Consider the following 115,343-nt stretch of genomic DNA (forward strand, 5'->3'; position numbering starts at 1 on the left):
TGGAGACGCATATCCGCCGTGCCGAGGCAGACCTTGGCGAGGCCGCTGCCCGCCTGCGTCCTCCTGTTGCCGATGTCGAGGCGCTATTTTCCGCGCCGCTGCCGGACAGTGCCGAGATCGCCACGCATCGCGAGGCTATCGATGCTGCCCGCGGCAGCCTGCGTGAGGCGTCCGACAAGGTGCGCCTCCATGATGAGCAGTTGGCTGAGATCGAGCAGGCGCTGGAGGATGCTGAGCGCACGGGCCCGATCGTCACACGTGAACAGATCGCCGGCGCACGCAATGCTCGCGATGGCCTATGGCAATCGATCCGCGACGGGCTGGCGGATGGTGGACCGGCTCCCGATGGAAAAGCCATCGCCAGGTTCACGACGAGCCTTGCGGAAGCGGATCGGCTGGCCGATGCGGCGCTGAGTGATGCGGACCGTGTTTCTCGCCATGCGGATAATCTATTGCGCCGCGCGCGGCTGCAGCAGGAGCGTGAGGCGGCCGCAAAGCGACTGCAACAGTGCGAAGAGAAATCCGCAAAAGCGCTCGCCACCTTTGCCGCGCTCTTCGAGCCCTGCGGTATCGCCGCGCTCGATCCAGCGGCCATGCTGGAATGGCGGCGCGCGGTTGAAGGGTTGTTCCGCGAGCGTCGGGCTCTGCGCGATCTGGTGGACGAGCGGGATGAAGCTGCCCGTGCCGAAGCGCGTGTGTCTCCGGCGCTAAAAGATATCGCCGACGCCACCGGCTATAAGAGCGGCCGGCTACCGTCAGGCGCCATGGCGGAAGGGTTGCGAAAACATCTTCGCCTGCTTTCGGAGCGTTGGAATGAAAGTCGCACGCGCGAAGGCGAGATCGCCTCGGCGCGCGACCGGCTGACGCGTCTTGGTGAACAGAGCCAAGATATCGAGCGGCGGCAGGCCGGTTGGCGCGACGCGTTTGGTAAAGCTGTCCTCCCGTTCGGTCTTCCCGCAGATGCGACGCTGGAGATGGCTGCCGCTGCCTTGAAGGCATGGATGGAACTGCCGGATGTCTTGGCGGAGCATGACAATCGTCAACGCCGTGTCAGCGGCATGCGCCGCGACATGGCCGATTTCGAGCGTCGGCTTGCAACACTTGCCGCAACCGCCGGCTATGAACTCGACCACCTGCCGCCGGACGCCGCGGCCGAGGCGCTGCACGCTCGTGCCAATGGGGCGCGCGGTGAGCAGAAGAAGCGCGACCAGCTCGATGAGGAGCGTCAGCGCGCCGAGGCACAGGCCCTCCGCTGCAGTGACGCGCTTGCAACGGTGGTGGCTGATCTTGCTCGTCTGACTGCCGATCTGCCCGAGGATGCCGATCTGCCGGCATTGCTGTCGCGCCTGCGCGAACGTGCCCGGCTGAACACGAGGCTGATGGAAAGCCGCGACCGTTTCCGCCAGCAGGCCGATGGCGGCAGCGAGGATGAGAGCCGCGCGCAGCTCGCCGGCTTCGAGCGCATCGCCGCGGAGCTGGAAATCGAGCGGCTGACCGCCGAAGATCTCCGGCAATTCACCGCCCATGGCGAGCTGGTGGCGCGCCACGCGGAAAACCAGCGCCAGCAGCGTGCGCTGGAAACCGGTGTCAGCGCCGAACATGCCGTCTTCGAGAAGCTCTCCGCCGAGCAGGAGGCCAAGGACCTTGCGCGGCAATGGGTGGTGCTGAAACTCGCGGCACGGATGCTGGCAAGCTCGATGGAGGCCTATCGCGAGCGGCAGGCCGATCCGGTCATCAAGCGGGCAGGGGATTTGTTCTCCTTGCTGACCGGCCACCGCTTCGCGCGACTGGTCGAGGAACATGACGAGAGGGATGCGCTGCAACTGCTGGCGGAGCGCTCAGGTGGCGAGCGCGTGCCGCTGGATGGCTTGAGCGAGGGGACCGGCGATCAGCTTTATCTGGCGCTGCGGCTCGCCTTCCTCGAAGATTATTCCTCCCGCAACGAGCCCGCGCCGTTGATCGTCGACGACATCTTCCAGACCTTCGACGATGACCGCGCCAGCGCCGGCCTGAAGGCGCTCGCCGGCACGGCGGAGCGTTTCCAGACTATTCTCTTCACCCATGAAATGAGCCTGGTCGAGATTGCCAAACGGGAGATCGGCAAGGACTTGGACCTGATCCAACTGTAAAGCGCCGACATCGGCGTTGTCGCTTGGATGACGTCATCGAATGGCATAGGCTTGCGGCAGAGAACGAGGCGCGGCAGGCGCTGCGCTGGTGGAAGCAGGAGAAACGCCGTGGAGATCAAGCCCAATGGATCGCGTCCGTCCTTCAATGCGCCGGCCGAGTATTTTACCGGCAGCGTGCGCCAGGAACCATTGATGCAGGCGCAGGCACCGGCCCGTGTTCAGGTGGTCAATGTCAGCTTCGATCCTGGCGCCCGCACAGCCTGGCATACACATCCCTTCGGGCAGACACTGGTGGTGACCTCCGGCAGGGGACTTGCGCAAAGCTGGGGCGGCGAAATCCGCGAGATCAATGCCGGCGATGTGCTCTGGTTTGCCCCGGGCGAAAAGCATTGGCACGGCGCCGGGCCGGACACCGCGCTGACGCATATCGCCATTCAGGAAATGCAGGACGGCAAGGCCGCCGACTGGATGGAATATGTAACCGAAGAGCAATATCGCGGATAAAAGCGGCTCGCGGTGGTTTGGATGGGATAGCAGCCGAGACCTTACATCGATGGAATGCGCAGCTTCGTTGGCATCAAGATCTTCGGGTCTGATTTATCGCGGCTATAGGCTGGATTGATCGCGCGGTCTTCAAACGTCTGCGTCCCATGCAGCCGGCGCAGATTGTCTTTCTCCCGTTCAAATCGTTTCTTCCGTTCTCCCGATTTGTCCGATCCCCGTGAAACCGATTCATGGTGGTAAAGGCAGGCGAATGGCGTCCATATGATGCGAAACCCGGCCTTGTGGGCGCGCAGGCAATAGTCGACGTCGTTGTAGGCGACGGCGAAATTTTCTTCGTCGAACGTGCCGATTGCTTCGGCACAGTCGCCGGAAATCAGCATCACCGCCCCGGTCACACAGCTCATCGAATTGCGGACATGCAGCCTGTTCATCGGGCCACCGAAATCCCGGGGCTTGTTCATGTACCAATGACCCGCCAGTCCGCCGAAGCCGACGAGGACGCCGGCATGCTGGATCTTGTCGTTCGGATAGAGAAGCTTGGCGCCGACAATGCCGGTCTTTTCGAAAGCGAGACAGGCCACCATCTCCTTCAGCCAGCCCGGCTCGATAATCTCGACGTCATTGTTGAGGATCAGATAGTGCTCGCCTTTGGCGGCGCGCAAACCGCGATTGATCGAACGGGAGAAATTGAAGGGTTCGGGCGTGATCGTCGCGGAAAACGTCGGCTGCGTTTCGCGGTAGTGCTCGTAAAGGTCCAGCACGGCCTTGTCCGAAGAACCGTTGTCGATGATCAGCACTTCGAAATTGTCATAGTCCGTTTGCTCGAAGATATCCTTCAGAACGCGGGAAATCAGGTCGAAACTATCCTTGCTGGGAATAATGATGGAGATCTTCGGCCATGAAGTCTCCGAACGTTCGAACACCACGCGATGCAGGGTATTCGTCAAGGCCTCCTCGACATGAATGGGCTGCTTTTGACGCTCAAATCGTTCCACGATCGCCTTCCTGGCATTGGCGGTCGCGGCATCCATGAATTTCCGCGAATAGGTGTGGCCGTTGCGCCGCCACCAATAGGCGGGGTAGGGCAGGTGAAGGACGGTATTGTCGGGCAGCCCTTCCAGATAGCGCAGCAGGAGATCATAGTCCTGCGAACCGTCGTATCCGGTGCGGAGATAGCCGATCTCGTGAAGCCGGCTGCGGCGGTAGATGGAGAAATGGTTGATGTAGTTGACGCCCGTCAGAAGAACGGGGTCATAGGCCGGCTTCAACATCAAGCCCTTGGGTTTCAGCCTATCGTCGACAACCAGTTCGTCGGTATAGAGGAAGTTTGCATTGGGGTTCTGCTCCAACGTATGCCGCACGACTTTGAAGGCGTGAGGAGCGATCACGTCGTCATGGTCCAGCAAAGCGACCCACAGGCCGCGCGCCTGCAAAAGCCCGGCATTGGTCGCGATCGCTATGCCGCCGTTTTTCTCGTTCAGAACGAAACGGACGTTGTTCCTCGATTTTTGCGTCTCATACCATCGCCGCGTTTCCGGCGAGGTCGAGCCGTCGTCACTCAGAATGAGTTCCGTACCCGCTTCGCTTTGTGCTTCGAAGGAGCTTATGAGATCGTCGAGATAGCGTGAGGGAGCGTTGTAGACCGGAACGACAACGCTGAGCCACACTCCCGCCGTCGAGGAAACGGGTGATGCTGCAAGATCGGCAGCAAGCCGATAGCTCGCCTCCGCATATTGTATCGCCGCGCTCGGCGAACGCTTGCCGAAGGGCAGCTTCGGCATTTTCGTCCAATATTGCGCAAGTTTGCCGAGATCGACCCGCTCTGCCTGCCCATGTGTGCCGAGCAGAGTTGAAATATGCTTCTCGGCCGATTTCGCCGAAGAAAAGGCAGCAACGTCGAAGCTGAAGGTGATGGGGAAACTTGCGGGGTCGGCGCGCAGCGAGCAGATGGTTCCGACGGCTCCCACATCCGCCGTAATAATGAAGCGTCTCCCCGCCGACAGCGTGACCGCATCCTTTTCCCGAAAGCCGCGACCGCGATTGACGTAGAACTTCGGGTCGATGGCTTCATCGGTGCTGGCTATATGAATAACGACAAGCCTTTTCCGGACCGGTGCGAATCGAATTTCGAAGGCAGGATCGTCGCCAAGGGATTTCCAAAGATTGGAATTCGCACCGGCAGAAATCGCGCGTTCAAGATCGTCGTTGGGTAAAATCTTAAGTGTCATTGATGTCTTGATATCCAAATCCCAACAGCGGATAGCGCCTCAACGGCCGGCCATCAAGCCGTATCACCGAACCCATCGAAACGTATGCCTGGAAATGCCAGCGTCGCGCTCTGTCGCATTTTTTCCAGGGACTGTAGTGTGGCATTGAACGCGATCTCTCGCCGATGCCCATCCTCCACAAGCTGGTCGATTGCCGTCAGCCATTCCTCGGCTGTGTTGCCGATGTGAATCTCTCCGGCGACGGCGCAACGCGCGAATGTCGCGCATCGGGAAAATATGGCGGCGGCCCCCATGCGGCTTATATCGATCCGCTTGGTGTCTGCGCGGCTGTCGTTGGTCCTTCCCGCCAGGAGCGGCGCCAAGGCAATGTCGGCACCATGATTGGTGGTCCTCGCGAGATAGGACGACCACGGTAACTGCGGGCTTACCGTCATCCTAGCCGGTTCAATGCCCTGACGACGCCATCGACGCGCAAGGTCGCCATCGGCAAAGACTTCGAAATGCAAATTCTTATGCTTGTTCATGGCAGACCTGACGATCGGCATCAGGAACTCGTGCTCATGACGGTGAATGCCGGTCGCATGATAGACCATCTTTAGCGACGCAGCCGTTTCACCGATCATGGCGGGTGATTTCTGAGAGGGCTGCGCCGGCATGGGTGCGAGAATGTCGACCTTATGGTCCGAGTTTGTGAGCGTCCCAGCTAGGTGCTCAGTGGATGCCCAAAGGTGGGTCAGCAATCGGTTGAGGCGCGGGAGTGGCCGGATGGCGAAATTGAGCAGCCTGAATTTATAGGGCCAACTGGCTTCGTCGCCCGCGATAACGGCGGGGATATCGTCGTCAACGAAATAGGCTATCCCCGCCAGGCGTCCATGCCTCTGCTCCAGCCAGCGCAATTGCGGCGCCTTGATATAGCGGCAGATGATGACGAAAAGCCCTTCGCAATCGACGTCGCCCAATCCGTCGTCGAGCCCCTTCAGGATGACGGGAATATCGGCAAGGGCCTTGCTTCGCTCATCCAGATAATAGCTGACGCTGGGATTGGGGTATCGCGACAGGATGAGCAGCCGTTTTGCCGGCGGGCGAATACCGGACGCGGCCGAAGGCTGCGGTCTGGGTATCAATCCGTAGATGGCGCTGCGCAGACTTTGCATGGGTGGTTGAAGCGTGATCACCCCAAACGATTTCGCACTGTGGTCAGCACGCCGACGACAATGCCCCAAATTAACAGGGTCGCCGCCAAAATGCCGCCGATCCAAAGCCCTCGTTTCGGATATTCCGCTTCGTCCGGCAGATCGGGGGCAAGAAACGTGTCGAGATAGAGAAGCTGTTGCTTGCTGACAAACTGCACTTGCTCCAGCGTTTTCATGGCTGTGGCGAATTGCTGTTCGGCCAGGCTTTGTTCTAACTCCCGCTGAGACATCTCGACCGACACGTCGGCAAGGTTCTGCTCGGATTTATTCTGCCCCGCCACCTGGCTGTTCAGATCTTGCAGTTGCTTTTCCTTGCTGTCGATTTCGCGCTTCAGAACCTTCATTTGCGGCGCATTGGGCGATACCGTCCGGACCAAAGCATCGTATTTCTGCTGAAGATTGACCTTGTCGGTCTGAACGCTGGTTATCAGGCCCGTGAGGATTGCCGATGATCCCTCGACACTGAGGACGCCCGTTTGGTTGCGGGCGAGCTGAAGCTTCTGCCGCGTTGTCTGCAGTTGATTCTTCGCATTGTCCAAATTGGTTTGAGCGGTGGTGATGACATCACGCCAGATGCGGTTGTTGACATCGTTGACCACGGCTTCGGAAGCCGCAACAACCTCTTGCAACAGCTTCTGCGCATCGGTCGCCGAAAAGGCACGGACCTTGACCGTCACGATACCGCTGTTGGGGTCGGTTTTGACGGAGACCATATCCTTCCAATAGTCGAGCATCTTTTCCGATGACGCATCCTGCTTCAGCCTCGCCAACGGATCGATTTCCGCGTTTCCGTAGAGTGTCTGGAAGTCGATCTTGGCCTGGAGAGCAGTCACCATGTCCTTGCTGGCGATGAAATTGGTAACGATTTGGGTATCCTGAACGATTTGTGCCGATGGCAAGCCGGTTACCTTGGCCAGTTGGTCCTTGCCGAGCGCCGGCGTCGACGACCGGACGGTAAAGCGCGTTTCGGACTGAAATTGATCCGAGGCCATACGCGCAAAGTAATAGATCGAAGCGGCGTTTGGGATGACAAGAAGCAATAGCGTGGAAGCCAGTATCGCTCTGCTGAGAATTTGCTCCAGCGGGCGGGGGCGCAATCCGACTGCTTTGTAAAACTGGCTTCGCTTCGATGTCGAAAAGCGCAACTTTCGCGCAGTCACCGACAGTTTCGCGGCAACATCGCGGCTGTGCTGGATCGCGCTGAGCTGAACAGTTTCAGACGTCTTTCCGGTATCGTGAGCCATATGGGACCTTGTTGACAATCCGTCGCATCTTATCTGTTCAATCTGTAGTACGCTTCGATGGCCTGCTCGACCTGATCGAAAACCATAAGCCTGCCATCGACGAGCACCATTCCCTTGTCGCAATGCTGTTTGATCATGCTCATGCTGTGCGAGATCATGATCACGTCGGAATATTTCCGCCGGCTCTCAAATGCGATGCGACAGCGTTCCTGGAACCGGGCGTCGCCCACGGCCAGAACTTCATCGACAAGATAGCAGTCGAATTCGATCGCCATGGAGAGCCCGAAGGCCAATCGTGCGCCCATGCCCGAAGAATAGGTGCGCACCGGCGCGTTGATGTAGTCGCCAAGTTCGGCGAACTCTTCGACAAACCGGGAAACTCGCCGGACATCCTCTCCATAGGCGCGGGCGACGAAGTGAAGATTGGCACGGCCGGTCATATAAGGATTGAAGCCGCTGGCAAGGCCCAGCGGCCAGGACACCCGAACGTCCTTGGTGATCTTGCCTGAATTTGGCAGCATGGTGCCGGCGATCATCCGCATCGTCGTGGACTTTCCAGCGCCGTTCACGCCGAGCAGACCATAGGAATAGCCAGGCATGAATTCGCAGCTCACACGATCCAGGATGACTTTCTTGCTATTCTGCGTCTTGAAGTGTTTCGACACGTTCTTGAAGCGGATCATCGCGTATTTCTCATATCCGATGATCCTCCACCGACGCCCAAATCAATGAAAGGGTGGTCCAGAGAACCGCCAAACCAAGCAATATGATCAGCGGTGTGGTGACGCGGTGCGGAAATATGGCTTCGTCCGGAAGCGCCGGCTTTACGAAGACGGCCAAATAGAGCGTCTTGCGCAGTGCTTCCGCAAGCACTGCGTCGTAATTCCTTTGGGAGGCCTCATAGAGCTTCTCCGCAATCATCCGGTCTGTGTCGAGCTTGGAGTATTCCAACAGCGCTTGGGCAAGGCTCGCATTTTCCGGCCCGGTGAGCTCCGCTTTCTTCTTATCGATCTGAGCGTCAAGGCTTTGCAAGGCAAGGCTGAGCTGCTGATAGGTCGGAGACCCCTCGGCATGCGACTGCTTCATCACGAACAGGCGTGTTTCGAATTCGAGCTTCTGCGCAAGCAATCCCGTTAGCAGTGTACTGCTGTCTTTGGCCTGGGTCTGTGGGCTGAGAAGCCCGGATTGATGTTGGAACTGATTGAGCGCGGCCAGGGTATCGCTATAGGCTTTCCCGCTCTTTTCGACATCCGCCCGCATGCTTTGCACGATATCGTTGCGTGCGCGCTGCGAGAGCTCGTTGATCAGCGATTCGCTCTCCTGAATGATGGCGTCGGAGAGCTTTACGGAATCATCCGGCGTGAATGCACGCACCTTCAAGGTGATGATGCCGGAAGACACGTCGATGTAGGCGCTGACATGGTTTTGCCAATAGGTCAGAAACTCCTCATCGGATTCCGAAGAGCGAAATCGAGATATAAAATCCGCATCCTGCCGCGCGAACATGGATCGATAGTCGAGTTTCTCACCGATCCGTCTGAGGATCTCGGTGGAGTGAATGAAGCTCGTGACGACATAGGCATCCTGTGAGGCGGAGCGCATGTTGAGAAGGCCTGACGCCCCGCCGCCACTCTCGGATCCGCCGCTGCCGTCGCCCTTGTCATCCGAACTGGTGCCGGAGAGCGCGCGGACGGCGAAACGGGCTTCGGCAACGTACTGATCCGAAGCAATGAAGACGTAATAGATCAAGCTCGCCAGAAACGGCAGGATAACGATCAACAGGAAGCTGATGAGTCGGAGCGGCGGCTTGCCGCCGGCTTGGGGCACGGGGTCGTGCGTGCCAGGTACCGGCAAATACTCGATGTCTTCCAGATCATTGGGCCGGAGCCGTTCCGGCACCCTGCGTCGAAACAATGACGGCAGGATATGACGTGCCGGTTTTACCCGCGGATGTGGCTGATCGATTGTCTCTTCAATGGCTATTTTGGGCATGTCGGCTTGCATTCGTGTTCCGCAATTCCGGCGCGGTGGGTTTCATCGCCTCACGCACATAATGATCAAAAATCAAATCTTCCTCGAGTATCAGTTCGGCAATATGCAATGAGCGCAATCGCGTCGCAACGTCCTCCAGGGCGGTATGGCGCGAGAGCAGTGGAAGATCGCCTACGGAGATGCCAAGCAGCTCACCGATCGCGTCCTGAAAGTGAAGGCTGTCGGCATCGTGCCCGACAATGGTGAAACGCGACAGCAGGTCGACCGCCGCGGCGACATCGCCGCGCGTGACGAGTTGCTCCGGGGTTTTCGCGACCAGTTGGCGGGTAACGGGGGACAGCAGAACGTTTCTGACGTTCTGCGATGCTTTCTTGAGCGCCGATTTAAGGGACGCCTCGCTTTCGAGATTGACGTCGGCGAAGTGTTCGGCCGCAGGCGCCAGGATGATCCTGTCTCGGTCGCCGAAGAAGGAGATCTGGGTCTTTGCCATTCGTTTCAAAAGGAATATGCGCAGGGCCAATTCGTAATATGGGTCCGTAAGCAGAACGATGGCCTTGAATCCCTTGTCGAGAAACTCCTCATAATTCCGCAGCAGCAGCCGCCCACTGATGTAGATCGACTGGATGGCATTGAGATGAAAGGCTTGCAGCGCGGTTTCATGGCCGAAGCGTTCCACGGACGACAGCTCATATTGGAAATGGCGGCCGCAGTGATAGTCGAACTTGGCCATGGGCAGGAGTTGGGTCTCCAGCCGCAGGATCTTCAACGGGACCAGTCGCGACACCTGCGGCCGCCGATAGATCAGCAAGCCGGACTTGGCATCGTGGATCATGAGCGTATTTCGCTCGGCAATATCCGGAATGATCGATGCATTTAGCTTGAAGCCGACCCGCCCATTCTCATGTCGACCCGAATCCACCACCGCTTGCTTGATCTGATCGCAGGGCAAGACCATCAGCTCGCCATCCGCATCCGATACCCTGATATGCGGCAGATCGGAAAATCCGTCCGGAATGAGATAGCCTTCCAGAACTGTGCCCCGATCATATTCGAGATTAAACAGCACGGATGCCCTCCGGCGTCTCAAGCTTGCAGGCAGGAGCGAGGCGTTGGCCTTCAACAGCCGTCAGATTGTCATAGGTGCCTTCAAACACGTCAAGATTATCCAAAATACTCTCAGGCGCCGAGCGTCGGCATGCGTTCCCGTCAGGGAGCCGCCTGCGCTTTGCGTGCCAGGAGAGAAAAGCACGGTCCGCCGGAATGGCCGAAATCCTGATCCTTGACTAGGATGTCGCTGAATCCAAGCTTTTCCAACAGCGTTAATATATCGTCTCTGTGCATCCAAAAATGCCGGTCCTTCATACCACCGCAGAAGGACGCGTTCGAGTTGGCATGCTGATAGCTGCGTTCGTAGTAGCGTACCGGAACGCCCTCGATCATCCTCGTTTCGACCTTTCCGCTGAAAGGATTGCGACGCACATCGCCCGCCGGCATAGCCTCTTCGAGAAAAAAATGCGTCCAGATGAAAACGGCACTCGCGCGGCGGGCCAACAGTCTCAAAAACCCTCCGGGATCGGCCATGTGATAGAGGACGCCGGAAGCGACGGCAAAATCATAAACCTCATCGTGGTCGGTAAGCCACGCCTGAATATCGCCCAACAAAAACGAAGCGGTGTTGATATCGAGTATTTGCCTTGTCACCAGGCATCGCAGGAAACAGAGCCGATTTGCTTCGATGGCATCGATTCGTGCCGGACGCTCGCGGTGCAGCATATAAGTATGCATCCCCTCGAGCGGGCCGACTTCCAGAATCGTCTTTCCCTCAATCGAACCAAACGACCGCAGCGCCCAATCTATTCGGCCGTCCGCATAAAGATGATGTATTCCGGCTTTCAAATTGAGGGCGACGGGAAAGGCGCTGTTCCAGCCGGGAAGGGCGTCGATCGCATTCTGATGATCGGGTTTGCCCTGCTCATATTGGTCAAATATCGCCTCCAGAGAATTCCCCGTCACCTTTTTCCTGGATCGCTTTGCAAAACCGAGCATCGATTGCACCTTCATTTCCATCGGTATTTTCGTCCGGTTTTCGAGGCGCCTCTAAGCCGGCATAAGAGGCCGATTTTCTACCGCTCTGATCCACATCGCCGCGGCGCCTTGAGTGGTCGGCACAATCCACGTCACGGTCTTTTTTCGGGAATAAGCTTTACCCAACCTTGCTTCGATTTTCCCTATTATCTGCAAAGAATAAATCTGCCGTTCGGCTAATCTTGGGTTGTCTTATTTGGCTGCCTATATCGGGCACGGTTTAGAGCGCGAGGCTATCATAAGCAAGGTACCCTCATAAAAACGAGGAGGTTCTCAGATCCGTTTTTTCCGTTTCGGACGTGCAAGATTTCCAATCTTGCTTGATGTCATTACTTAAGGAATTCCTTTATCATTCAGTGAATATTAATTAAATTACTTGGAGAATTTCGGTAGAAATTGCCTTATTTCCGTTTTCAGCCTATATCGCATAGGTAGTGCTGCCATGGCGTGAGTTCGGAAGTATGCTCATAAGAACGCACATAAATTTTTTTAACGGCATTAGTGCAAAATCGGCTTGTTGAGGGGCGCTCACTATGCTTTTCAGGACGCCGACTGATTTTATGAATAATGCGCTGGCCTGACCGACTCGGTAACAGCAGCCGATATTGATTTTGAGGTTTTTCAATTGATTCGCGTAGGAGCGGCGTTACTCGTTTGCGTGGTTCTGGCGGGATGTAATTCCGTCTCGAGCGAAGGGCCGCTGGCCGGTGCGATAGATGATGATGCCGGGCAATCGGGCGTGGAACTCGGGCGCAAGAATGCGGCCGTCTTCGATGTCGTCGATATAAACAGCCGCACGGCGCGCTTTGTCTCGGACTATGTGTCCAGCGCACTCAATCGTCGGTTCGGGATAGGCGGCCCTGTCGGACGTGTCGTTATCGGTGTCGGCGATTCGCTGAAAGTGACGATCTTCGAGGCTGGCGCCGACGGTTTGTTCTCGACGGCCCAGTCGAAGCAGGTATCCCTGGATATTATCGTCCAGCCGGATGGGACTGCAGCCATCCCCTATGCCGGCACGGTCAAGTTTGCGGGCAAGACATTGGAACAGGCCCGTCAAGCGATCCTGGCGGCGCTGGCTACCAAGGCGGTCGAGCCGGACGTTATCGTGACGAGTACCGGTACGTCATCGCGCACGGTGACCGTTTCCGGCGCCGTCGGCCGTCCGTCGATGGTTCCTTTGGATCTGATCGGCGAAAAGATCACCCAGGTCATTGCCAAGGCTGGCGGACCGGTCACTCAGCCTTATGAGACCTATGTGACCTTGGTTCGGGGCAACAGGACCGGAACGGTTCTTCTAAAGTCGATCATCGAACATCCCACTGAAGATATTTACGTTCAGCCTGGCGATCAGATTTTCCTCGTGCGTGATCCCAGGACCTTTACCCTTCTTGGCGCCGTTAAGGGTGACGGCCGCCTTGAGTTCGGGGCCAACGACTTGAACCTGCTGGAGGCTGTCGCTCTGGGCCATGGCGCGGTGGATGAAGCCGCCAATGCGCAAGGGTTCTTCCTGTTCCGGTACGAAGAACCGGAAATCGTTCAGAACCTCCTCGGTGCCGCTCGTTTCCAGGAGCTGGTGCGTAAGGGAATGGCGCCGGATTCCAAGGGACGATATCCGATCGTCTATAGATTCGACATGTCGCATCCCGACAGTCTCATTGTCGGCCAAACGTTCCCCGTCAAGAGCCGGGACGTCATCTATGTATCGCGTCATCCCTCGGTCGACATTCGGAAATTCCTGACGCTGGTCGGTGCGCCGCTTAATATTGCCTCGCAGGGTGCTGCCACCGCTGCCAATCTGGGGCAGTGACATTGGCTTGATCGCGGAGGCGGCGCGGAACGCGCCTAGCCGCAGTTTCAATGCCGACGTCAGCATATCGCATCGTCGAAAGACTGGCTTTCATTGAGCAACAGAGGATTGCGAGAGCCGGCGGGATGCGTCTTCCTTTTGAGATTCCGATGGTGGTTCTTCTAGGAAGGGTTGTGGTGAGCCGACCCTGTCCCGCTTCGGATCAGGGTCGTGTTGTTTGTCGATATGGTGTTCAGCCCTCGGTTTTTGCAGGTGACAACCGCGGACAATTGTGGTGTGAACGGGTGATAAGCAAATATGGCTACTTTCATCCTATGTAATTTTAGAGACGACGCCGAGATACTATGACGGTTGAAATTATCGGACGGGCGAGTGTTGCCCCGGGCGCGGATTCGATTGAAGAACTGCACCTCGTCCTCAAGGAAGGACGTTGCACGGTCAACCGGATCCCCGATGAACGCTGGGATCTCGCACGTTTTTGGCACCCCGTCGTCGGTACGCAAGGGAAAACCTATAGCTACGCCGCCGGCGTCATGGCCGACATCTACTCTTTTGACCCTGCAGTCTTCGGTCTTTCGCAGCGTGAGGCGATGCAGATGGATCCGCAGCAGCGCATCCTTCTGAACCTCGTCTGGCGGGCTTTGGAAGATGCGAATTTGCCCGTCGATAGCTTCGAAGGCGAAAGGGTCGGCGTCTATGTCGGCGCTTCCTCGCTTGACCACGGCAATCTCACCGCCGAAGATCCGGCCGCTGGCAGCCCGTATTTCATGACGGGCAACACGCTCTCGATCGTTTCCAACCGCATTTCGCATATTTTCGGCCTGCATGGCCCGAGTATGACGATCGATACGGCCTGCTCGTCGTCGCTCGTGGCGCTCGATCAGGCGGTGAGGGCGCTGGAATGCGGCGATATCGATACTGCGATCGTCGGCGGCATCAACCTTCTGGTTCACCCGCTATCGTTCGTCGGCTTTTCCCAGGCGCGCATGCTGTCGCCGGAAGGGCTTTGCCGCGCCTATGACGATAATGGCCGCGGTTACGTTCGCGCGGAAGGCGGCGCGGCCATCATCCTGCGCAGGACAGATCGCGCTTTGCGTGAGAAGGATCGCAGTTACGCTCGGCTCCATGCGATCGGGGTGAATTCTTCCGGCCGTACAAATGGGATTTCGTTGCCGTCGCGCGATGCACAAGCCGCTTTGCTGCGTTCGATCTATGAAGGGCAGAACATCGACGTCAACCGCATAGCCTTCATCGAAGGTCATGGTACGGGGACTAAGGTTGGCGATCCCGCCGAGATTTGGGCGATCGGCAATATCATTGGCCGGAACCGCCGGGCGCCGGTGCCGGTCGGCTCAATCAAGTCCAATATCGGCCATACCGAGCCCGCCTCCGGTCTTTTCGGCCTGCTGAAGGCGATGATCGCGCTGGAGAACAATTTTCTGCCGGCATCGCTGCATTTCGAGCAGCCGAATGAAACCATCGATTTCGAAGGATTGAACGTTCGGGTCAATACATCGGCCATCGAGCTCCTTCCGGCCAAACGGCCGCGCTTTGCCGGCATCAATTCCTTCGGCTTCGGGGGCACGAACGCCCATGTCGTCATCAGCGATCCCGATCCGGTCGCTCCGCCCGAACCACCATTGCGGGGCGAGGGCACGATTTTCGTTGCGAGCGCTCATACGGCTTCGGCGCTGTCGAAGCTGCTCGAGGACTACAGGAGCCGGCTCGAACGGGCAGAGCCCAAGGAAGCCCGGCAGATCATCGCGGCCGCCGCTGCCAATCGCGAACCGATGCGCCACCGTTTCGCCGCCAAGGCCAAAGACAGCGCCGCAGTGCTTGCGGCGATCGATGCGCATCTTGACGGTGAAAATTCCGTTGGTGAGGTCGGCGAAGTGCCGGGACAGGCGATCAAGATCGCCTTCGTCTTTTCCGGCAACGGCTCGCAATGGGCGGGCATGGGCGTCGAGGCTTATCGGGAAAACAGCCATTTCCGGCAGTGTTTTCAGTCGTTCAGCGCGCTCTTCGAATATTATCTCGCCGAGAAGCTTACGGATATCCTGGTTTCCTCCGATTTATCCATGCGGCTCGCCGACACCAAGATCGCGCAGCCTCTGCTTTTTGCAATTCAAGCCTCCCTATCGGACTGCTTCTCGGCGCTCGGTGTGAAGCCCGATGCCGTCTTTGGCCACTCCGTCGGCGAAATCGCCGCCGCCTATGCGGCCAAAGCGCTGACGGCAGCCGAAGCGGTCGCGATCGTCGCCAAGCGTTCGCTGCATCAGGATCTTCTCGCCGGAGAAGGCAAGATGGCTGCGGTCGTTCTCAACGAGGATGCGGCGCTCGCCTTCGCCAAATTGCACGGTCTCCACGACATCTGCATCGCAGCGATCAACGCGCCGAATTCGATAACGATTTCTGGCCCGGTCCATGAGATCGAAGCATTCAAGGAGGCAGCTCGCAAGTCGCAGATCGTCGCGCATATCCTCGACATCAACTATCCCTTCCACCATCCGATCATCGATCGGGCAAAGGACGCCTTTCTGGCCGATCTGCCTGACGTCGCACCGGATGCCGGCAGCGGCACCTTCATTTCAACGGTAACCGGCGCTGCCTGCGACGGCCGTTTGCTCGATGCTCAATACTGGTGGCGCAATGTTCGCGATCCCGTGCTTTTCAAGACGGCCTGTCAGGCGGCCATGGCGATGGGATGCAACCTGTTCATTGAAATCGCGCCGCGCCCGATCCTTTCGAATTACATGACGGAGATCGCCAAGCAGGCGTCCGTCCAGGCGGTTGCCATACCGACATTGCTGCGGGAGCCGCCGCTCTCCGGGCGGGATCCGGTTTCGCAGGCTTTTGCGCGCGCTGTCGCACATGGCGCGTCGGCGCTGCGTTCGCGCGGCAGCGCCACGCGCAATGCCTTCGTTAAGCTGCCGTCTTTGCCGTTCGAACCGGTGGAGCTGCGTTCGCAGCCAACAACGGACGAAATCGACATTTTTGGCCGCGACGGCAAGAGCCCTTACACCCTGCTGGGCTGGCGCACGGACCCCAACGCCTCCACCTGGAAGAACCATCTGGATGCGCATCTCTTCGCCGATCTCGCCGAACATGTCGTCGACGGCAAGTCGATCTTGCCGGGCAGCGGTTTCATCGAGATCGCCGTCACGGCAGCTCAGCGATATTACCAGACGGATGCGGTTGAGATCGGCAATCTCGAAATCGTCAGACCCTTGGAACTGCGGCAGGATCGGATGGTGGAACTGTCGACCATCCTTTCCCCGGAGACGGGCGATATCGAGATCCGCTCGCGTGAGAGGCTGAGCAACGACGACTGGACCGTTCATGCGGTCGCGCGCGGCCGCAAGCCGATCGGGAAGGGCGATGCCGAAGACAGAGCCGCATGGCGGTTCGAGGAAGAGAAATCCATTCTCACGTCCGAGAAGACCTATGAAACGGCCGAGCGTTTCGGGCTGCAATATGGTCCGCATTTCCAGCTTCTATCGAAGGCTGTCGCTTTCGGGCGCAGCGTCATTGAAGTGGAGCTGAAGCCGGCTGCCGCTCCCGCCCATCCGTTCGTAACCTACAACCTCAATCCGATGTCGATCGATGCGGCGTTCCACGGCCTCGTCGCGCTCTTCGATAAACTGTCGGGCGATGAGGCGGGAGCTCCCTATATCCCGGTTCGTTTCGGCACTGTGCGGGTAGCTGGCAAGGGAAGACCGGTTGTCAAAGCGGTCATTGAGATCGATCGGTTCAGCCGGAATTCGATCAAGGCCCGCTTCCGGATGTTCGACGGCGACGGCGATGAGGTTGCCGTTTTCGACGATTGCCGCTTCCGCCGCACCTATCTGCGCCGGCATATGACGCTCGATTCCGTCTCCTTTCACTATGAGACCGTGCCATCGGCGATTTTTGGCCGCCGATCCGCATCGGACATGGTTATGCCAGATGCTTCGGCACTGCGCGGTCTCAATGGAAACCATTCGCTCAATAATGCAACCCTGCTTCTTGACGCAGCAATTTACCGGGCATGCCATGAGATCGCCTTGGCGATCGCGGGCAGGGATGGTGCGGTTTCGCTTTCAAACCTTCCGGACGATCCGGAATTCCACCCGTTCCTGATCAACTGCCTCTATATTTTGGAGGATGCCGGCATCGCTTCGGCTGATGATGGCAAATGGCATATTCCGCTCGATTTTACTCTGCCGCCGGTGGGCGAAGTGCTGCAGGAGCTCTATCGCGAAGATGCCGGCCGGGTCGCCGAAGCAATTCTCGTCAACAATGCCTATCGCGAAACCCTGGAGCGTCTGGCCGCCGTTCATAGACATGTGCTTGGCCAAAAGCGGGCCGAGGCAACTGTTCATACGACTGGCGGAGCGACGCTGGAGCATGTGCTCGTTCACTCGCCCTTGAGCAGCAGGCGGCTTTCGCTTGTTGCCGAGGCCCTCGCAGTGTCCATCGAGACCAATCCCGGCGATATTGGTTTTATTCTGGAAGCGGGGTCGACATCCGCAGCCTTTAGCCAGCGGTTGGCCGCGATCGCCGCCAAGGCCGGCGCCAGCCTGATCATAACCGAGCCGCGAGAGCAGGTGCGCCGTGCACTTGAAATCGCCTTCGAGGGTGCCGCACATGTCATCGTCGCGGAGCCTGGCAAGCTTGCCGATCAGCCACTCGCCGACGTTATCATTGCGTGTAGTGATCAGAGCCAGCATCTTCTATCCCATGACGACGGGCTGAAAGCCGCCATCCGCAGCGCTGCCGCGCGTGGCGCGCAACTCCTGTTTGCCGATCGAGCGCCGAGCGTCTTCAACGATTTCGCGTTTGGCCTGTCGGAGGGATGGTTCGCCGACAGTCAGTCGCCGGAATTCCCTGTAGGCCAGTTGGGTACGCTGCAGCAGGTCGAGGATATCCTTGCGGCGCTCGGTTTCGGCAAGCCTCGGATCGAGGAGCAGGTATTCCCCGAAGGGGTGCTGATCACGGCGTTGGCTGCATCCGAAGGTCAAGTCGAAGACGAGCCTGCTGTATCCCGCGCCGACGCACCGCTTTTAGTTCTGTCCGAGCGTGGCGCGAGCATCGGCCTTTCCGATATGCGGATGATCGCAGTCGACGTCAGAGCAGCGTCTTCGAACCTCGCCGAGGTCCTCGCGTCCCACCATCCGCGCCATATTCTCTATCTGGCAGAGCGGGAGGGCGAGCGCGGCGCGTCCGATCTGTCGCGGATGCGGCTCGACGTGTTCGCAGAGCTGGCCGATGCATTGACGAGATATGCGGAGGGTGACAGACCGCGCCTTGTAATCGCGGCTCCGGGCGGTTCGCCGCTTGCCAAAGAGCGGGTTGATGGCGCCAATGCCGGCTTGTGGGCCTTCGCGCGCGTGCTGCAGAATGAATATGATGGCTTCGACGTGCACCTGCTTGATGCCGAAACCGACGATGAGCGGGCGATCGCAGCCGTTGAGACCCTTCTTTTCGCCGAGACCAATAACCGGGAGTGGATGCTCGACAGGGTAACCGGCGAGATCCGCGAAATCCGGGCCGTGGCCGGGCCTTTTGCGGCGACCGAGATGAACCGCCGCGATGTAGCCTCGGCGGCGATCCGGCAACATACGAGTGGCCGGTTGGACAGCGTTGTTTGGGAAGAGGCGGATTTGTCGGCGCCGTCGGATGACGAGGTCATCATTGCCGTCGAAGCCACCGGCCTCAATTTCCGTGACGTCATGTGGGCGATGGGCCTGTTGCCAGAAGAAGCGCTGGAGGATGGGTTTGCCGGCGCAACGATCGGCATGGAGTTCGCCGGTCGCGTCCTGCAAACCGGCTCTGCCGTCGGCGACCTCCAGCCGGGCGACAAGGTCATGGGCATTGGTCCCGCTGCGTTTTCGACCCACGTGCGCGTGCGCCGCGATGGTGTCACCAAGCTGCCGGAGACGATGGACACGCTTGCCGCGGCCACGGTGCCCGTCGCCTTCCTGACCGCCTATTACGCTATGGTCGAGCTGGGGCGTATCCAATCGGGTGAAACCATCCTGATCCATGGCGCTGCCGGCGGTGTCGGCCTTGCCGCGTTGCAGGTCGCTAAGCTCAAGGGCGCTAAGGTGATCGCCACCGCCGGCACGGTCGAGAAGCGCCGCTTCCTTCAAATGCTCGGCGCCGACCACGTGCTTGACTCCCGCTCGCTGGATTTCGTTGCGGGCGTTCGCCACATTACCCGGGGCGAAGGCGTCGATCTTGTGTTGAATTCGCTGTTTTCCGAGGCGATGGAGCGAAGCATCGAGCTGGTCAAGCCGTTCGGCCGCTTCCTGGAATTAGGCAAGCGCGATTATTATTCCGACCGCAAGATCGGTCTGCGCCCCTTCCGCCGCAATATCAGCTATTTCGGCATCGACGCCGATCAACTGCTGGTCAACGCTCCCGCCTTAACGAAGCGGATCTTTGCGGAGATCGGTCAGCTCTTTGCCGATCACAAGCTCACTCCGCTGCCCTATCGTGCCTTCGGCTATGATGAGATCGCCGGTGCTTTCCGGCTGATGCAGAATGCCGGTCATATCGGCAAGATCGTCGTTCGCCCGCCTGTTCTCGGTGTCGATCCTGTCTTGCCGGCGCCGGCTAAATCGCTGCGGCTCGATCCCGCCGGCATTTTCCTCGTGGCTGGGGGTATCGGCGGTTTCGGTCTCGCGGCCGCCAACTGGCTCGTGTCCAAGGGTGCGCGCCGCATCGCTCTGTGCTCGCGCCGGGGCGTCGCCGATGAGGAGACGCTGAACACCGTTGGTGAATGGGAGAAGAAAGGCGTCGTGGCAACGCTGCACGCCTGCGACATCACCGACGAGGTTGCTGTCGAGGCACTGCTTGGCTCGCTTCGTTCCGAGGGTGCGCTGAAGGGCATTATCCATGCCGCCATGGTCTTGGACGATGGACTTCTCGCCAACCTGACACCAGAGCGCAATCGGCCGGTTATCGAGGTGAAAGTCAGGGGTGCCGACAATCTTCATCGATTGACCCGGAATGACAGCCTCGATCTGTTCCTGCTGTTTTCGTCCGCGACGACGATGCTCGGCAATCCTGGGCAAGCGAATTACGTCGCAGCGAACGGCTATCTCGAAGGTTTAGCGCGATCGCGCCGCGCCACCGGTCTGCCGGCGCTCGCCGTTGGCTTCGGCGCCATTGCGGACAAAGGATTTCTTGCCCGCAATATCGAGGTCAACGAGCTCTTGTCCAAGCGCATCGGCAAGGCCGCCTTGAAGGCGCGCGATGCGTTGGAGCAGGTCGAACGTTACATGCTGGCCGATACCGGCGAGATCGATGCCGCAGCCGTTATGATCGCCGAAATTGATTGGAGTGCGGCACGCATGCTGCCGATCGCCGCCCGGTCGCTGTTCGAACCGCTGATGCGCCATGCGGGCGATCATCAGTCCCTGAACGATGGCGACATCATCGATCTCAGCGAATTGATCAAAGGTAAATCCGAGGAGGAGGCGCAATCCGCTTTGCACGTGATCGTGGCTTCGGAAATTGCTGCGATCCTGCGCGTGACCGAAGATACGATTACACCCGACAAGGTGCTGAAGGATATCGGCCTCGACAGCCTGATGGCGATGGAACTCGGCATGAGCTTCCAGCAGAAGACCGGTTTCGACATTCCCTTGAGTGGGATCGGGGAGGGGACGACGGTCAGCGACGTCGTCAGCCGCTTGCGTGACAGGGTCATGAATCGTGGTGGCGGGGAGGTCGAGGGTTCGGCGGCGAGCGAGGATCAAGTGGTCAGCCGATTGGTCCAAAGCCACTCCCTTCAGAAGAAGGCCGCACGCTCATGACGCAAGATGCCAATGGGGTTGTTCCGCCCGGCGACAAGAAAAGCAGCCTGCTGGAGCAGATGCGCCGCGCCAACGAATCTTCCGGACGCAACCGGGCGGAGCGGTTGAACAGGCAGCCGCAGCAGCCGGTTCGTCAGGCTCAGCGCTTCGAGGATTTGCCGGAATATAAGCGCGTCATGACGCAGAAGATTGCCGGCGAGATGGCCGGTATCGCTAATCCTTTCTACCGCTCGCATGATACCGCCGCCGGCGCGACGACAAAGATGGGCGGACGAGAATTCGTCAATTTCGCCTCCTATGATTACCTTGCCACCAATACCGACCCTCTCGTGGCAACCCGTGCCAAGGAAGCCATCGACCGTTTCGGCATCTCAGCTTCCGCCAGCCGCCTTGTCGCCGGAGAGCGGCCGGTGCATGTCGAGCTGGAGCAGCAGCTCGCCAAGCTCTATGGCGTCGATGCTGCTGTCTGCTTCGTCAGCGGCTACTTGACCAATGTGGCGACCATCGGCTGTCTGCTGGGGCCGCAGGACCTCGTCATCCACGATGAGTTCATCCACAACAGCGCGCTTGCCGGTATCAAGCTTTCCGGCGCGGCGCGGCGCCTGTTCAAGCACAATGACGCAGAAAATCTTGAAAGCATCCTGAAGACACTGTCTTCCGACTTTCGCCGTATCCTGGTCATTGTCGAAGGCATCTATTCCATGGACGGCGATGTCGCCGATCTCCCGGCGCTTCTGGAGCTGAAGGCCCGGTACGGCTTCTGGCTGATGGTGGACGAGGCTCATGCGCTCGGCATCCTCGGCGAAAAGGGACGCGGCACCTTCGAGCATTTCGGCCTCGATCCGCGCGATGTCGACATCTGGATGGGAACGCTTTCGAAGACGACATCGAGCTGCGGCGGCTATATTGCCGGCAGCAGCGCGCTCGCCGATATCCTGAAGGCGGAGGCAGGCGGCTTCGTCTATAGCGTCGGTCTTGCCCCGGTTCTGGCCACGGCGGCCATCGCCGGCTTACAAATTCTGGAGTCCGCACCGGAGAGGGCCGCTCGGCTCAGGCGCAATGGCAGCCTCTTCCTGCAGCGTGCCAGGGAGGCGGGCCTCGATACCGGTCTGAGTCTTGGCTTTTCCGTCGTTCCCGTCATCGTCGGCGATTCGCTGCGAGCGGTGCAGCTTTCCAATGATTTGCTGGGCGAAGGCATCAATGTGCTGCCGATCATTCACCCGGCCGTGCCCGAAGGCATGGCGCGGCTGCGCTTCTTCATCACCTGCAATCACACCGAAGAGCAAATCCGCCGTTCAGTCGCCGTAACGGCCCGGAAACTCCAGGATTTACAGGATCGGAATTTCGGCCTGGCGTCCATCGATATGGACAAGGTGATGCAGTTGTTGCCGGCGCGCCAGGCCGCCGGCAAGCCATAGACTTAAGGCGATCAGGTCATGCATGTCATCGTCACCGGAGGCTCAAGCGGGATCGGTCTGGCGATCGCCAAGCTCTATGCCATCAGAGGCGACCGGGTGTCTCTTCTTGCTCGCCACCCCGGGCGTCTGGAAGAGGCGCGTGTTGAGATTGCGACCATGGCAGGCGTCGATCTTTCTTGCATCCAGATTGCCTCCGTCGATGTCGCATCCGCCAAACAGGTTTTGGAAGCCGTTGAGGCCTGCGAGCGTGCTTTCGGACCTTGCGACGTCCTGATCGCGTCTGCCGGCATCGTCGAGCCATCTGCTTTCGATATTATGCCGGCCGTAGTTTTCGACGAGCAGATTGCCACCAATCTCCTGGGAACGGCGAATATCGTGCGCGCTGTCTATAAGGGCATGAAGACCCGTCGCAGCGGCAAGATCATGATGATCTCCTCTGGCGCCGCTTTGATCGGCATTTACGGCTACACCGCCTATTGCGCCTCCAAGTCGGCGCTGATCGGCTTTGCCGAAGCCTTGAGCGCAGAAGCGGCCATCGCCGGGGTGCGTGTCGCGATCTGCTTTCCGCCGGATACGCTCACGCCGCAATATCACCGTGAAATGTCGATGCGGCCCGCCGAGGCGGAGCTATTGATGGGTACGGTCAAGCCGTGGAGCGCCGAAGCCGTGGCGGCAAAAATCGTCGGCGGTCTCGACCGCGGCAAGGCCCGAATCCACTTTGGATGGTCGCTGACCGCTCTCGCCTATTTCGGGCCCTTGATAAAGCCGCTGTTGATATGGTGGTATTCTCGCAAGCTTCGAAAAATAATTGAGCAAGGACGGGATGGAAGCCTTGCCCGCTCGATCGACAAAGGCTTTGATCGGGGCTGAACGAAGTTTCCATAATTTATGTCATGCTCCAGCGCGCCTGGTGAGACACATAGAACGATAGAATTTTGGAATTGGCGGCTTTTTCCGGTTTTTGGAGCGAGCTGCCGCAGACTATATATCTTGGACGGTTTAGTTTTGAAACTTCATGATTTTCCGGCGCTGTTGACGCTTGGTTGCTTCGCTTTTTCCTGCGTGGTCATTTTCCTGACCGACCCTTTTGCGATGCCTGCCGCAGTCAACAAACAAAATCATACAGAGAGAAGTTTGAAGCGGCTGGCGTTCGAATGGGCGGCAAGAATTCCCGTCATCGCTCTCATCTACGGCTTCTTCTTCGCAATCTCCTGGCGTCCGATTTATGGTGCGCAGGGTGCGATCAGTTTCTTCGTCATCTTCACCGGAATTTCGCGCGCAAAATTCGAGTTCATCCGCGAACCCCTGGTCTTTTCCGACATCGCCCTAGTGGTCGATGTTTTCAAATACAAAGAGATTTTCTACGCGACGTCTCTGAACATCGTCTTCTGGGTCATCGCGCTCTCCTATGTATTCGGCGTCAGCGCGCTTTATATGTATTTCGAGCCCTCGATCCTGCCCAGCCACAACGGTTTCCTTTGGGTTCTCGTGATGCTGGCGATCGCCTTCGGCCCCTGGCTCGCCTTATTCAGCCGGATCGTCAGCGGCCCCGTTTGTCGTTTCACACAGAATGTTCTCGGCAAGGTCGACGTCAAGAAGGATACGGTCCGATTCGGCACTTTTGAATCCGTCGTCTTTCATTTCGTCATCTGGGTGGGCGTCAGGCGCGAGGCTATCGTCACTCAGTTATCGGAACGCTTCATTTCCGCTCTTCATGAACTATGGGAGCATGGCGACGACGAACCGTTGATCGTCATATGGCAATCCGAATCCTTCATCGATCTCCGGCATTTCGGCGTGGAAAACGTCAAGCTGCCCAATCTTGACCGGCTACGGGAGCAGGCCGCCCAATGGGGCCGCATGACAAGCGTTTTCGAGGGCGGCTATACGCTGCGCACCGAGTTCGCAGTGCTGAGCGGCTTGTTGCCCGAAAACGTCCATATCGACGCGAGCTACCCCTATTTGCGCGCCAGCCACTATAAGGATGTTGTCTGGCCGCAACGGCTGCGGAAGGCCGGTTGGAAGACGCAATTCATCCACCCCTACGACAAAACTTTTTTCCTGCGTCACAAGGCCATGCCGCAGCTCGGTTTCGACCGGATGATGATGCTGGACGAATTCGACCACCGGCCCGACCGCGACGGCCCCTATGTCAGCGACCTGTCGCTGACGAAAAGCGTGATTCGGGCGATCGACGAGGATGGCGCCGGAAAAAATTTCGTCTTCGTCGCTTCCATGGCGAATCATGGCCCTTGGGAGCCCGGCCGCTGCGGCGACCTGACAAATCCGGTCGATATCTATAGCGAGCTGCTGATGCGCGCCGACCATGCGCTGGGCAATCTCGCGCATCACTTGGATCGGCTCGACCGTCCTGTGTGGCTGCTATTCTACGGTGATCACGCGCCGCTGCTGAAGGCCTTCGCCGATCCCTTCCCCGATCCGCGCACGGACTACATCGTCGTTCCGCTCGGCCGTGCGCGGTCGCACTCGCAAAAGCCGATGCCGCCGCAGGAAGAAGCGCCTTGGAACCTCATCGGCACGCTGCTGCGCTACGCCGGCCTCAGCACCGAGGTTCCGGAGTGATGGCTGACGGGCAGGGGGATGCAGCGGCTTCTCCGCGTGTCTTTCTTTTCCTGCAAGGGCCGTCCTCACCGCTTTTCGTTGAAATCGCCGGGGGGCTGGAAGCGGCAGGCCATCGCTGCATACGCATCAACCTCAACCCGGGCGATTGGATATTCTGGCGCCGCCGTGGCGCCTTCAATTATCGCGGCGGCTTTGCCGGTTGGCGCAGCTACGTTCGCCGCCGAATCGAGGCCGACAGGGTCACGGACCTGATTCTTCTCGGGGAAGAGCGCCCGTACCATCAAGTCGCCATCGAAGAGGCGAGGCGGCGAGCCGCTAGTATCAATGTCGTCGAGATGGGATATCTGCGGCCGGATTGGGTGACGCTCGAGCGTGACGGAATGTCATCCAATTCCCGTTTTCCCGTCGATCCGCTATACCTCGTCCAGGCCGCGGCGAGCCTTCCCGAGCCGGACTGGAGCCGTCGCTTCAGTCACAGTTTCCTGGCCGAAGCGGCCTATGATCTCCTCTACAATCTTCCCAACGCTTTTCTGTGGTTTCTCTATCCCGGCTATCGGCGCCATGCGCTCTATCATCCGCTGGTGGAATATGCGGGCTGGCTCCGCCGGCTGCCGTCGAGCGGCAGGCGTGCACGGGAAGCGGAGGCGACCATCGAGTGCTTGATCACCGCTGAGACGCGATTCTTCGTCTATCCCCTGCAGCTTCAGACGGATTATCAACTCCGCTCGCACTCGCCCTTCCATCGACAGCAGGATGCAATCAAGCAGATCATGCAGTCGTTTGCCGCGCACGCAGCGCCAAACATGCATTTGGTTATAAAGCTTCATCCGCTCGACAATGGGCTTGTCGACTGGAGGGGCTATATCCACGGCATAGGCGCAAGGCTCGCCCTGTCCTCCCGCATCCATTTTATCGACGGCGGCAATCTCGAAAAATTGATTTCGGCAAGCCAGGGCATGGTGACGGTCAATTCCACCGCCGCACTTTCCGCCCTGCAGGCTGAGAGACCGGTAAAAGCCCTTGGAGCGGCGATCTACGATATCGACCGTCTGACGGACCAAAAGCCATTGGACCTCTTCTGGGGCAATCCAGCAAAGCCGTTGCCCGGCCTTCGCAGCGCATTTCTGAAACTGCTTGCCGCATCGGTGCAGGTGCGCGGGAATTTTTACTCGCGGGCCGGCGCACGGGCGGCATCCGCTGAGATCGCTAAGCGGCTCCTATCGCGAAGCGTCAACCTCCCGGCCGCCTATATCGACCCGCCGCCACGGCAAAGGCCGACAAAGATCGATATTCCCGACCCGAAATTGACATACCCTCCGCCTATGGGAGATTCGCGTTAAACCTAACGCAGCGATTCGATGTTGGGACAAAGCGCGAATAAGCAGTTTGCGGGGAGCAAACGTCATGGATGGCGGCAAGATGGAACGTTTTATGCTGAAGGAGCTGCTCGCAATCATCGCAGCTCTTGTGGTTGTTTCAGCGGTACTTCTGACGATCGTGATTACGGGGAATTATTGAGCGGGTGCCGCTGGGGCGTTGGCACCGTTCTGGTGCGCAAAGAGCGCTGTCAAATAGCTTGAAAACCGTTATTTCAACCAATCGATTTATATTTGGAAAATGGTGGGCGATGAGAGACTCGAACTCCCGACATCCTCGGTGTAAACGAGGCGCTCTACCAACTGAGCTAATCGCCCTTGCAGCAAGCGGGTCACTGGCCCGCCGCGTTCGGTGGCCGTGATCTATGCGGAACGACAAAAAACCGCAAGAGTGTTTGTGAAGATTTTTTGATTTTTTTGATGGCGCGGCATCAGTGGACGATATCGCCACATGCGACTGCTGGGGAAGCCCGGCTTGGTTGGGGCGGGTTTATGAGCCGTTTTTGAAATGCGTGAGGCGCGAACCTGCCATGCCAAATCGACGGAGCCGAAACGTGCCGGCGGCGGTCGCGAAAACAATTCGTGCTCTGTCATGGATTTGTATTTAAACCTGCTTGACACCCAAACGCGAACCCCGTAGTTAGCCGCTCATCGAACGGCGAGGCCGCTTTGATGGATGCGAAAGCATCCGGAATGCTTGAAATGAAGTGCGGGTGTAGCTCAGTCGGTTAGAGTGCCGGCCTGTCACGCCGGAGGTCGCGGGTTCGAGCCCCGTCACTCGCGCCATTTTAAAGCATGATTGCCGGATTTCGCATGACCGAAAGGTCAAACGATGCGCGGGTGTAGCTCAGTCGGTTAGAGTGCCGGCCTGTCACGCCGGAGGTCGCGGGTTCGAGCCCCGTCACTCGCGCCATTTGTTTCAAGCCATTACAATCAATCATCAATTTGCTGCGACTGCGAAAAAGCCGTTTTGCCTTTGCGCGGATTTGTCGCGATATCGTTACAGCCTGTTGGTAAGTCCGGTTCGGTAGTGCTTGAAACGACATATTCAAAAGGCTTGCGCCCGCGCTCCGGCTGCGCTAACCACGGCTCTGTTGCAACGCTCTTTCGCTTGGCTTGGGCATTTGCCCAGAGGCGCCGCCCCGGCGCACATGGCAAGCAGGGATGGACATGATGACTGGACTGCTCAGTTCCTATATTCCGATAGCTATTTTCATTGGTATTGCCGTGGTGATCGGCCTGGCGTTGTTGATCACGCCGTTTGCCGTCGCCTTCAAGGCGCCTGATTCGGAAAAGCTGTCGGCCTATGAGTGCGGCTTCAACGCATTCGACGACGCCCGCATGAAGTTCGACATCCGCTTCTATCTTGTGTCGATTCTCTTCATCATCTTTGACCTGGAAGTCGCCTTCCTTTTCCCTTGGGCCGTATCCTTTGGTGCGATCGGCTGGTTCGGGTTCTGGTCGATGATGGTATTCCTGGCGGTGCTGACCATCGGCTTTATTTATGAATGGAAGAAGGGGGCGCTCGAATGGGAGTAGTCCAAAGCAACACGACGCTCGTTGCGCCGCAGCCGAAGGGGATCATCGATCCCGCAACCGGCAAGCCCGTTGGCAGCAATGATCCGTATTTTGGCGAGATCAACAATGAACTCGCCGACAAGGGCTTTCTGGTCACTTCGACAGACGAGCTGATCAACTGGGCCCGTACCGGCTCGCTGATGTGGATGACCTTCGGTCTCGCCTGCTGCGCCGTCGAAATGATGCAGGTTTCCATGCCGCGTTATGACGTCGAGCGCTTCGGTTTCGCACCGCGCGCCTCGCCGCGCCAGTCTGACGTCATGATCGTCGCCGGCACGCTGACCAACAAGATGGCACCCGCTCTGCGCAAGGTCTACGACCAGATGCCGGAACCGCGCTACGTCATCTCAATGGGCTCCTGCGCCAACGGCGGCGGCTACTATCATTATTCCTATTCCGTCGTGCGCGGTTGCGACCGCGTGGTGCCGATCGACATCTATGTGCCGGGCTGTCCTCCCACGGCGGAGGCGCTGCTGTACGGCGTGCTTCTGCTGCAGAAGAAAATCCGGCGCACCGGCACGATCGAACGGTAAGGCAGGGGACAAGGCAATATGAGTGAAGCCCTGAACGAACTCGCCACCTATCTCACGGAAGTTCGCGGCACGCTGATTTCGTCGTCCGAGATCAAGTATGGCGAGCTGAACGTGACGACGACGGCAGCAAACGTGGTCGCGCTGCTGACGTTCCTGCGTGATGATGCCAAATGCGGCTTCGTCAACCTGACGGATATTTGCGGCGTCGACTGGCCGCAGCGTCCCGATCGTTTCGACGTCGTCTACCACCTGCTGTCGCCGAAGAAGAACCTGCGCATCCGCATCAAGGTTCCGGTCGCCGAAGATCAGCCGGTGCCGTCGGCTTGCAGCGTCTATCCCGGCGCCGATTGGTTCGAGCGCGAGACCTGGGACATGTACGGCGTTCTTTTCACCGGCCACCCGGATTTGCGCCGCCTTCTGACCGACTATGGCTTCGAAGGCCATCCCCTGCGCAAGGATTTCCCGACCACCGGTTTCGTCGAAGTTCGTTATGACGACGCCGCCAAGCGCGTGGTCTACGAGCCGGTCGAACTGAAGCAGGAATTCCGTAACTTCGACTTCCTCTCGCCGTGGGAGGGCACAGACTACGTGCTCCCGGGTGACGAGAAGGCGAAGCAGTAAGAGGCAATAGGCAGTAGCCAATAGGCAATAGGAGAATGGCAAACGGCGATTAATTCCTACCAGGACCTTACTGTGTGGCAGCGCTCGATGGACCTTGCTGTTGAATGTTATGCTCTTACCAAGGAATTTCCGAAGGAAGAGATTTACGGCTTGGTTTCACAGATACGGCGCGCATCTGTATCTATCGCGGCAAACATCGCGGAAGGTTTTGGGCGAGAAGCTACAGGGGCTTACGTTCATCACCTAAAGATCGCACAAGGGTCGCTGAAGGAATTGGAAACGCATCTGATATTGTCAACGCGAGTAGAGATCGTCGCTTTTGAGCGAATTAAGGCGACGATGTCCTTGGGTGATGAAATCGGCAAGATGCTGCGATCGCTTATTCGCCGATTGCAGGACGAACGACACGGATATGAGAGTTAACGGTTACACTATTGCCTATTGCCTACTGGCTAATGCCTGCAATAAGCGGAGCGCATTGCAATGACTGAACACAACGTTCGCAACTTCAACATCAATTTCGGTCCGCAGCACCCGGCTGCGCACGGCGTTTTGCGTCTTGTCCTCGAATTGGACGGCGAAATTGTGGAACGCGTCGATCCGCATATCGGCCTGCTGCATCGCGGCACGGAAAAGCTGATCGAGACGAAGACCTACCTGCAGGCCGTTCCTTACTTCGATCGCCTCGATTACGTGGCGCCGATGAACCAGGAACACGCCTACGCGCTGGCCGTCGAAAAGCTGCTCGGCATCGAGATCCCGATCCGCGGTCAGTTGATCCGCGTGCTCTATTCCGAAATCGGTCGTATCCTGTCGCATCTGCTGAACGTGACGACGCAGGCCATGGACGTTGGCGCGTTGACGCCGCCGCTCTGGGGCTTCGAAGAGCGCGAAAAGCTGATGGTGTTTTATGAGCGTGCCTCCGGCTCGCGCATGCATGCCGCCTATTTCCGTCCGGGCGGCGTTCACCAGGATCTGCCGGAAAAGCTGGTTGAGGATATCGGCGATTGGTGCGATCCCTTCCTGAAGGCGCTCGACGATATTGACGAGCTTCTCACCGGCAACCGCATCTTCAAGCAGCGCAACGTCGACATCGGCGTCGTGTCGCTGGAAGACTGTTGGGCCTGGGGCTTCTCGGGCGTCATGGTCCGCGGCTCGGGCGCCGCATGGGACCTGCGCCGCGCGCAGCCCTACGAATGCTATTCCGATCTCGAATTCGACATTCCGATCGGCAAGAACGGCGATTGCTACGACCGTTACCTGATCCGCATGATCGAAATGCGCCAGTCGGTCCGCATCATGAAGCAGTGCGTCAACCGCCTGCTTGGCGATGCCAAGACTGGCCCGGTCTCCTCGCTGGACGGCAAGGTCGTGCCGCCGAAGCGCGGTGAAATGAAGCGCTCGATGGAAGCGCTGATCCACCACTTCAAGCTCTACACCGAAGGCTATCACGTGCCGGCCGGTGAAGTTTACGCCGCCGTTGAAGCGCCGAAGGGCGAGTTCGGCGTCTACCTCGTCTCCGACGGTTCGAACAAGCCGTATCGTTGCAAGATCCGGGCGCCGGGCTATGCGCATCTGCAGGCCATGGATTTCATGTGCCGCGGCCATCTGCTTGCCGACGTCGCGGCCGTGCTCGGTTCGCTCGACATCGTGTTCGGTGAGGTGGATCGCTGATGAAGCTTTGGCTGGTCATCGCTACTGCGCTTCTCGTTGCTTCCGGAGCTTCGGCTCAGCAGGCCGGCAAGGCGCAGGCGTTGCCCAGCATCTCCGTGCAAGGTTCGAATGCGAAAAGCTCGAATGTTGCAAAGAGCGGAAATACGGCTTCGCAGAGCGCGGTATCGACCATGGCCGATCTCGTGTCACGTGGCTATGAAATAAAGGCCGCCGTGCCGAACGGCGGCAAATTCGTTGTGTTTATGCAGAAAGACCAGTCGGCCTATGCCTGCGAATTTTCGTCCCTGACGGATACGCGGTGTGGGTCCTTAAACTGAGATAAGGCGTGAAAGATGTCCGTTCGTCGACTAGCCGAAGATCAATTCCAGCCTGCCGCATTCGCCTTTAACCAGGAGAACGCGGCTTGGGCTGAAAAGACGATCAAGAAATATCCCGAGGGCCGCCAGCAATCCGCGATCATCCCGCTGATGATGCGCGCGCAGGAGCAGGACGGCTGGGTCACCAAGGCGGCCATCGAAAAGATCGCCGATATGCTTGATATGGCCTATATCCGGGCACTCGAAGTCGCCACCTTCTACACGCAGTTCCAACTGCATCCGGTCGGCAGCCGCGCTCATATTCAGGTCTGCGGCACGACGCCCTGCATGTTGCGCGGCGCTGAAGGCCTGGTGAAGGTCTGCAAGAGCAAGATCGCCGCCCACGCGCTGGAGCGCAACGCGGAAGGCACGCTCTCCTGGGAAGAAGTCGAATGTCAGGGCGCCTGCGTCAACGCACCGATGGTCGTGATCGGCAAGGATACCTATGAGGATCTGACGCCGGAACGTCTCGAAGAGATCATCGATGCATTCGTCGCAGGCAAGGGCAGCGAAGTTCCGACCGGTCCGCAGATCGATCGCGTTTTCTCCGCACCGGAAGGTGGTTTGACGTCGCTTCTGGATTCGCCGGCGACGAAGACGAAGAAGAAGGCCGGTGCTAAAGTTGCCGCCGAAACGGTTGCTCTGCCGCCATCCGAGGCAGCCAAGCCCGTTAGCAGCGATGCCGAGACCAATCCGGCGCTGAAGAGCCCGGCCGATGGCAAGACGGCGCTGTCCGCCGAGCATCCGAAGGCTGCTCCGGCCAAAGAAGACAATACGGCTGTCGGCGACAAGGCTGAGTAAGAGGTAAGGTATGTTACAGGATCAGGATCGCATCTTTACCAATATCTACGGTCTCAAGGACAAGTCCCTGAAAGGCGCGATGAGCCGCGGCCACTGGGACGGCACCAAGCAGATCCTCGAAAAGGGTCGGGACTGGATCGTCAACGAGATGAAGGCATCCGGTCTGCGCGGCCGCGGCGGCGCTGGCTTCCCGACCGGCCTCAAGTGGTCCTTCATGCCGAAGGAAAGCGATGGCCGCCCGCATTATCTCGTCGTCAATGCCGATGAGTCCGAACCGGGCACCTGCAAAGACCGCGATATCATGCGCCACGATCCGCATACGCTGATCGAAGGCTGCGTCATCGCCGGTTTCGCCATGGGTGCGAACACGGCTTATATCTATGTCCGCGGCGAATACATGCGCGAACGCGAAGCCCTGCAGGCTGCGATCGACGAATGCTATGACGCCGGATTGTTGGGCAAAAACAATAAGCTCGGCTGGGATTTTGATGTTTTCGTTCATCACGGTGCCGGCGCCTATATCTGCGGCGAAGAAACCGCGCTGCTCGAAAGCCTGGAAGGCAAAAAGGGTCAGCCGCGGCTGAAGCCGCCGTTCCCGGCCAACATGGGTCTCTATGGATGCCCGACGACCGTCAACAACGTCGAATCGATCGCCGTTGCCCCGACGATCCTGCGTCGCGGCGCCGGTTGGTTCTCGTCTTTCGGCCGTCCGAACAATGTCGGCACGAAGCTGTTCATGCTTTCCGGTCACGTCAATCGTCCATGCACGGTCGAAGAAACGATGGGCATCACTTTCCGCGAGCTCGTCGAGAAGCATGGCGGCGGCATTCGTGGCGGCTGGGACAATTTGCTTGCTGTCATCCCCGGCGGCGCATCGTGCCCGGTCGTTCCGGCGGCCGACATTATCGATTGCCCGATGGATTTTGACGGTCTGCGCGAAGTCAAGTCGTCCTTCGGTACGGCGGCTGCGATCGTCATGGACAAGTCGACCGACATCATCAAGGCGATTGCTCGCATCTCGGCCTTCTTCAAGCATGAAAGCTGCGGCCAGTGTACGCCGTGCCGTGAAGGTACCGGCTGGATGTGGCGCGTGCTGGAGCGCATGGCCAGGGGCAATGCGCAGAAGCGCGAAATCGACATGCTGTTCCAGGTGACGAAGCAGATCGAAGGCCATACCATCTGTGCGCTCGGCGACGCCGCCGCATGGCCGGTACAGGGCCTGATCCGCAACTTCCGCCCGGAAATCGAAAAGCGCATTGACCAATACACGGCCAATGCAACGAGCCACGGAGCGGTGCTGGAAGCGGCCGAGTAAGGACGATGATGGCGAAGAGCACAGATACCACGCAGAACAGCAGGGCAGCCGATGCATCGGCCGATCTCGGCCGTATTGCAGCGGATATGCTGCGGAATTCGCCCATTTTGCCGATCCACCCTTTGATGGCGCATCCGGCGGCAGCCTTTGCCGCCGCGACCGCGATCGGGTTCGGCTTCTCGTCGCAGATGGCCGGCGCATTCTTCGGCGCGCTGCAGGGCGCGGTCGAGGCGACCAACAAGCTCTCTGTCGCGCTTGACGAGACGGACGATACCGCGGTCGAGGAGAAGCCGAGCGCAAAGACTGACGGGGCAGGGGAAGCGAAGGTCGTGAAGGCATCGCCCGTTGCCAAGCCGGTCGAAGCAAAGCCCGTTCAAGCAACACCGGTTGAGGTGAGGAAGGCCGAACCGAAGCCAGTCTCGGCGAAAGCGGCGCCGGTAAAGACGCCCTCCAAAGCCCGCGCCAAGGCTGCGGTTGTTGCTCCCGAGCCAGTTGCGGCAAAGCCTGCAGCGGCGCCAGCGCGCAACCGCAAGGCCGTCGTGAAGACCGACGACCTGAAGCGGATTTCGGGTATCGGTCCGAAGCTGGAGCAGGTTCTGAACGAACGCGGCGTTCTACGCTTTGCCGATATCGCCGCTTGGAACGAGGCGGATGTCGAGCGGATCGATGCGGAACTCGGTTTCGACGGCCGTATCCGGCGCGACGATTGGATTGGCCAGGCAAAAGCGCTCCAGCCAAGAGGTCGGGGTTGAGAGTTTTCTTCGGCGATGCCCCAAGCGGCCGAAGAGTGTGAATAGGGCGGTGGGCATGTTGCGGGCGGGGTCTCGCGATGTTTCAGCCGGGACGCTGATCTTGTGGGGGCAAGGTTCGGCAAAGGTGATTGTGAGCAAGACCGGTGCCATGCGGCTCAAAATGCCGCGCCGGTGGCGAGACGGTGTTGCGATCATGAAATTGTCTGCAGCCAGGTTCGGCGGCAGACGTGACATAGGACTGAGTGGACGATGGCAAAACTGAAGATTGACGGTAAAGAGATCGAAGTTCCGGATCACTACACGCTTATCCAGGCGTGCGAGGAAGCCGGCGCCGAAGTCCCGCGCTTCTGCTTCCATGAAAGACTGTCGGTAGCCGGCAATTGCCGCATGTGCCTCGTCGAGGTGAAGGGCGGTCCGCCGAAGCCGCAGGCCTCCTGCGCTATGGGTGTGCGCGATATCCGCGGCGGCCCGAACGGCGAGCTTCCGGAAGTCTTCACCAACACGCCGATGGTCAAGAAGGCCCGCGAAGGCGTGATGGAATTCCTGCTGATCAACCACCCGCTGGATTGCCCGATCTGCGACCAGGGCGGCGAATGCGACCTGCAGGACCAGGCCATGGCCTTCGGTATCGATAGTTCGCGCTATCAGGAAGACAAGCGTGCCGTTGAGGACAAGTACATCGGCCCGCTCGTCAAGACCGTGATGAACCGCTGCATCCACTGCACGCGCTGCGTCCGCTTCACCACGGAAGTCGCCGGCATTTCCGAACTTGGCCTGATCGGCCGCGGCGAAGATGCCGAAATCACCACCTATCTTGAGCAGGCAATGACCTCCGAGCTGCAGGGCAATGTCGTTGACCTTTGCCCCGTCGGCGCGCTGACCTCGAAGCCCTTCGCCTTCACGGCTCGTCCGTGGGAACTGAACAAGACCGAATCGATCGACGTCATGGACGCGCTCGGCTCGGCCATCCGCGTCGACACCCGTGGCCGCGAAGTCATGCGCGTGCTGCCGCGCGTCAACGAGCAGATCAACGAAGAGTGGATCTCCGACAAGACCCGCTTCATCTGGGACGGTCTGAAGACGCAGCGTCTCGACAAGCCCTATGTCCGCAAGGATGGCCGCCTGCAGGCTTCGACCTGGGGTGATGCCTTCGCCGCCATCAAGTCTGCGGTTGCCGCCACCAGCGGCGACAAGATCGGCGCGATCGCCGGCGATCTTGCTTCCGTCGAGGAAATGTACGCGCTCTCCGAACTGCTGAAGTCGCTGGGGTCGGAAAATCTCGACTGTCGCCAGGACGGGACGGCGCTTGATCCGTCGCTTGGCCGTGCAAGCTACATCTTCAACCCGACCATCGAGGGCATCGAAGCTGCCGATGCGCTGCTGATCATCGGCGCCACTCCGCGCTTCGAAGCGGCCGTGTTGAACTCGCGCATCCGCAAACGCTGGCGCAAGGGTAAGTTCCCGATCGGTGTGATCGGCGAACATGCCGACCTGCGTTACTCCTATGACTATCTCGGCGCTGGTCCGGATACGCTGGCTGATGTCGTCGGCGGTTCGCACAGCTTCGCCGACGTTCTGAAGAATGCGCAGAAGCCGATGATCATCATCGGTCAGGGCGCGCTCATCCGCGAAGACGGCGCCGAAGTGCTGGCGAATGCCGCCAAGCTCGCTGCCGCTGTCGGCGTCGTGAAGGACGGCTGGAATGGCTTTGCCGTGCTGCATACCGCAGCTTCCCGCGTCGGCGGCCTCGACCTCGGCTTCGTGCCGGGTGCAAAGGGCGTCAACGCTGCGGCGATGCTGTCGTCGATGGACGTCCTCTTCCTGCTGGGCGCTGACGAGCTCGACTTCACCCGCAAGGGTGCGAAGTTCACTGTCTACATCGGCTCGCACGGCGACAATGGCGCGCACAATGCGGACGTCATTCTGCCGGCCGCTACCTACACCGAAAAGTCGGGCACCTGGGTCAACACAGAAGGCCGCGTTCAGATGGGCAATCGTGCCGGTTTCGCACCGGGCGACGCTCGCGAGGACTGGGCCATCATCCGCGCCCTTTCCGACGTGCTCGGCAAGAAGCTTCCCTTTGATTCGCTGAGAGAATTGCGCGCCAAGCTCTATGCTGCGTTCCCGCATTTCGCCGGCATCGACGAGATCGCTGAAGGCGATAGCGCCCAAATTGTCGCACTTGCGAAAAAAGCCGGCGCGATGGGCAAATCCGCATTTGCTTCGCCGATCAAAGACTTCTATTTGACGAACCCGATAGCGCGCGCCTCGGCCGTCATGGCCGAGTGCTCGGCATTGGCCCGCAACAATTTCCAGGCTGCGGCAGAGTAAGGGCAGAGGACTATGGATTCATTCGTTTCGACCTATCTTTGGCCGGCGCTGATTATCATCGGTCAGTCCCTGCTGCTCCTGGTCTGCCTGCTGATCTTCATCGCCTATATCCTTCTTGCCGACCGCAAGATCTGGGCGGCGGTTCAGTTGCGCCGCGGCCCGAACGTCGTCGGTCCCTTTGGCCTGTTCCAGTCCTTCGCCGACCTTTTGAAGTTCATGGTCAAGGAGCCGATCATCCCGGCCGGCGCCAACAAGACCGTCTTCCTGCTGGCGCCGCTCGTCTCCGTGGTCCTGGCGCTCTCCACCTGGGCCGTCGTGCCGCTGGCGCATGGCTGGGTCATCGCCGACATCAATGTCGGCATCCTCTACATTCTGGCGATTTCGTCGCTGGAAGTGTACGGCATCATCATGGGCGGCTGGGCTTCGAACTCGAAGTATCCGTTCCTCGGCGCGCTGCGTTCCGCCGCGCAGATGGTGTCCTACGAAGTCTCGATCGGCTTCGTCATCGTTACCGTGCTGCTCTGCGTTGGTTCGTTGAACCTGACCGATATCGTCATGTCGCAGCAGACCGGCCTCGGTACCAAGCTCGGCCTGCCGGCGTCGTTCCTCGACTGGCATTGGCTGTCGTTGTTCCCGATGTTCATCGTGTTCTTCATTTCGGCGCTCGCTGAAACGAACCGTCCGCCATTCGATCTTCCGGAAGCGGAATCGGAGCTGGTTGCCGGCTTCATGGTCGAATATGGCTCTTCGCCGTACATGATGTTCATGCTCGGCGAATATGCCGCCGTCGTTTTGATGTGCTCGCTGACCACGATCCTCTTCCTCGGTGGCTGGCTGCCGCCGGTCGATATCTGGATCTTGAACTGGGTCCCCGGCGTCATCTGGTTCCTGCTGAAGTCGTGCCTCGTCTTCTTCATGTTCGCGATGGTCAAGGCGTTCGTGCCGCGCTACCGCTACGACCAGCTCATGCGCCTTGGCTGGAAGGTGTTCCTGCCGCTGTCGCTCGCTATGGTCATTATCGTTGCATTCGTGCTGAAGCTGACGGGATGGGCATGATGATGTCGATCCTCGCTTCAAGCAGATTTGGAGGTTGAAGATGGCCGGACTTTCCAACGCCGTCAGCTCACTGTTCCTCAAGGAATTCGTCGGCGCATTCTTTTTGTCGATGCGTTATTTCTTCAAGCAGAAGGCGACGATCAATTATCCCTTCGAAAAGGGGCCGGTCAGCCCGCGCTTCCGCGGCGAACATGCGCTGCGCCGTTATCCCAACGGCGAAGAGCGCTGCATCGCCTGCAAGCTCTGCGAAGCCATCTGTCCTGCTCAGGCCATCACCATCGAAGCCGGGCCGCGCCGCAATGACGGCACCCGCCGCACGGTGCGCTACGACATCGATATGGTGAAGTGCATCTATTGCGGCTTCTGCCAGGAGGCTTGCCCGGTCGACGCCATCGTCGAAGGGCCGAACTTCGAATTTGCCACGGAAACCCGCGAAGAGCTTTATTTCGACAAGGCGCGGCTTCTCGAAAATGGCGACCGCTGGGAACGCGAAATCGCGCGCAACATCGCGATGGACTCGCCGTACCGCTAAGCGGAATTTTGAATATGCCGTGACGGGCGGCTGAGATTGTCGCCGTCGCGGTGGAATAGAGACCGGGGCTTTGCCGGACGCATGTCCAGCCAAGTCCCATCGGGCAGGGACACTCCCGGCTGCCCGGGGGAAGACGAAAAAGGCACCAACATGGGTCTGCAGGCTCTTTTTTTCTATATCTTCGCCTTTGTCGCGGTGGCGTCGGCGTTCATGGTTATCTCGGCGCGGAATCCGGTCCATTCGGTCCTGTTCCTCATCCTGGTATTCTTTAATGCCGCCGGCCTCTTCCTGCTGATGGGGGCGGAATTCCTGGCGATGATCCTGCTGGTCGTCTATGTCGGCGCCGTCGCAGTCCTCTTCCTCTTCGTCGTCATGATGCTCGACATCGACTTCTCCGAGCTCAGGGCAGGCATTTTGGAATATGCACCGATCGGCGCGCTGATCGGCATCATTCTCGCCGCCGAGCTGATCGTCGTCATCGGCGGCAGCGTGATTTCACCTGTTGTCGCTAAGTCGGTCGCTATGCCGATCCCGGCGGTGACGACCCGCACGAACACCGCAGCACTCGGCGACGTGCTTTATACCAACTACGTTTATTTCTTCGAGATCGCCGGTCTTGTGCTTCTGGTCGCGATGATCGGCGCGATCGTGCTGACGCTGCGGCATCGCACCCACGTCAGACGCCAGAGCATTCCGCAACAGGTCGCCCGCACGCCTGCGACCGCCGTCGAGGTGGTCAAGGTCAAGCCGGGGCAGGGCGTCTAAGGCGCGGCACGAGGGTCAAAGGAACAAGAATATGGTCATCGGACTTTCCCACTACCTGACGGTCAGCGCCATCCTTTTCGTGCTCGGCGTTTTCGGCATTTTCCTGAACCGCAAGAACGTCATCATCATCCTGATGTCGATCGAGCTCATCCTGCTTGCGGTCAACATCAACATGGTCGCCTTCTCGTCGTTCCTCAACGATATCGTCGGCCAGGTCTTCGCTCTGTTCATTCTGACCGTCGCTGCTGCCGAAGCGGCCATCGGTCTTGCAATTCTCGTCGTCTTCTACCGTAACCGCGGTTCCATCGCGGTCGAAGACGTCAACGTGATGAAGGGCTGATACAGCTATGTTTTTATATAAGGCTATCGTCTTTCTTCCCCTGATCGGCGCGATCATTGCCGGCCTGTTCGGCCGCGGGATCGGTGCCAAGGCTTCGGAATACGTTACCAGCGGCTTGATGATCGTCGCCGCGGTTCTGTCATGGATCGTCTTCTTCACGGTCGCGCTTGGTCACGCCGAGGGCCCGATCAAGGTGGAAGTGCTGCGCTGGATCCAGTCCGGCGGCATCGATGTCTCCTGGATGCTGCGCATCGATACGCTGACCTCGGTGATGCTGATCGTCGTGAACACGGTTTCGACCCTCGTTCACATCTATTCGATCGGATACATGCATCACGATCCGCATCGTCCGCGCTTCTTCGCCTATCTCTCGCTCTTCACCTTCGCCATGCTGATGCTGGTGACCTCCGACAACCTCGCCCAGATGTTCTTCGGCTGGGAAGGCGTCGGTCTGGCCTCCTATCTGCTCATCGGTTTCTGGTTCAAGAAGCCGTCCGCATCTGCGGCCGCGATCAAGGCCTTCATCGTCAACCGCGTCGGCGACTTCGGTTTCGTGCTCGGTATCGCCGGCGTCTTCGTTCTCTTCGGCTCGATCAATTTCGACGTCATCTTTGGCAACGCCCAGAGCTTTGCCGCGGGGCAGGGCGGTCAGCCGGGCGATATCGTGCTCAATCTCTTCGGCATGCATCTTGATCGTGCGCATGCACTGACCGGCGTCTGCCTGCTGCTCTTCATGGGCGCCATGGGTAAGTCGGCGCAGTTCCTGCTGCACACCTGGCTGCCGGACGCCATGGAAGGCCCGACCCCGGTGTCGGCGCTCATCCATGCCGCGACCATGGTCACCGCCGGCGTCTTCCTCGTCGCTCGCATGTCGCCGATCTTCGAACTGTCGCCGGACGCCCTGACCTTCGTCACCATCATCGGTGCGATTACGGCCTTCTTTGCGGCAACCGTCGGTCTCGTGCAGAACGATATCAAGCGCGTCATCGCCTATTCGACCTGTTCGCAGCTCGGCTACATGTTCGTCGCTCTCGGCGTCGGCGCCTATGGCGCAGCCATCTTCCACCTGTTCACGCACGCCTTCTTCAAAGCGCTGCTCTTCCTCGGTGCCGGTTCGGTGATTCACGCCGTCGACGGCGAGCAGGACATGCGCCACATGGGCGGTCTGCGTAAGCATATTCCGAACACTTTCTGGATGATGATCACCGGCACGGTGGCGATTACCGGCGTCGGCATCCCCTTCACGCATTTCGGCTTCGCGGGCTTCATTTCGAAGGACGCGATCATCGAAGCTGCCTTTGCCTCGCAAGGCCCGGCCGCAGGCTTTGCCTTTACGCTGCTGGTTATTGCCGCCCTGTTCACGAGCTTTTATTCCTGGCGTCTGATCTTCATGACCTTCTACGGCAAGCCACGCGCTTCGCATGAGGTCATGCATCACGTGCATGAATCGCCGAACGTCATGCTGATCCCGCTCTATCTGCTGGGGCTCGGGGCTGCCGCCGCGGGCATGGTCTTCAGAAACGATTTCGTTGGCGAGGCCTATGGCGAGTTCTGGAAGACTGCGCTGTTCACACTGCCGACCAACCACATCTTCGAAGAGATGGAACATGTTCCGGCTTGGGTGAGCGTCAGCCCGTTCATCGCTATGCTGCTCGGCTTCGTTCTGGCCTGGTACATGTACATCAGGTCGCCGCAGACGCCGCGCATCCTCGCGCAGCAGCATCGCGTGCTCTACGAATTCCTGCTGAACAAGTGGTACTTCGATGAGCTCTATGACTTCCTCTTCGTTCGCACTGCCAAGGCGCTTGGTCGCTTCCTGTGGCAGAAGGGCGATATCGGGGTCATCGACACGTTCGGCCCGAACGGTGTCGCCGCCCGCGTCGTCGATGTCACCAACCGCGTTGTTCGCCTGCAGACCGGTTACCTCTATCACTATGCCTTCGCGATGCTGCTCGGTATTGCGGCCCTCGTTACCTGGATGATGCTCGGGAGTTCCCTCTGATGACCGATTGGCCTATTCTTTCAACGGTCACCTTCCTGCCGCTGGTGGGCGTCCTTCTCCTGTTGTTCATGCGGGATGACGGACCCAACGGCCGCCGCAACATCCTCAACGTATCGCTGCTGACCACGGTCTTCACGTTCGTCGTGTCGCTGTTCGTCTGGATTGGCTTCGACAATGCCAATCCGGGCTTCCAGATGATCGAGAAGCATGACTGGCTGAGCTCCGGCATCAGCTATCACATGGGCGTCGACGGCATCTCCATGCTGTTCGTCATCCTGACCACCTTCCTGATGCCCTTCTGCGTGCTGGCGAGCTGGCTCTCGATCGAGAAGCGCCTAAAGGACTACATGATCGCCTTCCTCGTCCTCGAGACGATGATGGTCGGCGTTTTCACGTCGCTGGATATCGTGCTGTTCTACGTCTTCTTCGAAGCCGGTCTCATCCCGATGTTCCTGATCATCGGCGTCTGGGGCGGCAAGGATCGCGTCTATGCCAGCTACAAATTCTTCCTCTATACGCTGCTCGGCTCGGTGCTGATGCTGCTTGCCATCATGGCGATGTACTGGCAGGCCGGCACGACGGATATCCCGGCGTTGCTCGCCTACAAGTTCCCGCCGCAGATGCAGACGTGGCTATGGCTGGCTTTCTTCGCCTCCTTCGCGGTGAAGATGCCGATGTGGCCGGTTCACACCTGGTTGCCCGACGCGCACGTTCAGGCGCCGACGGCAGGCTCGGTTATTCTGGCCGGCATTCTTCTGAAGCTCGGCGGTTATGGTCTCATCCGCTTCTCGATCGGCATGTTCCCGAACGCGTCGGAATATTTCGCGCCGCTCGTCTACGCTCTGTCCGTCATCGCCATCATCTACACTTCGCTGGTGGCGATGATGCAGGAAGACATCAAGAAGCTGATCGCCTATTCCTCGGTCGCGCACATGGGCTATGTCACCATGGGCATCTTTGCTGCCAACCAGCAGGGTGTTCAGGGCGCGATTTTCCAGATGCTGTCGCACGGTATCGTCTCCGGCGCACTCTTCCTTTGCGTCGGCGTGGTCTACGACCGCACCCATACCCGCGAGATTGCGGCCTATGGCGGTCTCGTCAACAACATGCCGAAATATGCCGTTGCGATGATGGTCTTCACCATGGCCAATGTCGGTCTGCCCGGCACCTCCGGCTTCATCGGTGAATTCCTGACCCTGATCGGCGTCTTCCGCGCCAACACCTGGGTTGCACTGTTCGCCGCGACCGGCGTTATTCTTTCAGCCGCTTACGCGCTCTGGCTCTACCGCCGCGTTATCTTCGGCGCGCTGGAAAAGGAAAACCTCAAGAAGCTGCTGGATCTGTCGCCGCGCGAACAGCTCATCCTTTATCCGCTGATCGCGATGACGATCTTCTTCGGTGTCTATCCGGCTCCGATCTTCGATGCGACGGCCGCTTCGGTGGATCTGCTTGTGAACAACTACACCGCAGCCCTGCACGCCGCGCAGAATGTTGCGCTGTCGATGAATTGATGACGGGACTTATTCGACATGACTGCTGACACAATTCTTGCAAGCCTGCATCTTTCCATCCCGGAGCTTATCCTCGCGGTCGGTGCGCTTGTGCTGCTCATGATCGGCGTCTTCGCGGGCGAACGGTCGGGACCGACGGTCACCGGCCTTGCCATTGCAGTTCTCGCAGTGGCCGGTCTCTGGATCATCTTCGTGCCGGGCGAAGGCCTGGCTTACGGCGGCGCTTATCTCGCCGATGGCTTTTCGCGCTTCATGAAGATCGTCGCCCTCGTGGGCTCGATCGTCGCCATGTTCATGAGCATGGGACATGCGCGCGAGCAGCAGCTCGATCGTTTCGAATTCCCCGTGCTGCTGCTGCTGGCGACCCTCGGCATCCTGCTGATGATCTCGGCGCATGACCTGATCTCGCTCTATCTATCGCTGGAGCTCCAGTCCCTGGCGCTCTACGTCGTTGCCGCCATCAACCGCGATAGCGTCAAGTCGACGGAAGCCGGTCTGAAGTATTTCGTGCTCGGCGCACTGTCGTCGGGCATGCTGCTCTACGGCATGTCGCTTGTCTATGGCTTCACCGGCCACACCACCTTCGATGCGATCGCCACGGCGCTCAGCTCCGAGACCCGTTCGCTCGGCCTCGTCTTTGGTCTGGTCTTCGTTCTCGCGGGCCTTGCCTTCAAGATCTCTGCCGTGCCGTTCCACATGTGGACGCCGGACGTTTATGAAGGTGCGCCGACCCCGGTCACCGCCTTCTTTGCCGGCGCCCCGAAAGTTGCGGCCATGGCGATCTTGACCCGTATCGTCGTCACCGCTTTTCATCCGGTGCTTGCCGACTGGCAGCAGATCATCGTCTTCATCTCGATCGCTTCGATGCTGCTCGGCTCCTTCGCCGCAATCGGTCAGCGCAACTTCAAGCGACTGATGGCTTATTCCTCCATCGGTCACATGGGCTATGCGCTTGTTGGTCTTGCCGCCGGCAGCAAGACCGGCGTCTCCGGTGTCATGCTTTACATGGTCATCTACATGGCCATGACGCTCGGCTCCTTCGCCATCATCATGGCGATGCGTCGCGACGACGGCCGTCAGGTTGAGAATGTCGACGATCTCGCCGGCCTTTCCACGACCAATCCCTTCATGGCTGTCGTATTGACGGCGCTGATGTTCTCGCTGGCTGGTATCCCGCCGCTCGCAGGCTTCTTCGGGAAGTACTTCGTCTTCGTCGCTGCCATCCAGGCCCATCTCTATGCGCTCGCCATCATCGGCGTTCTCGCATCGGTCGTCGGCGCCTACTATTATCTCCGCGTCATCAAGGTGATGTGGTTCGATGAAGCCAAGGACGAGTTCACCCGTACGGCCGGTTCGCTGCGTCTGGTCTTCGGCCTTTCCGGTCTCTTCGTCGTCACCTATGTCTTCTTCGGCGGTGCTATCGGCGGTGCGGCCGATCTCGCTGCCGCGACGTTGTTTTGATGGCGTCTGACATGAACAGCCGGAAGTCGCTCGCCGACTTCCGGCATGTTGCCCTTTCAGAGACTGCATCCACCAATAGCGAATGCCTGGAGCGGGCGCGGGCAGGTGATGCCGGCAATCTCTGGGTAACAGCGGGCCGCCAGACGGGTGGCCGTGGACGCCGCGGACGCGCCTGGGTGTCCGAACCCGGCAATCTTTATGCTTCCCTCCTTCTGATCGATCCGGCTCCGATGGACCGCCTTGGCTCCCTGCCGCTGGCTGTCGCCGTTGGCGTGCACCAAGCGGTGCGGAGCGTGCTGCCTCTGGCCGCGGAACCGGTCGAGGTCAAATGGCCGAACGATATCCTGATCGGCCGCAAGAAAACTTGCGGCATTCTGATCGAGGGAGAAGCTCTTCCCGATGGACGCTATGCGCTGGTGATCGGCATCGGCATCAACATTGCCGTCAAGCCGGAAAACCCGCTCTATCCGGTCACCTGCCTGCATGAGCATGGCTCGACCGTATCGCCGGAAGAACTGTTTGCGCATCTCTATGCGTCCATGGCCGAAGCCTTGGCGGTCTGGAATAGCGGCAAAGGTGTTCGCGAGGTTACAGCACGCTGGCGCGAGGTTGCCTGCGGCATCGGGGAAAAGATCGCCGTGAATCTGCCGGACCGTTCGATTTCCGGCCATTTTGCCGGAATCGATGATAATGGCTTGTTGATGCTCGATACTGGCGGCGGCAAGATTTTGCCGATTGCTGCGGGCGATGTTTTTTTCAGATCGTAGGTAAAAGATAGATATGGCAAACCAAGACGAACTGGTGTTTTTGCCACTCGGCGGCGTCGGCGAGATTGGCATGAATCTCGCGCTTTACGGCTATGGCGCGCCGGAGCATCGCCAGTGGATCATGGTCGATTGCGGCGTCACCTTTCCGGGGCCGGACCTGCCCGGCGTCGATCTCGTGCTCCCCGATATCCGTTTCCTCGCCAAGGAACGCAAGAATCTCAAAGGCATCATCATCACGCATGCGCATGAGGATCACTATGGCGCATTGAATGATCTCTGGCCGGGCCTGAACGTTCCCGTCTATGCGTCGGCCTTCACAGCCGGCCTGCTGGAAGCCAAGCGCGACTATGAGAAGGCGATGGGCGAAATCCCGATCACGCCGTTCAAGGCCGGCGATCGTATCAATGTCGGCCCCTTCAGCATCGAAGGCGTCGGCGTCAATCACTCCATTCCCGAGCCTATGTCGCTGGTGATCCGCACGCCGGTTGGCAATGTCATTCACACCGGCGACTGGAAGATCGATCACGAGCCATCGCTTGGACCGCTGACCGATGAGGCGCGTTTCCGCCAACTCGGTGATGAAGGCGTGCTGGCATTGATGTGCGATTCCACCAATGCGTTGCGAGACGGCGTATCTCCCTCGGAAAAGGATGTTTCCGAAAGCCTGCGCAAGATCATCGAGGATGCCGAGGGCCGGGTTGCGATCACCACCTTCTCCTCGAATGTCGGCCGCATCCGCACCATTGCCGAGGCCGCCGAGGCCGCAGGCCGCGAGATTTTGCTGCTTGGCAGTTCGCTGAAGCGCGTTGTCGATGTTGCCCGTGACATCGGCATCATGGAGGGCATCAAGCCGTTCATCGCCGAAGATGAATATGGCTATATCCCGCGCGACAAGGTGGTCGTCATCCTGACCGGCAGCCAAGGCGAGCCGCGCGCTGCTCTTGCCAAACTTTCGCGCGACGAAATGCGCAACGTCGCGCTCGCCGCCGGCGATATCGTCGTTTTCTCCTCGCGCGCCATTCCCGGCAATGAGAAGGCCATCCAGGATATCAAGAACGGGCTCACCGAGCAGGGCGTGCATGTGGTGACGGATGCTGAAGCGCTGGTCCACGTCTCCGGCCACCCGCGCCGCAACGAGCTGCAGAGGATGTATGAATGGACGCGGCCGAAGATCGTCGTGCCGGTGCATGGCGAGGCGACGCATCTGACCGCACATAAGGAATTGGCCGAACAATCCGGCATTTCCATCGTGCCACGGGTTCGCAACGGCGACATATTGCGGCTGGCTCCAGGCCCGGTCGAGGTGATCGGCGAGGCGCCGCATGGCCGCATCTTCAAGGATGGCACGCTGATCGGCGATTTTGACGAGATGGGCATAGGCGAGCGCAAGAAGCTCGCCTATGTCGGCCATGTCGCCGTGAATGTCCTGCTCGATGCCCGTTATGAGATCGTCGGCGATCCCGATCTCGTCGCGATCGGCTTGCCGGCCTATGACGACGAAGGCGAGGATATGGAAGACACGCTCTTCGATGCCATCGTCAGCGCCATCGAAAGCATCCCGCGCGCCCGCCGCAAGGATATCGACATGCTGCAGGAAGCTGTGCGTCGCGCCGTACGCGCCGCTGCCAACCATGGCTGGGGCAAGAAGCCGGTCGTGACGGTGTTCGTCACGCGCGTGCCCGGTTAATAGCGTTTCTATCTGGTCGGGGGGGAGGGGCAGCCATGCTCGGACGCATCAATCACATCGCGATTGCCGTTCCTGATATCGCCGCCGCTTCCGCCACCTATCGCGATACGCTCGGCGCCAAGGTCTCGGCGCCGCAGCCCTTGCCGGAACACGGTGTCACCGTCGTTTTCATAGATCTGCCGAACGGCAAGGTCGAGCTATTGGAACCGCTCGGCGACGCCTCGCCGATATCGGCCTTCCTGGCGAAGAACCCCGATGGGGGCATGCACCATATCTGCTACGAGGTGGATGATCTTCTGGCCGCACGTGATCGGCTTCTCGACGCCGGCGCCCGTGTGCTCGGCAATGGCGAGCCGAAGATCGGCGCCCACGGCAAGCCGGTGCTCTTCCTGCACCCCAAGGATTTTTTTGGGACTCTCATCGAGCTTGAGCAGAGCGCGACCCCTTAGATCGGCGTTCGACACAGCAGTGTGACATTAGAGCGCTGAACTGCGCTTTGAAACAAGGAAGCTTTGGCTCTATAAGCTGGTTGGGACGAGGAGAGTGCGGGCCGGTTTGAAGCCTGTCTTGAGGAAGCATAATGGTCCAGCAGATTTTTTCGACATGCGCTGTCTATTTCGTTGTCTGGTGGATCACGCTCTTCGCCATCCTGCCGTTTGGGTTGCGCACCCAAGCCGAAGACAATCATGTGGTCCTCGGCACCGTCGAAAGTGCGCCGACGAAATTCCGTGGTTTAAGAGTGGTGCTGATCACGACGCTGGTATCCGGCCTGATCTACGGCGCCTGGTACATCAGCTCCCACTATCTGGGCATCGGCTTCAACTCGATCCCACCGATCATTCCACGCTACGACGGCTGACGTTTATCCTTGAAATTCTTTGCAATTTGCGGCTGAAATCCTTCGCCACCGAATAGTCAGCAATCCGTCATACCCTTGTCATCAGTTTGAGGCAAAGAGGCTGCGCAACGGCGATGATGCCGTCGCGTTGACTTGACTGCGGTTGGGAACGGTTCCAAAGCCTGCCGGCTCGAAAAGGTCGTGATCAGGGCCGCAGAAAAGCAAAAAAAAACAAGGCTGTAAGCCTTGTTTTTAAGTATCGCGTGATCCTTATCCGTTGCCGGGGCTGCGAGCGAGCGCGCCTAAGATCTGATCCTCCCAAGACTTGACCGCGAAACGACAAGAATTTAGCCTTCTTGCCTTTTTTGTGAGCTAAAATTAGCTCAAAGATTGGCCGTTGTCATCTGTTTTTTTGCATTTTTGCTACAGTCGCGCAGAATTTTTCTGTTGACACATTTCTCTCCCAAATCCTTATAAACGTGCATTTTTTCGAATTTCCAAAAATATATGACGTTGCCCAACATTTGCGGGTGTTCGTCCGCTTTACTCGCGCTAAATGCGGGTTTCTTTCCTGCGCCGAAGCAGTTATGAACTCCTCCAGCAGTTAAATTTCTAACGATTCCGCCAAATGCGGAACGTCAAACCATCTGGAATCAGCCCATGCGCCTGTCTCGTTACTTCATGCCCATTCTGAAGGAAAATCCCAAAGAGGCTGAAATTGTTTCCCATCGGCTGATGCTGCGCGCCGGCATGATCCGCCAGCAGTCGCAAGGCATTTACTCCTGGCTGCCGCTGGGCAAGCGCGTCCTCGACAAGGTCAACAATATCATCCGCGAGGAACAGAACCGTGCCGGCGCCATCGAGCTGCTGATGCCGACGCTGCAGTCGGCCGAGCTCTGGCAGGAAAGCGGCCGTTATGACGCCTATGGCAAGGAGATGCTGCGCATCCAGGATCGTCAGGAGCGCCCCATGCTCTACGGCCCGACCAATGAGGAGGTGGTCACCGACATCTTCCGCTCCTACGTCAAGTCCTACAAGGACGTGCCGTTGAACCTCTATCATATCCAACTGAAGTTTCGCGACGAGATCCGTCCACGCTTCGGCACCATGCGCTCGCGCGAATTCATGATGAAGGATGCCTATTCCTTCGATCTGACGCTCGAAGGTGCGGTGCACTCCTATAACAAGATGTTCGCTGCCTATCTGCGCACCTTCAATCGACTGGGTCTCAGGGCAATTCCGATGCGCGCCGACACCGGCCCCATCGGCGGCGACCTCAGCCATGAATTCATCATCCTCGCCGACACCGGCGAATCGGAGGTCTTCTGCCACAAGGATTTCGTCAATTTCGACATCCCCGCAGACGACACGAATTTTGATGACGTCGCTGGCCTGAAAGCCATCTTCGACAAATGGACGTCGGTCTATGCGGCGACCTCCGAGATGCATGACGAGGCGGCCTTCAACGCCATTCCGGAAGGCGAGCGCCTGTCGGCCCGTGGCATCGAGGTCGGCCATATCTTTTATTTCGGCACGAAATATTCCGAACCGATGGGCGCGAAAGTGCAGGGTCCTGACGGCAAGGAGCATGCCGTCCATATGGGTTCTTACGGTATTGGCCCGACACGCCTTGTTCCCGCCATCATCGAAGCATCGCATGATGAGAACGGAATCATCTGGCCGGCGTCGATCGCGCCCTTTGATGCCGTCGTGATCAACATGAAGGCCGGCGATCAGTCCTGCGACGCGGCTTGCGAGACGATCTACGCGGCGCTCTCGAAGGCCGGCAAGGACGTTCTGCTTGACGATACGGACGATCGTGCCGGAACGAAGTTCGCCACTGCCGACCTGATCGGCGTGCCCATGCAGATCATCGTCGGGCCGCGTTCGATCGCGAACGGCGAAGTGGAAGTCAAGGATCGCAAGACCGGCGCCCGCGAAACGATCACCGTCGAAGCGGCGATCAATCGGCTGGCAGGCTGATAAACGATAGGATGAGAAGCGAATGGCGGTAGGCGAGGCAGTGAAGCAGCAGGAGAAGGCCTTCAAAACCGGCCCGTCATCGCGTCCGTTCTCCGGCTTCGAGCGGCTTGTCGCCTGGCGCTATCTGCGCGCCCGGCGCAAGGAGGCGTCGATCTCGGTCATCGCCGGCTTCTCGCTGGTCGGTATCATGCTGGGCGTTGCGGCATTGATCATCGTCATGGCGGTCATGAACGGTTTTCGCGCCGAGCTCTTCAAGCAGATTCTTGGTTTCAACGGCCATGTCGTTGTTCAGCCCGTGGATTCGCCGCTGAATGATTATGCCGCGCTGGCACAGAGGCTCGCTGCCGTCCCCGGTGTCACCATGGCCCTGCCGCTGGTCGAAGGCGAGACGCTTGCCTCCGGTCGCGGCGGTTCGGGAACCGGTGCGCTCGTGCGCGGCATCCGCGCCGAAGACCTCACCAAGCTCAAGACCGTTTCGGACCACATCGTCGATGGCGACATGGTCGGCTTCACCGCCGGCCAGGGCGTCATGGTGGGTTCGCGTCTGGCGCGGCAACTGGGTCTGACGGTCGGCGACCAGATTACGCTGACTGCGCCGGAGGGCGACGTGACGCCTTTCGGGGTCAATCCGCGCGTCAAGGCCTATACGATCTCCGGCATCTTCGAAGTCGGCATGTCGGAATACGATTCCTCCGTCGTCTTCATGCCGCTGGAGGAGGCGCAGCTCTTTTTCAATGCCGAGGGGATCGTCGAGAAGATCGAGCTTTTCGTCAGCAACCCGGATGATGTCGACGCACTGAGGCCGCAGATCGAAGCGGCGGCGGGGCGGCAGGTCTTTCTGACAGACTGGCGGCAGGTGAACGAGACCTTCTTCTCGGCGCTGCAGGTCGAGCGCAACACCATGTTCATGATCCTGACGCTGATTGTCATCGTCGCGGCGCTCAACATCATTTCCGGTCTGATCATGCTGGTGAAGGACAAGGGAAGCGACATCGCCATTTTGCGCACCATGGGCGCGACGTCGGGGGCGATCATGCGCATCTTCTTCATGACGGGCGCGGCGATCGGCGTCGTCGGCACCGTCGCCGGCGTCGCGCTCGGGGTCGTCGTCTGCCTCAACATCGAATCGATCCGTCAGTTCTTCTCCTGGATATCCGGCACGGTGATCTTCAATCCCGAGGTCTATTTCCTCAGCAAGTTGCCGGCGGAAATGAATCTCGGCGAGACCCTCTCCGTGGTCGTGATGGCGCTGACGCTCTCCTTCCTCGCCACGATCTTTCCGGCCTGGCGTGCCTCGCGGCTCGATCCGGTGCAGGCGCTAAGGTACGAATAAGGAATTCCACATTTGATCAAACGCAACGTCGTTCTCCAGCTTACGGGCGTGGAGCGTCATTACGGGCAGGGCGAAACGCGGCTGTCGATCCTGAAGGGCGCCGATTTCGCCTTGACCAGCGGCGAGATCGTTGCCCTGGTCGCGCCGTCGGGAACGGGGAAATCGACGCTTCTGCACGTTGCCGGCCTGCTCGAACATCCAGATGGCGGCGAGGTGACGATTAATGGCCAGGCCTGTGAGGGACTGTCCGATGAAAAGCGCACGGCCGTCCGTCGCAGCGAGATTGGCTTCGTCTATCAGTTCCACCATCTGTTGCCCGAGTTTTCCGCGCTAGAAAACATCATGATGCCGCAGTTGATTTCCGGTCTCTCCCGGAAAGAGGCAAGCGCTCGCGCTGCCCAGCTCCTCGACTATATGCGCATTGGTCATCGCGCCGATCACCGCCCGGCCGAGCTTTCCGGCGGTGAGCAACAGCGCGTCGCGATTGCCCGCGCCGTTGCCAACGCACCGCTGGTGCTTTTGGCCGACGAGCCGACCGGCAACCTCGATCCTGATACGGCGCATTACGTCTTCGACGCGCTGGAGGCGCTGGTGCGTCAGTCCGGGCTTGCCGCGCTGATCGCCACGCACAATCACGAACTGGCGGCTCGCATGGACCGCCGCGTGACTATCCATGACGGTAAGGTCGTCGAATTCTGACGGTGCCCATCAAGGGACGATCAGTCCGCCGCGGTAATCCAGCTCATAGGCCTTACGTCCGTTTACGAGGATGACCTCATGGCCGATAAAATGATCGCAGCCGCCGGTACTGCGATCGACATACTGGCCAAATGAATGGGTGAATTCGAAACCGCCGAGAAAGCGTTTCTCATCGAGGTAGAGCCGCATGAGCGCCGCCTTGATGACCATCCCTGCAGCCCTGCCATCTATCAGATCGGGCTCGACGATTCGTCCAAAATAATTCATCGCCCAGACCGGCTCGTCATCGTACCAGACGACTTCCTGTCCGGCGAAATCCGTGCCGCCGAAATAGCTATCGAGATAGCGGCAGCGGCCGCTGGCATAGCCGATGTCATGCGAGCCGCTCCGGCAGGACGGCAGCCTCTCGCCATCGCCGACATAGGTCTCCGCCTTCGCGGCAACAATAAAATCGTTCAGCGCGGCAAGATCCGGCATGTCCCTCTCCATTCGTGGTGAGGGCACAGAATGCCACGCGCTCGATAGCAAGTAAAGAACATACGGTGAACAAATGAAAAGCCGCTACGTGTTTTCCCCACAAACTTTCCGGCCGATATCGTCTTTCCAGTCCTGGATCTTGATGGTTTTGGCTTGAGTCTGGAGTTCCCTGCCACTCTTCGTCGCCTTGCCCGTCAGGACATTGTAGTCGCAGCTATAGCTTCTATCGGCTTCGAGATTGTCCCGGTAATCAAAGGTGTAGCCGGCGACGACGAAGGCGTTGTTGCGGAAGGCGAGGGTGAGCGTCTGATGCCAGCGGTCGCGCCCGATCGCGTCATTCTGGGACATGACGGCGATCGAACCATTGGGCAGCGCCGTGATCGAAGGCTCCTGACCGAAGATACCGCCCGGCTCGCCTCGGCCCCATACTTTGTCGGGTGCGGCGGCCGCCAGCTTGAGCAACTGATGTTCTTTGTCGCGGAGATAAATATAGATGCCGATCGTGGTCTCGTCGTCTGGCGGGGCCAACGCCAGCAAAGCAAGGTCCGGCTTACCGTCCTTGTTCCAATCGCCGACCGCCGCGTCGATGATGCGGTCGGGCGCAATGGTATCGTCAGCGTGAGCCGCGGATGTAACCGAAAGCAGAATGAGAGCGCAGGCAAGTGGTTTCATCGTGATCCCCCCTCGCGTTTTCATAGCTTAGGGGTTGTGCTTCGGTCCATTGGTACTCTTCAAAATACTGATGATGAAAATTATTGATGCAGCTATTGACTCTCGAACATAAATAGAACAAAAAAGAAACATAACGAGTAAGGAGCGCGTAAATGACCGATATCATTCGAGACGTTGCAGCATTCACCTCCATCGTCATGTTTGTCGCCAGCTTTTCCCTCATCATGATGGCGATGTGAAACTTATCCCCACGGGTGTTGCGATGCGCCCGTGAATCATGAAGTCAACTTATGGACTTTATCGTCCGCTATGCCGAAAATGCAGCCGATTCATTTGGGCATGCGGAAAGGCATATGATGGCGGATATGATGAGCAGCGGCGCAGCGGGTGCGCCGGTCGGAGATACGCCGGAATTCGTGCATCTTCGCGTCCATTCCGCATATTCTCTGCTCGAAGGCGCATTGCCGCTAAAGAAGATCCTCGCCAAGGCGGCGGGCGACAATCAGCCGGCCATCGCCATCACCGATACCAACAACCTTTTCATCGCGCTGGAGTTTTCCCAGAAGGCGATGGATGAGGGCCTGCAGCCGATCATCGGCTGCCAGGTGTCGATCGACATGGAAGATAGTGTCGAGGGCGAAAAGCGCGGCCCGCAACAGGCACTCGCCAAGCTGCCGTCCATCGTGTTGCTCGCCGCCACGGAGCGGGGCTATGAGCGGCTGGTCGATCTCGTGAGCCGCGCCTATCTGGGCGGCGAAGGCAATCAGGCTGTCCATATCACCGCCTCCTGGTTGAAGGAAATCGGCACGGACGGCATGATTGCGCTGACCGGTTCGCTTGGCGGTCCGGTCGATATGGCGTTGAAGGAAGGCCACGCGCCGCAGGCGCTGTCGCGTCTGCTGACGCTCAAGGACCTGTTCGGTGATCGGCTTTATGTCGAATTGCAACGTCACGGCACCTATGATCGTCGCCACGAACAGAAGATGATCGCGCTCGCCTATGAGCATGAATTGCCGCTGGTCGCGACCAACGAGGCCTTCTTCCCGACGCGTGAGGACTATGAGGCCCACGACGCCCTCATGGCGGTCGCCCACAATGCCATTGTTTCGGACGACACTCGTTTTCGCCTGACACCGGATCACTATTTGAAGAGCCGCGCCGATATGGCGAAGCTGTTCGCCAATCTGCCGGAAGCCTTGGAGAACACCGTCGAGATCGCCCGGCGCTGTTCCTTCGTCTTGAAGACACGCAAACCGATCCTGCCGCGCTTTACCGGCGCCACCGACGATCCGGAGGAAGCCGAACGCGCCGAGGCGGCGGAACTGCGCGCCCAGGCGGTCGAAGGTCTCGATCGGCGTCTCTCCTCGCTCGGCATGGCGGCCGGCTATGCGGAGAAGGACTATCGCGAGCGGCTGGAGTTCGAGCTCAGCGTCATCGAGCGCATGAAATTCCCCGGCTACTTTCTGATCGTCGCGGACTTCATCAAATGGGCCAAACAGCATGATATTCCGGTCGGCCCGGGCCGCGGTTCTGGCGCGGGCTCATTGGTTGCCTATGCGCTGACGATTACCGACGTCGATCCGCTGCGTTTCTCGCTGCTGTTCGAGCGCTTCCTCAATCCGTCGCGCGTGTCGATGCCGGACTTCGACATCGACTTCTGCCAGGATCGTCGCGAAGAGGTGATCCGCTATGTCCAGGCCAAATATGGTCGCGAGCAGGTGGCGCAGATCATCACTTTCGGTTCCCTTCAGGCGCGCGCCGCCCTTCGCGACGTTGGGCGCGTGCTGGAAATGCCCTACGGCCAGGTCGACAAGATCTGCAAGCTGGTGCCGAACAACCCCGCCAATCCGACCCCGCTCAGCAAGGCGATCGAGGAGGAACCACGTCTGCAGGAGGAGGCCGACAAGGAACCGGTCGTTGCCCGTCTGCTCGATATCGCCCAGAAGATCGAGGGCCTTTATCGCCATGCCTCGACACACGCCGCCGGCATCGTCATCGGCGATCGGCCGCTGTCGAAGCTGGTGCCGATGTATCGAGACCCGCGCTCCGACATGCCGGTCACCCAGTTCAACATGAAATGGGTGGAACAGGCCGGCCTGGTCAAGTTCGACTTCCTCGGCCTGAAGACGCTGACGGTTCTAAAGACAGCCGTCGATTTCGTCGCCAAGCGCGGCATTACGCTTGATCTCGCCAGCATTCCGCTCGACGACAAGAAGACTTACGACATGCTCTCGCGCGGTGAGACGGTCGGCGTGTTCCAGGTAGAAAGTGCGGGCATGCGCAAGGCGCTGATCGGCATGCGCCCGGACTGCATCGAGGACATCATCGCGCTGGTCGCCCTCTATCGTCCGGGCCCGATGGAAAACATACCGGTCTACAATGCCCGCAAACACGGCGAGGAAGAGATCGAATCGATCCATCCGACGATCGATTATCTGCTGAAGGAGACGCAGGGCGTTATCGTCTATCAGGAGCAGGTGATGCAGATCGCCCAGGTCCTGTCTGGTTACTCGCTCGGCGAGGCCGATCTTCTGCGCCGCGCCATGGGCAAGAAGATCAAGGCCGAGATGGATCAGCAGCGCGAACGCTTCGTCGACGGCGCTGTCAAGAATGGCGTATCGAAGGGACAGGCGGACGTCATTTTCGACCTGCTCGCCAAGTTCGCGAACTACGGCTTCAACAAGTCGCACGCCGCCGCCTACGCCATCGTCTCCTACCAGACCGCCTATATGAAGGCGCATTATCCGGTGGAGTTCCTCGCGGCCTCGATGACGCTCGATATGGCGAACACCGAAAAGGTCAACGACTTCCGCCAGGACGCCAAGCGCCTCGGCATTGAAGTCATCGCGCCATCGATCCAGACCTCGTTCCGCCATTTCGAAACGGGCGACAACCGGATCTACTATGCGCTGGCCGCCATCAAGGGCGTTGGCGAATCCGCCGTCGACCATATTGTCGAGGTGCGCGGCGACCAGCCTTTTGCCGGCATCGAGGATTTCTGCCTGCGCATCGATCCGAAGCAGATCAATCGCCGGGTGCTGGAAAGCCTGATCTCCGCGGGCGCCTTCGATTGCTTCGATATCGACCGCGCGCAACTGATCGGTGGACTGGACCGGGTCATGGGCTATGCGCAGGTCGCGCAGGAAAACAAGCGAAGTGGTCAGTCCGATATGTTCGGAAGCGCTGCCTCGGGACCTGAGAAGATCTCATTCCCGCCTTTCACCCCCTGGCTCGCCTCAGAGCGGCTGCTACGCGAATTCCAGGTGCTCGGCTTCTACCTCACGGCCCATCCGCTCGACACTTACAAGAACGTCCTGAACAAGATGCGCGTGCAGACCTTTGCCGATTTTTCGGCGGCGGTGAAGCAGGGGGCCAGCAACGGTCGCTTGGCTGGCACCGTGATTTCCAAGCAGGAGCGCAAGACGCGCACCGGCAACAAGATGGGCATCTTCGTCTTCTCCGATGCCTCCGGCCAGTTCGAAGCTGTGCTGTTTTCGGAAGTGCTCAATCAGTATCGCGACGTGCTGGAAGTCGGCAAATCCTTCGTCATCACTGCGCAGGCGGACGAACGGCCGGAAGGCATCAGTCTGCGCCTACAGACGGCGCAGTCGCTGGAGGAAAAGTCGCTGCAGATGCAGAAGGCGCTGCGTGTCTATGTCCGCGATTCCGGTCCTTTGAAAGCGGTTGCCGCGCATCTCAACGCCAAGGGCGACGGCCTGGTCTCCTTCATCGTCATCAAGGAGGAGGGCAAGCGCGAGGTGGAGGTGGCGCTGCCGGAGAAATACCGCATCACGCCGGAGATTGCAGCCGCGCTACGCACCGCGCCCGGCGTGATCGACGTCGAGCTGGTCTAAAGCAATTCCAGGAAAAGTGCGCAGCGGTTTTCCGTCCGGAATTGCGAGAGAACAATAGGACAGAGCGGTTCTGAGATTCCGTGAAACGCTAGCCGCTCTAGCCGTTTTTCCCAAGGGCGCCGCGATTGGTGATGGTGATGAAATCGGTCCCGTCGCCGGTTTCCGGGCCGATGCCGGTGTCGGAAATCGTCAGCGACGAACCTGCCGTCAGCAGATCCTCGATCTTGCGCCTGACGTCATCGGGTATGGTGATGCGGTCGAGCGCGCGGTCGGCGGCGTCGAGCGATTCCGCCTGCGCCTCGCTGGTGATACCGAAGCGTTTCTTCGCCTCCTTGGAAAGATCGTCTTCCAGCGTCACGCCGAACCAGTCCGCCTTGCCGTTCACCTTGTCGATCGTATGGGCGGTGAAGAAATGCGTGCCAAGGGCTTCCTGTGGCTCGGCGATGATGGCGGGAGCTTCGAACAGCGGTTTGAAATTCTGCCGAACCATGATTTCGCCGTTCGGCGGTGCGCCCTTGCCGGCGACCTCATAGACCGCCTTCATCAGCGCCGGGCTCACCAGTCCGCCCGATGTCGTGATGTTGTGGGCTTTCTTGAAATCCGCGATCGCCTGCACCGTCGCCGGTCCAAGCATGCCGTCCGGCGTGCCGGTAACAAAGCCCATATCGTTCAAGATGCCCTGCAGATCGCGGACATTTTCCCGCAGACCTCGGCGTGTGATGAGAATGCCAAGCGGCGCCTGGTCGGCGGTGGGCACTGCCCGTACGGCCTCCGGTATGGGCAGAGCGGCGACATCGTTCGTGGCGACTTGCACCGGCTCCGCCTGCGGCAGAAAACCGGTCGTCGTCGGGCGCAGTTCGAGATCGGAGAACAGAGCGGCGGCGGGTGCGACTTCGGGTTGAAACAACATGGCATGTTGGAAAGGCTGCGGCACCAGCGGCTGGTCGGCGATAACGACATGCACGCCGCGTTCGGTCATCTGGTAGAGCATCTTGGCGAAGGCCTTGGGCATGCGCACGCAGCCGTGCGAGGCGGGATAGTTCGGCACCGAATTGGATTCGTGCAGCGCGATACCAGACCAGGTCAGCCGCTGCATGAAGGGCATCGGCGACGCCGAATAGAGATTGGACTCGTGATAGACCTCCTTCTCCAGAATGGAGAAGATGCCGCTCGGTGTCGTATGGCCGCGCTTGCCGGTCGAAACCTTCGATGTCGCCACCACCTGGTCGCCGTCATAGACGGCAAGCGATTGCCGGTCCTTCGATACGACGATCTGCAATGTGCGGGCATCCTCCGCGAAGGCAGGATGAACAAGGGCTGTGGCCGACAGTAGGCCAAGCCCGAAAAAGAAACGCGACTTCATATACACATACCAAAACGCAATACTCGTATGGCCACAGGTTAGACTTCGAAGTTTAAGGAAGACTTGAAGCGGAGCCGCCCACCGGAATTGCTTTTTTCCCGCTTCAAAGGCTTGTCCGATAGGCGCAATTGCGACCGGAAGTATTTTATGTAAATCTTAAATTGTAGGATGCGGAGCCGGGCGGGCGTCGACATGCATGTGGACGTGATCGAAAAGCTGGAAGATCTGCAGGGGCTGAAAGACGACTGGGATCGGATCTATGAGATCGACCCGGAGGCGCATTGTTTTTTATCCTGGACCTGGATGTCGAGCTGGTTCGCCTCTCGTGCGCTCCCTTGGCTCGTGCTGGCGGCAAAGCAAGATGAGGGCGGCGCCTATGTGGCTTTCTTCCCGATCCAGCTCGGTACCGGGCTCGACCGGAGCAACGGTTTCTACAATACCGTCGTCATGGGCGGCTCCTATTTTGCCTCCTATACGGGTATTCTCTGCGATCCGGCCTATGCCAATGCCGCTGTCTCAGCCTTTGGCGATCGGATTCGCGCCTTTCATTGGCGCAGCTTGCATCTCGACGACATCGATCGATCGTCTGCGCGCATCGGGGCCTTCCTCGAGCGTTTCCCGCCGGCGGATTTTGTCGGCGACAGGGTCAAGCGCCCGGCACAGATTTCGGATGCGGCCGAAAGGATTGATCCGGAGATCTACGTCCATGTGACGCTGCCTGCGGATTTCGATTCGTTCCTTCGTGAGAAACTGCATTGGCGTGCGCGCCGCAATATCCGCCATTGCCTGCACAAGCTGGAGGGGTCGGCGGCACTGCGGATAACGCATGGCGACGCCGCAACCATCGAAGAGGATCTGGCGACGCTGCTGCGTCTTTGGGAGAAACAATGGGGATGGCGCAATCCCGGCTATATGCGTTACGTTCTCGATAATTCGCGATCGGTTCTGCCGGATTGCTTTCGCAGCGGCGATCTCTTTCTACCGGTTCTCTGGCAAGACGGCGTAGCGATCGCCGCATCCGCCGTCCTTCTCGATCGTCCCAGGAAGAGCCTGATCTGTTTCCTTAGCGCACGTGATGTCTCGATCCGAGATCTGTCCCCAGGCTTGACCCTGCATGCCTATACGATCCGCTGGGCGATAGAGAACGGCTTTCGAATCTATGATCTCGGTGCCGGCAATTATGAGCACAAGTATATTTTCGGCTCCGTCAGCCGGCGCATCGAGCGCTTCCGGATCGACACAAGGACGGGCCGGAACCTCGGTGACCGGCTGGACCCGCATTGCCTCCGTTTCGTGCTTGCCCGTATCAGGAAGCGGTATGCCGCGGGTGATCTGGTTGATGCCGAAATCGGCTGCCGACAGGTTCTTGCTATCGAACCCGCAAATGGTGAGGTGCTGGCACTCTATCGCGAAGTCGTGGCGTCACGCATCCTCTGGCAGGCGATCTCGCCCGATGAAGCTCCAAATATCGGCTCGGACGAGCAAGAAGTCGTCGGCCGCGCCGAGGCGGAAAAGCAATGTCGCGCAACCATTGCCGAAACCCCGGGAGATTTCGATGCCGTGCACCGGCTGAGCATATTGCTACTACTGCGGGGCGAGGCCAGGGAGGCGGAGGCGGAGATTGAACGGGCGTTGGAGCTGCGTCCCGACTCCGCTGCCGCCCATTGCACCTATGGCAATATCCTCGCCGCGACCAGGGATTTCGAAGGCGCTGTCGTCCGCTATGACCGCGCGATCGCCCTGGAGCCAGGCCATGCGATTGCCTATAACAACAAGGGCAACGCGTTGCGCCGCCTGGGTCGTGCCGACGAGGCGCTGGCGAGCTATGAAAAGGCGATTGCGATCAGGCCGAGTTACGAGCAGGCGATTGCCAATCGCGCAGCCCTTTTCGACGAAGAGACGGACATGCTGCCGGCCGTGATTCAACTCTCGCGCTTGCCGCCGAATGTGTAGCCGGTTTCGACCGTCTTGTTGCCGAATTTTTCCCTAAGCTTGTCCATCGCCGCCTCCGCCGCGGCGCGGCGGGTTGCCTGTTCGTCGATCAGATCGGGCGGGTCGGCGCGGGCGGCGTCGCAGAGATCGGTGACGCCGATGCCGATCAAGCGGAACTTGGTCCCATCGGTCTCATGCTCGAGCAATCGCAGGCCGGTACGGAAAATGCGATCGGCAAGCTGGGTGGGGTCTTCCAGACGGCGGTTGCGGGTGCGGCTTTTGAAATCGGCCGTTTTCAGCTTCAACACGACAGTCTGCCCGGCAATGCCGCTGCGTTTCAGGCGGCGCGATACCTTCTCTGCGAGATCGCGCAGGATCGGCACCAGATCGTCATGCCGAGAAATAGCGTCGAAGAAGGTCGTCTCCGATGACACGCTTTTTGCCGCTTCGTTCGGATGGACCGTGCGATCGTCGATGCCGCGCGACAGGCGGAAGAGCCGCTGGCCGATGACGCCATAGCGGCGCATCAGATCGCCTTCCTCCATGGTCTGTAGCTGGCCGATGGTGCGGATGCCGTCGCTTTCCAAAGTCGCCGCAAAGGCCTTGCCGACGCCCCAGATGGTGGTCACGGGGCGCGGCTCCAGAAACGATAGCGCCTCTTGCCGCCCGATGACCGAAAAGCCGCGTGGTTTCTGCAGGTCGGAAGCGACCTTGGCGAGGAACTTGCAATAGGAAAGGCCGACCGAAATGGTGATGCCGATCTCGCTTTCGATGCGCTTGGCGAATTTCGCCAGGATGCGGGCCGGCGGATCATGGTGCAGGCGTTGCGTGCCCTCAAGCTCCAGAAAGGCCTCGTCGATCGAAAGCGGCTGCACCAGCGGCGTCAACTCCTGCATGAGTCCGCGCACTTCGCGGCCGACCCGGACATATTTCTCCATGTTCGGGCGGATGACGACCGCCTGCGGGCAGGCGTCCAGCGCCTTGAACATCGGCATGGCCGATCGGACGCCGTGAATGCGGGCGATATAGCAGGCCGTGGACACGACGCCGCGCTTGCCGCCGCCGATGATGACCGGCTTATCGGCCAGTTCCGGATTGTCGCGCTTCTCGATCGAGGCATAGAAGGCATCGCAATCAATATGCGCCAGCGTCAGGCCATAGAGTTCGCGATGATAGACAAGCCGTGGGCTGCCGCAGGCCCGACAGCGCGCGCGTTCTGCCGATTGCTCGCTCAGGCAATCGCGGCAAAAACCGGAAACTTTGTCGGGCGCGCTGGTCATGAAAATAGAACAAAAATTGAACATCGCCACCTTATGTTTTAAGCTTGTGAGTCTCAAGACGGAAAAGAGCGGGGAGGAGATGTTGGAGGAATTGAAAGCGGTGCCTTTGACGGCGGATCGCTGGGGCGATTTCGAAACACTCTTCGGGCCAAGCGGCGCCTGTTATGGCTGCTGGTGCACCTATTTGCGCGTTCCGACATCCGAGCGCAAAACGATGGATGGCGGGGCGAAGAAAAAATTCATGCAGGCCCGCGTCTCAGCAGGCCCGCCCCCCGGCCTTCTCGGCTATATCGGTGAGCGCCCGGTTGCCTGGACGCAGGTTGGACCGCGATCGGAACTGCCGCAGTGGAATTCTCCGAAAACCGTCTCACGGCCGCTCGATCCGGAGGATGCCGAAGACAGCTCGGTCTGGGCCGTCAGTTGCTTTTTCATGAATTCGCGCGATCGCGGTAAAGGATACAGCCATCGCATGCTGTCCGAGGCGGTGAACTTCGCCAAGGCCTCTGGTGCACGCATTCTCGAGGGCTGTCCGATCGAACGGACGAAGCAATCGAAATCCGTCGGCCTCTGTGTCGGTTCGCTCCGCATATTCGAGGCGGCCGGCTTTTCCGAAGTCGCCAAACGAAAGGACGGGCGTCCCTTGATGCGCCTTGTTCTCTAATGCCGGCGCGGGCGAACCTAGCGGGCGATATGGGCGCGGATCAATGGCGCTGCCTGAGCCCAATCGTTCGCCTGGGGAATGTCGGCCGCTGCAGCCGGCGCCATGCGATGGACGATCGAGTCCGGCTTCAGGTTGATGAGAAGGCAGCTTGCGAGATGGTCGCGGACCGAATGCAGATTGTGCGCCATATCGTCGACGAAGGCGACGGGCAGGGTGCGCGTGCCGTGCAATGCCTGCACGATCGGTCCCTTCGGCTGCAGCGAGGCGAGCAGCGGATGGGAAAGGCCCAGCCTGTCGAGAAGACGGCGGCGCTGCGCCCAGAACTGCGGCGGCATGGCGGTGAGGAAGACGACATCGGCGTCTTTGGAAAAGCCATCAAGGGTGTCGACGACGCGATCCAAGGGTGTCTGCCATTGTTCCTGCGCCTCGAAAAACGCGTCGATCAGACGACGGACCTCCATTTCTTCCAGCGCCTCACCGCTTGCCTTCGAAATGACGTTGCCGGTCAGCCGGAAGGACCGCGGCAGGAATTCATGGCCTTCTCCATCGAGAAAGAGCAGGAAGGGCGCAAAGAAGTGCAGCACGACATCGTCGACGTCGCAGACGATGAGCGGCCGGTCGCCAAGGCGGACATGCGATGTGTCCAATTCGATCGGGGCATCCATCGTCAATATTCCCCTGAGGAAAGGCCGGGTGGCGAGAAGTGCGCGGATGCGGCGGCAACCGTTTCTGGCGCGATGCTGCTTGCCTGGCAGAATGCAAGCAATGTCGGCTCATGGTTCATCAAAAAATCCAGCATGCCGGCAAGAAAAGCGGGTTCGTTGATGGCGTTGCGCACCTGTGCCGGTTCGACACCGGTCAAGGCCAGGAAGCGGCCGAACATATCCGGCTCATTGGCCAGCCAGCCAAGTACGGCGATCGCGGTTTCCTGCGGATCGGCGGCCGCCTTCTTCGGGTTCTTGGAGTTACTTTGCATTTTGAGCGGTGAGTTACCTATTTTTCAACCAAATGCCGCTAGCGTCGGATTCAAGTATTTCTGGAATCGATTTCTCGCGACGTTATATTTTCATAGAATGGATGCAATACCGGATGCAGGGACAGCTCTCCATGCCTAAGCAGGTGATGATTGTAGAAGACAACGAGCTCAATATGAAGCTCTTTCGCGATCTTATCGAGGCGTCCGGCTATACGACGATCCAGACCCGAAATGGCATGGAAGCGCTTGATCTTGCTCGCAAATATCGCCCGGATCTGATCCTGATGGACATCCAGCTTCCTGAGGTTTCGGGCCTTGAGGTGACGAAGTGGCTGAAAGAGGATGACGATCTGCACGTCATTCCGGTGATCGCGGTGACCGCCTTTGCGATGAAGGGCGACGAGGAGCGAATCCGTCAGGGCGGCTGCGAAGCCTATGTTTCCAAGCCGATCTCCGTGCCGAAATTCATCGAGACCATTAAAACCTATCTGGGCGACGCCTGAGCGCGGGGAAGACTGATGACCGCGCGCATATTGGTGGTTGACGATGTACCCGCTAACGTAAAGCTGCTCGAAGCAAGGCTGCTGGCCGAGTATTTCGACGTGCTGACGGCGGAGGACGGCCTGAAGGCGCTGGCGATCTGCGACAGCACCCAGGTCGATCTCATCCTGCTCGATATCATGATGCCCGGCATGGATGGGTTCGAGGTCTGCGAGCGGCTGAAGTCCGATCCGCGCACCGCGCATATTCCCGTGGTCATGGTCACGGCGCTGGATCAGCCCGCCGACCGCGTGCGCGGCCTTAAGGCCGGCGCCGACGATTTTCTGACCAAGCCGGTAAACGATCTGCAGCTCATTTCGCGGGTCAAAAGCCTGCTGCGCCTGAAGACACTCAGCGACGAGCTGCGCATGCGCAACGAGACGGCGCGCAACTTCGGCATCGACGACCTTCTGCGCATCGGCGAAGGCCGCGCCGACGACAATGGCCATGTGTTGCTGGTCGACGGCCGCGCCAATTCGCAGGAGCGTATCATCCGCGCCCTGAAGCCGATCGCCGAGGTGACCGCAACATCCGATCCGCAGGCGGCCCTATTCGAAGCTGCGGAAAAGCCGTTCGAACTCGTCGTCGTCAATTCGAATTTCGATAATTACGACCCGCTGCGGCTTTGCTCGCAGCTCCGCTCGCTAGAGCGCACGCGCTTCCTGCCGGTGCTGCTGGTGACGGAGCAGGGGGCTGACGAGATGATCGTCCGCGCGCTCGATCTCGGTATCAACGACTATATCGTCCGCCCGCTCGATCCGAACGAGCTGGTAGCGCGCTGCCTGACGCAGATCCGCCGCAAGCGTTACAACGACCGTCTGCGCGCCAGTGTGCAGCATACGATCGAACTCGCCGTCACCGACGCGCTCACCGGGCTCAACAACAGGCGTTATCTCGACAATCACTTGAAGATCCTCTTCAATCGCTCCTTGACGCGTGGACGGCCGCTCTCGGTGCTGATCACCGATATCGATCGCTTCAAGCAGGTGAACGACACCTATGGCCACGACGCCGGTGATGAAGTGCTGAAGGAGTTTGCCGCCCGTATTCGCTCCACCGTACGCGGCGCCGATCTGGCCTGCCGCTATGGCGGAGAGGAATTTGTGGTGGTCATGCCGGATACGTCCCCCGAAGTCGCTGCCGCCGTTGCCGAGCGGCTGCGTGCTGCCGTGGAAACCACGCCGGTTACGCTGCGAGAAACAGGAGCCGTTCTCAATGTCACCGCCTCTTTCGGCATCTCGTCCCGTTTGGAGACGGTCGAAAGCCCCGAGCAGTTGATGAAGCAGGCCGACCGCGCCCTGTATGAGGCCAAGAATGCCGGCCGCAACAGGGTCGTCGCAGCGGCTGCTTGAGCAGGGGTGCCATCGGACTTCCCCTTAATATCCACGGGATTTTGGTAGTTTTGAACAAGGATTAAAAATTTGTAATCTTTGTTCCATAGCAATGATCGTAGATTTCCACAGGAGAATAACCCCTTTATTCTACCTCAGTAAGTTCGCAGAAGATACTTGTTATATTTTGTAGAAGACTGATGTATAGCGTGTATTTGTTGTGATATTTTTGCCATAAATGAAGTTGAAATGGCGAAAAGCTATGAGTATTCCATGCATAACATGTTTGTCACTGTGGTATGCAAATGTGCTCAAATATCTGTAGCCAGAATCTGCTATGCATACGATCATTACCTCTTTAATTTTGAGATCTACTCGCTTTCCGATTGTTATTTTTTCAGGTCAACAAAGCTGAATGACGGCAGGAATTTTAACCATTCGGGCAGACAAGAATTTTTTATCATTAAGAATTTGTTGATTTTCTTTCGATTTCGCGCAAATTTAGTCCCGTACAAGGACAGGCCCGCAAGGGCGTGGGAATACCCCATGATGCTCAGGTCCGCCGCATCTCCTGGGTCGTGGGGTCGGTCGGCTGGCAAGCAATTTTAAGCGGTTCCTCGTGCCGTTTTGCAGGCTAGCCGACCCCCAATTCGAAACGCCGCCTTCCAATGGAAGCGCGGCGTTTTTCTTTGTTAATATCAGAAAGTTGAGTTTTAGGCTTTTCTGTTTTTCCGGTGCCTGCATAAGGTTTTGCACAGAAAAAGAAGGCAGCAAAAATAAAAAAAGGCGCTAACCTTACGGTTGCGCCCTTTTGTAATCAGAAGTTTAGGAAACTTACTTGATCTTCGTTTCCTTGAACTCGACATGCTTCTTAGCAATCGGGTCGTACTTCGTCTTCGTCATCTTGTCCGTCATCGTACGGCTGTTCTTCGTCGTGACGTAGAAGAAACCGGTGTCGGCCGTCGACAGCAGCTTGATCTTGATGGTGGTAGCCTTGGCCATGGTCGTCCTGCCTTTAAGAAAAATGAAAGCCGTGGACGGCCAGTGCGGAGGTCCACGGCAAATTCTGGCGCGAAACTACAAATCGCGCCCGAAAAGTCAACCCCTGCTGCCCATGAAAAGCAGCCGTATCGCCGAAAGCAGGACGTAAAGTCCAAAGAAAAAGGCGATTGCCCAGGCAAAACCGCTGGGATTGGCGATATCCATGGCTGTTCCGATCGTCGGCGGACCGAGGACCATGCCGACTGCGTAACAGAAAACGAATGCCGCATTGGCGGCGACAAGGTCCGCGCCCGTCAGCCGGGTTCCGAGGTGGCTGAGGCCGACCGTATACATGCCGGAAACGCAGCCGCCCCAGAACAGCAGGATAACCGCCAGAAGTATCCAATTCGAAGCCAGCGAGGGCAATAGAAGCGCACCGACCAGTCCGATGGCTGCCATGATCGACAAAAGCGGCCGCTTGTCGCGCAAGCGGTCGGCAAGCAGCCCCAGGGGAATCTGGAAGACGAAGTTGCCGACGCCCATCACGGTCAGCAGCAGTGCGGCTTGTGATTCGTTGAAACCAAGCCGAGTCGCATAGCTGGTGAACAATGATCCGCCGCCGACGGTCACAGCGCCGAACACGAAGACGGCGGCGGTCGCCGTTGGCACCAGGAAAACGTAACGGATAAAATGCAGCTCGGGCTTTTCGTCGACGATGGGGCTCTCGTTGCGGGCGATGAAGATCGGGATTGTCGCCGCCAAAATAATGCAGGCGCCGATGACGAAGGGCATCAGCCCTTCGCTGCCGACCAGCGAGAAAAGCAGGGGGCCGGCTGCAAAGCCGAGCGAGAAAACCGTGGAATAGAGGCCGAGCACGAAGCCGCGCTTGGAGGGCGGGGAGGCGGCGTTGATCCAGAATTCCGACAGGATGAAGAGGGTGGTGGTCGCCCCATGGAAGATCAGGCGCAGCGGGAACCACAGCAGCAGGCTTTCCGCGTAATAGAACCCGAGCGAGCTCAGCGCGGAGAGCACGACAGCCCAGATCATCGTCTGCACCACACCGAATCGGTGGGCGAGCTTCGTGGTGATCAGCGCCGCTATCATCGCGGCGATCCCCATCATTGCCGTGTTGAGCCCGATCAGGCTTGAGGGAATGCCGCGTTTTTCGAGGATGATGCTGAGAAGCGGAAGGCCGAGGCCGATGGCGATGCCGACAGCGGAAACGGACGAAATGGCGGCGACGAGCGAAGGCCAATGAATTTCTTCGACATGGCCGGCCTTGCCGTTCGTCGGTTCAAACATGAATTGATCCTTAGAGCATGTGGCGAACGAATCGTTCGCAACGCGGGAGATAGAAAGGCACGGCACGGCCAAATCCAGGTGACGGGTCGGCTTTCATGGGATCAATCATATCCTCCGCAATGATCCTTTCGACGCCCGGCATGTTCAGACAAGAAATGTCGCCGATGTCAAGCCATTGGAGATCAAGCAATTCCCGCGAATCATGAATATAGGGCGGATCGATACTGGTTCCGTCCGAAGGGAGTAACGGCGCATGCCCGCTCCCGCCGGCCGCCAAGGCTGGTGATATCAGCTCGAGGGTTTGGTTCACGAGTGGCCGTTTCCCCGATCCCATTCTTCGGGACTGTCGTCATGGCCGCCGAAGCCATGCATCCGCAGCGCCCATTGCAGGCCGATGACGCCGCCCTTGATCGGTTGAATTGCCGCCAAGGCGGTGAGCACCGTAATCGGCGCCCAGATGGCGAGATGCGCCCAGATCGGCAGATGAAAGGCCATATCCGTCAGCATGTAGCCGCCGACCACCACATGGCCGAGTACCAGGATGACCAAGTAGGGCGGCAGGTCGTCAGCACGCTGGTGGAACAGCTCCTCCTCGCAGACGGCGCAACGGTCTGCTGGTTTCAGGAACGCCTTGAAGAGCTTTCCCGAGCCGCAATGCGGACAGCGGTTCAGTAAGCCGCGGACAATCGAGCGTCCGAGCGGACGTTCAGCCTCGTCGGGGCCGCCAAAGCGGATGATTGGATCGGACGGGCTGCTCGTCATGAACCTTTCCTTCCTGCCGGCAGCCACCGTTTATCGGCGCCCGCGCGGCGGTCTCGTTCCCGGCGCCTTGCGTGCCGGGGTCTTGTTGCGTCGCGTCGCCTTGTGGAAGGAACGCACCGCCGTTGGCATGGCGCGGCCGTCGCTTAACATTTCGAAGCGCAGGGCACCCGCCAGCGGGATCGCTTCCGCAAGGCGCACTGTGACGCTGTCGCCGAGGCGGAAGCCGAGCCCCGTCTTTTCACCCGTCAGCGCCTGATGCGCCTCGTCATAGATGAAATAGTCGGAGCCGAGCGTAGATATAGGGATGAAGCCGTCAGCGCCATAGTCGGGCAGGGTGACAAAAAGTCCCGACTTGGTGACACCGCCGACCCGGGCCTCGAATTCCTCGCCGATACGCCCGACAAGATGATGCGCAATCAGCCGGTCGACCGTCTCGCGTTCGGCCGCCATGGCACGGCGCTCGAAAGTAGAAATTTCGGCGGCGATATCGTCGAGCGTTGCTTCCTCGTCCGGCGTGATGCCGCCTTCGCCGAAGCCGAGCGAGCCGACGAGGGCGCGATGCACGATCAGATCCGCATAGCGGCGGATCGGCGAGGTGAAATGCGCGTATTTCATCAGGTTCAGGCCGAAATGCCCGATATTGTCGGGGCTGTAGATCGCCTGGCTCTGCGAGCGCAGCACCATCTCGTTGACCATGGTCTGATGCGCCGTACCCTCGGCCTTCGCCAGGATGCCGTTGAAGCTGTTGGCGCGGACATTGCCGCCCTTGACGAGCGAGATGCCGAGCGTTGCGAGGAATTCGCGCAGCACTTCCTGCTTGGCAAGCGTCGGGCCGTCATGGATGCGGTAGATCAGCACCTGCCGCTTCTTTTCCAGCGTTTCGGCAGCGGCGACATTCGCCTGGATCATCATTTCTTCGATGAGTCTGTGGGCATCGAGACGCGGCGGTACGAAGACCCGATCGACCGTCCCATCCGGCTTCAGCAGGATCTTGCGTTCGGGCATGTCGAGTTCGAGCGGCTGACGCCGGTCGCGGCCGCGCCTCATAACCTCATAGGCATGCCAGAGCGGCTTCAGGATCGGCTCCAGCATCGGTCCGGTCTTGTCGTCCGGCTTGCCGTCGATCGCCGCCTGGGCCTGTTGGTAGGAAAGCTTGGCGGCACTCTTCATCATGATGCGATGGAAGGTATGGCCCGCCTTGCGGCCTTCCTTGGAAAAGATCATCCGCACGGCAAGCGCAGGGCGGTCGACGCCTTCCTTGAGGGAGCAGAGATCGTTGGAGATGCGCTCCGGGAGCATCGGCACGACGCGATCCGGAAAGTAGACCGAATTGCCGCGCTTCAGCGCCTCACGATCCAGCGCGGAGCCGGGGCGGACATACCAGGAGACATCCGCGATGGCGACAGTGACGATCACGCCGCCGGGATTGTCGGGCGAGGGGTCCAGCTCGGCATAGACCGCATCGTCGTGGTCCTTGGCATCGGCCGGATCGATGGTGATCAGCGGCAGGCTGCGCCAATCTTCGCGATGCGACATGGTGGCGGCCTTGGCGGCGTCCGCCTCGGCGATGGCAGCCTGCGGGAAGACATGCGGGATGCCATGCGCATGGATGGCGATCATCGAAATCGCCTTTTCCGAAGCGACGGAGCCGACGACCGACAGCACCTTGGCGCGCGGTAGCCCGAAACGGCCGAGGCGGGCAACTTCGACCTCGACCAGGTCGCCTTCCTTGGCGTCGCCGGTATAATCCGGATCGATGACCATTTCCTCGCCGCGCCGCTCGATCGGCAGCAGCCGCCCGCCGCCGCCCGGCGTCTCGCGAAAGACGCCCATGGTTGCGGCCAGACGCTTGTCGATAACCCTGATGATGCGCGCGGTATAAGCCGGGCCGCCGCGATCGACAGCCGGGAATATCTTGGCGAGGATGCGGTCGCCCATGCCGGCAACCGGAGCCTTGCCCTTGCCGTTGCGGCCGGCGGGGGAAGAGGACTGCTTGATCATCACGGCCGGCGCGACGCCGTTTTCCTCCGGCCATTCGGTCGGACGGCCGATCAGCTCGCCATCCTTGTCGCGCGTGGTGATATCGAGGACGGCGATCGGCGGCAAAGCTCCGGGGCGGATGAGCGACTTGCGGCTCTTCTGCACCATGCCGTCTTCTTCAAGCTCGCGCAGGAGGTTCTTGAGCTCGACGCGGCTCTCGCCCTTTAATCCAAAGGCCTTGGCAAGCTCGCGCTTGGAAGCCTGCTGCGGGTGATCGGCGATGAAGCGCAGGAGGACTTCGCGCGGCGGCAAAACGCCGTGCACGATCGCCATCATCGGTTCCGCATCGCCGCTGTTTTTCGCCGCACGACCAGTCTTGCCGGGGCGTCGCTCCGACGATGAATTCCTGCCGCGCGGTTCTCTGCTCACTCTGCGCTCTTCTTCGTCGTCTTGGTTGTTTTCGCCTTGGCCGGAGCCTTTGCAGCCGCCTTTGCCTTCGGTTTGGCGGCAGTCTTCGTCGTCTTGGTGGCGGCAGCCGCGGTCTTGGTCTTGGCCGGCGCTCTGGCCGACTTCCCGCCGCCGGATTTACCGGCTTTCGCCGCGATCAGCTCCAGCGCCTCTTCAACCGTGATTGCCTGCGGATCCTTGCCTTTCGGCAGGGTCGCATTGACCTTGCCCCAGTTCACATAGGGTCCGTATTTGCCGTCGCGAACGGTGATCGAGCCGCCGTCGGGATGTTCGCCGAGGTCCTTCAATGCTGCTGGCGTGCCGCCGCGGCTTCCTCCGCCGCCGGCCTTGCTCTGCTTTTCAGCAAGAACGGTCACGGCGCGGTTGAGGCCGACGGTGAAAACGTCCTCGACGGACTCGAGATTGGCGTAGCTGCCGTCATGCAGCAGAAACGGCCCGTAGCGGCCGATGCCGGACGAGATCATCTTGCCGCTTTCCGGATGCTTGCCGATATCGCGCGGAAGCGAGATCAGCGCCATGGCCTTTTCATAGTCGATATCCTCGGGCTTCCAGCCCCTCGGCAGCGACGCACGCTTGGCTTCCTTGCCGTCGCCGCGCTGGATATAGGGCCCGAAGCGACCGGAGCGCAGCGTCAGCTCTTCGCCGGTGACCGGATCGGTGCCGAGCGCCTTCGGTTCGTTCAACCCGCTGGCTTCAGCCTCCGCGCCGCCTTCCGAGGAGAGTTGGCGCGTGTAGTTGCATTCCGGATAGTTCGAGCAGCCGATGAAGGCGCCGTATTTGCCGAGCTTCAGCGACAGGTTGCCCGTGCCGCAGACCTGGCAGATACGCGGATCGCTGCCATCTTCCCGCTTCGGGAAGACCAGTGGAGCAAGCGCTTCGTTCAGCGCGTCGAGCACATTGGTGACGCGCAGTTCCTTTGTATCCTCGATCTGGGCGAAGAAATCGCGCCAGAAATCGCGCAATACATCCTTCCAGTTCAATTCGCCAGCGGAGATACGATCGAGCTTTTCTTCGAGATCGGCGGTGAAGTCGTATTCGACGTATTTCGTGAAGAAGCTTTCGAGGAAGGCGGTGACGAGCCGGCCCTTGGCCTGCGGTACCAGCTTGCGCTTGTCGATCGTGACATAGTCGCGGTCGCGCAGCGTCGCCAGTGTTGCCGCATAGGTCGATGGGCGCCCAATGCCGAGTTCTTCCATCTTCTTGATCAGCGATGCTTCCGAATAGCGCGGCGGCGGCTCGGTAAAATGCTGCGTCGAATTGATCTTCTGCTTGGCGAGATTTTCGCGCGCATTGATCTCCGGCAGGCGGCCATCCTCGTCGTCGGCATCGTCGCTCTGCTCGCCGTCCTCCTTCTGGTCGGTATAGGCGGCGATGAAGCCGTCGAAGCGGATCACCGAACCGACAGCGCGCAAGCCTGCCTTCTGGCCGGCATTGTCAGCCAGGATTTCCACGGTGGTCCGCTCGATCTCGGCCGAGGCCATCTGGCTGGCGATGCCGCGCTTCCAAATGAGATCATAGAGCCTGATCTGATCGGCATCGAGGAATTTGCGCACGCGATCCGGCGAACGATCGAAATCGGTCGGACGGATCGCCTCGTGCGCTTCCTGGGCATTCTTCGCCTTGGTCGAGTAGAAGCGTGCCTTTTCCGGTAGGTAGCGATTGCCAAACTGATCGGCGATGGAGCGCCGTGCCGCGTCAATCGCTTCCGGCGCCATCTGAACGCCGTCCGTACGCATATAGGTGATGAGACCGACAGTCTCGCCGCCGATATCGACCCCCTCATAGAGCTTCTGCGCGATCTGCATCGTGCGGGATGCCGAGAAACCGAGCTTGGAGGAGGCGGCCTGCTGCAGGGTGGACGTGGTGAATGGCGGGCTCGGATTGCGCTTGACCGGCTTTGCCTCGACCGTGTCGACGACATAGGCGGCGCCTTCCAGCAGCGCCTTCAGGTTGCCGGCCTCTTCGCCATTGCCGATCGAGCGCGGCTGCAGGCGCTTGCCGTTGGCGGCGACGAGCCGCGCTTCGAATTCGTCACCGCGCGGTGTCTTCAAGATCGCCGAGAGATTCCAGTATTCCTCGGAGATAAAACGTTCGATCTCCGACTCGCGGTCGCAGACGAGGCGCAAGGCCACCGACTGCACGCGGCCGGCCGAGCGGGCGCCCGGCAGCTTGCGCCACAGCACCGGCGACAGATTGAAGCCGACGAGATAGTCGAGGGCACGGCGGGCAAGATAGGCGTCGACCAGCGGCACGTCGATATCGCGCGGCTCGGCCATCGCGTCGAGCACGGCCTTCTTAGTGATGGCGTTGAAGACGACGCGCTTTACGGGCTTGCCGTTGATGACGCGCTTCTTGTTTAATAGGTCGAGCACGTGCCAGGAAATCGCTTCGCCTTCGCGATCCGGGTCGGTCGCGAGAATCAAGCCGTCGGAGGATTTCACTGCGTCGGCAATGTCCTTGATGCGCTTTTGCGAAGCGCCATCGACTTCCCAGAGCATCTCGAAGTCTTGCTCGGGAAGGACCGAGCCGTCCTTGGCAGGCAGGTCGCGCACATGGCCGAAGGAAGCAAGAACCTTATATCCGGGTCCCAGATATTTATTGATTGTCTTGGCCTTGGCAGGCGATTCCACCACTACAACGTTCATCATCAATCTCTGAATGCGAGGTCGCGCCGGAAAAAGGCGCGGGAGAGACGGGGTATTTCGTTTCCCCGGCCTTCCGACATGGACAGGGAATTCGCCGCGGTCAAGAGGCGAAGTCGATTTTTGCGGTCAGCGCGGCGATGCGATCCTTGCAAGATGGCATCTATGCTACAATCCTGAATAAGCGCCTTTGGACGCTCCCCGTAGGTTCTGGTCATCATATCGGAACAGCCGGCAACACTTTCAATCCAGCATCGAGATCGACACCAGTCCGCCGGGATGCCGATGCAACCGGCCGGCCATGTCGAGTTCGAGAAGCACGGAATGAACGGAGGACACCGACTGGCCGGTATGCCGGATGATATCGTCGATTTCCACCGGCGTCGGCCCGAGTGCGTCGATGATCTCCCAGCGCTCCGTATCGTCCGGTGGCAAGGACAGCGGTTTGTCGTTCTTTTCAGCGGGCGCTTCGGCAAGCTGCGGGCGGAAAAGATCGGGCTCGGCGAGAGGCCTCAGCGCCTCGATGACGTCATCCGGGCTGGTCACGATCATCGCGCCATCCTTCAGCAAACCATTGGTGCCCTCGCAGCGTGGATCGAGCGGAGAGCCCGGCACGGCAAATACCAGCCGGCCGAATTCGCCCGCGAGCCGCGCGGTGATCAGCGAGCCGGAGCGCGTTGCCGCCTCGATCACCACGACGCCCAGTGAGATGCCTGCTATCAGCCGGTTGCGGCGTGGGAAATCGCGTGCGCGTGGTTCCCAGCCGAAGGGCATTTCGCTGACGGCGAGTCCATTGCCGTCCCATATGTCATGCAACAGGCCGATATTTTCGGGCGGGTAGGGCTGGTCGAGCCCGCCGGCCATGGCGGCGATCGTGCCCGTTTCCAGGCTGGCGCGGTGAGCTGCCGTATCAATGCCGCGGGCAAGGCCCGAGACCACGGCATAGCCGGCCTGGCCACAAGCGCGGGCGATCATCGCAGTGAATTTGGCGCCGCTGATCGAGGCATTGCGCGAGCCGACGATGCCGATCGCCGGGCGGGTTGCCGTCGGCAAGCTGCCTTTGACGGCAAGAAGCGGCGGCGCACCATCGATCTCCCTCAGCGCCTGCGGATAATCCGGTTCGCCGATACCGACGAAGCGCGCGCCGAAACGATCCGCCGCTTCCAGTTCGCGCAGTGCATCCTGCTCGCTGGCAATACGGATAGCACGTGTCGAGCCGCCGCGCTGTGACAGCTCCGGCAACGCGGCGAGTGCGGCTTCGGCTGAGCCGTAGTGACGGATAAGGTCGCGAAAGGTGGAGGGGCCGACATTGTCGGAACGGATCAGACGGAGCCAGGCTATCCTTTGTTTTTCCGTCAGCGCAATTCCGGTTCGTCCTGCGCTGCCTCTTCCCATTACCCCTTCGCTCCGATCTTGGTTTCCGTGCCGGCGGTCAGCCGGGCAATATTGGCTCTGTGCTTGTACCAGGCGATAACGGTCATCAACGCCATGGCCGCGGCGATCTTGTCGGCACCCAATATCCATAATGCAACCGGAATGACAAGGGTTGCAACCAGCGCGGAAAGAGAGGAGTAGCGGGTCGTAAAGGCGATGACCAGCCAGATGATGGAGAAGATCAGCGCCATCAACGGCGCGAGGCCCAGGAGAATACCCAGGTAGGTCGCCACGCCCTTGCCGCCCTTGAAGCCGATCCAGACCGGAAAGATATGGCCGATGAAGGCGGCAAAGCCGGCGAGCACGCTCGCATCCTCACCGAAGAAATGCGAGACGATCAACACTGCGACCGTTCCCTTGAAGGCGTCGAGCAGCAGCGTTGCTGCCGCCAACGGCTTATTGCCGGTGCGCAGCACATTGGTCGCGCCGATGTTGCCGGAGCCGATCTTGCGGACATCGCCGAGACCGGCCATGCGTGTCAGAACCAGGCCGAAGGGGATAGAGCCGAGCAGGTAGCCGATGACAATAGCTGCCAGCGCCGTTGGCAGGGTCAACTGCCATGTCCAGAAATCCGCCATCACTTTCTATTCCCCATAAGCCTCAGCTTTGCCTAGAGACTGTGAACCAGCTTGCCCGCGACATAGGTCGCGACTGCCCTGCCGGTCATTCTTGCGTCTTCGAACGGTGTATTCTTCGAGCGCGACAGAAGCATGTCTTTGGCAACAAGCCAAGGCTCGTCGAGATCGATCAAGGTGATATCCGCCTTTGCACCCGGCTTCAGCGTGCCGGCATCGAGACCGAAGATCTGCGCCGGCCGGGTTGAAAGGGCGTCGATCAGCCGCATGAGGCTGACTTCGCCGCTGTGATGCAGGCGAAGTGCGGCCGCAAGCAGCGTCTCCAACCCGATTGCGCCATCCTCGGCCTCGCCGAAAGGCAGGCGCTTGGTATCCACATCCTGCGGGTCGTGCGCCGAGACGATAATGTCGATGGTGCCGTCCGCAAGCGCCTCGATCATGGCCGTGCGATCGTCCTCGGAGCGTAGCGGCGGGTAGAGTTTGAAGAAGGTGCGGTATTCGCCGATGTCGTTTTCGTTGAGCGCCAGATTGTTGATCGAGATGCCGCAGGTGACCTTCGCGCCGCGCGAGCGTGCAAGACGGATGGCCTCTGCCGATTCCGGCACGGAGATCATCGCTGCGTGATAATGGCTGCGGGTCAGCGTCGCGATCCTGAGATCGCGCTCGAGCGGGATAAGCTCGGTTTCCCTCGGAATACCGGATAGCCCGAGCCAGCTTGCCAGCAGCCCCTCATGCATTACACCGTTGGCGCCGAGATATTTGTCGCGGGTCTCGCAGGAGACGACCGCGCCGAATTCGCGCGCATAGGTCATGATGCGGCGCAGGACCTGCGTGTCGTAGACGCCGGAATGCGCATCGGTGAAGACCACGGCGCCGGCTTCCCTGAGGAGACCGATTTCCGTCATCTCTTCGCCGGCAAGCCCCTTGGTAATCGCCGCTGCCGGATAGACATTGACGACGGCCGTATCGCGCGCCGTCTTCTTGACGAATTCGACGAGGGCGATGTCATCGATGACGGGATCAGTGTCCGGCATCATGATGAAGGAGGTCACGCCGCCGGCTGCCGCCGCGCGGCTCGCCGAAGCGATGGTCTCGCGATGTTCGCCGCCGGGCTCGCCGACATGGACACGGGCATCGACAAGGCCGGGCACGGCGACGAGGCCGGTGCAGTCCCGTACTTCAGCGCCCTTCGGCGCGGCATGCCCGAGTGCATCCTTGCCGGCGGCGAGGATGACGCCGTTTTCGACGATGATCGTGCCGACTTCGTCAAGATTGCGCGAGGGATCGATGATGCGGACGTTCTGGAGGACGATCGAGTTGCTCATGCGCCAGCTCCCTCGGTGCGCGGTCCCTGGTTTTGCGAGATCAGCAGCGCCTCCATGACCGCCATGCGCACCGCGACGCCCATTTCCACCTGTTCGGCGATGACGCTTTGCGGGCCGTCGGCCACCTCGGAGGCAATCTCGACGCCGCGGTTCATCGGGCCGGGATGCATGACCAGCGCATCTTCCTTGGCCGCCTTCAATGTCTCGGCATCGAGCCCATAGAAGTGGTAATATTCGCGCACCGACGGCACGAAGGCACCGGACATCCGCTCGCGCTGCAGCCGCAGCATCATCACCACGTCGGCGTCCTTCAGTCCTTCCTTCATCGAATGGAAGACTTCCACGCCCATGTCGGCAATCCCGGCGGGCAGCAGCGTGGCGGGAGCCACGACCCGGACACGCGCACCCATGGCATTCAGCAGCAGGATATTGGAGCGTGCGACACGCGAATGCAGCACGTCGCCGCAGATCGCGACGATGATGCGCGAGAGCTTGCCCTTGGCGCGGCGAATGGTCAGTGCGTCGAGCAGCGCCTGCGTCGGATGCTCATGCTGGCCGTCGCCAGCATTGACGACGGAGCAGGAGACCTTTTGCGCCAGCAGCGAGGCAGCACCGGCGCTGGAGTGGCGGATGACGAGGACATCGGGACGCATGGCGTTCAGTGTCATCGCCGTGTCGATCAGCGTTTCGCCCTTCTTTACGGAGGAATTGCCGACCGACATGTTCATGACGTCGGCGCCGAGCCGCTTGCCGGCCAGTTCGAAGGATGCTTGCGTGCGGGTCGAGGCTTCGAAAAAGAGATTGATCTGCGTCAGCCCGCGAAGCGTCGATGTCTTCTTTTCGCGCTGCCGGCTGATCTTCACTGCCTCGTCGGCCTTGTCGAGAAGATAGGTGATATCTTGTTCGGTGAGGCCCTTGATGCCGATGAGGTGGCGGTGGGGGAAGAAGAACATGACGCTGCCCTCCGGATTTCGTCAGGGGGTCTATAAAGAGGGAGCGCCTCAGGGGCAAGCGCGGGCTTTCGTTACGCCCGCTTGTTCCCCATGCAATTTCGCTCGAATCCCGCTACAGCAGCTATGCTGTTGGGAGACGAAAGTTCCAGTTTCCTTTTGCAACCCTCTTGCTCTACAAGCGATCCATGACCCAACCGACCCGGACTGACGACACATTTGCCGAACTGAACCAGCCGAGCCTCTGGTCCGGCATCAATGCCTATCGTTCCGATCCGCTGATCGTCGATTTGACGTCCGGTCTGCCGCGCTCGACGCGCGAAGATCTGGAGCAGATGGGCCGTTATGTCACCTCGCATGAGGCGCAGGAACTGGCGCGCATGGCGAACCAGGGCGCGCCGCAACTGCGCACCCACGGCCCGCGTGGCGAACGGCTGGATGTGGTCGAGTTTCATCCGGCCTGGCATGCGCTGATGCGCCGCTCCATGGCGTCGGGCCTGCATTCCTCGATCTGGGATCCGCAGGCAGACCCGGAGGCCAAGGGCCAGTCGCACAAGGTCCGCGCCGCGCGCTTCTATCTGACCGCACAATTGGAATGCGGCCATCTCTGCCCGCTGACCATGACCAGCGCCTCGGTCGCGGCAATGATGGCATCTCCGGCCGTGCAGAAGGATTGGGCGCCGAAGATTCTCTCGCGCAAATATGATTCGTCCAACAAACCGGCCATGCAGAAAAGCGCCGTCACCATCGGCATGGGCATGACGGAAAAGCAGGGCGGCACGGATGTGCGCGCCAACAAGACGAGCGCCGATAAGGTCAGCGACGGCATCTATCGGCTCTCGGGCCACAAATGGTTCATGTCGGCCCCGATGAGCGATGCTTTCATCATGCTGGCGCAGACCAAGGACGGCATGGGCTGCTTCCTGGTGCCGCGCCTCCTCGAAGACGGTTCGGCCAACGGCCTGCAGTTTCAGCGGTTGAAGGACAAGCTCGGCAATCGCTCGAACGCGTCCTCCGAAGTCGAGTTCAGCGATACCTTCGGCTTCCTGCTCGGCGCGCCGGATGGCGGCATTCGCACCATTCTCGATATGGTGACGCTGACGCGCCTCGATTGTGCACTGGCATCCGCCGGCATCATGCGGGCTTCGCTCGCCGAAGCCGTGCATCATGCCCGTGGCCGCAGCGTCTTCGGCAAGATGCTGGTCCATCAGCCGATCATGACGCGCGTACTTGCCGATATGGCGCTCGATGTCGCCGCGGCGACCGCACTCGCCTTCCGCTTGGCGGAGGCCTTCGACAAGGCAAGCAGCAGCAGCGAAGATGCCGCCTATGCCCGCGTCATGACGCCGGTTGCCAAATATTGGTGCTGCAAGATCGCGCCCGCGCTGATCTACGAGGCGATGGAGTGCATCGGCGGCAGCGGCTATATCGAGGAGCGCCCGATCGCCCGGCATTACCGCGAGGCGCCGGTCAATGCGATCTGGGAAGGCTCCGGCAACGTCATGGCGCTCGACGTGCTGCGCGTTCTGAACCGGGGCAGGGATCTGTTCGAAACCGTCTTTGCCGGCCTTGCCCGCGACCTCGGCCCGGCCGGCAAGAAAACCATCGATGTTTTACGCGCCGCCATGGCGCTTTGCGAACAGGACGAAGGAGCAGCCCGCCTCTTGATCGAGCAGATGGCACTGGCCGCCGGCGCCGCCGAACTCTATCGCCTGGGCGCAGGCAAGATCGCCGATGCTTTCATAGAAACCCGCCTTGCGGGCGGCTGGCGCGCCACCTACGGCATGCTGGATGCCCGCTTCGATGCGAGCTACATCGTCGATTTGTTGTATCCGCCGGCGACTTGATTGCCCCGGCTCGGATTTATCCAGCTATTTGTAGACCGAGATGCTCAGACATTGGATCGAAATCCCGATCATCGTGAAGAAGCACGTGCCCTTCCTCGATGCAGAACGTGCCGATGATGACGTCTATGGTTTTTCGTACAGTAATTCCACGCTCTCGTAGAAAACGATAGTTGCGTGCCGCTTTGACTGCAAATGCATCGTTCAGCATCGGTCGAACCGTAAATTGGCGAAGACTTCTTTCGATTAGAGCCGCATGCCGATCACCACGGGCACCCTGAAGAACTTCGAGAAGTATAAGATCTCCAACCAAAATATCGGGAGGTCCTGCTGCTATCATATTTCGGAGACGACGCACGGCTTCCGTCTCTGCGTCGCGCAAAAGGGAAATCCAAACAGAGCTATCAACGACGATCACTGTTGTCGATCTCTTCGCATCTCTTCCAGATCGCCTTCCCATCCAAGCCCTGCAAGGTCCTCGAGCGCTCGTCTCTGGCGATGCCAACGAACTACACTCCGCAGAGCTTCCTCAACGGTCGCTTTTTTTGTCGACTGTCCTGTCGCAGCCATTGCTTCTGCGATTAGCGCGTCATCAATTTCTATATTTGTTCGCATTTGCAATCTCGTGTGTATGCCAATAAAGAATTATACACATCGATCCCTGGGATCGCAAACGCGAAAGCAGCCATTGAGGGTATCCATGATCAATCTCCGCCCGGTCCAACCCGATGACATCGATCAGCTCTATATCATCTCCCTGGTCACCGGCGATGCCGGCATGGATGCCACGGCGCTCCATCGTGATGGACGGCTGATAGGGCATATTTATTCGGTGCCCTATGCGACCCTTAGCCCGGAAACCGTTTTCGTCGCCGAAGATGGGGAGGGTGTCTGCGGCTATATTGCCGGGGTCTTCGATACGGTTGCTTTCGAGGAAAGGCTGGAACGTGAGTGGTGGCCGGCGCTGCGCAAACGCTATGCGGAGCCATCCGGCGATGCTTCGACCTGGGATGCGGATCAGCAGAGAAGCTTTACGATCCACCATCCGAAGCGAGCGCCCACGGCTCTTACCGATCCGTTCCCGGCGCATATTCATATGAATCTTTTACCGCGCACGCAGGGGCAGGGCATCGGTAGCGCGCTTCTCGACAGATGGCTTTCCAATGCCCGCACCCAAGGCGTCAAGGGCGTGCATCTGGGGGCAAATATCGGTAACCACAATGGCATGCGCTTCTGGGCATCGCGCGGATTTTCCCGGCTGGAACTGCCGCCAGAATTGACATCGCAGACCACCGTCTGGTTCGGCCAATCTCTCTAATCTGTGGATTGCACAGCTTTAACTCTGTCGAAGTTCATCGGCTCGTTGTTCCCTTCTGTGCGGCTTGTTATTCACCGTCTGGTGACAGGTTGGGGCCGAGATAATGCCAAGCGCAAACGCCGTTTTGAGAAAACCGATCGAAACACCCGCCGAGCCGGAGAAGCGGGTGCGCAACCGCGCCGCCACCGAGCAGGCGATCCTGGATGCTGCGAAACGGCTCCTGGCGGAGGAAGGCTTCCAGAATTTCGGCATCAACGCGGTTGCCCGCGGTGCCGGCTGCGACAAGCAATTGATCTATCGCTACTATGGCGGTCTCGATGGCCTGGTGGAGGCGATCGGCACCGATCTCGGAAGCTGGGTGACGGATCGCATTCCCGACGATACCGGCGGCATGTTCCTGCTGACCTATGGCGACCTGATGGAACGATTGGCCCTGCTTTTCCTCGATGCATTGCGCGCCGATCCGCTGATGCGCCGCATCGTCGCGTGGGAGGTGTCCGAAAATACCGAGCAGGTGCGGCGGCTGTCGGAAGCCCGCTCGAAAGCGCTGGCTGGCTGGATAGAGCGCATGCGCGGCTCGCTTACACCGCCGAAGGGGATCGATGCGATCGGCGTCAATGCCATGATCTTCGCCGCCATCCAGCATCTCGTGCTTTCGGCGACCGTCAGCGGCCAATGCGCCGGTCTTGCCCTGAAAACGTCGAAGGACTGGGAGAAGGCCGCTACCGCCCTGAAGCGGATCGTGCGCGGCGTTTACGGCTGACATTTCAGCCGCGCAGGAGATATCCACAGCCGCGCCTGGGCGTTAACCTTAACAAATGGTTTACATTGCGCCGCAACGGTTAACTGGCCACTGTAGGTGGATAAATTGTTAACCACCGAGCGTGCAGCCATGGGGTCGAGACCCGCAAAAATCGTGTTCCTTGTCGCGGCGATGATGTTCTTCGCCGTACTGGCACTCGACATAGCGGTACCGGCACTGGTTTTGAGCGCCATGGCACTGTCGAACTGGCTTGTCCTTTCGACTGAAGCGACGCAATACCCGCGTCGAAGGGAAACCGCATGAAGTGGTTGCTGATATGCTGGGCCGCACCCGTCTCGTTTCTCGGGGCGTGGTACTATCTTTCCTACTACGACATGAGTTTCGGCGTCTTCATGTTCACGCGGCAGATGCACGATCTCGTTTTTGATATCTACGGCAAGATCCTCGGCATCCCGCCCGAAACCATTCCGCCGCTGGTCGCCCGCGCCATCGCTTTCGACAGCCTGCTGGTCTTCGCCATCATAGGCTTCCGCAAGCGCGCCGTTATCCTGGAATGGTGGAAGAGCCGTCAGGTCTCGAGATCGGGAAAAACCGGCCTGCCGAGTGCCGAAAGCCTGTCCAAGGCGCCCTGAAGAATGAAGCTTGCGGCTGCCGAGTCGATGCGCTCGGCGCGTTTCGCACGCGAGACGTCCATTTCCAGCAGCGCCCGCTCAGCGGCGACCGTCGACAGCCGCTCATCCCAGAAGACGAAGGGCAGGTCGGTCTTGTCAGCCATGCTGCGCACGAAGGCCCGTGTCGCCTGCACGCGCGGCCCTGCCGAACCATCCATGTTCATCGGCAGGCCGATGACGAAGGCCGCGACTTTCTCCTTTTCAGCGAAGGAAAGCAGCACCTGCGCATCCTGGGTGAACTTCACACGCTTGATCACCGGGCGCGGCGTGGCAAACCGCCGGCCGAGATCGGACATGGCGAGCCCGATGGTCTTGGTGCCGAGATCGAGCCCGGCGATCGGCTGGCCGGGCAGGAGCATCACGGCGAGGTCTTCGATGGTCAGCGTCGTCATCAGGCTATCGTCCCCCGTCAAAACAAATTGAAGTCCGCACCGCTTTTCTTTGTGACGGTTTCGGATATGTCCTAAGACACCAGTCTTGCATTAGAAATCAAGTATTAAGGAGAAATCCATGAAGATCACTTGGCTCGGCCACTCCGCCTTTCGCATCGAAACGGCCAAGGCCAAAATCCTTATCGATCCGTTCCTGACCTATAATTCGTCCTTTGCCGGCCTCGATATGAAGGACGCCACCGCGGGCATCACCCACATCCTCTTGACCCATGGTCATGGCGATCACGTCGGCGACACTATTCAGATCGCCAAGGACACCGGCGCCGTCGTTCTCGCCAATGCCGATCTCGCCGCCTGGCTCGGCAGCAAGGGTGTCGAGAAGCTGGAAATGGGCAATACCGGCGGCACCATCTCTTTGGGTAGCTTCTCGGCGACCTTCACCAACGCGCTGCACTCCTCTGCCCAACTCACTGAGGACGGTGTTTCGCATTCTCTCGGCAACGCGAACGGCCTGATGCTGCATTTCGACGACGAGCCGACGCTGTTCCACATGGGCGATACGGACATCTTTTCCGATATGGCCCTGATCAACGAACTGCATCAGCCTGATATCGGCATCGTGCCGATCGGTGACCGCTTCACCATGGGCGGCGCGGTTGCCGCGCTCGCCTGCCAGCGCTACTTCAACTTCAAGACCGCCATTCCCTGCCACTACGGCACTTTCCCGATCATCGACCAGACGCCGGAAAAGTTCATCGCCGGCCTGGAAGGTTCGAAGACGGCCGTCGCGGCACCGAAGCCGGGCGGCAGCGTTTCCGCCTGACAAAAGTACGTTGCGTATGGCGGACATGGCCTTTATAGCGTGGTGAAAATCAATTGTTTGTTGATTAATCAACTATCCGGAGAATGCCATGTCCGTCGATCTCGCCACCGTCAAACGCGTCGCCCATCTTGCGCGTATCGCCGTCAATGAGGACGAAGCACAGCGGATGATGGGCGAGTTGAACGGCATTCTGGGCTTCGTCGAGCAGCTTTCCGAAGTGAATGTCGATGGTGTAGAAGCCATGACCTCCGTCACGCCGATGGCGATGAAGAAGCGGACGGATGGTGTCACCGATGGCAGCAAGGCCTCCGACATCGTCGCCAATGCGCCGAATACCGATCAGAATTTCTTCCTCGTTCCCAAAGTTGTTGAATAACGGCCGCACGAGCCTGTTCCGACCCATTGCCCTCATTAGATCTGAAGCGAAACAAGATGAGTGAACTGACCAGCCTGACCATCGCCGAAGCTCGCGACAAACTGCGCGCCAAGGATATCACCGCCACCGAATTGACCGAGGCCTATCTTTCGGCGATCGAGGCGGCCAATGCTCAGTTCAATGCCTATGTGAAGGTGACGCCGCAAAAGGCGCTTGCAATGGCCAAGGTCTCGGACGCCCGCCTTGCTGAAGGCAAAGCCGGCGCGCTGGAAGGCATTCCGCTCGGCATCAAGGACCTGTTCGGCACCGAAGGCATTCATACGCAGGCCTGCAGCCACATCCTGGACGGCTTCGAGCCGCACTATGAATCGACTGTCACGCAGAACCTCTGGAACGACGGTGCTGTCATGCTGGGCAAGCTCAACATGGATGAGTTCGCCATGGGCTCCTCCAACGAGACCTCCTATTACGGCCCCGTGATCAACCCCTGGCGCGCCGCAGGCTCCAACCAGCAGCTCGTTCCCGGGGGCTCCTCGGGCGGTTCGGCCGCTGCCGTTGCCGCGCATCTCTGCGCGGGCGCCACCGCTACTGACACCGGCGGCTCCATTCGCCAGCCCGCCGCCTTCACCGGCACGGTCGGCATCAAGCCGACCTATGGCCGCTGCTCGCGCTGGGGCATCGTCGCCTTCGCCTCGTCGCTCGACCAGGCTGGCCCGATCGCTCGCGATGTTCGCGACGCTGCCATCCTGCTGAAGTCGATGGCGAGCGTTGATGCCAAAGATACGACCTCCGTCGATCTGCCCGTGCCGGATTACGAAGCCTCGCTGGGTAAATCGCTCAAGGGCATGAAGATCGGCATCCCGAACGAATACCGTGTCGACGGCATGCCGGAAGAGATCGAGACTCTTTGGCAGCAGGGCATCGCCTGGCTGAAGGATGCCGGCGCCGAGATCGTCAACATCTCCCTGCCGCACACGAAATATGCCCTGCCGGCCTATTACATCGTTGCGCCTGCCGAGGCGTCCTCGAACCTCGCCCGTTACGACGGCGTGCGCTATGGCCTGCGCGTCGACGGCGAGAATATCGTCGACATGTACGAGAAGACGCGCGCTGCCGGCTTCGGCCAGGAAGTCAAGCGCCGCATCATGATCGGCACTTACGTGCTCTCGGCCGGCTATTACGACGCCTATTATCTGCGTGCCCAGAAGGTCCGCACGCTGATCAAGCGCGATTTCGAACTCGCCTTCCACGCCGGCGTCGACGCCATCCTGACGCCCGCCACGCCGTCTTCGGCCTTCGGCATCGCCGACGAAAACTTGGCTTCCGATCCGGTCAAGATGTACCTCAACGACATCTTCACGGTGACGGTCAACATGGCCGGTCTCCCCGGCATCGCCGTCCCCGCCGGCCTCGACCCGAAGGGCCTGCCGCTCGGCCTGCAACTCATCGGCAAGCCATTCGACGAGGAAACCCTGTTCAAGACCGCCCACGTCATCGAACAGGCTGCCGGCAAGTTCACGCCGGCGAAGTGGTGGTAAGCAGCGATTAGCGCCCAACATCAAAGCGGCAAAGGATAAAGTGGAGCCTGACAAGGGCTCCACTTTCGTCAGTTTTACCTATTATCCAACTGCGCCCTCACTAGCCTCAGTCCCTGTTCGGTAATCTGATAAGGATGACCGCCCGAGGATTTGATGGCTCTTAGGCGTTTGAGTTTGCGGAAGAGATCGAGGCCGAAGCCGGGATAGAGCCAGCCGTCGCGTGTGAAGCAGCGGACCGTCTCGATCTTCTTGTTTTCGGCGCGGTTGATTTCAATGCGCCCGCCTTGGGCGAGCAGATGCAGGATGCGCTGTTCGGCGCGCGAAATATCCATGGTTTTCAAGATCCGGAAAGCGCCGTAAGGCGCGACAAAACGATCCGACATTCCCTTGCGGAAAGTCGGGGCTTCGTTTCGGGCCCAGCGCGCAAGAAGACTTGCGGGCGGGGCCTTTACCGGGTCTGAGAAAAGGTGGACATCAAGACTCCATTGATGCGCCATATCTAAAGCAGGTTGTACCCGCCGGTCAAGTTTCACCCTCGTTAAACATAGGCCGCCATCCAGCGCCCGTTCTCATTTGGTGGCTGGAAAAAGCCCTTTTCCGGTGTTTTACTGCTGAAAACGGCGGGGGCCTGATGATCCACATTCGCAACGCGCACGAAGGAGAGATGGAGATATTGGCCAATATCGGCCTGCGCTCATGGCAGGCGGCCATGGGGTCGATCGGCGGCACGGACGCGCTGCTCGAAAGTGCCAGCGAAGCCTTCTCGAACTTCACCCGCGGCGCCTGGCTGACGATCACGGTCGTGGAGCTGAACGGAGTGGTTACCGGTTGGGCAGCCCGTGAAGCCTTGGACGAGAATATCTCCGATTTCTGGATCGATCCCGATCATCTGCGGCAGGGACTTGGTTCGGCGCTGCTGGCGCAGATCGAAAAGGATGTTCGGGAGCAGGGGTTGGAGAAGATCGCGGTGCAGACCCACGCCGAAAACAGCGATGCGATCGAATTCTTCAAGGCACACGGCTATGCCATTCATTGGCTTTCCGTCGACTATTCTCCGAAGCTCGATCGCGACGTGCCGACGGTCGGACTTTCGAAAGCGCTGCTCGATAGCGACGACGGGACGTATGGCGCGGGCTTATAGGTGCTGAAAGTCTTGCGCCGCACCGCCAATTGCTCTACCTCACAAAGTTCAGAAGAACAGCATTTCAAGAGCCTCTCATGACCATTGTCGACGTTCGTACGCCAGATCCGAAGCGCTTCATTCCCGGTGCCACCGGCGATTGGGAAGTTATTGTCGGAATGGAAGTCCATGCCCAGGTGCTGAGCAAATCCAAGCTCTTCTCCGGTGCTTCGACCGAGTTCGGCAAGCCGCAGAATTCCAACGTCTCGCTGGTCGATGCCGCCATGCCCGGCATGCTGCCGGTCATCAATGAGGAATGCGTCAGGCAGGCCGTGCGCACCGGCCTCGGCCTGAAGGCTCAGATCAACAAGCGCTCGGTCTTCGACCGCAAGAACTATTTCTATCCGGACCTGCCGCAGGGCTATCAGATCTCGCAGTACAAGGACCCGATCGTCGGCGAAGGCAAGATCGTCATCTCGCTCGGTCCGGATCGCCAGGGTCAGTTCGAGGACATCGAGATCGGCATCGAGCGCCTGCATCTGGAGCAGGACGCCGGCAAGTCCATGCACGACCAGCACGCCACTATGTCCTATGTCGACCTCAACCGTTCCGGCGTGGCGCTGATGGAAATCGTCTCCAAGCCGGACATGCGCTCGTCGGATGAGGCGAAGGCCTATATGACCAAGCTGCGCTCGATCGTACGTTATCTCGGCACCTGCGACGGCAATATGGATGAAGGTTCCATGCGCGCCGACGTCAATGTCTCTGTCCGTCGTCCGGGCGGCGAGTTCGGCACACGCTGCGAAATCAAGAACGTCAACTCCATCCGCTTCATTGGACAGGCGATCGAGGCCGAGGCGGTCCGGCAGATCCGTATTTTGGAAGACGGTGGGGTGATCGAGCAGGAAACGCGCCTCTTCGACCCGAACAAGGGTGAAACCCGCTCCATGCGCTCCAAGGAGGATGCACACGACTACCGTTATTTCCCCGATCCGGACCTGCTGCCGCTCGAATTCGACGACGCTTTCGTCGAGGAACTCGCAGCCGATCTGCCGGAGCTGCCTGACGACAAGAAGGAGCGTTTCGTCCGCGAGCTCGGTCTCTCGATCTACGATGCCTCCGTGCTTGTCTCGGAAAAGGCGATTGCCGATTATTTCGAGGCCGTCGCTGCCGGTCGCGATGGCAAGATCGCAGCAAACTGGGTGATCAACGACTTGCTGGGCGCCTTGAACAAAACCGGCAAAACCATTGAGGAGACTCCGGTTTCGCCCGCCCAGCTCGGCGCCATCATCGACCTGATCAAGGCCGAAACCATCTCTGGCAAGATCGCCAAGGACCTGTTCGAGATCGTGCTTACCGAAGGCGGCGATCCCATGGAGATCGTCGAAGCTCGCGGTATGAAGCAGGTCACCGACACCGGCGCCATCGAGAAGGCGGTTGACGAGATCATCGCCGCCAATCCGGATCAGGTCGCCAAGGTCAAGGCCAAGCCGACGCTTGCCGGCTGGTTCGTCGGCCAGGTGATGAAGTCGACCGGCGGCAAGGCCAATCCGCAGGCGGTACAAGCCCTCGTCAAGGCCAAGCTCGGCATCGAAGAGGAATAGGCGCCCGTGTATTTCGTCCGCACGGCCGGCGAACAGGATCTCGGGAAGGTCCGTGACCTTCTCGTAGAGACCTGGCATGCCGCCTATGATCGGCACTACGGCGCGGCGAAGGTCAATGAACTGATCGAGTTTCTGCTTTCGCCGGCCAAGCTGAAAGCGCGGTTGGCGAAGCGGCAATCCGAGTTTCTGGTCGCCGATAATGGCGAGGATATTGGCGGCATGGGTTATGCCGTCATGTCCGAGCAGATGACCAAGACCGTTCTCCTGCACATGCTCTATGTCCGTCCGTCACTGCAACGCAACGGCATCGGCCGCGACATCTTCGCCGAGCTGGAAACCTGCTTTCCGGACGCCGAGGTCATGCGCCTCGACGTCGAGCCAGAAAATGCCGAAGCGATCGCCTTCTACAAAGCCCACGGCTTCACCGAGGTCGGCCGCAACGAGAATGCTGCCCCGGGGCAGTCGGGTATTCCGGCGCTGGTGTTTGAGAAGCGGCTGGCTACGTAACTAGAGTAGCGGATGCAATGTCCGCGCACTGCTTGTGAAACGCCACCATGAGATCAAGAAGTTCCTTCCTTGAAGCCAAAAGATTTGCCATCGCGATATAAACTCGCTGTGTACCGTCTCGGTTGTCTTTTATCCGAAGTCTCGCAGCGGGCGTCGTTTGCTCCAGGCGTACGCCAGAATGCAGCCAGAGCTTGATACTACGTCTATCCCTATATTCGAACAGGCTGAAATCGCTTGGAATTGTTACTTTCCCATACATTCCAGACATGGCCAGGAGGCGCGGAATACCGCGAGAGATTAGACGGACGATCTCTTCATTAGGAGTCCGCGGTTTAAATTTCAGGGCGTCCACATCGATGCGTTCTACTGCGGACCACGGAATGAAACCCAGTCCAAATCGGCTGTCCAATATGCCTTCCGGCCCGATGGTCACGATGGCACTCTTGGATTGCGAGGTAATTATTCGAAGCGCGACAACCACATAGAAGGATACCGGCAACAAAATTAAAATTAAAAGAAGCTTCAATGCAGTGTCGGCGTTTGACACTATGATCATAAACAAAAGCAGCAGCATTAGGGATATTTGCAGGAATGTTTTCAGGTGGAGTTCCGGCATAAAGTATTGAAATGAGTGAGTTTCGCTCGCAGACATTCGGCCCTTCCGAGTAACAGCGTTGCCGTTAAGCTAGACGTAGGTACAACACATTGCCCTCACAAGAACTACTTATCCGCGAAGCAAAAGAATCCGATCTCCCTTCCTTAATCGCCCTCTTCGCCGCCGATGCTCTCGGCGGTCACGCCGACACGACCGATCCCACCGCTTACGAGGATTACCTCCGCGCCTTCCGGACCATCCAATCCTCGCCGGATCAGGCGCTCTATGTCGCCGAGCTGGCGGGCGAGGTCGTCGGCACGTTCCAGACCATGATCACGACATCGCTGACCGGCCGCGGCTCCTCGTCGATGATCATCGAGGCCGTCCAGACGCGGAGCGATCTGCGCGGGCAGGGGATCGGTGCCATGATGATCAATTTTTGCATTGCCGAGGCAAAAGGCCGCGGCGTGCGGCTCGTGCAACTAACCTCGAACGCCCTTCGCAAGGATGCCCATCGTTTCTATGAGAGAATGGGTTTCAAGCCGAGCCATCTCGGCTTCAAGATGGCCTTGAAATGAAGCGCGTTTCCCATGCGAATCTCTGGACAATCCGTTTGTCAGACGGCATAAGCAAACGATCGAATTCTGGTTTCGCCTGCTCCCAACGGGCACAAGGATAAAGACATGTGGAATTTACTCGTGCAAACCTTCACTTGGTGGAATGGTCAGACGATGGGCACCCGCTTTGCGACCTGGCGGTTCGGCAAGCGCGTCGGCGAGGATGAATTCGGCAATGTCTACTACGAGGGCGGCATGTCCTCCTACGGCCTTCCGAAGCGCTGGGTGATCTACAAGGGTTATGCCGAGGCGTCCGCTATTCCTCCGGGCTGGCACGGCTGGATGCATCACCGCACCGACGTTCCGCCGACCAAGGACAATTACGTCGCCAAGGAATGGCAGAAGGCGCACCGCGCCAATCCGACGGGTTCGCCGCAGGCCTATCGTCCGCCCGGCTCGCTGTCCGTTGCCGGCGAACGTCCGCGCGTGACCGGCGATTACGACGCCTGGACGCCCGGCAACTGAGCCTAGAGGGCCGGCCCGTCCTTTGGCCACAATTGGCCTTTAGGCGCAGAACTTGCCGGCTCGTGCTCGGCGCTTTGACCGAGACCAAGCGGAGATTGGCGGATATGACGTTTTTCACGCGGAGCGCTTCTTTGCGTGCGATATCGGGAGTGGCGCTTGCCTTTGCTGCGGGCGTCTTTTTGCCGCCGTCCGCCGAGGCTGCCCGCATCTCCAACCCCGTCGCCGTCTTCTCCGGCCTCGACAAGATCACCGGCCGCATCACCACGTTCGATGTCTACATCAACGAGACCGTGCAGTTCGGCGCGCTGCAGGTGACGCCGAAGGCTTGCTATTCCCGTGACGATACCGAGCAGCAGAAGGTCGACGGCTTTGTCGAGGTGGACGAGATCACCCTCGACCGCCGCATCCGCCGCATCTTCACCGGCTGGATGTTCGCCGACAGCCCGGGCCTCAACGCCGTTGAACATCCGATCTATGACGTCTGGCTGAAAGAGTGCAAGCAGAAGTCGGACATCCCGCCGCCGGACAGCGCCGGCGCCAAGTAACATATTCCTCTTCAGCCATAGCAATGCCGCAAGATTGGCGCGCGAAGGTCAATTCGTCGCGAGCAATCCTACGGCATCCGGTCAGCTGATCTCTTTGCCCAAAACGGCGGCTTTCCAGATCAAATGTCGATCGGCCTCGTCAGAGAGATCGATGACGATGCATGAGCCATTCTTGATCCTACGCCGCATCGCATCGGCGCGATCCGTATGCACCCGAAGTTTCGCGTCTTCGTGCAGAGCCTGAAGCCGGGAGCGTGAGACGTTGAGTTCAGAGGCAAGCAGGCGATCGAGACGGACGTTGAAAGGAAGCGTAACCGCCAGATCGATTTCCAGCATTGTCCAGCAATCCGGTTCGCTCAGTATCTCTTTTTCAACATCTGCATCGGCAAATTCGTCGATGCGTTGGGTCTTGCGCCGCAGCGCATCGAGATCGAATTCTCTGGCTCGTATCCAGTCGGAATCGTTGCCTTGCAGCGCTTCCAGAACAAGCGGATCAAGATCACGAATGGTCTGGCGCTCGAAGAGCGTCCGGTTCCATGTCTTGTCGCAGTCCACGCATTTATAGACGAGCCAGGCGTCGAGTTTCTTGCCGTTGGCGTTGAGTCTGGTCTTGCCGCTGGACTTGAAAGGCTTGGGGCAGCCGCATCCGCTGCAGACGATCCATGGTTGAGGGGCAGTTCGAGGATTGATGGTCCATCGGACCTTGAGACTGTTGCACATACCGTCTTGGTCTTCCGTTCGGAAGTTCACCAAGTTGGCGGTAAGACAAGCCCATTACGGGCGCGGCGTGGCGATGTTTCGGACGGCTGAAGAGCTGAGACAGCAATGGCTGCGCATGGCGCATTTCAACAATGCCAAACCGGTCTCAGGCCACCACCCGATGAACATGATCATACATCCGGCGGCGATGAAGCTGCCCTGACATACGGGGTGAAATTGGATGAGACCGGTATTTACGACGGCAAAGTAGAACCTCAATGCACCAACGCTCTTCAAACGAGCGTTAGCAGATTAAAACGCGGATTTGAAGCCGTGACGCACTGGAGGCCAACGGCCTTTCTCTACACCAGCCGGCCGGACCGCGCTCAAGCGTCGGTGCTTTTATCCCGGCGAAACAGGCCAAGAATCTTGCGCCCCAAGGCGGCAATGCCGGCGATGATGACGATCAGCCCTTTCTTCAATGCCAGGAGCGCTACGCCGAAGCTTTTGAAAAAGCCGAGGACGACGGCCAGAAAGCCGAGTTTTGCTGCAATCTTCACGCCGGCACCGGCCGCGATCATTCCCGCCATGCTGTAGGCGGCGATCTTGTCGCCGTTGACAAAGTCGGCATAGCGCTTGCCGCTGTCATATTGCACGGTGTTGATGACATTCGGGATGGCATTGTTGATTTCCTGCAATTGGTTGAGGCCGGCTACGAAATCGAGCTCCATGACGCCTTCGCGACCGAGCACGCGCACCGAATAGTTCAACGTATGCGGACCACTGGGGTCCTTGCCGAAGACCAGGTCGCGCGCCCAGTGGAGTGCATGGGTTGCCTTGTCATAGTGCGGTGGTTCAGCCCAGCCGACCAGAGTGATCGAAGGGTAGCCTTGCTTCTCGCGTTCGGGATTGTCTCCTTTGATCGCGTCCTGGATTTGTTTCAGCAACGCGTTGTAGTCTGTCGACGCGGCGTCATCGTCGGAGACATGGCCGCCATTGTCATATTCGACGACCGCACCCCAGGTACGCTGATCCGTCGGCGCATATTTCGCCGGGAAGATCATGCCGAGCGTACCTTCGGCGGCATTGCCCGGATTGCCCCAAAGCTGAACCAGTACTTTTCGTGTATCGGCCGGATTGAGATAGTAGAACTGATCGGAAACGTTCAGCGTCGCATTGGCGCCGGGCAATTTGATCGGTCCCTGCTGGAAGTCGATGGTCTTCAGTATGGCTCCCGCGCCGCCCTCGGGCGCGTCGGTGCCGAACATGTCGTGAAAGGATTTGGCCTCGGCCTGCGTTGCGACCAGTGCGGCGAGAAAGGCGATTGCAAGATATGTTTTCAAGATACTACCCCCGGCTGTTGTGCCGAACGTAGCGGATTTCTGGTTTAAATCAACGTATGTACGTGGGTTCTCAACCGTTGGAGAAGCTCAGATTGGGCGATTCCATCGCTTTCTCGAGCATCCTTGTATATTGATCCTTTGGCACGTCGATCGCGCCGAATGTCCTCAGATGCTCGGTGGTGAATTGAGTATCGAGGAGGGTGAAGCCGCGCTGCTTGAGGCGCTCGACCAGATAGACAAGACAGATCTTCGAGGCGTCGGTGCGGCGTGAAAACATGCTCTCCCCGAAGAAGGCCGAGCCTAGCGATACGCCATAGAGCCCACCGACCAGTTTGCTGCCCTCCCAAGCCTCAACGGAGTGCGCATGGCCGATATGGTTGAGGGTCGAATAGAGCGACTTGATGGTCTTGTTGATCCAGGTGCTTGGCCGGCCGCTGGTATGCTCAGCGCAGGCGGCGATAACGGCATCGAAATCCGTGTTGAAACGAATATCGAAGGGCTTGCGACGGATCGTTTTCGTCAGGCTTTTCGAAATGTGGAAAGTGTCGAGCGGCAGCACGCCCCGCAGTTCGGGTTCGACCCAGAAGATTTCCGGATCGTCAGCCGATTCCGCCATGGGGAAGAGACCGATGGAATAGGCGCGCAGCAGAATTTCCGGAGTAATGCCAGGATTTCTGCCGCGCGGCCCTGCCATAGGTTAAGCCGAACCTTTCGCCAGATAGTCTTCCAGCCAATGGATATCGTAATCGCCGTTGGCGATATCCTGGTTGGAAACCAGATCCTGGAACAGAGGCAGCGTGGTCTTGATGCCATCGACCACGAATTCGTCGAGCGCGCGGCGCAGGCGCATCATGCATTCGACGCGGGTGCGGCCATGCACGATCAGCTTGCCGATCAGGCTGTCGTAATAGGGCGGGATTCTGTAGCCCTGGTAGGCGCCCGAATCGATGCGAACGCCAAGGCCGCCCGGTGCGTGGAAATGCGTGATCGTGCCGGGCGAGGGCACGAAGGTGCGCGCGTCCTCGGCATTGATGCGGCATTCGATGGCGTGGCCGTGGAAATGCACGTCTTCCTGCGTCACGGAAAGACCGCCGCCCGAGGCCACGCGGATCTGTTCGTGCACGAGATCGATGCCGGTGATCGCTTCGGTAACCGGATGCTCGACCTGCAGGCGGGTGTTCATTTCGATGAAATAGAACTCGCCGTTTTCATAGAGGAATTCGATCGTGCCGGCGCCGCGATATTTCAGCTTCTTCATGGCGTCGGCGCAGATCTGGCCGATCTTCATCCGCTGCTCGACGTTGAGCGCCGGTGAATTGGCTTCTTCCCAGACCTTCTGGTGGCGGCGCTGCAGCGAGCAGTCGCGCTCTCCGAGATGCACGGCATTCCCTTCGCCATCGCCGAATACCTGGATTTCAATATGGCGCGGCTTGCCGAGATATTTTTCCATGTAGACGGATTCATTGCCGAAGGCGGCTGCCGCCTCGGTGCGCGCCGTCGACCAGGCTTCGAGTACATCGGCTTCCGTGCGCGCCACCTTCATGCCGCGTCCGCCGCCACCGGCGGTCGCCTTGATCAGCACGGGATAGCCGATTTCCTTCGCGGTCCTCAGCGCATCCGCTTCGGTCTTCACTTCGCCGTCCGAACCGGGAACGACGGGAATGCCGAGCTGCTGCGCCGTCGTCTTGGCGGTGATCTTATCGCCCATGATGCGGATGTGATCCGCCGTCGGGCCGATGAAGGTGATGCCATGTGCTTCGAGAATATCGGCGAACTTGGCGTTCTCCGACAAGAACCCATAGCCCGGATGAACGGCGTCGGCACCGGTGATCTCGCAGGCCGCGACGATCTGGTGGATGTTGAGATAGCTCTCGCGCGACGGCGGCGGGCCAATGCACACGCTTTCATCCGCCAGGCGCACATGCATCGCGTCGGCGTCGGCGGTCGAATGCACGGCGACGCTCGCAATGCCGAGCTCCTTGCAGGCGCGCAGCACACGAAGGGCGATCTCTCCGCGATTGGCTATGAGAATCTTCGAAATCATGGGCATGGGGCCTACTCGATGACGACCAGGGCTTCGCCGTATTCGACCGGGCGTCCATCCTGAATGAGGATTTCGGTCACAATACCGGATTTGGGCGCGGGGATCTGGTTCATCGTCTTCATTGCTTCGATGATCAGCAGCGTCTGGCCTTCCTTGACGGAGGCGCCGACCTCGATGAAAGCGGCAGCGCCTGGAGCGGGTGCCATGTAGACCGTGCCTACCATCGGCGCGCTGACGACGTTGTCCGGATTGCGCGACTTGCCGGCAGGTGCGGCCGCTGCAACGGGAGCGGCGGCAGGAGCTGCTGCGGCATAGGCGGGTGCTGCGATCGGTGCCTGAACATATTGAGTCGTGCCGGCGCGCGATACGCGGATGCGCAGATCTTCCTGCTCGACTTCGATCTCGGTCAGATCGGTCTCATTGAGAATATTGGCGAGGTCGCGGATCAGCGCCTGGTCGATACCCAATTTCTTGTCAGCCATGGATGTTTAGCCCTGTATTCTTGTTATTGCGTGATGGATTTCAGCGCATGCAGCGCCAGGATGTAGCTGTGGGGCCCAAAACCGCAGATCATGCCCTTGGCGGCGGGCGCGATCATCGATTTGTGCCGGAATTCTTCGCGTGCGTGGATGTTGGAGATATGAACCTCCACCACCGGAATGGAAATGGCGCGGATCGCATCATGAAGCGCGATCGACGTGTGGCCATAGGCGCCGGGGTTGATGGCGACGCCGGCGGCGACGTCGCCGGCTTCGTGCATCCAGTCGACTAGCACGCCTTCATGGTTGCTCTGGCGAAAGTCGACGACAAAGCCAAGGCTTTCGCCCACGGATTTGCAGTCGGCTTCGATATCCTTGAGCGTCTTGCCGCCATAGATGCCCGGCTCGCGCTTGCCGAGGGCATTCAAATTGGGTCCGTTTAGGACGAAAATGGTTTGCGCCATCAGAGGTTCCGTCAAAGTGCAGCGCAACCTATAGACTCCCGAGGGCGCGTAGGAAAGCCCCCAGGACGTAGGTTGCGCGTGTCTAGGTGTGGAAACGCCCCGATTTTGGCGATTTTACGCATAAGCCCGAAATCGGTTCGACTTCGGAAAGGCTCATACATCTTCTGAGGCGCCACTGTGTCCTTTATGCATCCTGAAAGATGCGCGGCGCAGACATTGCCACGGTTCAGCAGCTCGTCTTGCCGCAACTGCGGACATTGGCGATCTTCTGCTGAATGGCGTCGAGGCCGATTGCGCCGGAGATCGCCTCATTACCGATGACATAGGCCGGCGTGCCGGTGACGTTGAGATCGGTGGCGAGCTGGTACGTGGCCTTGATCGAATCGCTGTTCGGGCTCTTGGCCATTTCAGCGCGAATTGCCGCTTCAGTGACGCCGAGCGAGGTCGCAGCTTCGATGGCGCTGTCTTCCGATGCGCGGCCGTCGCTTCCAAGCAGCGCATGGTGGAATTCAGCATATTTTTCCGGCGCCAGCTTGCGGAACGCATCGGAAACCCGTGCCGCGGCAACCGAATCCGGTCCGAGGATCGGGAATTCCTTCAGCACGAAACGCACATTCGGGTCTTGCTTGAGCAGCGCGTCCATGTCGGGGAGCGCATGGCGGCAATAGGTGCAATTATAGTCGAAGAACTCGACCACGGTGACGTCACCCTTCGGATTGCCAATCGTAACGTCATCCTTGGAATTGAAGATGGCATCCTTATTTTGGGTAACAGCCTGGGCCGACTGAGCGAGGCGCGCCTCGTCCTGTTTCTTTTCAAGCGCCGCTTGCGCGTCCAACAGCACTTCCGGGTGCTCGACGAGGTATTCCTTGATGAACTCCCCGAATTCCTTCTTCTGCTGGTCATCCAGCGCGGCCGCGGGCTGAACCATGGCAAGCGACGCGGCAATGGCGATCGCTGAGGCGGCCAGCAGGGTTTTGGAAAAAAGGGTCATTGGGTCCTCGTTTGAGTAGGTGCTGAGACTCATCGTCCGGTTCGGGATATCACCGCCAGGTTAAAATCCCGAAATTTGTATCGGCAATTTACGGTGCATGCTTATTTCCAGAAACAGGAATTTTCACGACAAAGCCGCAATCGCGGGATTGTGAACAGGCTAATATTGCGGCAATTGTCTGGCTTTAATCCGATCCGAGAAAGAATTGACCTTGTTTTCCCTATCCAAACGCAGCGATGTCGAACCCTTCCACGCCATGGATGTGCTGGCGGAGGCGACCCGTCGGCGTCAGGCGGGGCATGCCGTCATTTCGATGGCCGTCGGCCAGCCGTCGCATCCGACGCCCAAGGCAGCACTTGAGGCAGCACGCACGGCACTCGGGCACGGACGCATCGGCTACACGGACGCACTGGGCACGCTGGCGCTGAAACAGGCGCTAGCGGTTCATTACCAGGTTCGCCATGGGCTGAGCATCGATCCCATGCGGATCGCGATCACGACAGGTTCGTCGGCCGGCTTCAACCTCGCCTTTCTGACGCTGTTCGATCCTGGCGACAGCGTCGCCATCGCAAGGCCCGGCTATCCAGCCTATCGCAATATTCTTGCTGCTCTCGGGCTCGATGTCGTCGAAGTGCCCGTCACCGCCGAAACGCAATTCACGTTGACGCCGGAAAGCCTGGAGGCGGCGCAAGCGGCCAGCGGCAAGCGGCTGAAGGGCGTACTGCTTGCAAGCCCCGCCAATCCTACCGGCACGGTGACCGGCAGGGCGGCGCTGAAGGCGCTTGCCGATTATTGTGCCGACCGTTCGATCGCTTTCATTTCCGACGAAATCTATCATGGACTGACCTTCGTCGGCGAAGAGACGAGCGCTCTGGAACTGACCGATCAGACCATCATCATCAATTCCTTTTCGAAATATTATTGCATGACCGGCTGGCGCATCGGCTGGATGGTGCTGCCGGAGCGCCTGGTGCGCCCGATCGAGCGCGTTGCTCAGAGCCTTTACATTTCGGCGCCGGAGCTCTCGCAGATCGCCGCCGCCGCAGCACTCGGGGCAGGGGCCGAATTGGACGTCTACCGCGAAAGCTACCGCCATAACCGCGATTTCCTGATGCGCCGTCTGCCCGAAATTGGCTTTTCCATCGCGTCGCCGATGGACGGCGCCTTCTACGCCTATGTCGATGTCAGCCGCTTTACCAACGACAGCATGGCCTTCGCCCGCAAGATGCTGGCTGAAATCAACGTCGCCGCCACACCGGGCCTCGATTTCGATCCGATCGAAGGACACCGCGCGATGCGCATCTCCTATGCCGGCTCGAACGCGGAGATCGAGGAAGCGGCAGAACGCATGGCGGCGTGGCTGAAATAGGCTCTTCGATCAGAGGTTTACGGCGAGTTTTGAAGATTTGCACCGAACGGAGATCACTCCGTCCTCCGCGGCAATTCCACCCTATCCGCTGAAATGCGCCTCAGTTCGCGGAAATGCCGATCATCGGCCGCGGTTGCTTGCCGTCTTCCAAAACAAAAATCCGGCCGCGTTGCCACTGCCGGATTTGTTTATTTCGTTCCGAACAGCAGCGTTCAGAAGAAGCCACGGCGCTGCCACCAGCCGGCTTTCTTCGGCTTGGTCGGCTCGCCATCGCCGTCGCCGCCCTCGCTGGTGCGGGTGGACTTGACCACCGGCTCGGAGGAGGAGACGTTCGACTCGCGGTTGGCGCGAGCCGGCTTGGCTGCGGCCTCGATCACTTCGGGCTCCGCAGCGGCGACCGGTTCGGCGGCCTTGTCGAGATCGCCGGCAACTTCGGCAACCGTTTCAGCCTCGGCGTCGATCACGGACACTTCTTCAGTGACCGGTACCTCGACGGGCGATGCTTCCGCCTTCGGCTTGCGGCGGCTGCGGCCCTTGGCGGGCTTCACGTCTTCAACGACGACGGCCGCGGTTTCGACAGCCGCCATTGCCGGCTCGCTTTCGACGGCGGCTTCGCCTTCGGCGACCGCGATATCGGCAACGGTTACAGCGACATCGCTTTCGCCGTCATCCTCATCGTCAGCGCCTTCGTCGGAACCGGCTTCACCGCCGGCGGCTAATTCGTTGCCTTCGCCGTCGCGATTGCGACGCCCGCCACGCTTGCCGCGGCGGCGGCGCTTGCGCTTCTGCTGGCCATCATCGCTGGACACGGCCGCGACTTCGCCGCTGCTGCCGGTATCGTCCTCGTCGCCTTCATCCGCTTCGTCATCGCCTTCCTCGCGGGATGCATCGGCCGATTCGGAGGCTACCTGGGCGTCACCGCCACGACCGCGACGACGGCGGCGGCGCTTGCGCTTGCGGCCACCTTCATTATTTTCGGAGCGCGCTGCGGGCTGCTGTTCGACGCTAGCGGCCTTTTCTTCGAGCTCTTCGTCTTCGTCCTCATCTGCCTCGATGACGATATCGTCGTCATCATCCTCCGGAATGGCGGCGAAGTTGAACAGGGATTCGATCTTCACCGGATTTTCCACCGGCTCGCCGCGGTCGATCGCGAAATGCTGCGTGCCGACGGCATTGTCCGCGCCGATGACGATGGCGACGCCGAAGCGGTTTTCGTAATCGACGATCGTCTGACGCTTGTGATTGAGCAGATAGAGCGCAATGTCCGGCGTCGTACGCACGGTGATGTCGTGCGTCGTGTTCTTCAGCAGGTATTCCTCGATGCCGCGCAGAACATGCAGCGCAACGGAGGACTGCGAGCGAACATGACCGGTGCCGCCGCAATGCGAGCAGATCTGCGTCGTGCTTTCGAGAACCGAAGCGCGGATGCGCTGGCGCGACATTTCCAGAAGGCCGAAATGCGAGATACGGCCGACTTGGATGCGGGCGCGGTCGTTCTTCAGGCATTCCTTCAGCTTCTTCTCGACGGCGCGGTTGTTGCGCTTTTCTTCCATGTCGATGAAGTCGATGACGATCAGGCCGGCAAGGTCGCGCAGGCGAAGCTGGCGGGCAATTTCCTCGGCAGCTTCCAGATTGGTCTGGAGCGCGGTGTCCTCGATCGAGTGTTCGCGGGTCGAGCGGCCGGAGTTGACGTCGATCGAAACCAGCGCTTCCGTCTGGTTCATGATCAGGTAGCCGCCCGAGCGCAAAGTCACCTGCGGCTGCAGCATGCGGTCGAGCTGCGCCTCGATGCCGGAGCGCGAGAAAATCGGATGGATGTCGCGATAGGGCTGAACCACCTTGGCATGGCTCGGCATCAGCATCTTCATGAAGTCTTTCGCTTCACGATAGCCTTCTTCGCCGGCAACGATGATCTCGCCGATATCCTTGTTGTAAAGGTCGCGGATCGAGCGCTTGATCAGGCTGCCTTCTTCGTAGACGAGGCAAGGCGCTGTCGAAGCGAGTGTCAACGTGCGGACGTTTTCCCAGAGGCGCATCAGATATTCGAAGTCACGCTTGACCTCGACCTTGGTGCGGTTGGCGCCGGCGGTACGCAGGATGACGCCCATGCCCTGCGGCACTTCGAGCATCTTGGCGATTTCCTTCAGGCGCTTGCGGTCCTGCGGATTGGTGATCTTGCGGGAGATACCACCGCCGCGCGCCGTGTTCGGCATCAGAACCGAGTAGCGGCCTGCGAGCGAAAGATAGGTGGTAAGTGCTGCGCCCTTGTTGCCGCGCTCTTCCTTGGCAACCTGCACCAGCAGGATCTGCCGACGCTTGATGACTTCCTGAATGCGATACTGTTTCCGCGGCTTGCGCTGCGTGCGGTCCGGAACCTCTTCCATCGCGTCTTCGGCGCCGACGGATTCGATTACTTCTTCTTCCTGGTCGTGATCATCGTCGTCGTCATCGTCGTGACGGCGCTTGGAAACATCGACATCCTCGGAAATCGAATCGGTTTCGACCATCGCGGCCATCTCGCCGGACGGGCCGCCTTCTTCATCTTCGCTCGGCGCGTCGACTGTAGCGATCGCTTCGGCTGCAGGAGCCTCCTCGGCGGCAGCTTCAGCGACCACCTTCTTGCGGCTGCGGCGTGGCTTGGCCTTCTTCGCCGGAGCTTCCTCGACGGGAGCAGCCGCTACCTCAGGGGCAAGGGCTTCTTCCGTCACCGCGACTTCCGCCTCGTCCTTCTGGACGATGCCGATGTCGGGCTGTTCCTGCTGGGAAAGATCGAGCGCCGTTTCGACATGCTCGACATCGTCGTCGCGGCGATGCTCTTCGGCTTCCGCCTTCAGGAGCGCCTGCCGGTCGGCGAGCGGAATCTGGTAGTAGTCGGGATGGATTTCGGCAAAGGCCAGGAAGCCATGCCGGTTGCCGCCGTAATCCACGAAAGCGGCTTGCAGCGAGGGCTCAACCCTCGTCACCTTGGCGAGATAGATATTGCCGCGGATTTGCTTCTTGTGCTGCGACTCGAAGTCAAATTCTTCTATGCGGTTCCCGCGAACGACAACAACACGCGTCTCTTCCTCGTGAGACGCATCGATAAGCATTTTGTCTGCCATGTAAGCTGTGCTCCTCGGCGCCGGCATGCGGAAAGGCGCCGGCCGGTCGCTAGGACAGGCTGGTTGCACTCCACTATTGCTGCACCGGATAATGAAAGTCGCGATTGGTTGTTTTGCGATGACGATGACAGCAGCCAGACAGCGGCCGGGACATCAGTTCCCCGGGGTCTGTTCACTTCTTGAAAAAGCTGCTGCGGTACCATCCGTAACCAAGCGAGATCGACAATGCCTTAGACCCAACAAACGGGTCCGATGAATGTGCTCTCTTTAAAGAGCGTTTGGTGGCTCTCCACCGATGAATTTCCCGCGCAAAACCGGAAATTCAGATATCCAGTATGGGAGCAGAAGCACTGTAGACGGCGGATGACGGCCGCTTATGGCGCCTAGTACTCGAGGCGGCTGCCTTTGCGGCGACTCTATCCCGTCAACACTTCTACCCTAATATGCGTTGTATGTTTTATCTGTCACAATAGCAAGGGGAAAGCCAAGTATGCCATAATATTGATGGATTCGTCGGATGATGAAGGTGCGGGGACGGCGTTTCCGATTCTTCTCCCGGCACGCCATCACATCGGCACTATCGCGTCATCCGTGGTTTTCCCGTTATTTTTGGACTTCAAAAACAACGTCGAAATCAATATGGGGCGCGGTGGGCGATAGTTAAAGGGATTGCGGCATGCGACGGAGAATGGCGTGAGGGCTTTGCGAATTGCAGCGGTGGCCCTCGCAGTGACGGCTCTTCCGATTCTCTCGCCGCTTGCGACGGCCATGGCCGCCGCCGATCCATTGCTCGCCTATGGCGCACGCATCGCCGGCGACGATGCCCGCACCCGTATCGTCATCGATATGGATCGCGAGCCGACCTTCACGGTCCATTATCTTGACAACCCCGTACGCGTCATCGTCGACCTTCCGGCAACCGCCTTCGGTTTCCCCGCAGCCGATCTGAAGCCGATCGGCCTCTTCAAGGATATCCGCTACGGCACCATGGATGAGGACAGCGCCCGCATCGTGCTGACGGCGGCCAAGCCGGTGAAGCTGGTCATGGCCAAGGTGCAGCCCGACGAAAGCGGCAAGGGGCATCGCCTCGTGCTCGATGCTGAGATACTGCCTGCCGGGCAGTTTGCGGATCTTATCAAGCAGCAGAGCTGGACCAACGATGACACCGCAAAGGATGTCGGTCCGGTGGCACCGATCGAAAGGGCCGATCCGAGCAGCTTCCTCGTGGCGGTCGACGCCGGTCATGGCGGGATCGACGCCGGCGCAACGGCCAGCGATGGCGTCACCCAGGAGAAGGACATCACACTCGCCTTTGCCAAGCTCCTGGCCGACAAGCTGAACGCCAAGCCCGGCATCAAGGCTTTCCTGACGCGCGACAATGATGAATATCTGTCGCTGTCGCAGCGCGTGACCATCGCCCGGCAGAATCACGCCTCACTGTTTATCTCGCTGCATGCCGACACGCTGAAGCAGAAGGATATCCGCGGCGCCACGGTCTATACGATCTCCGACAAGGCCTCCGACAAGCTCGCCAGCGAAGTCGCCGACCGCGAAAACAATTCCGACCAGCTTGCCGGCGCCGAGACGCAGGCCCAGCCTGCCGCCGTCGCGGATATTCTAATGGACCTGACCCGGCGTGAGACGCAGGCTTTTTCCATCTCGCTGGCGCGGGATGTGCTCACCTCGTTCAATGGCCAGATCTCGATGATCAACAACCCGCATCGCCATGCCGGCTTCCGCGTGCTGCAGGCGCCGGATGTTCCCTCCATTCTCCTCGAGCTTGGCTTCCTCTCGAACAAGGATGATGAGAAACTTTTACTCGATCCCGATTGGCGGCAGAAATTGGCGGATCGGCTGACTGATGCGGTACAGCAGTACCGCGTTTCGACCATCGCGAATGGCGGCTGAGACGGTAGAATAGCGGCGCCGTTCGTGTCTTCCATGTAACAGCCGTTGCTAATGGGCTGGGATGAAGTGAGGAATACCAGCGGTGAGCCCTATTTTGCTCACATTCCCGCCGTTACACCAAAGTATTGTTTGCCGCGGTCGGCATGCACGGCTTTATGCCGTTGCCGTCTTGCATTCACGCCCCGAGCGTGCAAAACGCCCGTGAATGTGCGATGGTCTCGCGCATGCGCCGCATGAAGAAGAAGCACCGGTAGCATCATATGGTCAGACTGATTGGATATTTCTTTGGGCTGGGCTGCCTCCTGTTCCTGGGTGCGGCGGCGGCGGCGGCTATTTATCTGAGCGTCGTTTCCAAGGATCTGCCGGATTATGAGGTGCTCGCCAAATACGCGCCGCCGGTGACGACCCGCATTCATGCGGGCAACGGTGCCTTGATGAAGGAATATTCGCGCGAGAACCGGCTTTTCCTGCCGATCCAGGCCATTCCCGATCGCGTCAAGGCCGCTTTCCTCTCGGCAGAAGACAAGAACTTCTACAATCATCCGGGCGTCGATGTCGGCGGCCTGATGCGCGCCGTCGCCGTAAACCTTCAGAATATCGGTTCCGGCCGCCGTTTCGTTGGCGCATCGACCATCACCCAGCAGGTCGCCAAGAACTTCCTGCTTTCGGCCGACCAGACCTTCGACCGCAAGATCAAGGAAGCGATCCTCTCCTTCCGCATCGAACAGGCCTACAGCAAGGACAAGATCCTCGAACTCTATCTGAACGAGATCTATTTCGGCCTCAATTCCTATGGCATCGCCGGTGCGGCGCTGACCTATTTCGACAAGTCGGTCAACGAGCTGACGATTGCCGAATCGGCTTATCTCGCTTCGCTGCCCAAGGGCCCGTCCAACTACAATCCGTTCCGTCACCCCGATGCTGCGATGACCCGCCGCAACTGGGTTATCGACCGCATGGTCGAGAATGGCTATGTCAGCCAGAGCGACGGCGAAGAAGCCAAGAAGCAGCCGCTCGGCGTTGCGCCGCCAAAGAGTGGCCCGTCGCTCTTCGCCTCCGATTATTTTGCCGAAGAAGTCCGCCGCCAGTTGATCGACCAATATGGCGAGAAAACCCTCCTCGAGGGCGGGCTTTCGGTCCGCACCTCGCTGGATCCGCAGATCCAGATCGAAGCACGCAAGGCGTTGCAGGACGGACTGGTCGACTACGACGAGCGCCGCGGCTTCCATGGCCCGATCAAGCAGATCGCGACATCGCAGGATTGGGGTCCGGAACTCGCCAAGATCCCGGCCTTGAGTGATGTGCCGGAATGGCAGCTCGCCGTCGTGCTTTCCGTGTCCGATCAAACGGTCGATATCGGCCTGCAGCCAAGTGTCGACGCCGCGGGTAAGGTCGCGAACGATCGCAAGCGTGGTACGATCGCCGTAGCCGACATGCGTTGGGCTTTCCGCTCGGCGGGTGGCAGCAAGACGGCGAAATCGCCGACCGGCGTGTTGAACCCCGGTGACGTGATCTATGTCCAGAAGAGCGGCGATGCCGATTCGAGCGCCTATCGCCTGCGCCAGCCTCCGAAAGTGCAGGGCGGCCTCGTCGTGATGGACCCGCATACCGGCCGCGTGCTCGCCATGGTCGGCGGTTTCTCCTATGCGCAGTCGGAGTTCAACCGCGCTACCCAGGCTAAACGCCAGCCCGGCTCGTCCTTCAAGCCCTTCGTTTACGCGGCGGCCATGGACAATGGCTATACACCGGCGTCGGTCATTCTTGACGATCCGCTCCAGATCACGCTCAGCAACGGACAGGTGTGGAAGCCGGAAAACTACGAAGGCGAGGGCGGCGGCGCCCATACGCTTCGCTTTGCCATCGAGCATTCGCGCAACCTGATGACCGTGCGTCTCGCTGCGGATATGGGCATGCCGCTGGTCGCCGAATATGCCGACCGCTTCGGCATCTATGACCGCATGAACCCGGTTCTTGCCATGGCGCTTGGCGCCGGCGAGACGACGGTGCTGCGCATGGTTTCCGCCTATTCGGTCATCGCCAATGGCGGCAAGCAGATCAAGCCGACATTGATCGACCGCATTCAGGACCGCTATGGCGCGACCATCTTCAAGCACGAAGAGCGCGTCTGCGACGCCTGCAATGTCAGCGATTGGCAGAATCAGGATGAGCCAGTCATCGCCGACAACCGCGAGCAGGTGCTCGATCCGATGACTGCCTATCAGGTGACTTCGATGATGCAGGGCGTCGTCATCCGCGGCACGGCCGCCGGCAAGATCAAGCTGAACACCGATGTCGCCGGCAAGACCGGTACGACCAACGATGAAAAGGACGCCTGGTTCGTCGGCTTTACGCCGAGCCTCGTTGCCGGCCTTTATGTCGGCTACGACACGCCGAGCACACTCGGCCGCGGCGCGACCGGTGGCTCGATCGCCGCGCCGATCTTTAACGAGTTCATGCAGGCCGCCACCAAGGATGAGCAGCCGGAGAAATTCCAGGTTCCGGCGGGCATGAATATGATGGCCGTCAACCGCGCGACCGGCATGGCCGCGCAGCCCGGCGATCCCGATGCCATCATGGAAGCCTTCAAGCCCGGCACTGGTCCTGCGACCACCTATACGGTCATCGGCGGCGGCGATGCGTCGGCGCAGGTCGCGCCCGAGGAAATTCTGAAGACCTCGCCGCAGGCGAACCAGGCAGTCACATCAGGTGCGGGCGGTCTCTTCTGATCCTGGTCGATTTGTCCAATGATCATGCGGCGGGGCTTTACAGTCGCGGCATGTGTATCTATGTCACCAGCACTCTTTGAATTGAACAGCCGTTCATAGCGAACGGCCGAATAAAGAAGCAGGAACATGCGAGCGGAAATCGAGAATGTAGTCGACGAAACCAAGCAGGCCATAAGCCTGCTGAGGAGGCATCTTTGACTGGGATCAGGCGATAAGACGACTGGACTGGTTGAACAACAAGGCAGAGGACCCGACCCTCTGGAACGATGCCTCCGAAGCGCAGAAGCTGATGCGCGAGCGCCAGCAGCTTGATGACGGCATCAACGGCGTGCGTGCGCTTGAGCAGCAGCTTGCCGACAATGTCGAACTGATCGAGCTTGGCGAGGAAGAGGGCGATGCCGACGTCGTCCGCGAGGCCGAAGAGGCCCTCAAGAGCTTGAAGACGGAAGCTGCGCGCCGGCAGGTGGAAGCCATGCTTTCGGGCGAGGCCGATTCCAACGATACCTACCTCGAAGTCCATTCCGGCGCCGGCGGCACCGAGAGCCAGGACTGGGCGAACATGCTGCTGCGCATGTACACTCGCTGGGCAGAGCGTCAGCGCTTCAAAGTGGAATTGCTCGAAGTCCATGACGGCGAAGAAGCCGGCATCAAATCGGCGACGCTGCTGGTCAAGGGCCACAATGCCTATGGCTGGCTGAAGACCGAATCGGGCGTTCACCGCCTGGTTCGCATCTCGCCCTATGACAGCAATGCCCGCCGTCACACCTCCTTCTCGTCGATCTGGGTCTATCCGGTCGTCGACGATTCGATCCAGATCGAGATCAACGAGGGCGACTGCCGCATCGACACCTATCGTTCGTCCGGCGCCGGCGGCCAGCACGTCAACACGACCGACTCGGCGGTGCGTATCACGCACATCCCGACCGGCATCGTCGTGCAATGCCAGCAGGAACGCTCGCAGCACAAGAACCGCGCCAAGGCCTGGGACATGCTGCGCGCCCGCATGTACGAAGCGGAATTGATGAAGCGGGAAGAGGCCGCCAACGCCGAAGCCGCCTCGAAGACCGATATCGGCTGGGGCCACCAGATCCGCTCCTACGTCCTGCAGCCTTATCAGCTCGTCAAGGACTTGCGCACCGGCGTCGCCAGCACGGCCCCAGATGACGTGCTCGATGGCGATCTCAACGAGTTCATGGAAGCTGCCCTCGCGCACCGCATCAGCGGCGCGGCCGACGCGGTGGTGGACGACGTGGATTAAGAGCAAGATTTATTGGATCGAAGAAAGGCCCCGGAGACGGGGCTTTTTTGTTGGCTGGAATGCCGCTCTTGCGATGCGCAAGTATTTCTTAATCCGAAAACTGCTCCGCCAATATCCGCTCCGACCACGACCTGTCTGGATCGGAGAGAATACGCGCCGTCGTGTCTTCGGTCTGGGCGATCTTGACGCCCACGACCGATTTGACTTCGGTGTTGTCGGCAACCGCATTGACCGGGCGTTTTTCTGCCTCCAGCACGGTGATGTCGATCGTCACCTTGTTGGGCAGGAGGGCGCCGCGCCAGCGGCGAGGGCGGAAAGCGCTGACTGGGGTGATGGCGAGCAGCGGTGCCTCGAGCGGCAGGATGGGGCCGTGAGCGGAGAGATTATAGGCGGTGGAACCGGCCGGCGTCGTCACCATCAGCCCGTCGCAGATCAGTTCCGGCAGACGGACATGGCCGTCGATCTCGACCTTCAGCTTGGCCGCCTGATAGGACTGGCGAAACAATGACACCTCGTTGATGGCAAGCGCGACGGATGTGCTGCCGTCTGCGTTGCGCGTGCTCATCTGCAGCGGATGAAAGGCATTTTCGACAGCCGCTTCGATGCGTTCGGCCAGGCATTCGGTACGATAATCGTTCATCAGGAAGCCGATGGAGCCGCGATTCATGCCATAGACGCGCTTGCCGGAATTCATCGTATTGTGCAGCGTCTGCAGCATGAAGCCATCGCCGCCGAGCGCAACGACGATATCCGCATCTTCCTGCGGCGTCTGGCCGTAAAGACGAATCAATTCCTCCCGCGCGCTTTGGGCTTCCGGCGCGGTCGATGCGAGAAAACAAACAGACTGAAAAGCGCGTGACATGCAATGTCCTTTGAATAATCGTACTAGGTAATGATATTCCCCCTACGCGACAAGACGTTTTGCAAAGACTGGTGAATAGGCAGGCGCTTCGATCCGCTCCATCAAAGCCAAACTGCCGATTTTCCCTTTACAGGAAATCAAAATCTGCTACTTGGCATGCCGATGTGCCCTTGTAGCTCAGTTGGTAGAGCACCTGATTTGTAATCAGGGGGTCGCGGGTTCGAACCCTGCCGGGGGCACCATCATGATCCAGAGATCACTATGCTTTCCCCAATCTTCTGAAATTTGCGACCTATTTTGCGGCTCGAGACTTTCTGGAAAATGCCTCACAGGCTACCAGCTCCTTTGCCGAAGCGCGTCCACGATCACAGAAAATGCCGGCAAATTCTGGCGCCTGCTGGGATAGTAGAGGTAATATCCGGCAAATTTCGGTGACCAGTCGTCGAGCACGAGCTGCAGCCGCCCTTCTGCCAGATGCTGCTCGACGAAGCTTTCCGGTACGTAGGCTATGCCATAGCCTCGAAGAGCGGCATCGACCATCTCGGCATCCGTGTTGAAAGTAAGCTGCCCTTCGACCCTGACGCGAACCTCCTCGCCATCCTTCTCGAACTCCCAGGCATAGAGCGCTCCGATCCTGTCAATGCGCCTGTTGATGCAATTATGGCGCATGAGTTCCTGCGGCGTCCTTGGCACGGCTCGCGTCATGAAATAACCGGGAGACCCAACAGCCACCAATCTCCAATCCGGTCCGATCCGCACCGCCACCATGTCTTTCTCAAGACTTTCGCCGAGTCTCACACCAGCGTCGAAGCCATCCTCAACGATGTTGCGGAAGCTGCTATCGACGCTGAGTTCCAGCTTGATGTCCGGATAGTCCGCGAGCATGGGGGATAGTTTGGGCCAAACGACGCTTTCCATGGCGTGATGGGACAATGTGATTCTGACGGTACCGGCCGGCTTGTCCCGATAGGCCATCAACGCCTCTATGTCGGCTTCTATTTCAGAAATGCGCGGCGCCAGGGATTGCCGGAGACGTTCGCCGGCCTCCGTCGTTCCCACACTTCGCGTCGTGCGGGTCAGAAGCCGAAGCCCCATTCGTGCTTCGAGTTGCTTGACGGCATAGCTGAGGGTGGATTGGGCAATTCCCAACTTTGCCGCGGCTTTGGTGAAGCTGCGTTCTTCGGCAACCGCGAGGAATAAGAGTAATTCGTTGAAGTTTTCCCGCGCCACAACAGGTCCTCCGCCTGATCCGATCGATATCTATTACAAGCGAATTTCGATAAGTCCATGCAAATTGGCGCGGCTAATGCAGGCTATCGATCGGTGCTATCTGTTTCTCCCATCAAGTTTGAACAAGGGCACTTCGCCCCGATGGCCAAAGAACCGGAGAAATCCATGCTCGGAACAGTCCTTCACGCCCCCGGCGACATCCGCTGCGAGGAAGTCGCAGAACCCAAAATCCTGAGGCCCACCGACGCCATCATCAAGCTTTCGGCGTCCTGCGTCTGCGGCTCCGATCTCTGGCCGTATCGCGGAATTCAGGCCGTGACCGCGCCGCAGCATATGGGCCATGAATACTGCGGCGTCGTGGTCGAGGTTGGAAGCGACGTGAAGACTATCCGGCCCGGCCAGTTCGTCGTCGGCTCGTTCTGCCTCTCGGACAATACCTGCCCGCATTGCCGGTACGGTTTCCAGTCCTCCTGCGAACACCGCGAATTCATGTCCGGCGCGCAGGCGCCATACGCGCGTATCGCACTGGCTGACGGTACGTTGGTTGCGACCGACACCATGCCGTCCGAAGACCTGATCCCGAGCCTGCTCGCCGCATCCGACGTGCTCGGCACGGGCTGGTATGCCGCTGATGCCGCGCGCGTGACGCCGGGCTGCACGGCGGTTGTGGTGGGCGACGGCGCCGTCGGCCTCATGGGCGTGCTGTCGGCAAAACAGCTTGGCGCCGGGCACATCATTGCCATGAGCCGCCATAAGCAGCGCCAGGAACTCGCCCTCGAATATGGCGCCACCGACATCATCACAGAGCGGGGCGACGCGGGCGTTGCAAGAGTGAAGGAATTGACCGGAGGCGTTGGCGCCGATTCCGTCCTTGAGTGCGTCGGCACCCAGGAATCGATGCTGCAGGCGATCAACTGCGCCCGTCCAGGCGGCTCGATCGGCTATGTCGGCGTGCCGCATGGCGTTGAGCTGGACGGGCAGATGCTGTTCTTCCAACAGAAGAACCTGCTGGGCGGTCCGGCACCGGTGCGTCGCTTCCTGCCGCATCTCATCGATCTCATCATGACCCGGCAGATCAATCCCGGCAAAGTCTTCGATCTCGAAGTGCCGCTCACCGATGTCGCCCAAGGCTACAAGGCCATGGACGAACGCAGTGCCATCAAGACGCTCCTTCGGATGTGAGGACGTCATGACCCTGAAACGATCTACGAGGTTGGCGGCGGTGCTTGCATTGGGATGCCTGGGACTAGCGGGCATCATTCAAGCCAAATCGAGTAACACGACAGAAGACAGCGCCGTGCACAGCAATTTGAGAAAGCCGAGCGACAAGACAATCGCGATACGCATCGGTGAAAAGACGTTTGCTGTCGATCTCTACGACAACGAGACGGCCAAAGACCTGATCACCAAACTGCCGCTCACCTTAAAAGCCGGCAATTATCCTGGCTATGACGAGAAGGTCATCCGGCTGAAAGACGGGCTTTCAATGAAGGGGGCGCCTCGTGGCGACGAGCCTGAGATCCCGGAAGTGGGCTATTACGAGCCCGGTCAATGGATTGCGCTTTATTATGGTTACATCGGCTACTGGCCAGGAAAAGTCCCGCTGGGACGCATTCACGCGAGCGTGGACGAAGTTCGCGCGATCCCGGACGGTGCACCGGTAACCATCGAGGTCAGCAACGGACTGACGGGCAAGAACGAGAACTAGGCGGCGCGGCCCGCGCGCATCTTCGAAAACCTGATCGCATGAGACTCAAGCTGGGTGAGGCCGGCGCGCCGGCACGATCCCTGTCGTTCCCTCAGCAGGCTCAGACACTCCAATACGTCCTGAACGATCCGCTCCAAGCCATTGACGGAAAGCAATATGGAAACCACCTACGACAACCAGATCGAAAGCACGGCAAGTCCGTGGGGTATTGTCATCTGCATGACGCTGATGACATTCACGCTCGTTGCCTCGGAATTCCTGCCTGTCAGCCTGCTGACACCAATCGCCGACGAACTGAGCATAACGGTGGGGCAGGCCGGACAAGCGATTTCCGTTTCGGGGTTCTTTGCCGTCGTCACCAGCCTGTTCAGCAATGCGCTCTTGGCACGCCTGGACCGACGCGCAGTGGTGCTTTCCTACACAGGCGTTCTCGTGCTTTCCGGTCTGGCAATCACATTCGCGCCCAACTACCTCGTGTTCATGGTCGGCCGCGCCCTGATCGGCGTGTCGATTGGCGGCTTCTGGTCGCTGTCCACGGCTATCATGGCGCGTATTGTATCCGGCCCGGACCTACCTAAAGCTCTTGCCATGCTGCAAGGAGGAAGCGCCCTTGCAAGTGTTGTCGCTCAACCATTGGGGAGTTTCCTCGGCGGGTTGATCGGCTGGCGAGGCGCATTCTTTATTATGGTGCCGATCGCGATCATAGCCTTCATATGGCAGGTCTTTGCACTGCCGAAAATACCGGGAGGCGGGGCCGGTTCGGTTCGCGGTACATTCGGGCTGCTGCGCAATCGTACCTTCGCCATCGGTATGGCGGCCATGACCTTCTTCTTCATGGGACAGTTTGCACTGTCCACCTATTTGCGGCCGTTCCTTGGGGATGTGACCGGCCTTGACGTCAACGGCCTTTCGCTCGTTCTCCTTGGGATCGGCCTGGCAGGCCTTCTGGGAACCTCGTTGATCGGCTTCCTGCTGCGCTCGCATCTGAGCACGGTTCTGGTGGGTTTCCCCGCCGTGCTGATGCTCATCGCGGTGTTGTTGATACCGCTTGGCCCATCTGCCCTGACAATAGCGGCGCTCCTTGCTCTTTTCGGCCTGTTTGCCACTCCTATTCCAGTGGCTTGGGGTACCTGGCTGACGCGCATCATACCGTCAGAGCTTGAAGCGGGAGGCGGGCTTCAGGTTGCGCTCATCCAGTTCGCCATAACATTTGGTGCCTTCACAGGCGGCATGCTCTTCGACAGTGCCGGCTGGTGGAGCCCGTTCGCGTACAGCGCTATCCTCTTTATGGTTTCGAGCGTGGTCGCGGTCGGCGTGACACGCTTGCGGCCGAGGTGACGCCATGCAGTGACGTTCGACCTGCTTCGGCAATAGACACGCTCATTCAGCGGCTTAACCGAGTTGTTTTCCCTGCAGCCCTCGATGCAGGAAATCGGCGGCTGCTTCATTCAATTGTAACGCCGCTGCACTTTGAAATGGTCGTAACGATCACTAAGTTACGATTCTCGTCATTGCTGCATGTGGGAAGATATGACCGTTAAGCCCAAGAAGCCCAAACTCGAACACTCCGAACTATCCGGTGAATTTACCGAGGATGGCGTGACCGTGCTCGTCGATATCTTTCGCCCGGCAGGCACCCAGCAAGACTGGCGGATGGAGGTCATCACGCCGGAGGAGGATCTTATCGAATGGGAAGAGCCCTTCGCGACTGACCGCGAGGCCTTCGATGAGTTCCTGGCGACGATCGCGCGCGATGGTATCAGGACTTTCTTCGACGAATCGGATCCTGCGATTCACTAGGCTGCGCCGGCGCGCTTCGGCCTCGCGCATTTACAACGTCTGAAATAGGCATACACTTTCCCATCCACGGCGGGCGAGGGAACGTCCATGCGCGAGGTTTTGAAGCTTATTGTCCTGGGATTGCCGTTTGCTGTGATGGCAGATGCGCCGGCGTTGGCCGGACAGGATTGCTACTGCAAAAACGTAGACGGAAAGCAGCATGCGATCGGCGAAGTCGCCTGCATGACCGTGAACGGCAAGAGCTATCTCGCGCAATGCGAGATGAACCTGAATGTCACCTCATGGCTGAAGCTGCAGGATGGATGCCCGATCACGGAGCGGTCGCCCACGCTGCAATCGGCCTGGCGTCCGCAGCCGATTGCAGTTCGCTGATCCGTTTTTCTGTCCCTTTGTTTTTGCCGCAATTCCGGACGAAAAACCGCTGCGCACTTTTCCTCGAATTACTCTAGTGGCAGCGGTATGCGCGCTCCGAAATGGCGCTCATGCCGGAGCGGGTCATGAGTTCGTAGAGTATGCGCCGGCCGAATGGATTGTGCAGGCGGACGGCGTCGGACCCAAGAAAATGCGTTTCCGCCAGTTCGAAGGCTCTGAGATGGGGCGCGCGCAGAATAGCCGCACGGTAGAAATCGTGGAATTCACGCCGGCAGACATAGGTCTTGTATTTCGTCATGCAGAAAGCCGAGAAGATCTCATCATTGTCGCGGAGGAAATCCGCGACGCCGACGGTGACTTCCGGCCAAGCAGGATTGAACGTGTCGTCGAAGACGATGACGCCATGGTCGGCGATCGTCTCCTTCGCCAGGTGGATGTCGGCTTTCAGGTTCGACAAGGTGTGTCCGCCATCGATGCTGAAGAAGCGCACCTTGCCGACCTTGCTCGCTACGTCTTTCGGCGACAGCTCCGCGCTATCGCCGACGAACAGCAGGTCCTCGTCGACAGGCAGGCCGAGCCGCTCGCCATTCTCGATAAATGTTCGGTATTGCTTGGAAACGCCATTCGACATCTCTCCGATGTCGAAGAGATCGATGCCAAGCACACGATCTTCCGGCGATGTGATCTTTTTCAGGAGAAAATAAGAACGACCGAAATAGACCCCGATTTCAGCAATTCCGCCGCCCAATCCATGTCCCCTCTGGCGTTCCAGAATAGAAAGGTAAACAAGGGCATCCGGCGGGTCGATATATCCTTCTACACTTCGCAATTCGTGGAAGATGAATTTGCGGATATTCGATAAGATCATGCGCCCTGTACCTATATTTCCCAATATGTGACAATAAGGGCCGGGTTCGGACCGGCCCAAGCTAACATAGTCACATTTCTCGGACGTCAAGCCATAGGCGGGATATCGGCTCCTTTAGCCGCCCTGTTTGCGGACAAGCACCATCGGCTGTCCCTCTTCCTCTTCGGATTTCTGAAAGCTGCCGTCCGGCCGCATATCGAAGGAGAGCGAAGAGCCGTCAGTGCCCATCATCACCAGGCCAAAACCCTCCACGACCCAGAGGGAAAGCTTGAGGTCAGCAACGTCGGCCGGGCAGTCGCCGCCCGGTGACATTTTCGGCGTGCCATCCTCGTCGGTATCGCTGGACAGCGTGATGTTGCAGATGAGTTTGCCGTTGGGCTGCTCGACTTGCCAGGTGCCGGCGAGGCTTGCGACGGTTGGAACATGATCGACGTCTCCGAGCGCCGGCAGCAGCCACGTCGGATCGCCTTCTTCGCTTTCCCAGGGCGACCCCTCTTCTTCCTGGAAACGGGCCACCACCTTCTGCGTCGCGTCCATAAGGGCGAGCGAGCCGTCCTCGCTGAAATTCCAGGCGGCCGCCTTGGCGTAGGCGGGCAGGGCGGTCGCGCAGGCATCCGCGCCGCTAACAGCGTAGCCGCCGGTCACCGGACTGGTTTCGAAGGTGAGGCGGCAGCCCTTTGCGCCACCTTCCGGCGCCAGCAGCCATGTGCCCGCCTGCGACTTGATGAGTTCCTCGTCGGCGGCACTAGCCGGTTGCCCGGCGGCGAGAATGAAGGCGGCAGAAGCCGCCGCGAGACAAAAAGTGCGGATCAAGGCAGTTCCCCCCAAATCTGCTGCGGCACCCCCGTGCCGCTAGATTTTCAGATAAGACCGCGCTGCGTAGAGAGCGATCGCGGCCGCGTTCGAGACGTTGAGTGATTTGATCGCGCCCGGCATGTCGAGCCGCGCCAGCGCGTTCACCGTTTCCCGTGTCTTCTGGCGCAGCCCCTTGCCCTCGGAGCCAAGAACGAGGGCGACCTTCTCGCCCGAAAACGTGCCTTCGAGCGGCGCCGGCCCTTCCGAATCAAGACCGATGGTGACGAAGCCGAGGCGGTGCAGCTCGCCGAGCGCGTCGGCGAGATTGGTGATCTGTATATAGGGTATCAGCTCCAGCGCACCGGAGGCGGATTTGGCGAGCACGCCCGATTCGGTCGGGCTATGACGCTGTGTGGTGATGACGGCGCCGGCGTCGAAGGCGACGGCTGAGCGCATGATTGCGCCGACATTGTGCGGATCGGTCACCTGATCGAGAACCAGCAGCAGCGGGCTGTCCTTCAGGGCCTCCAGCCGGCGCACGGGCAGGGGACGCGTCTCCAGCATGACGCCCTGATGGATCGCTTCCGGACCCAGCACTTTGTCAATATCCTGCGGCGAGACCATCTCGACGGGAATGCCGAGTTCGGCCGCCGGTCCGATTTCCAGCCGCACCAACGCATTCTGCGTCGCTGACAGCTTGATGTTCTTCCGCTCGGGATTGGCAAGGGCTGCGCGCACCGTATGCAGGCCATATAGATAGACCTGGTCTGGAGCGAGTGCCGGCGGCTTCCAATCATCCGCGCCGGCCCGCTTGCGCTTCTGTGGCGGCGGCGTCGGGATTTCGCCGCGCTCGCGCTTGGCGTCGCGATGCGCGCGCCGCAAGGTGGCGTAATGCGTGTCTTTGGCCGACTTATCGCCGACGGTGTTGTCAGGGCCGGAACGGCCGGATGTTCTGTCTTTGCTCATGCGGCTTTATAGCGAGAGCGCCCTTGAGCGCATAGTCCTCTTTCGTCAGTGGGCTTTTGCAGCAAGTTGAAATTTTTTCGTCATTTTTGCCCGGACCTCATGTTGACAGAAGGAAACGGTCCGGTCATATACGCGGCGCAGATCGCGGCGGCGACGTCCGGTCTAGCAAGCTTGGTCGCAAGATCCAGTCGGAAAACTGGAGGGATGCCCGAGTGGTTAAAGGGGACGGACTGTAAATCCGTTGGCTCAGCCTACGTTGGTTCAAATCCAACTCCCTCCACCATTCCGCACAGGATCTTGGCCACCCGCGGGTATAGCTCAATGGTAGAGCAGCAGCCTTCCAAGCTGAATACGCGGGTTCGATTCCCGCTACCCGCT

101 protein-coding genes, 6 tRNA genes and 1 pseudogene (2 of these 108 running past the window's edge) are annotated in these 115,343 nt (G+C 59.5%); 66 read left to right on the top strand and 42 right to left on the bottom strand.

Annotation, left to right across the window (positions count from 1 at the left end; translation table 11 throughout):
• On the top strand, positions 1–2,129 hold the 3' portion of the coding sequence (locus tag N2601_RS04730; RefSeq protein ID WP_104822668.1) for an ATP-binding protein. The gene continues 1,333 nt to the left of window position 1, outside the view; 2,129 of the gene's 3,462 nt are visible here — the last part of the coding sequence; its start codon lies beyond the left edge, outside the window; its stop codon occupies positions 2,127–2,129.
• A 108-nt stretch (positions 2,130–2,237) separates the two neighbouring features.
• Positions 2,238–2,633, top strand: a complete 396-nt coding sequence (locus tag N2601_RS04735; protein WP_104822669.1) for a (R)-mandelonitrile lyase — start codon at positions 2,238–2,240, stop codon at positions 2,631–2,633.
• A 41-nt stretch (positions 2,634–2,674) separates the two neighbouring features.
• Here the strand turns inward: N2601_RS04735 and N2601_RS04740 are convergent, their stop codons facing one another.
• From N2601_RS04740 to N2601_RS04765, 6 genes are read right to left on the bottom strand one after another with little or no spacing between them, the layout of a single operon-like run.
• Entirely contained in the window at positions 2,675–4,861 is a 2,187-nt protein-coding gene (locus N2601_RS04740; protein ID WP_104822670.1) for a glycosyltransferase family 2 protein, read from the bottom strand.
• A 53-nt stretch (positions 4,862–4,914) separates the two neighbouring features.
• Positions 4,915–6,015 carry a hypothetical protein gene (locus tag N2601_RS04745; RefSeq protein ID WP_104822671.1) on the bottom strand — a complete coding sequence of 367 codons (1,101 nt, stop codon included), beginning with the start codon at positions 6,013–6,015 and terminating at the stop codon, positions 4,915–4,917.
• Positions 6,016–6,032: 17 nt separating this feature from the next.
• The gene (locus N2601_RS04750) at positions 6,033–7,298 is read right to left on the bottom strand and encodes a capsule biosynthesis protein (protein WP_104822672.1); all 1,266 of its coding nucleotides are present in this window, start codon (positions 7,296–7,298) and stop codon (positions 6,033–6,035) included.
• Between the two features lie 29 nt (positions 7,299–7,327).
• Positions 7,328–7,981 (bottom strand): ABC transporter ATP-binding protein, encoded by a 654-nt coding sequence (locus tag N2601_RS04755; RefSeq protein ID WP_104822673.1) that lies wholly within the window; start codon positions 7,979–7,981, stop codon positions 7,328–7,330.
• A 10-nt stretch (positions 7,982–7,991) separates the two neighbouring features.
• A complete protein-coding gene (locus N2601_RS04760; RefSeq protein WP_104825051.1) occupies positions 7,992–9,290 on the bottom strand; it encodes a capsule biosynthesis protein in 1,299 nt (432 codons plus the stop codon).
• Positions 9,271–10,356 (bottom strand): hypothetical protein, encoded by a 1,086-nt coding sequence (locus tag N2601_RS04765; RefSeq protein ID WP_104822674.1) that lies wholly within the window; start codon positions 10,354–10,356, stop codon positions 9,271–9,273. Before N2601_RS04765 ends, N2601_RS04760 begins: the two co-directional genes overlap by 20 nt.
• Before the next feature lie 326 nt (positions 10,357–10,682).
• On the opposite strand from N2601_RS04765, the gene N2601_RS04770 reads away from it, so the two are divergent.
• From N2601_RS04770 to N2601_RS04800, 7 genes are all read left to right on the top strand, one after another.
• A complete protein-coding gene (locus N2601_RS04770; RefSeq protein ID WP_158704430.1) occupies positions 10,683–11,555 on the top strand; it encodes a hypothetical protein in 873 nt (290 codons plus the stop codon).
• A gap of 448 nt (positions 11,556–12,003) precedes the next feature.
• Positions 12,004–13,182, top strand: a complete 1,179-nt coding sequence (locus tag N2601_RS04775) for a polysaccharide biosynthesis/export family protein (RefSeq protein WP_104825053.1) — start codon at positions 12,004–12,006, stop codon at positions 13,180–13,182.
• Positions 13,183–13,526: 344 nt separating this feature from the next.
• Entirely contained in the window at positions 13,527–20,984 is a 7,458-nt protein-coding gene (locus N2601_RS04780) for a type I polyketide synthase (protein WP_104822675.1), read from the top strand.
• Positions 20,981–22,402 (top strand): aminotransferase class I/II-fold pyridoxal phosphate-dependent enzyme, encoded by a 1,422-nt coding sequence (locus N2601_RS04785; RefSeq protein WP_104822676.1) that lies wholly within the window; start codon positions 20,981–20,983, stop codon positions 22,400–22,402. Before N2601_RS04780 ends, N2601_RS04785 begins: the two co-directional genes overlap by 4 nt.
• Before the next feature lie 18 nt (positions 22,403–22,420).
• Positions 22,421–23,272 carry an SDR family oxidoreductase gene (locus N2601_RS04790; protein ID WP_104822677.1) on the top strand — a complete coding sequence of 284 codons (852 nt, stop codon included), beginning with the start codon at positions 22,421–22,423 and terminating at the stop codon, positions 23,270–23,272.
• A 135-nt stretch (positions 23,273–23,407) separates the two neighbouring features.
• Positions 23,408–24,985 carry an LTA synthase family protein gene (locus tag N2601_RS04795; protein ID WP_245463942.1) on the top strand — a complete coding sequence of 526 codons (1,578 nt, stop codon included), beginning with the start codon at positions 23,408–23,410 and terminating at the stop codon, positions 24,983–24,985.
• Positions 24,982–26,325, top strand: a complete 1,344-nt coding sequence (locus tag N2601_RS04800) for a capsule biosynthesis protein (RefSeq protein ID WP_445944983.1) — start codon at positions 24,982–24,984, stop codon at positions 26,323–26,325. Before N2601_RS04795 ends, N2601_RS04800 begins: the two co-directional genes overlap by 4 nt.
• 278 nt (positions 26,326–26,603) lie before the next feature.
• On the opposite strand, the gene N2601_RS04805 is transcribed toward N2601_RS04800, so the two are convergent.
• Positions 26,604–26,679: transfer RNA gene (locus tag N2601_RS04805), tRNA-Val, on the bottom strand.
• Between the two features lie 391 nt (positions 26,680–27,070).
• Here N2601_RS04805 and N2601_RS04810 point away from each other — a divergent pair.
• The 26 genes and pseudogenes from N2601_RS04810 (at position 27,071) to N2601_RS04935 (ending at position 51,296) form a co-directional block, all read left to right on the top strand.
• Positions 27,071–27,147 (top strand) — tRNA-Asp (locus N2601_RS04810).
• A gap of 50 nt (positions 27,148–27,197) precedes the next feature.
• A tRNA-Asp gene (locus N2601_RS04815) sits at positions 27,198–27,274 on the top strand.
• Positions 27,275–27,534: 260 nt separating this feature from the next.
• A complete protein-coding gene (locus N2601_RS04820; protein ID WP_028754004.1) occupies positions 27,535–27,900 on the top strand; it encodes an NADH-quinone oxidoreductase subunit A in 366 nt (121 codons plus the stop codon).
• Positions 27,891–28,472, top strand: coding sequence for a NuoB/complex I 20 kDa subunit family protein (locus N2601_RS04825; protein ID WP_104822680.1), 582 nt, complete (start codon positions 27,891–27,893; stop codon positions 28,470–28,472). Before N2601_RS04820 ends, N2601_RS04825 begins: the two co-directional genes overlap by 10 nt.
• An 18-nt stretch (positions 28,473–28,490) precedes the next feature.
• Positions 28,491–29,093, top strand: coding sequence for an NADH-quinone oxidoreductase subunit C (locus N2601_RS04830; protein WP_104822681.1), 603 nt, complete (start codon positions 28,491–28,493; stop codon positions 29,091–29,093).
• 87 nt (positions 29,094–29,180) lie between these two features.
• The gene (locus N2601_RS04835; protein ID WP_104822682.1) at positions 29,181–29,516 is read left to right on the top strand and encodes a four helix bundle protein; all 336 of its coding nucleotides are present in this window, start codon (positions 29,181–29,183) and stop codon (positions 29,514–29,516) included.
• Between the two features lie 60 nt (positions 29,517–29,576).
• Positions 29,577–30,767, top strand: coding sequence for an NADH-quinone oxidoreductase subunit D (locus N2601_RS04840; protein WP_104822683.1), 1,191 nt, complete (start codon positions 29,577–29,579; stop codon positions 30,765–30,767).
• A complete protein-coding gene (locus N2601_RS04845) occupies positions 30,767–31,084 on the top strand; it encodes a hypothetical protein (protein WP_104822684.1) in 318 nt (105 codons plus the stop codon). Before N2601_RS04840 ends, N2601_RS04845 begins: the two co-directional genes overlap by 1 nt.
• Positions 31,085–31,099: 15 nt before the next feature.
• Positions 31,100–31,879, top strand: a pseudogene (gene nuoE / locus N2601_RS04850) (NADH-quinone oxidoreductase subunit NuoE); the annotation flags it as partial.
• 55 nt (positions 31,880–31,934) lie between these two features.
• Positions 31,935–33,239 carry an NADH-quinone oxidoreductase subunit NuoF gene (gene nuoF / locus N2601_RS04855; RefSeq protein WP_028754009.1) on the top strand — a complete coding sequence of 435 codons (1,305 nt, stop codon included), beginning with the start codon at positions 31,935–31,937 and terminating at the stop codon, positions 33,237–33,239.
• A 5-nt stretch (positions 33,240–33,244) separates the two neighbouring features.
• Positions 33,245–33,991, top strand: a complete 747-nt coding sequence (locus N2601_RS04860) for a 5' DNA nuclease (RefSeq protein WP_445944984.1) — start codon at positions 33,245–33,247, stop codon at positions 33,989–33,991.
• 249 nt (positions 33,992–34,240) lie between these two features.
• Entirely contained in the window at positions 34,241–36,322 is a 2,082-nt protein-coding gene (gene nuoG, locus N2601_RS04865) for an NADH-quinone oxidoreductase subunit NuoG (protein ID WP_104822687.1), read from the top strand.
• Between the two features lie 12 nt (positions 36,323–36,334).
• Positions 36,335–37,378, top strand: coding sequence for an NADH-quinone oxidoreductase subunit NuoH (gene nuoH / locus N2601_RS04870; RefSeq protein ID WP_104822688.1), 1,044 nt, complete (start codon positions 36,335–36,337; stop codon positions 37,376–37,378).
• A gap of 40 nt (positions 37,379–37,418) precedes the next feature.
• Positions 37,419–37,910, top strand: a complete 492-nt coding sequence (gene nuoI, locus N2601_RS04875; protein WP_104822689.1) for an NADH-quinone oxidoreductase subunit NuoI — start codon at positions 37,419–37,421, stop codon at positions 37,908–37,910.
• A 150-nt stretch (positions 37,911–38,060) separates the two neighbouring features.
• Positions 38,061–38,675: an NADH-quinone oxidoreductase subunit J gene (locus tag N2601_RS04880; protein WP_104822690.1), complete on the top strand. Its 615-nt coding sequence runs from the start codon at positions 38,061–38,063 to the stop codon at positions 38,673–38,675.
• Positions 38,676–38,706: 31 nt separating this feature from the next.
• Entirely contained in the window at positions 38,707–39,015 is a 309-nt protein-coding gene (gene nuoK / locus N2601_RS04885; RefSeq protein WP_004122490.1) for an NADH-quinone oxidoreductase subunit NuoK, read from the top strand.
• A gap of 7 nt (positions 39,016–39,022) precedes the next feature.
• The gene (gene nuoL, locus N2601_RS04890; RefSeq protein ID WP_104822691.1) at positions 39,023–41,017 is read left to right on the top strand and encodes an NADH-quinone oxidoreductase subunit L; all 1,995 of its coding nucleotides are present in this window, start codon (positions 39,023–39,025) and stop codon (positions 41,015–41,017) included.
• A complete protein-coding gene (locus tag N2601_RS04895; RefSeq protein WP_260303814.1) occupies positions 41,017–42,528 on the top strand; it encodes an NADH-quinone oxidoreductase subunit M in 1,512 nt (503 codons plus the stop codon). Before nuoL ends, N2601_RS04895 begins: the two co-directional genes overlap by 1 nt.
• Before the next feature lie 18 nt (positions 42,529–42,546).
• Positions 42,547–43,989, top strand: coding sequence for an NADH-quinone oxidoreductase subunit NuoN (gene nuoN / locus N2601_RS04900; RefSeq protein ID WP_104822693.1), 1,443 nt, complete (start codon positions 42,547–42,549; stop codon positions 43,987–43,989).
• Positions 43,989–44,756: a biotin--[acetyl-CoA-carboxylase] ligase gene (locus N2601_RS04905; protein ID WP_104822694.1), complete on the top strand. Its 768-nt coding sequence runs from the start codon at positions 43,989–43,991 to the stop codon at positions 44,754–44,756. Before nuoN ends, N2601_RS04905 begins: the two co-directional genes overlap by 1 nt.
• A 13-nt stretch (positions 44,757–44,769) precedes the next feature.
• Positions 44,770–46,443, top strand: a complete 1,674-nt coding sequence (locus N2601_RS04910) for a ribonuclease J (RefSeq protein ID WP_104822695.1) — start codon at positions 44,770–44,772, stop codon at positions 46,441–46,443.
• Between the two features lie 35 nt (positions 46,444–46,478).
• Positions 46,479–46,892, top strand: coding sequence for a methylmalonyl-CoA epimerase (mce, locus tag N2601_RS04915; protein ID WP_104822696.1), 414 nt, complete (start codon positions 46,479–46,481; stop codon positions 46,890–46,892).
• Positions 46,893–47,023: 131 nt separating this feature from the next.
• Positions 47,024–47,302 carry a DUF1467 family protein gene (locus N2601_RS04920; RefSeq protein ID WP_104822697.1) on the top strand — a complete coding sequence of 93 codons (279 nt, stop codon included), beginning with the start codon at positions 47,024–47,026 and terminating at the stop codon, positions 47,300–47,302.
• Between the two features lie 639 nt (positions 47,303–47,941).
• Complete coding sequence (proS, locus tag N2601_RS04925; RefSeq protein ID WP_104822698.1) at positions 47,942–49,264, top strand: proline--tRNA ligase; 1,323 nt, start codon at positions 47,942–47,944, stop codon at positions 49,262–49,264.
• A gap of 22 nt (positions 49,265–49,286) precedes the next feature.
• Positions 49,287–50,597 carry a lipoprotein-releasing ABC transporter permease subunit gene (locus tag N2601_RS04930; protein WP_104822699.1) on the top strand — a complete coding sequence of 437 codons (1,311 nt, stop codon included), beginning with the start codon at positions 49,287–49,289 and terminating at the stop codon, positions 50,595–50,597.
• A gap of 15 nt (positions 50,598–50,612) precedes the next feature.
• Positions 50,613–51,296, top strand: a complete 684-nt coding sequence (locus tag N2601_RS04935; protein WP_104825055.1) for an ABC transporter ATP-binding protein — start codon at positions 50,613–50,615, stop codon at positions 51,294–51,296.
• A 9-nt stretch (positions 51,297–51,305) separates the two neighbouring features.
• On the opposite strand, the gene N2601_RS04940 is transcribed toward N2601_RS04935, so the two are convergent.
• On the bottom strand, positions 51,306–51,773 hold the full coding sequence (locus N2601_RS04940; protein WP_104822700.1) for a DUF5680 domain-containing protein: 468 nt from the start codon (positions 51,771–51,773) through the stop codon (positions 51,306–51,308).
• A gap of 84 nt (positions 51,774–51,857) precedes the next feature.
• Positions 51,858–52,445, bottom strand: a complete 588-nt coding sequence (locus N2601_RS04945; protein ID WP_104822701.1) for a hypothetical protein — start codon at positions 52,443–52,445, stop codon at positions 51,858–51,860.
• Positions 52,446–52,801: 356 nt separating this feature from the next.
• On the opposite strand from N2601_RS04945, the gene dnaE reads away from it, so the two are divergent.
• Complete coding sequence (gene dnaE, locus N2601_RS04950; RefSeq protein WP_199773567.1) at positions 52,802–56,299, top strand: DNA polymerase III subunit alpha; 3,498 nt, start codon at positions 52,802–52,804, stop codon at positions 56,297–56,299.
• A 97-nt stretch (positions 56,300–56,396) separates the two neighbouring features.
• Here dnaE and N2601_RS04955 read toward each other — a convergent pair whose 3' ends face one another.
• Positions 56,397–57,662, bottom strand: coding sequence for a L,D-transpeptidase family protein (locus tag N2601_RS04955; protein ID WP_104822702.1), 1,266 nt, complete (start codon positions 57,660–57,662; stop codon positions 56,397–56,399).
• A 192-nt stretch (positions 57,663–57,854) separates the two neighbouring features.
• Between N2601_RS04955 and N2601_RS04960 the strand changes: the two genes are divergently transcribed.
• On the top strand, positions 57,855–59,615 hold the full coding sequence (locus N2601_RS04960) for a GNAT family N-acetyltransferase (RefSeq protein WP_104825058.1): 1,761 nt from the start codon (positions 57,855–57,857) through the stop codon (positions 59,613–59,615).
• Here N2601_RS04960 and N2601_RS04965 read toward each other — a convergent pair.
• Positions 59,585–60,874, bottom strand: a complete 1,290-nt coding sequence (locus N2601_RS04965; protein WP_260303815.1) for a DNA polymerase IV — start codon at positions 60,872–60,874, stop codon at positions 59,585–59,587. The two genes, N2601_RS04960 and N2601_RS04965, sit on opposite strands and share 31 nt — an antisense overlap.
• Before the next feature lie 79 nt (positions 60,875–60,953).
• Between N2601_RS04965 and N2601_RS04970 the strand changes: the two genes are divergently transcribed.
• Positions 60,954–61,535: a GNAT family N-acetyltransferase gene (locus N2601_RS04970; protein WP_104822703.1), complete on the top strand. Its 582-nt coding sequence runs from the start codon at positions 60,954–60,956 to the stop codon at positions 61,533–61,535.
• Between the two features lie 17 nt (positions 61,536–61,552).
• Here N2601_RS04970 and N2601_RS04975 read toward each other — a convergent pair whose 3' ends face one another.
• Both N2601_RS04975 and N2601_RS04980 read right to left on the bottom strand, forming a co-directional pair.
• Entirely contained in the window at positions 61,553–62,200 is a 648-nt protein-coding gene (locus N2601_RS04975; protein WP_104822704.1) for a hypothetical protein, read from the bottom strand.
• 2 nt (positions 62,201–62,202) lie between these two features.
• Complete coding sequence (locus tag N2601_RS04980) at positions 62,203–62,511, bottom strand: DUF3572 domain-containing protein (RefSeq protein ID WP_104822705.1); 309 nt, start codon at positions 62,509–62,511, stop codon at positions 62,203–62,205.
• Between the two features lie 131 nt (positions 62,512–62,642).
• Between N2601_RS04980 and N2601_RS04985 the strand changes: the two genes are divergently transcribed.
• Both N2601_RS04985 and N2601_RS04990 read left to right on the top strand, forming a co-directional pair.
• Positions 62,643–63,014, top strand: a complete 372-nt coding sequence (locus N2601_RS04985; RefSeq protein WP_007531841.1) for a response regulator — start codon at positions 62,643–62,645, stop codon at positions 63,012–63,014.
• A 15-nt stretch (positions 63,015–63,029) separates the two neighbouring features.
• Positions 63,030–64,403, top strand: a complete 1,374-nt coding sequence (locus tag N2601_RS04990) for a PleD family two-component system response regulator (protein ID WP_104822706.1) — start codon at positions 63,030–63,032, stop codon at positions 64,401–64,403.
• Between the two features lie 813 nt (positions 64,404–65,216).
• Here N2601_RS04990 and rpmG read toward each other — a convergent pair.
• The 10 genes from rpmG to N2601_RS05040 all read right to left on the bottom strand — a co-directional run bounded on the left by rpmG (position 65,217) and on the right by N2601_RS05040 (position 76,804).
• Positions 65,217–65,384 carry a 50S ribosomal protein L33 gene (gene rpmG, locus N2601_RS04995; protein ID WP_003587245.1) on the bottom strand — a complete coding sequence of 56 codons (168 nt, stop codon included), beginning with the start codon at positions 65,382–65,384 and terminating at the stop codon, positions 65,217–65,219.
• 96 nt (positions 65,385–65,480) lie between these two features.
• A complete protein-coding gene (locus tag N2601_RS05000) occupies positions 65,481–66,665 on the bottom strand; it encodes an MFS transporter (RefSeq protein ID WP_104822708.1) in 1,185 nt (394 codons plus the stop codon).
• Between the two features lie 10 nt (positions 66,666–66,675).
• Positions 66,676–66,975, bottom strand: a complete 300-nt coding sequence (locus N2601_RS05005; RefSeq protein WP_104822709.1) for a hypothetical protein — start codon at positions 66,973–66,975, stop codon at positions 66,676–66,678.
• Positions 66,972–67,427 (bottom strand): DUF983 domain-containing protein, encoded by a 456-nt coding sequence (locus N2601_RS05010; RefSeq protein WP_104822710.1) that lies wholly within the window; start codon positions 67,425–67,427, stop codon positions 66,972–66,974. Before N2601_RS05010 ends, N2601_RS05005 begins: the two co-directional genes overlap by 4 nt.
• 30 nt (positions 67,428–67,457) lie before the next feature.
• On the bottom strand, positions 67,458–69,836 hold the full coding sequence (gene rnr, locus N2601_RS05015) for a ribonuclease R (RefSeq protein ID WP_104822711.1): 2,379 nt from the start codon (positions 69,834–69,836) through the stop codon (positions 67,458–67,460).
• A complete protein-coding gene (topA, locus tag N2601_RS05020) occupies positions 69,833–72,520 on the bottom strand; it encodes a type I DNA topoisomerase (protein WP_104822712.1) in 2,688 nt (895 codons plus the stop codon). Before topA ends, rnr begins: the two co-directional genes overlap by 4 nt.
• A gap of 240 nt (positions 72,521–72,760) precedes the next feature.
• Positions 72,761–73,912 carry a DNA-processing protein DprA gene (dprA, locus tag N2601_RS05025; RefSeq protein WP_104822713.1) on the bottom strand — a complete coding sequence of 384 codons (1,152 nt, stop codon included), beginning with the start codon at positions 73,910–73,912 and terminating at the stop codon, positions 72,761–72,763.
• On the bottom strand, positions 73,912–74,529 hold the full coding sequence (gene plsY / locus N2601_RS05030; protein ID WP_104822714.1) for a glycerol-3-phosphate 1-O-acyltransferase PlsY: 618 nt from the start codon (positions 74,527–74,529) through the stop codon (positions 73,912–73,914). The genes dprA and plsY overlap by 1 nt, the downstream gene beginning before the upstream one ends.
• A gap of 32 nt (positions 74,530–74,561) precedes the next feature.
• Entirely contained in the window at positions 74,562–75,851 is a 1,290-nt protein-coding gene (locus N2601_RS05035) for a dihydroorotase (protein WP_260303819.1), read from the bottom strand.
• Positions 75,848–76,804: an aspartate carbamoyltransferase catalytic subunit gene (locus N2601_RS05040; RefSeq protein WP_104822716.1), complete on the bottom strand. Its 957-nt coding sequence runs from the start codon at positions 76,802–76,804 to the stop codon at positions 75,848–75,850. The genes N2601_RS05035 and N2601_RS05040 overlap by 4 nt, the downstream gene beginning before the upstream one ends.
• A gap of 185 nt (positions 76,805–76,989) precedes the next feature.
• On the opposite strand from N2601_RS05040, the gene N2601_RS05045 reads away from it, so the two are divergent.
• Positions 76,990–78,648 (top strand): acyl-CoA dehydrogenase family protein, encoded by a 1,659-nt coding sequence (locus N2601_RS05045; RefSeq protein WP_104825059.1) that lies wholly within the window; start codon positions 76,990–76,992, stop codon positions 78,646–78,648.
• 16 nt (positions 78,649–78,664) lie between these two features.
• Here the strand turns inward: N2601_RS05045 and vapC are convergent, their stop codons facing one another.
• Together vapC and N2601_RS05055 are read right to left on the bottom strand one after the other, a co-directional pair.
• Complete coding sequence (gene vapC / locus N2601_RS05050) at positions 78,665–79,063, bottom strand: type II toxin-antitoxin system VapC family toxin (RefSeq protein WP_104822717.1); 399 nt, start codon at positions 79,061–79,063, stop codon at positions 78,665–78,667.
• Positions 79,060–79,260 (bottom strand): type II toxin-antitoxin system VapB family antitoxin, encoded by a 201-nt coding sequence (locus N2601_RS05055; RefSeq protein WP_104822718.1) that lies wholly within the window; start codon positions 79,258–79,260, stop codon positions 79,060–79,062. The genes vapC and N2601_RS05055 overlap by 4 nt, the downstream gene beginning before the upstream one ends.
• 85 nt (positions 79,261–79,345) lie before the next feature.
• Between N2601_RS05055 and N2601_RS05060 the strand changes: the two genes are divergently transcribed.
• Positions 79,346–79,963 (top strand): GNAT family N-acetyltransferase, encoded by a 618-nt coding sequence (locus N2601_RS05060; protein ID WP_104822719.1) that lies wholly within the window; start codon positions 79,346–79,348, stop codon positions 79,961–79,963.
• A gap of 103 nt (positions 79,964–80,066) precedes the next feature.
• Positions 80,067–80,726: a TetR/AcrR family transcriptional regulator gene (locus N2601_RS05065; protein WP_104822720.1), complete on the top strand. Its 660-nt coding sequence runs from the start codon at positions 80,067–80,069 to the stop codon at positions 80,724–80,726.
• Here the strand turns inward: N2601_RS05065 and N2601_RS05070 are convergent.
• Complete coding sequence (locus N2601_RS05070) at positions 80,717–80,959, bottom strand: hypothetical protein (RefSeq protein WP_260303994.1); 243 nt, start codon at positions 80,957–80,959, stop codon at positions 80,717–80,719. The two genes, N2601_RS05065 and N2601_RS05070, sit on opposite strands and share 10 nt — an antisense overlap.
• Positions 80,960–81,025: 66 nt before the next feature.
• Between N2601_RS05070 and N2601_RS05075 the strand changes: the two genes are divergently transcribed.
• Entirely contained in the window at positions 81,026–81,358 is a 333-nt protein-coding gene (locus tag N2601_RS05075; protein ID WP_104822721.1) for a DUF6105 family protein, read from the top strand.
• Here the strand turns inward: N2601_RS05075 and ruvX are convergent.
• Positions 81,295–81,789: a Holliday junction resolvase RuvX gene (gene ruvX / locus N2601_RS05080; RefSeq protein WP_104822722.1), complete on the bottom strand. Its 495-nt coding sequence runs from the start codon at positions 81,787–81,789 to the stop codon at positions 81,295–81,297. The genes N2601_RS05075 and ruvX overlap by 64 nt on opposite strands.
• Positions 81,790–81,907: 118 nt before the next feature.
• On the opposite strand from ruvX, the gene N2601_RS05085 reads away from it, so the two are divergent.
• The 3 genes from N2601_RS05085 (at position 81,908) to gatA (ending at position 84,526) form a co-directional block, all read left to right on the top strand.
• A complete protein-coding gene (locus tag N2601_RS05085) occupies positions 81,908–82,612 on the top strand; it encodes a metal-dependent hydrolase (protein WP_104822723.1) in 705 nt (234 codons plus the stop codon).
• A gap of 88 nt (positions 82,613–82,700) precedes the next feature.
• On the top strand, positions 82,701–82,988 hold the full coding sequence (gatC, locus tag N2601_RS05090; RefSeq protein WP_104822724.1) for an Asp-tRNA(Asn)/Glu-tRNA(Gln) amidotransferase subunit GatC: 288 nt from the start codon (positions 82,701–82,703) through the stop codon (positions 82,986–82,988).
• A 56-nt stretch (positions 82,989–83,044) separates the two neighbouring features.
• A complete protein-coding gene (gene gatA / locus N2601_RS05095; protein ID WP_104822725.1) occupies positions 83,045–84,526 on the top strand; it encodes an Asp-tRNA(Asn)/Glu-tRNA(Gln) amidotransferase subunit GatA in 1,482 nt (493 codons plus the stop codon).
• Positions 84,527–84,600: 74 nt separating this feature from the next.
• Here the strand turns inward: gatA and N2601_RS05100 are convergent, their stop codons facing one another.
• The gene (locus tag N2601_RS05100; RefSeq protein WP_104825060.1) at positions 84,601–84,858 is read right to left on the bottom strand and encodes a YjhX family toxin; all 258 of its coding nucleotides are present in this window, start codon (positions 84,856–84,858) and stop codon (positions 84,601–84,603) included.
• A 299-nt stretch (positions 84,859–85,157) separates the two neighbouring features.
• On the opposite strand from N2601_RS05100, the gene N2601_RS05105 reads away from it, so the two are divergent.
• The 3 genes from N2601_RS05105 to N2601_RS05115 all read left to right on the top strand — a co-directional run bounded on the left by N2601_RS05105 (position 85,158) and on the right by N2601_RS05115 (position 87,757).
• Positions 85,158–85,667 (top strand): GNAT family N-acetyltransferase, encoded by a 510-nt coding sequence (locus N2601_RS05105; RefSeq protein ID WP_104822726.1) that lies wholly within the window; start codon positions 85,158–85,160, stop codon positions 85,665–85,667.
• A gap of 77 nt (positions 85,668–85,744) precedes the next feature.
• Positions 85,745–87,250: an Asp-tRNA(Asn)/Glu-tRNA(Gln) amidotransferase subunit GatB gene (gatB, locus tag N2601_RS05110; protein ID WP_104822727.1), complete on the top strand. Its 1,506-nt coding sequence runs from the start codon at positions 85,745–85,747 to the stop codon at positions 87,248–87,250.
• Positions 87,251–87,256: 6 nt separating this feature from the next.
• Positions 87,257–87,757 carry a GNAT family N-acetyltransferase gene (locus N2601_RS05115; protein ID WP_104822728.1) on the top strand — a complete coding sequence of 167 codons (501 nt, stop codon included), beginning with the start codon at positions 87,257–87,259 and terminating at the stop codon, positions 87,755–87,757.
• Here N2601_RS05115 and N2601_RS05120 read toward each other — a convergent pair.
• Positions 87,750–88,409 carry a hypothetical protein gene (locus N2601_RS05120; RefSeq protein WP_104822729.1) on the bottom strand — a complete coding sequence of 220 codons (660 nt, stop codon included), beginning with the start codon at positions 88,407–88,409 and terminating at the stop codon, positions 87,750–87,752. The two genes, N2601_RS05115 and N2601_RS05120, sit on opposite strands and share 8 nt — an antisense overlap.
• 53 nt (positions 88,410–88,462) lie before the next feature.
• On the opposite strand from N2601_RS05120, the gene N2601_RS05125 reads away from it, so the two are divergent.
• The 3 genes from N2601_RS05125 (at position 88,463) to N2601_RS05135 (ending at position 89,979) form a co-directional block, all read left to right on the top strand.
• On the top strand, positions 88,463–88,930 hold the full coding sequence (locus N2601_RS05125; protein ID WP_260303820.1) for a GNAT family N-acetyltransferase: 468 nt from the start codon (positions 88,463–88,465) through the stop codon (positions 88,928–88,930).
• 105 nt (positions 88,931–89,035) lie between these two features.
• A complete protein-coding gene (locus N2601_RS05130; RefSeq protein WP_104822731.1) occupies positions 89,036–89,434 on the top strand; it encodes an NADH:ubiquinone oxidoreductase subunit NDUFA12 in 399 nt (132 codons plus the stop codon).
• A 104-nt stretch (positions 89,435–89,538) separates the two neighbouring features.
• On the top strand, positions 89,539–89,979 hold the full coding sequence (locus tag N2601_RS05135) for a DUF2155 domain-containing protein (RefSeq protein WP_104822732.1): 441 nt from the start codon (positions 89,539–89,541) through the stop codon (positions 89,977–89,979).
• Positions 89,980–90,060: 81 nt separating this feature from the next.
• On the opposite strand, the gene N2601_RS05140 is transcribed toward N2601_RS05135, so the two are convergent.
• Positions 90,061–90,699, bottom strand: a complete 639-nt coding sequence (locus tag N2601_RS05140; RefSeq protein ID WP_104822733.1) for a DUF1062 domain-containing protein — start codon at positions 90,697–90,699, stop codon at positions 90,061–90,063.
• Positions 90,700–90,733: 34 nt separating this feature from the next.
• Here N2601_RS05140 and N2601_RS05145 point away from each other — a divergent pair, with 34 nt between their 5' ends.
• Positions 90,734–90,901 carry a hypothetical protein gene (locus N2601_RS05145; protein WP_158704431.1) on the top strand — a complete coding sequence of 56 codons (168 nt, stop codon included), beginning with the start codon at positions 90,734–90,736 and terminating at the stop codon, positions 90,899–90,901.
• Between the two features lie 163 nt (positions 90,902–91,064).
• Here the strand turns inward: N2601_RS05145 and N2601_RS05150 are convergent, their stop codons facing one another.
• The 6 genes from N2601_RS05150 to N2601_RS05175 all read right to left on the bottom strand — a co-directional run bounded on the left by N2601_RS05150 (position 91,065) and on the right by N2601_RS05175 (position 96,002).
• Positions 91,065–92,021, bottom strand: a complete 957-nt coding sequence (locus N2601_RS05150) for a DUF2167 domain-containing protein (RefSeq protein ID WP_104822734.1) — start codon at positions 92,019–92,021, stop codon at positions 91,065–91,067.
• A 70-nt stretch (positions 92,022–92,091) separates the two neighbouring features.
• Positions 92,092–92,715 carry a leucyl/phenylalanyl-tRNA--protein transferase gene (gene aat / locus N2601_RS05155; protein ID WP_104822735.1) on the bottom strand — a complete coding sequence of 208 codons (624 nt, stop codon included), beginning with the start codon at positions 92,713–92,715 and terminating at the stop codon, positions 92,092–92,094.
• A gap of 3 nt (positions 92,716–92,718) precedes the next feature.
• Positions 92,719–94,071, bottom strand: coding sequence for an acetyl-CoA carboxylase biotin carboxylase subunit (gene accC, locus N2601_RS05160; RefSeq protein WP_199773538.1), 1,353 nt, complete (start codon positions 94,069–94,071; stop codon positions 92,719–92,721).
• A 5-nt stretch (positions 94,072–94,076) separates the two neighbouring features.
• Entirely contained in the window at positions 94,077–94,547 is a 471-nt protein-coding gene (gene accB, locus N2601_RS05165; protein ID WP_104822736.1) for an acetyl-CoA carboxylase biotin carboxyl carrier protein, read from the bottom strand.
• A 23-nt stretch (positions 94,548–94,570) separates the two neighbouring features.
• Positions 94,571–95,008: a type II 3-dehydroquinate dehydratase gene (gene aroQ / locus N2601_RS05170; RefSeq protein ID WP_104822737.1), complete on the bottom strand. Its 438-nt coding sequence runs from the start codon at positions 95,006–95,008 to the stop codon at positions 94,571–94,573.
• Positions 95,009–95,234: 226 nt separating this feature from the next.
• The gene (locus tag N2601_RS05175) at positions 95,235–96,002 is read right to left on the bottom strand and encodes a DsbA family protein (RefSeq protein WP_104822738.1); all 768 of its coding nucleotides are present in this window, start codon (positions 96,000–96,002) and stop codon (positions 95,235–95,237) included.
• Positions 96,003–96,213: 211 nt separating this feature from the next.
• Here N2601_RS05175 and N2601_RS05180 point away from each other — a divergent pair, with 211 nt between their 5' ends.
• The gene (locus tag N2601_RS05180) at positions 96,214–97,371 is read left to right on the top strand and encodes a pyridoxal phosphate-dependent aminotransferase (RefSeq protein WP_104825062.1); all 1,158 of its coding nucleotides are present in this window, start codon (positions 96,214–96,216) and stop codon (positions 97,369–97,371) included.
• A gap of 212 nt (positions 97,372–97,583) precedes the next feature.
• Here the strand turns inward: N2601_RS05180 and N2601_RS05185 are convergent, their stop codons facing one another.
• Complete coding sequence (locus tag N2601_RS05185; RefSeq protein WP_104822739.1) at positions 97,584–100,472, bottom strand: Rne/Rng family ribonuclease; 2,889 nt, start codon at positions 100,470–100,472, stop codon at positions 97,584–97,586.
• A gap of 768 nt (positions 100,473–101,240) precedes the next feature.
• On the opposite strand from N2601_RS05185, the gene N2601_RS05190 reads away from it, so the two are divergent.
• The 3 genes from N2601_RS05190 to prfB all read left to right on the top strand — a co-directional run bounded on the left by N2601_RS05190 (position 101,241) and on the right by prfB (position 106,364).
• Positions 101,241–102,380 carry an N-acetylmuramoyl-L-alanine amidase gene (locus N2601_RS05190; RefSeq protein WP_445945003.1) on the top strand — a complete coding sequence of 380 codons (1,140 nt, stop codon included), beginning with the start codon at positions 101,241–101,243 and terminating at the stop codon, positions 102,378–102,380.
• Between the two features lie 260 nt (positions 102,381–102,640).
• On the top strand, positions 102,641–105,106 hold the full coding sequence (locus N2601_RS05195) for a penicillin-binding protein 1A (RefSeq protein WP_104822741.1): 2,466 nt from the start codon (positions 102,641–102,643) through the stop codon (positions 105,104–105,106).
• A gap of 126 nt (positions 105,107–105,232) precedes the next feature.
• Positions 105,233–106,364, top strand: a protein-coding gene (gene prfB, locus N2601_RS05200) for a peptide chain release factor 2 (RefSeq protein ID WP_104822742.1) whose coding sequence is annotated in 2 segments (ribosomal slippage) — positions 105,233–105,301 and positions 105,303–106,364 — 1,131 coding nt in all. Because the reading frame shifts where the segments join, the coding sequence is not laid out codon by codon here.
• An 88-nt stretch (positions 106,365–106,452) separates the two neighbouring features.
• On the opposite strand, the gene N2601_RS05205 is transcribed toward prfB, so the two are convergent.
• Entirely contained in the window at positions 106,453–107,226 is a 774-nt protein-coding gene (locus N2601_RS05205; RefSeq protein ID WP_104822743.1) for an NAD kinase, read from the bottom strand.
• A gap of 166 nt (positions 107,227–107,392) precedes the next feature.
• Between N2601_RS05205 and N2601_RS05210 the strand changes: the two genes are divergently transcribed.
• Positions 107,393–107,468 (top strand) — tRNA-Thr (locus N2601_RS05210).
• A gap of 91 nt (positions 107,469–107,559) precedes the next feature.
• Here the strand turns inward: N2601_RS05210 and N2601_RS05215 are convergent.
• On the bottom strand, positions 107,560–108,456 hold the full coding sequence (locus N2601_RS05215; RefSeq protein WP_104822762.1) for a LysR family transcriptional regulator: 897 nt from the start codon (positions 108,454–108,456) through the stop codon (positions 107,560–107,562).
• A gap of 165 nt (positions 108,457–108,621) precedes the next feature.
• On the opposite strand from N2601_RS05215, the gene N2601_RS05220 reads away from it, so the two are divergent.
• The 5 genes from N2601_RS05220 (at position 108,622) to N2601_RS05240 (ending at position 112,336) form a co-directional block, all read left to right on the top strand.
• The gene (locus N2601_RS05220; protein WP_104822763.1) at positions 108,622–109,638 is read left to right on the top strand and encodes a zinc-dependent alcohol dehydrogenase family protein; all 1,017 of its coding nucleotides are present in this window, start codon (positions 108,622–108,624) and stop codon (positions 109,636–109,638) included.
• 7 nt (positions 109,639–109,645) lie between these two features.
• Positions 109,646–110,164 (top strand): cyclophilin-like fold protein, encoded by a 519-nt coding sequence (locus N2601_RS05225; RefSeq protein ID WP_104822764.1) that lies wholly within the window; start codon positions 109,646–109,648, stop codon positions 110,162–110,164.
• A gap of 156 nt (positions 110,165–110,320) precedes the next feature.
• Positions 110,321–111,502, top strand: coding sequence for an MFS transporter (locus tag N2601_RS05230; protein WP_104822765.1), 1,182 nt, complete (start codon positions 110,321–110,323; stop codon positions 111,500–111,502).
• 192 nt (positions 111,503–111,694) lie between these two features.
• Positions 111,695–111,964: a hypothetical protein gene (locus tag N2601_RS05235; protein WP_104822766.1), complete on the top strand. Its 270-nt coding sequence runs from the start codon at positions 111,695–111,697 to the stop codon at positions 111,962–111,964.
• Positions 111,965–112,051: 87 nt separating this feature from the next.
• Positions 112,052–112,336, top strand: a complete 285-nt coding sequence (locus tag N2601_RS05240) for a hypothetical protein (RefSeq protein ID WP_104822767.1) — start codon at positions 112,052–112,054, stop codon at positions 112,334–112,336.
• A gap of 73 nt (positions 112,337–112,409) precedes the next feature.
• Here the strand turns inward: N2601_RS05240 and N2601_RS05245 are convergent, their stop codons facing one another.
• The 3 genes from N2601_RS05245 to rlmB all read right to left on the bottom strand — a co-directional run bounded on the left by N2601_RS05245 (position 112,410) and on the right by rlmB (position 114,965).
• Positions 112,410–113,204: a class I SAM-dependent methyltransferase gene (locus tag N2601_RS05245; protein WP_104822768.1), complete on the bottom strand. Its 795-nt coding sequence runs from the start codon at positions 113,202–113,204 to the stop codon at positions 112,410–112,412.
• A 114-nt stretch (positions 113,205–113,318) separates the two neighbouring features.
• Positions 113,319–114,017 (bottom strand): AprI/Inh family metalloprotease inhibitor, encoded by a 699-nt coding sequence (locus N2601_RS05250; RefSeq protein WP_104822769.1) that lies wholly within the window; start codon positions 114,015–114,017, stop codon positions 113,319–113,321.
• Positions 114,018–114,056: 39 nt separating this feature from the next.
• Positions 114,057–114,965 carry a 23S rRNA (guanosine(2251)-2'-O)-methyltransferase RlmB gene (rlmB, locus tag N2601_RS05255; RefSeq protein WP_104822770.1) on the bottom strand — a complete coding sequence of 303 codons (909 nt, stop codon included), beginning with the start codon at positions 114,963–114,965 and terminating at the stop codon, positions 114,057–114,059.
• A 198-nt stretch (positions 114,966–115,163) separates the two neighbouring features.
• On the opposite strand from rlmB, the gene N2601_RS05260 reads away from it, so the two are divergent.
• Both N2601_RS05260 and N2601_RS05265 read left to right on the top strand, forming a co-directional pair.
• Positions 115,164–115,248, top strand: a tRNA-Tyr gene (locus tag N2601_RS05260).
• A 24-nt stretch (positions 115,249–115,272) separates the two neighbouring features.
• Positions 115,273–115,343: transfer RNA gene (locus N2601_RS05265), tRNA-Gly, on the top strand; it runs 3 nt beyond the window's last position.

It is taken from the genome of Rhizobium sp. CB3060 (assembly GCF_025200735.1).
Classification (GTDB): domain Bacteria; phylum Pseudomonadota; class Alphaproteobacteria; order Rhizobiales; family Rhizobiaceae; genus Rhizobium.

Bases quoted from the DNA above. Each gene is read 5' to 3' on its own strand.
- gatC (WP_104822724.1), top strand. From the start codon at position 82,701: ATGTCCGTCGATCTCGCCACCGTCAAACGCGTCGCCCATCTTGCGCGT.
- gatA (WP_104822725.1), top strand. From the start codon at position 83,045: ATGAGTGAACTGACCAGCCTGACCATCGCCGAAGCTCGCGACAAACTG.
- N2601_RS04940 (WP_104822700.1), bottom strand. From the start codon at position 51,773: ATGCCGGATCTTGCCGCGCTGAACGATTTTATTGTTGCCGCGAAGGCG.
- nuoG (WP_104822687.1), top strand. From the start codon at position 34,241: ATGGCAAAACTGAAGATTGACGGTAAAGAGATCGAAGTTCCGGATCAC.
- topA (WP_104822712.1), bottom strand. From the start codon at position 72,520: ATGAACGTTGTAGTGGTGGAATCGCCTGCCAAGGCCAAGACAATCAAT.
- nuoL (WP_104822691.1), top strand. From the start codon at position 39,023: ATGTTTTTATATAAGGCTATCGTCTTTCTTCCCCTGATCGGCGCGATC.
- N2601_RS04905 (WP_104822694.1), top strand. From the start codon at position 43,989: ATGGCGTCTGACATGAACAGCCGGAAGTCGCTCGCCGACTTCCGGCAT.
- N2601_RS04910 (WP_104822695.1), top strand. From the start codon at position 44,770: ATGGCAAACCAAGACGAACTGGTGTTTTTGCCACTCGGCGGCGTCGGC.
- N2601_RS04790 (WP_104822677.1), top strand. From the start codon at position 22,421: ATGCATGTCATCGTCACCGGAGGCTCAAGCGGGATCGGTCTGGCGATC.
- N2601_RS05060 (WP_104822719.1), top strand. From the start codon at position 79,346: ATGATCAATCTCCGCCCGGTCCAACCCGATGACATCGATCAGCTCTAT.
- rlmB (WP_104822770.1), bottom strand. From the start codon at position 114,965: ATGAGCAAAGACAGAACATCCGGCCGTTCCGGCCCTGACAACACCGTC.
- N2601_RS05135 (WP_104822732.1), top strand. From the start codon at position 89,539: ATGACGTTTTTCACGCGGAGCGCTTCTTTGCGTGCGATATCGGGAGTG.
- N2601_RS05175 (WP_104822738.1), bottom strand. From the start codon at position 96,002: ATGACCCTTTTTTCCAAAACCCTGCTGGCCGCCTCAGCGATCGCCATT.
- N2601_RS05075 (WP_104822721.1), top strand. From the start codon at position 81,026: ATGAAGTGGTTGCTGATATGCTGGGCCGCACCCGTCTCGTTTCTCGGG.
- N2601_RS04770 (WP_158704430.1), top strand. From the start codon at position 10,683: ATGCTGATAGCTGCGTTCGTAGTAGCGTACCGGAACGCCCTCGATCAT.
- N2601_RS05070 (WP_260303994.1), bottom strand. From the start codon at position 80,959: ATGGCGCTCAAAACCAGTGCCGGTACCGCTATGTCGAGTGCCAGTACG.
- N2601_RS05105 (WP_104822726.1), top strand. From the start codon at position 85,158: ATGATCCACATTCGCAACGCGCACGAAGGAGAGATGGAGATATTGGCC.
- N2601_RS04955 (WP_104822702.1), bottom strand. From the start codon at position 57,662: ATGAAGTCGCGTTTCTTTTTCGGGCTTGGCCTACTGTCGGCCACAGCC.
- N2601_RS05085 (WP_104822723.1), top strand. From the start codon at position 81,908: ATGAAGATCACTTGGCTCGGCCACTCCGCCTTTCGCATCGAAACGGCC.
- N2601_RS04985 (WP_007531841.1), top strand. From the start codon at position 62,643: ATGCCTAAGCAGGTGATGATTGTAGAAGACAACGAGCTCAATATGAAG.
- N2601_RS05130 (WP_104822731.1), top strand. From the start codon at position 89,036: ATGTGGAATTTACTCGTGCAAACCTTCACTTGGTGGAATGGTCAGACG.
- aroQ (WP_104822737.1), bottom strand. From the start codon at position 95,008: ATGGCGCAAACCATTTTCGTCCTAAACGGACCCAATTTGAATGCCCTC.
- N2601_RS04780 (WP_104822675.1), top strand. From the start codon at position 13,527: ATGACGGTTGAAATTATCGGACGGGCGAGTGTTGCCCCGGGCGCGGAT.
- nuoI (WP_104822689.1), top strand. From the start codon at position 37,419: ATGGCCGGACTTTCCAACGCCGTCAGCTCACTGTTCCTCAAGGAATTC.
- N2601_RS04840 (WP_104822683.1), top strand. From the start codon at position 29,577: ATGACTGAACACAACGTTCGCAACTTCAACATCAATTTCGGTCCGCAG.
- N2601_RS05235 (WP_104822766.1), top strand. From the start codon at position 111,695: ATGACCGTTAAGCCCAAGAAGCCCAAACTCGAACACTCCGAACTATCC.
- N2601_RS04740 (WP_104822670.1), bottom strand. From the start codon at position 4,861: ATGACACTTAAGATTTTACCCAACGACGATCTTGAACGCGCGATTTCT.
- rpmG (WP_003587245.1), bottom strand. From the start codon at position 65,384: ATGGCCAAGGCTACCACCATCAAGATCAAGCTGCTGTCGACGGCCGAC.
- N2601_RS05190 (WP_445945003.1), top strand. From the start codon at position 101,241: ATGGCCGCCGCCGATCCATTGCTCGCCTATGGCGCACGCATCGCCGGC.
- N2601_RS04960 (WP_104825058.1), top strand. From the start codon at position 57,855: ATGCATGTGGACGTGATCGAAAAGCTGGAAGATCTGCAGGGGCTGAAA.
- gatB (WP_104822727.1), top strand. From the start codon at position 85,745: ATGACCATTGTCGACGTTCGTACGCCAGATCCGAAGCGCTTCATTCCC.
- N2601_RS05220 (WP_104822763.1), top strand. From the start codon at position 108,622: ATGCTCGGAACAGTCCTTCACGCCCCCGGCGACATCCGCTGCGAGGAA.
- nuoN (WP_104822693.1), top strand. From the start codon at position 42,547: ATGACTGCTGACACAATTCTTGCAAGCCTGCATCTTTCCATCCCGGAG.
- N2601_RS04945 (WP_104822701.1), bottom strand. From the start codon at position 52,445: ATGAAACCACTTGCCTGCGCTCTCATTCTGCTTTCGGTTACATCCGCG.
- N2601_RS04785 (WP_104822676.1), top strand. From the start codon at position 20,981: ATGACGCAAGATGCCAATGGGGTTGTTCCGCCCGGCGACAAGAAAAGC.
- accC (WP_199773538.1), bottom strand. From the start codon at position 94,071: ATGCCCATGATTTCGAAGATTCTCATAGCCAATCGCGGAGAGATCGCC.
- N2601_RS05230 (WP_104822765.1), top strand. From the start codon at position 110,321: ATGGAAACCACCTACGACAACCAGATCGAAAGCACGGCAAGTCCGTGG.
- N2601_RS05055 (WP_104822718.1), bottom strand. From the start codon at position 79,260: ATGCGAACAAATATAGAAATTGATGACGCGCTAATCGCAGAAGCAATG.
- dprA (WP_104822713.1), bottom strand. From the start codon at position 73,912: ATGGGAAGAGGCAGCGCAGGACGAACCGGAATTGCGCTGACGGAAAAA.
- N2601_RS04895 (WP_260303814.1), top strand. From the start codon at position 41,017: ATGACCGATTGGCCTATTCTTTCAACGGTCACCTTCCTGCCGCTGGTG.
- aat (WP_104822735.1), bottom strand. From the start codon at position 92,715: ATGGCAGGGCCGCGCGGCAGAAATCCTGGCATTACTCCGGAAATTCTG.
- N2601_RS05035 (WP_260303819.1), bottom strand. From the start codon at position 75,851: ATGAGCAACTCGATCGTCCTCCAGAACGTCCGCATCATCGATCCCTCG.
- N2601_RS04825 (WP_104822680.1), top strand. From the start codon at position 27,891: ATGGGAGTAGTCCAAAGCAACACGACGCTCGTTGCGCCGCAGCCGAAG.
- N2601_RS05010 (WP_104822710.1), bottom strand. From the start codon at position 67,427: ATGACGAGCAGCCCGTCCGATCCAATCATCCGCTTTGGCGGCCCCGAC.
- plsY (WP_104822714.1), bottom strand. From the start codon at position 74,529: ATGGCGGATTTCTGGACATGGCAGTTGACCCTGCCAACGGCGCTGGCA.
- mce (WP_104822696.1), top strand. From the start codon at position 46,479: ATGCTCGGACGCATCAATCACATCGCGATTGCCGTTCCTGATATCGCC.
- N2601_RS05040 (WP_104822716.1), bottom strand. From the start codon at position 76,804: ATGTTCTTCTTCCCCCACCGCCACCTCATCGGCATCAAGGGCCTCACC.
- N2601_RS05185 (WP_104822739.1), bottom strand. From the start codon at position 100,472: ATGGCAGACAAAATGCTTATCGATGCGTCTCACGAGGAAGAGACGCGT.
- accB (WP_104822736.1), bottom strand. From the start codon at position 94,547: ATGGCTGACAAGAAATTGGGTATCGACCAGGCGCTGATCCGCGACCTC.
- N2601_RS04990 (WP_104822706.1), top strand. From the start codon at position 63,030: ATGACCGCGCGCATATTGGTGGTTGACGATGTACCCGCTAACGTAAAG.
- N2601_RS05140 (WP_104822733.1), bottom strand. From the start codon at position 90,699: ATGTGCAACAGTCTCAAGGTCCGATGGACCATCAATCCTCGAACTGCC.
- N2601_RS04830 (WP_104822681.1), top strand. From the start codon at position 28,491: ATGAGTGAAGCCCTGAACGAACTCGCCACCTATCTCACGGAAGTTCGC.
- N2601_RS05205 (WP_104822743.1), bottom strand. From the start codon at position 107,226: ATGTCACGCGCTTTTCAGTCTGTTTGTTTTCTCGCATCGACCGCGCCG.
- N2601_RS04845 (WP_104822684.1), top strand. From the start codon at position 30,767: ATGAAGCTTTGGCTGGTCATCGCTACTGCGCTTCTCGTTGCTTCCGGA.
- N2601_RS04750 (WP_104822672.1), bottom strand. From the start codon at position 7,298: ATGGCTCACGATACCGGAAAGACGTCTGAAACTGTTCAGCTCAGCGCG.
- N2601_RS05225 (WP_104822764.1), top strand. From the start codon at position 109,646: ATGACCCTGAAACGATCTACGAGGTTGGCGGCGGTGCTTGCATTGGGA.
- N2601_RS04755 (WP_104822673.1), bottom strand. From the start codon at position 7,981: ATGATCCGCTTCAAGAACGTGTCGAAACACTTCAAGACGCAGAATAGC.
- N2601_RS05195 (WP_104822741.1), top strand. From the start codon at position 102,641: ATGGTCAGACTGATTGGATATTTCTTTGGGCTGGGCTGCCTCCTGTTC.
- N2601_RS04965 (WP_260303815.1), bottom strand. From the start codon at position 60,874: ATGACCAGCGCGCCCGACAAAGTTTCCGGTTTTTGCCGCGATTGCCTG.
- N2601_RS05245 (WP_104822768.1), bottom strand. From the start codon at position 113,204: ATGATCTTATCGAATATCCGCAAATTCATCTTCCACGAATTGCGAAGT.
- N2601_RS05100 (WP_104825060.1), bottom strand. From the start codon at position 84,858: ATGGATATTTCGCGCGCCGAACAGCGCATCCTGCATCTGCTCGCCCAA.
- N2601_RS05120 (WP_104822729.1), bottom strand. From the start codon at position 88,409: ATGTCTGCGAGCGAAACTCACTCATTTCAATACTTTATGCCGGAACTC.
- N2601_RS04970 (WP_104822703.1), top strand. From the start codon at position 60,954: ATGTTGGAGGAATTGAAAGCGGTGCCTTTGACGGCGGATCGCTGGGGC.
- N2601_RS05000 (WP_104822708.1), bottom strand. From the start codon at position 66,665: ATGTTTGAACCGACGAACGGCAAGGCCGGCCATGTCGAAGAAATTCAT.
- N2601_RS05065 (WP_104822720.1), top strand. From the start codon at position 80,067: ATGCCAAGCGCAAACGCCGTTTTGAGAAAACCGATCGAAACACCCGCC.
- N2601_RS04975 (WP_104822704.1), bottom strand. From the start codon at position 62,200: ATGGATGCCCCGATCGAATTGGACACATCGCATGTCCGCCTTGGCGAC.
- N2601_RS04880 (WP_104822690.1), top strand. From the start codon at position 38,061: ATGGGTCTGCAGGCTCTTTTTTTCTATATCTTCGCCTTTGTCGCGGTG.
- nuoF (WP_028754009.1), top strand. From the start codon at position 31,935: ATGTTACAGGATCAGGATCGCATCTTTACCAATATCTACGGTCTCAAG.
- N2601_RS04835 (WP_104822682.1), top strand. From the start codon at position 29,181: ATGGACCTTGCTGTTGAATGTTATGCTCTTACCAAGGAATTTCCGAAG.
- N2601_RS04980 (WP_104822705.1), bottom strand. From the start codon at position 62,511: ATGCAAAGTAACTCCAAGAACCCGAAGAAGGCGGCCGCCGATCCGCAG.
- ruvX (WP_104822722.1), bottom strand. From the start codon at position 81,789: ATGACGACGCTGACCATCGAAGACCTCGCCGTGATGCTCCTGCCCGGC.
- dnaE (WP_199773567.1), top strand. From the start codon at position 52,802: ATGGCGGATATGATGAGCAGCGGCGCAGCGGGTGCGCCGGTCGGAGAT.
- nuoK (WP_004122490.1), top strand. From the start codon at position 38,707: ATGGTCATCGGACTTTCCCACTACCTGACGGTCAGCGCCATCCTTTTC.
- N2601_RS04920 (WP_104822697.1), top strand. From the start codon at position 47,024: ATGGTCCAGCAGATTTTTTCGACATGCGCTGTCTATTTCGTTGTCTGG.
- N2601_RS04930 (WP_104822699.1), top strand. From the start codon at position 49,287: ATGGCGGTAGGCGAGGCAGTGAAGCAGCAGGAGAAGGCCTTCAAAACC.
- N2601_RS05240 (WP_104822767.1), top strand. From the start codon at position 112,052: ATGCGCGAGGTTTTGAAGCTTATTGTCCTGGGATTGCCGTTTGCTGTG.
- N2601_RS05045 (WP_104825059.1), top strand. From the start codon at position 76,990: ATGACCCAACCGACCCGGACTGACGACACATTTGCCGAACTGAACCAG.
- N2601_RS04760 (WP_104825051.1), bottom strand. From the start codon at position 9,290: ATGCCCAAAATAGCCATTGAAGAGACAATCGATCAGCCACATCCGCGG.
- N2601_RS04860 (WP_445944984.1), top strand. From the start codon at position 33,245: ATGATGGCGAAGAGCACAGATACCACGCAGAACAGCAGGGCAGCCGAT.
- nuoH (WP_104822688.1), top strand. From the start codon at position 36,335: ATGGATTCATTCGTTTCGACCTATCTTTGGCCGGCGCTGATTATCATC.
- proS (WP_104822698.1), top strand. From the start codon at position 47,942: ATGCGCCTGTCTCGTTACTTCATGCCCATTCTGAAGGAAAATCCCAAA.
- N2601_RS04745 (WP_104822671.1), bottom strand. From the start codon at position 6,015: ATGCAAAGTCTGCGCAGCGCCATCTACGGATTGATACCCAGACCGCAG.
- N2601_RS04820 (WP_028754004.1), top strand. From the start codon at position 27,535: ATGACTGGACTGCTCAGTTCCTATATTCCGATAGCTATTTTCATTGGT.